The 83,688-nt window shown below is 70.2% G+C and carries 71 protein-coding genes, 3 tRNA genes and 2 pseudogenes; 31 read left to right on the plus strand and 45 right to left on the minus strand.

Features of this window, described 5'->3' with window-relative positions; translation table 11 throughout:
* Nucleotides 1-32 precede the first annotated feature (32 nt).
* The 10 genes from eno to rsmI all read right to left on the minus strand — a co-directional run bounded on the left by eno (nucleotide 33) and on the right by rsmI (nucleotide 11,532).
* On the minus strand, nucleotides 33-1,319 hold the full coding sequence (gene eno / locus ACRX5W_RS09920; RefSeq protein WP_436787645.1) for a phosphopyruvate hydratase: 1,287 nt from the start codon (nucleotides 1,317-1,319) through the stop codon (nucleotides 33-35).
* Nucleotides 1,320-1,593: 274 nt separating this feature from the next.
* Entirely contained in the window at nucleotides 1,594-2,043 is a 450-nt protein-coding gene (locus ACRX5W_RS09925) for a pyridoxamine 5'-phosphate oxidase family protein (protein WP_436787646.1), read from the minus strand.
* Between the two features lie 112 nt (nucleotides 2,044-2,155).
* Nucleotides 2,156-3,670 carry a polysaccharide biosynthesis protein gene (locus ACRX5W_RS09930; protein ID WP_436787647.1) on the minus strand — a complete coding sequence of 505 codons (1,515 nt, stop codon included), beginning with the start codon at nucleotides 3,668-3,670 and terminating at the stop codon, nucleotides 2,156-2,158.
* Between the two features lie 274 nt (nucleotides 3,671-3,944).
* A complete protein-coding gene (locus tag ACRX5W_RS09935; RefSeq protein ID WP_436788029.1) occupies nucleotides 3,945-5,681 on the minus strand; it encodes an ABC-F family ATP-binding cassette domain-containing protein in 1,737 nt (578 codons plus the stop codon).
* A 138-nt stretch (nucleotides 5,682-5,819) separates the two neighbouring features.
* A complete protein-coding gene (locus ACRX5W_RS09940; protein ID WP_436787648.1) occupies nucleotides 5,820-6,755 on the minus strand; it encodes a 4-(cytidine 5'-diphospho)-2-C-methyl-D-erythritol kinase in 936 nt (311 codons plus the stop codon).
* A gap of 87 nt (nucleotides 6,756-6,842) precedes the next feature.
* The gene (gene rsmA, locus ACRX5W_RS09945) at nucleotides 6,843-7,709 is read right to left on the minus strand and encodes a 16S rRNA (adenine(1518)-N(6)/adenine(1519)-N(6))-dimethyltransferase RsmA (protein WP_436787649.1); all 867 of its coding nucleotides are present in this window, start codon (nucleotides 7,707-7,709) and stop codon (nucleotides 6,843-6,845) included.
* Nucleotides 7,706-8,782: a ubiquitin-like domain-containing protein gene (locus ACRX5W_RS09950; protein ID WP_436787650.1), complete on the minus strand. Its 1,077-nt coding sequence runs from the start codon at nucleotides 8,780-8,782 to the stop codon at nucleotides 7,706-7,708. Before ACRX5W_RS09950 ends, rsmA begins: the two co-directional genes overlap by 4 nt.
* Nucleotides 8,783-9,012: 230 nt before the next feature.
* A complete protein-coding gene (locus tag ACRX5W_RS09955; protein WP_436787651.1) occupies nucleotides 9,013-9,927 on the minus strand; it encodes a TatD family hydrolase in 915 nt (304 codons plus the stop codon).
* 150 nt (nucleotides 9,928-10,077) lie between these two features.
* Nucleotides 10,078-10,407 (minus strand): hypothetical protein, encoded by a 330-nt coding sequence (locus ACRX5W_RS09960; RefSeq protein ID WP_436787652.1) that lies wholly within the window; start codon nucleotides 10,405-10,407, stop codon nucleotides 10,078-10,080.
* A gap of 258 nt (nucleotides 10,408-10,665) precedes the next feature.
* Nucleotides 10,666-11,532, minus strand: coding sequence for a 16S rRNA (cytidine(1402)-2'-O)-methyltransferase (gene rsmI, locus ACRX5W_RS09965; protein WP_436787653.1), 867 nt, complete (start codon nucleotides 11,530-11,532; stop codon nucleotides 10,666-10,668).
* Nucleotides 11,533-11,582: 50 nt separating this feature from the next.
* Between rsmI and ACRX5W_RS09970 the strand changes: the two genes are divergently transcribed.
* Nucleotides 11,583-13,337, plus strand: coding sequence for a dolichyl-phosphate-mannose--protein mannosyltransferase (locus ACRX5W_RS09970; protein ID WP_436787654.1), 1,755 nt, complete (start codon nucleotides 11,583-11,585; stop codon nucleotides 13,335-13,337).
* Between the two features lie 481 nt (nucleotides 13,338-13,818).
* Here ACRX5W_RS09970 and ACRX5W_RS09975 read toward each other — a convergent pair.
* The 7 genes and pseudogenes from ACRX5W_RS09975 to ACRX5W_RS10005 all read right to left on the minus strand — a co-directional run bounded on the left by ACRX5W_RS09975 (nucleotide 13,819) and on the right by ACRX5W_RS10005 (nucleotide 19,785).
* A tRNA-Ala gene (locus ACRX5W_RS09975) sits at nucleotides 13,819-13,892 on the minus strand.
* 67 nt (nucleotides 13,893-13,959) lie between these two features.
* Nucleotides 13,960-15,474: a hypothetical protein gene (locus ACRX5W_RS09980; protein WP_436787655.1), complete on the minus strand. Its 1,515-nt coding sequence runs from the start codon at nucleotides 15,472-15,474 to the stop codon at nucleotides 13,960-13,962.
* A 177-nt stretch (nucleotides 15,475-15,651) separates the two neighbouring features.
* Nucleotides 15,652-16,284, minus strand: coding sequence for a GNAT family N-acetyltransferase (locus ACRX5W_RS09985; RefSeq protein WP_436787656.1), 633 nt, complete (start codon nucleotides 16,282-16,284; stop codon nucleotides 15,652-15,654).
* A 164-nt stretch (nucleotides 16,285-16,448) separates the two neighbouring features.
* Nucleotides 16,449-16,952, minus strand: a pseudogene (locus ACRX5W_RS09990) (MogA/MoaB family molybdenum cofactor biosynthesis protein); the annotation flags it as partial.
* A 128-nt stretch (nucleotides 16,953-17,080) separates the two neighbouring features.
* Nucleotides 17,081-17,503, minus strand: a pseudogene (moaC, locus tag ACRX5W_RS09995) (cyclic pyranopterin monophosphate synthase MoaC); the annotation flags it as partial.
* Nucleotides 17,504-17,647: 144 nt separating this feature from the next.
* Nucleotides 17,648-18,865, minus strand: coding sequence for a molybdotransferase-like divisome protein Glp (gene glp, locus ACRX5W_RS10000; protein WP_436787657.1), 1,218 nt, complete (start codon nucleotides 18,863-18,865; stop codon nucleotides 17,648-17,650).
* A complete protein-coding gene (locus ACRX5W_RS10005) occupies nucleotides 18,862-19,785 on the minus strand; it encodes a UTP--glucose-1-phosphate uridylyltransferase (protein WP_436787658.1) in 924 nt (307 codons plus the stop codon). Before ACRX5W_RS10005 ends, glp begins: the two co-directional genes overlap by 4 nt.
* Before the next feature lie 240 nt (nucleotides 19,786-20,025).
* Here ACRX5W_RS10005 and ACRX5W_RS10010 point away from each other — a divergent pair, with 240 nt between their 5' ends.
* Entirely contained in the window at nucleotides 20,026-20,604 is a 579-nt protein-coding gene (locus ACRX5W_RS10010) for a 5-formyltetrahydrofolate cyclo-ligase (RefSeq protein ID WP_436787659.1), read from the plus strand.
* A gap of 100 nt (nucleotides 20,605-20,704) precedes the next feature.
* Here ACRX5W_RS10010 and ACRX5W_RS10015 read toward each other — a convergent pair whose 3' ends face one another.
* Nucleotides 20,705-23,509, minus strand: a complete 2,805-nt coding sequence (locus tag ACRX5W_RS10015) for a penicillin acylase family protein (protein ID WP_436788030.1) — start codon at nucleotides 23,507-23,509, stop codon at nucleotides 20,705-20,707.
* Between the two features lie 585 nt (nucleotides 23,510-24,094).
* Between ACRX5W_RS10015 and ACRX5W_RS10020 the strand changes: the two genes are divergently transcribed.
* From ACRX5W_RS10020 to mscL, 5 genes are all read left to right on the plus strand, one after another.
* Entirely contained in the window at nucleotides 24,095-25,585 is a 1,491-nt protein-coding gene (locus ACRX5W_RS10020; protein WP_436787660.1) for a potassium/proton antiporter, read from the plus strand.
* 329 nt (nucleotides 25,586-25,914) lie between these two features.
* On the plus strand, nucleotides 25,915-26,259 hold the full coding sequence (locus ACRX5W_RS10025; RefSeq protein WP_436787661.1) for an FmdB family zinc ribbon protein: 345 nt from the start codon (nucleotides 25,915-25,917) through the stop codon (nucleotides 26,257-26,259).
* Between the two features lie 34 nt (nucleotides 26,260-26,293).
* Nucleotides 26,294-27,136, plus strand: coding sequence for an S-methyl-5'-thioadenosine phosphorylase (locus ACRX5W_RS10030; RefSeq protein ID WP_436787662.1), 843 nt, complete (start codon nucleotides 26,294-26,296; stop codon nucleotides 27,134-27,136).
* Between the two features lie 628 nt (nucleotides 27,137-27,764).
* On the plus strand, nucleotides 27,765-28,325 hold the full coding sequence (locus ACRX5W_RS10035; RefSeq protein ID WP_436787663.1) for an SAF domain-containing protein: 561 nt from the start codon (nucleotides 27,765-27,767) through the stop codon (nucleotides 28,323-28,325).
* A gap of 192 nt (nucleotides 28,326-28,517) precedes the next feature.
* The gene (gene mscL, locus ACRX5W_RS10040) at nucleotides 28,518-29,066 is read left to right on the plus strand and encodes a large conductance mechanosensitive channel protein MscL (RefSeq protein WP_436787664.1); all 549 of its coding nucleotides are present in this window, start codon (nucleotides 28,518-28,520) and stop codon (nucleotides 29,064-29,066) included.
* 129 nt (nucleotides 29,067-29,195) lie between these two features.
* Here mscL and ACRX5W_RS10045 read toward each other — a convergent pair whose 3' ends face one another.
* Together ACRX5W_RS10045 and ACRX5W_RS10050 are read right to left on the minus strand one after the other, a co-directional pair.
* Nucleotides 29,196-29,438, minus strand: a complete 243-nt coding sequence (locus ACRX5W_RS10045) for a hypothetical protein (RefSeq protein ID WP_436787665.1) — start codon at nucleotides 29,436-29,438, stop codon at nucleotides 29,196-29,198.
* 277 nt (nucleotides 29,439-29,715) lie between these two features.
* Nucleotides 29,716-30,690 carry a sigma-70 family RNA polymerase sigma factor gene (locus ACRX5W_RS10050; RefSeq protein WP_436787666.1) on the minus strand — a complete coding sequence of 325 codons (975 nt, stop codon included), beginning with the start codon at nucleotides 30,688-30,690 and terminating at the stop codon, nucleotides 29,716-29,718.
* 210 nt (nucleotides 30,691-30,900) lie between these two features.
* On the opposite strand from ACRX5W_RS10050, the gene ACRX5W_RS10055 reads away from it, so the two are divergent.
* Nucleotides 30,901-30,973 (plus strand) — tRNA-Arg (locus ACRX5W_RS10055).
* A gap of 236 nt (nucleotides 30,974-31,209) precedes the next feature.
* Here the strand turns inward: ACRX5W_RS10055 and ACRX5W_RS10060 are convergent.
* Complete coding sequence (locus ACRX5W_RS10060) at nucleotides 31,210-31,470, minus strand: DUF1876 domain-containing protein (RefSeq protein ID WP_436787667.1); 261 nt, start codon at nucleotides 31,468-31,470, stop codon at nucleotides 31,210-31,212.
* Nucleotides 31,471-31,688: 218 nt separating this feature from the next.
* On the opposite strand from ACRX5W_RS10060, the gene ACRX5W_RS10065 reads away from it, so the two are divergent.
* Entirely contained in the window at nucleotides 31,689-32,192 is a 504-nt protein-coding gene (locus tag ACRX5W_RS10065) for a Rieske (2Fe-2S) protein (RefSeq protein WP_436787668.1), read from the plus strand.
* Nucleotides 32,193-32,314: 122 nt separating this feature from the next.
* Here ACRX5W_RS10065 and ACRX5W_RS10070 read toward each other — a convergent pair whose 3' ends face one another.
* Nucleotides 32,315-33,016 carry a restriction endonuclease gene (locus tag ACRX5W_RS10070; RefSeq protein ID WP_436787669.1) on the minus strand — a complete coding sequence of 234 codons (702 nt, stop codon included), beginning with the start codon at nucleotides 33,014-33,016 and terminating at the stop codon, nucleotides 32,315-32,317.
* A gap of 231 nt (nucleotides 33,017-33,247) precedes the next feature.
* On the opposite strand from ACRX5W_RS10070, the gene ACRX5W_RS10075 reads away from it, so the two are divergent.
* Nucleotides 33,248-33,319 (plus strand) — tRNA-Val (locus tag ACRX5W_RS10075).
* Between the two features lie 113 nt (nucleotides 33,320-33,432).
* Here ACRX5W_RS10075 and ACRX5W_RS10080 read toward each other — a convergent pair.
* Nucleotides 33,433-34,014, minus strand: a complete 582-nt coding sequence (locus ACRX5W_RS10080; protein ID WP_436787670.1) for a putative glycolipid-binding domain-containing protein — start codon at nucleotides 34,012-34,014, stop codon at nucleotides 33,433-33,435.
* Between the two features lie 204 nt (nucleotides 34,015-34,218).
* On the opposite strand from ACRX5W_RS10080, the gene ACRX5W_RS10085 reads away from it, so the two are divergent.
* The gene (locus ACRX5W_RS10085) at nucleotides 34,219-35,421 is read left to right on the plus strand and encodes a cytochrome P450 (protein ID WP_436787671.1); all 1,203 of its coding nucleotides are present in this window, start codon (nucleotides 34,219-34,221) and stop codon (nucleotides 35,419-35,421) included.
* 98 nt (nucleotides 35,422-35,519) lie between these two features.
* The gene (locus tag ACRX5W_RS10090; RefSeq protein WP_436787672.1) at nucleotides 35,520-36,683 is read left to right on the plus strand and encodes a CaiB/BaiF CoA transferase family protein; all 1,164 of its coding nucleotides are present in this window, start codon (nucleotides 35,520-35,522) and stop codon (nucleotides 36,681-36,683) included.
* Between the two features lie 44 nt (nucleotides 36,684-36,727).
* Here ACRX5W_RS10090 and ACRX5W_RS10095 read toward each other — a convergent pair whose 3' ends face one another.
* Both ACRX5W_RS10095 and ACRX5W_RS10100 read right to left on the minus strand, forming a co-directional pair.
* Nucleotides 36,728-36,913 carry a DUF397 domain-containing protein gene (locus ACRX5W_RS10095; protein WP_436787673.1) on the minus strand — a complete coding sequence of 62 codons (186 nt, stop codon included), beginning with the start codon at nucleotides 36,911-36,913 and terminating at the stop codon, nucleotides 36,728-36,730.
* Nucleotides 36,910-37,752, minus strand: coding sequence for a helix-turn-helix domain-containing protein (locus ACRX5W_RS10100; protein ID WP_436787674.1), 843 nt, complete (start codon nucleotides 37,750-37,752; stop codon nucleotides 36,910-36,912). Before ACRX5W_RS10100 ends, ACRX5W_RS10095 begins: the two co-directional genes overlap by 4 nt.
* Nucleotides 37,753-37,910: 158 nt before the next feature.
* Between ACRX5W_RS10100 and ACRX5W_RS10105 the strand changes: the two genes are divergently transcribed.
* Nucleotides 37,911-38,435: an ATP-binding protein gene (locus ACRX5W_RS10105; RefSeq protein ID WP_436787675.1), complete on the plus strand. Its 525-nt coding sequence runs from the start codon at nucleotides 37,911-37,913 to the stop codon at nucleotides 38,433-38,435.
* Nucleotides 38,436-38,531: 96 nt separating this feature from the next.
* Here the strand turns inward: ACRX5W_RS10105 and ACRX5W_RS10110 are convergent, their stop codons facing one another.
* The gene (locus ACRX5W_RS10110; protein WP_436788031.1) at nucleotides 38,532-39,980 is read right to left on the minus strand and encodes an AAA family ATPase; all 1,449 of its coding nucleotides are present in this window, start codon (nucleotides 39,978-39,980) and stop codon (nucleotides 38,532-38,534) included.
* Nucleotides 39,981-40,070: 90 nt separating this feature from the next.
* Nucleotides 40,071-41,576 (minus strand): MFS transporter, encoded by a 1,506-nt coding sequence (locus ACRX5W_RS10115; RefSeq protein ID WP_436787676.1) that lies wholly within the window; start codon nucleotides 41,574-41,576, stop codon nucleotides 40,071-40,073.
* A gap of 130 nt (nucleotides 41,577-41,706) precedes the next feature.
* On the opposite strand from ACRX5W_RS10115, the gene ACRX5W_RS10120 reads away from it, so the two are divergent.
* The 3 genes from ACRX5W_RS10120 to ACRX5W_RS10130 all read left to right on the plus strand — a co-directional run bounded on the left by ACRX5W_RS10120 (nucleotide 41,707) and on the right by ACRX5W_RS10130 (nucleotide 44,923).
* Nucleotides 41,707-42,507, plus strand: a complete 801-nt coding sequence (locus tag ACRX5W_RS10120) for a TetR/AcrR family transcriptional regulator (protein WP_436787677.1) — start codon at nucleotides 41,707-41,709, stop codon at nucleotides 42,505-42,507.
* 272 nt (nucleotides 42,508-42,779) lie between these two features.
* Nucleotides 42,780-43,904: a P1 family peptidase gene (locus ACRX5W_RS10125; protein WP_436787678.1), complete on the plus strand. Its 1,125-nt coding sequence runs from the start codon at nucleotides 42,780-42,782 to the stop codon at nucleotides 43,902-43,904.
* 227 nt (nucleotides 43,905-44,131) lie between these two features.
* A complete protein-coding gene (locus tag ACRX5W_RS10130; RefSeq protein WP_436787679.1) occupies nucleotides 44,132-44,923 on the plus strand; it encodes an MHYT domain-containing protein in 792 nt (263 codons plus the stop codon).
* Between the two features lie 108 nt (nucleotides 44,924-45,031).
* Here ACRX5W_RS10130 and ACRX5W_RS10135 read toward each other — a convergent pair whose 3' ends face one another.
* The 5 genes from ACRX5W_RS10135 to ACRX5W_RS10155 all read right to left on the minus strand — a co-directional run bounded on the left by ACRX5W_RS10135 (nucleotide 45,032) and on the right by ACRX5W_RS10155 (nucleotide 50,381).
* Complete coding sequence (locus ACRX5W_RS10135) at nucleotides 45,032-46,156, minus strand: NAD(P)H-dependent flavin oxidoreductase (RefSeq protein WP_436787680.1); 1,125 nt, start codon at nucleotides 46,154-46,156, stop codon at nucleotides 45,032-45,034.
* 104 nt (nucleotides 46,157-46,260) lie between these two features.
* Nucleotides 46,261-47,424 (minus strand): thiolase domain-containing protein, encoded by a 1,164-nt coding sequence (locus ACRX5W_RS10140; protein WP_436787681.1) that lies wholly within the window; start codon nucleotides 47,422-47,424, stop codon nucleotides 46,261-46,263.
* A 3-nt stretch (nucleotides 47,425-47,427) separates the two neighbouring features.
* The gene (locus ACRX5W_RS10145) at nucleotides 47,428-48,489 is read right to left on the minus strand and encodes a thiolase domain-containing protein (protein WP_436787682.1); all 1,062 of its coding nucleotides are present in this window, start codon (nucleotides 48,487-48,489) and stop codon (nucleotides 47,428-47,430) included.
* A gap of 36 nt (nucleotides 48,490-48,525) precedes the next feature.
* Complete coding sequence (locus tag ACRX5W_RS10150; protein WP_436787683.1) at nucleotides 48,526-49,509, minus strand: Zn-ribbon domain-containing OB-fold protein; 984 nt, start codon at nucleotides 49,507-49,509, stop codon at nucleotides 48,526-48,528.
* Between the two features lie 116 nt (nucleotides 49,510-49,625).
* Nucleotides 49,626-50,381 (minus strand): PIG-L deacetylase family protein, encoded by a 756-nt coding sequence (locus ACRX5W_RS10155; RefSeq protein ID WP_436787684.1) that lies wholly within the window; start codon nucleotides 50,379-50,381, stop codon nucleotides 49,626-49,628.
* A 259-nt stretch (nucleotides 50,382-50,640) separates the two neighbouring features.
* Between ACRX5W_RS10155 and ACRX5W_RS10160 the strand changes: the two genes are divergently transcribed.
* The 5 genes from ACRX5W_RS10160 to ACRX5W_RS10180 all read left to right on the plus strand — a co-directional run bounded on the left by ACRX5W_RS10160 (nucleotide 50,641) and on the right by ACRX5W_RS10180 (nucleotide 58,549).
* A complete protein-coding gene (locus tag ACRX5W_RS10160; protein WP_436787685.1) occupies nucleotides 50,641-53,724 on the plus strand; it encodes a PQQ-dependent sugar dehydrogenase in 3,084 nt (1,027 codons plus the stop codon).
* Between the two features lie 139 nt (nucleotides 53,725-53,863).
* The gene (locus ACRX5W_RS10165) at nucleotides 53,864-54,445 is read left to right on the plus strand and encodes a TerD family protein (RefSeq protein WP_436787686.1); all 582 of its coding nucleotides are present in this window, start codon (nucleotides 53,864-53,866) and stop codon (nucleotides 54,443-54,445) included.
* A gap of 323 nt (nucleotides 54,446-54,768) precedes the next feature.
* A complete protein-coding gene (locus tag ACRX5W_RS10170) occupies nucleotides 54,769-57,375 on the plus strand; it encodes an FGLLP motif-containing membrane protein (RefSeq protein WP_436787687.1) in 2,607 nt (868 codons plus the stop codon).
* A gap of 103 nt (nucleotides 57,376-57,478) precedes the next feature.
* Complete coding sequence (locus ACRX5W_RS10175; protein WP_436787688.1) at nucleotides 57,479-58,033, plus strand: hypothetical protein; 555 nt, start codon at nucleotides 57,479-57,481, stop codon at nucleotides 58,031-58,033.
* A 9-nt stretch (nucleotides 58,034-58,042) separates the two neighbouring features.
* On the plus strand, nucleotides 58,043-58,549 hold the full coding sequence (locus ACRX5W_RS10180; RefSeq protein WP_436787689.1) for a hypothetical protein: 507 nt from the start codon (nucleotides 58,043-58,045) through the stop codon (nucleotides 58,547-58,549).
* 97 nt (nucleotides 58,550-58,646) lie between these two features.
* Here ACRX5W_RS10180 and pcaD read toward each other — a convergent pair whose 3' ends face one another.
* From pcaD to ACRX5W_RS10200, 4 genes are all read right to left on the minus strand, one after another.
* Complete coding sequence (gene pcaD / locus ACRX5W_RS10185; RefSeq protein ID WP_436787690.1) at nucleotides 58,647-59,411, minus strand: 3-oxoadipate enol-lactonase; 765 nt, start codon at nucleotides 59,409-59,411, stop codon at nucleotides 58,647-58,649.
* A gap of 168 nt (nucleotides 59,412-59,579) precedes the next feature.
* A complete protein-coding gene (locus ACRX5W_RS10190; protein ID WP_436787691.1) occupies nucleotides 59,580-59,801 on the minus strand; it encodes a hypothetical protein in 222 nt (73 codons plus the stop codon).
* 50 nt (nucleotides 59,802-59,851) lie between these two features.
* Nucleotides 59,852-60,382 (minus strand): MarR family winged helix-turn-helix transcriptional regulator, encoded by a 531-nt coding sequence (locus tag ACRX5W_RS10195; RefSeq protein WP_436787692.1) that lies wholly within the window; start codon nucleotides 60,380-60,382, stop codon nucleotides 59,852-59,854.
* Between the two features lie 335 nt (nucleotides 60,383-60,717).
* Nucleotides 60,718-61,752 carry a zinc-dependent alcohol dehydrogenase gene (locus ACRX5W_RS10200; protein WP_436787693.1) on the minus strand — a complete coding sequence of 345 codons (1,035 nt, stop codon included), beginning with the start codon at nucleotides 61,750-61,752 and terminating at the stop codon, nucleotides 60,718-60,720.
* A gap of 266 nt (nucleotides 61,753-62,018) precedes the next feature.
* On the opposite strand from ACRX5W_RS10200, the gene ACRX5W_RS10205 reads away from it, so the two are divergent.
* From ACRX5W_RS10205 to ACRX5W_RS10215, 3 genes are all read left to right on the plus strand, one after another.
* Complete coding sequence (locus ACRX5W_RS10205; RefSeq protein WP_436787694.1) at nucleotides 62,019-63,068, plus strand: acyl-CoA dehydrogenase family protein; 1,050 nt, start codon at nucleotides 62,019-62,021, stop codon at nucleotides 63,066-63,068.
* Nucleotides 63,069-63,072: 4 nt separating this feature from the next.
* A complete protein-coding gene (locus ACRX5W_RS10210) occupies nucleotides 63,073-64,251 on the plus strand; it encodes an acyl-CoA dehydrogenase family protein (protein WP_436787695.1) in 1,179 nt (392 codons plus the stop codon).
* A 117-nt stretch (nucleotides 64,252-64,368) separates the two neighbouring features.
* Nucleotides 64,369-65,193: an acyltransferase gene (locus tag ACRX5W_RS10215; RefSeq protein WP_436787696.1), complete on the plus strand. Its 825-nt coding sequence runs from the start codon at nucleotides 64,369-64,371 to the stop codon at nucleotides 65,191-65,193.
* Between the two features lie 42 nt (nucleotides 65,194-65,235).
* Here ACRX5W_RS10215 and ACRX5W_RS10220 read toward each other — a convergent pair whose 3' ends face one another.
* The 7 genes from ACRX5W_RS10220 to ACRX5W_RS10250 all read right to left on the minus strand — a co-directional run bounded on the left by ACRX5W_RS10220 (nucleotide 65,236) and on the right by ACRX5W_RS10250 (nucleotide 76,023).
* A complete protein-coding gene (locus tag ACRX5W_RS10220) occupies nucleotides 65,236-66,336 on the minus strand; it encodes an ADP-ribosylglycohydrolase family protein (RefSeq protein WP_436787697.1) in 1,101 nt (366 codons plus the stop codon).
* Between the two features lie 58 nt (nucleotides 66,337-66,394).
* The gene (locus ACRX5W_RS10225) at nucleotides 66,395-68,977 is read right to left on the minus strand and encodes a bifunctional FO biosynthesis protein CofGH (RefSeq protein ID WP_436787698.1); all 2,583 of its coding nucleotides are present in this window, start codon (nucleotides 68,975-68,977) and stop codon (nucleotides 66,395-66,397) included.
* 172 nt (nucleotides 68,978-69,149) lie between these two features.
* Nucleotides 69,150-70,946 (minus strand): N-acyl-D-amino-acid deacylase family protein, encoded by a 1,797-nt coding sequence (locus tag ACRX5W_RS10230; protein ID WP_436787699.1) that lies wholly within the window; start codon nucleotides 70,944-70,946, stop codon nucleotides 69,150-69,152.
* Nucleotides 70,947-71,073: 127 nt separating this feature from the next.
* Nucleotides 71,074-72,027 carry a TIGR03619 family F420-dependent LLM class oxidoreductase gene (locus ACRX5W_RS10235; protein ID WP_436787700.1) on the minus strand — a complete coding sequence of 318 codons (954 nt, stop codon included), beginning with the start codon at nucleotides 72,025-72,027 and terminating at the stop codon, nucleotides 71,074-71,076.
* A gap of 186 nt (nucleotides 72,028-72,213) precedes the next feature.
* Nucleotides 72,214-73,137: a hypothetical protein gene (locus tag ACRX5W_RS10240; protein ID WP_436787701.1), complete on the minus strand. Its 924-nt coding sequence runs from the start codon at nucleotides 73,135-73,137 to the stop codon at nucleotides 72,214-72,216.
* A 93-nt stretch (nucleotides 73,138-73,230) separates the two neighbouring features.
* A complete protein-coding gene (locus ACRX5W_RS10245) occupies nucleotides 73,231-73,830 on the minus strand; it encodes a hypothetical protein (protein WP_436787702.1) in 600 nt (199 codons plus the stop codon).
* A gap of 573 nt (nucleotides 73,831-74,403) precedes the next feature.
* Nucleotides 74,404-76,023 carry a FadD3 family acyl-CoA ligase gene (locus tag ACRX5W_RS10250; RefSeq protein WP_436787703.1) on the minus strand — a complete coding sequence of 540 codons (1,620 nt, stop codon included), beginning with the start codon at nucleotides 76,021-76,023 and terminating at the stop codon, nucleotides 74,404-74,406.
* Between the two features lie 127 nt (nucleotides 76,024-76,150).
* On the opposite strand from ACRX5W_RS10250, the gene ACRX5W_RS10255 reads away from it, so the two are divergent.
* Nucleotides 76,151-76,927 (plus strand): enoyl-CoA hydratase/isomerase family protein, encoded by a 777-nt coding sequence (locus tag ACRX5W_RS10255; RefSeq protein WP_436787704.1) that lies wholly within the window; start codon nucleotides 76,151-76,153, stop codon nucleotides 76,925-76,927.
* 82 nt (nucleotides 76,928-77,009) lie between these two features.
* Nucleotides 77,010-77,306 carry a hypothetical protein gene (locus ACRX5W_RS10260; protein WP_436787705.1) on the plus strand — a complete coding sequence of 99 codons (297 nt, stop codon included), beginning with the start codon at nucleotides 77,010-77,012 and terminating at the stop codon, nucleotides 77,304-77,306.
* Nucleotides 77,307-77,322: 16 nt separating this feature from the next.
* Here ACRX5W_RS10260 and ACRX5W_RS10265 read toward each other — a convergent pair whose 3' ends face one another.
* Together ACRX5W_RS10265 and ACRX5W_RS10270 are read right to left on the minus strand one after the other, a co-directional pair.
* Entirely contained in the window at nucleotides 77,323-78,369 is a 1,047-nt protein-coding gene (locus ACRX5W_RS10265) for an acyl-CoA dehydrogenase family protein (protein WP_436787706.1), read from the minus strand.
* A 41-nt stretch (nucleotides 78,370-78,410) separates the two neighbouring features.
* A complete protein-coding gene (locus tag ACRX5W_RS10270) occupies nucleotides 78,411-79,574 on the minus strand; it encodes an acyl-CoA dehydrogenase family protein (protein WP_436787707.1) in 1,164 nt (387 codons plus the stop codon).
* A 122-nt stretch (nucleotides 79,575-79,696) separates the two neighbouring features.
* On the opposite strand from ACRX5W_RS10270, the gene ACRX5W_RS10275 reads away from it, so the two are divergent.
* The 5 genes from ACRX5W_RS10275 to ACRX5W_RS10295 all read left to right on the plus strand — a co-directional run bounded on the left by ACRX5W_RS10275 (nucleotide 79,697) and on the right by ACRX5W_RS10295 (nucleotide 83,619).
* Nucleotides 79,697-80,863, plus strand: a complete 1,167-nt coding sequence (locus ACRX5W_RS10275) for an acetyl-CoA C-acetyltransferase (RefSeq protein WP_436787708.1) — start codon at nucleotides 79,697-79,699, stop codon at nucleotides 80,861-80,863.
* A 270-nt stretch (nucleotides 80,864-81,133) separates the two neighbouring features.
* Nucleotides 81,134-81,529: a hypothetical protein gene (locus ACRX5W_RS10280; RefSeq protein WP_436787709.1), complete on the plus strand. Its 396-nt coding sequence runs from the start codon at nucleotides 81,134-81,136 to the stop codon at nucleotides 81,527-81,529.
* Between the two features lie 302 nt (nucleotides 81,530-81,831).
* Nucleotides 81,832-82,647: a transcriptional regulator gene (locus tag ACRX5W_RS10285; protein ID WP_436787710.1), complete on the plus strand. Its 816-nt coding sequence runs from the start codon at nucleotides 81,832-81,834 to the stop codon at nucleotides 82,645-82,647.
* 37 nt (nucleotides 82,648-82,684) lie between these two features.
* The gene (locus tag ACRX5W_RS10290) at nucleotides 82,685-83,134 is read left to right on the plus strand and encodes a roadblock/LC7 domain-containing protein (RefSeq protein WP_436787711.1); all 450 of its coding nucleotides are present in this window, start codon (nucleotides 82,685-82,687) and stop codon (nucleotides 83,132-83,134) included.
* Nucleotides 83,135-83,241: 107 nt separating this feature from the next.
* Entirely contained in the window at nucleotides 83,242-83,619 is a 378-nt protein-coding gene (locus tag ACRX5W_RS10295) for a hypothetical protein (protein ID WP_436787712.1), read from the plus strand.
* The last annotated feature ends 69 nt before the right edge of the window (nucleotides 83,620-83,688 follow it).

Raw genomic sequence — 83,688 nt, forward strand, 5'->3', positions numbered from 1 at the left:
CGGACGTCCCGCGCGGCCGGTCTGACGATGTGTCAGGCGTCGGCCTTGAAGCGGGGGAACGCGCCGCGGCCGGCGTAGACCGCCGCCTCGTCGAGGACTTCCTCGATACGCAGCAACTGGTTGTACTTGGCCACACGCTCGGAGCGGGCCGGGGCACCGGTCTTGATCTGGCCGCAGTTGGTGGCGACGGCCAGGTCCGCGATCGTGGTGTCCTCCGTCTCGCCCGAACGGTGACTCATCATGCACCGGTAGCCGTTGCGGTGGGCGAGCGACACGGCATCGAGGGTCTCGGTGAGCGTGCCGATCTGGTTGACCTTCACCAAAAGCGCGTTGGCCGTCGCGGAGTCGATGCCCCGGCGCAGGCGCTCCGGATTGGTGACGAACAGGTCGTCGCCGACGAGCTGGACCTTGCCGCCGAGGGTGGCGGTGAGCTCCTGCCAGCCCGCCCAGTCCTCCTCGTTCATCGGGTCCTCGATCGACACCAGCGGGTACGCCGCGACCAACTCCGCGTAGTACGCCGCCATCTCGCCCGCCGACTTCGACGCGCCCTCGAAGGTGTACGAGCCGTCCTTGTAGAACTCGGTCGCCGCGACGTCGAGCGCGAGGGCGATGTCCCGGCCCGGCTCGAAGCCCGCCTTGCCCACGGCTTCGAGGATCAGGTCGAGCGCGTCGCGGTTGCTCGGCAGGTCGGGGGCGAAGCCGCCCTCGTCACCGATGCTGGTGGCCAGGCCGCGGCCCTTCAGGACCGACTTGAGCGCGTGGTAGACCTCGGTGCCCCAGCGCAGGGCGTCGCCGAAGGTGTCCGCGCCGATCGGCGCGATCATGAACTCCTGGATGTCGACGTTGGTGTCCGCGTGGGCACCGCCGTTGAGGATGTTCATCATCGGGACCGGCAGCACGTGCGCGTTCGGCCCGCCCAGGTAGCGGAACAGCGGCAGTTGCGCGGCCTCCGCGGCGGCGTGCGCGACAGCGAGAGAGACGCCCAGCATCGCGTTCGCGCCGAGGTTGGACTTGTCGGCGGTGGCGTCCAGGTCGATCATCGTCTGGTCGACGATGCGCTGCTCGTCGGCCTCGATGCCGACGACCTCGGTCTGGATCTGCTCGATGACCGCGAGCACGGCCTTCTCGACGCCCTTGCCGCCGTACCGCGACGCGTCACCGTCCCGCAGTTCGATCGCCTCGAAGGCACCGGTCGAGGCGCCCGACGGCACTGCGGCCCGGCCCTGGCTGCCGTCGTCGAGGACGACCTCGACCTCCACCGTGGGGTTGCCGCGGGAGTCGAGAATCTCGCGCGCGTGAACGACGTCGATGGACGGCACAGCGTCTCCTAGGTGATTCGGGCACAAGGGTCTGCTCGGCCGAGCCTAGTGCCTGCGCCGCGACGAACCGCGCGGGCACCACTGGGCAGTGCGCAGATCGGATGGACGCGAGGGGCGTTCGCCATACGCCGCCATGGCACGACATGTCGCGCCGGGCCGGAGCAAGTCGCGCCGAACCGGGTGGAAAAGCACGCGAAGCAGGCAGGAACCGCAGGGACTTCGCCGCGGACGAACGCCACACGCACGCGCGCTGTCTCCCGAACCCCCGGCGTTCTCAGACGAGATACCCCGGCACCCGGCCCGGGCCGCCGTCCAGGCCGAAAACGCGCCAGCGGGTCGGCGTGACGACTCCGAGGCTCGTGCCCTCGCGCGACAGTGCCCGAGGCTGCTGGGACGAGAACGCCTCGTCGCCCAGGATGAGCCGCATCGCGAACTCCCAGCGCTCCTGCGCCCAGGCGTCCTCGCGCAGTTCGACCTCGCCCCACACGATGACGTGGGCGATCTCCCCGTCCTCGGCGATGGACACGCAGACCTTGGGGTTCTTCTCCAGGTTGGCCTTCTTGGTGCGGCCGGTGAGGCTGAGGTAGAGGTGGTCGTCGTCGTACGCCAACATCACGGGTGTCACGTGTGGTTCCCCGTTGGGGGTGACCGTGCCGACGTGCACCCAGTGCTCGGGGTCGCCGAGCATGTGGTCGAGTGCGGCCTTCAGCTCCGGGTCGATCATCGTTTCCGCCTCTCGTGTGCCGTCCCGCTGCCGCGGGTACGGTCCGACGGTTCTCCGACCGGCCACGTTACCTCGGCGGATTTCGAAGGTGTGCTCCGGCGCCGGGAGGGGCTCAGTAGTCGTCGGGATAGAGCGCGGCGAACGCGGCGGCTCCCTCCGAATCGGGCGAGGCGTAGCCGGGCAGCAGCTCGGTGAGCAGACCCCGGACCGCCGCGTTGTCGTTGTCCGCCGCTGCTCCGTAGAGGTCGGGCAGCCGGACCACCGCGTCGAGCGCCGCGACGGGAGGGACGGTCGCGTACACGCGCGGGTGCTCGGTCGGCAGCCGCTCCTCGACCGCGGAGAAGAGCGCCTCGTGCAGCTTCTCGCCCTGCCGCAGGCCCGTGAAGCGGATCTCGACCTGCGGCTGGTTCACCTGTTCGACGAACTTGTGGACGAGGTCGACGATGCGCACCGGGTCGCCCATGTCCAGGACGAAGATCTCGCCGCCCTGCGCCATCCGCCCGGCCTCCAGGACGAGGCCGACGGCTTCCTCGATGGTCATGAAGAAGCGGGTCACGTCGGGGTGGGTGACCGTCACCGGGCCGCCGACGCGGACCTGTTCGGCGAGGACAGACAGCAGCGAGCCGCGGCTGCCGAGCACGTTGCCGAAGCGCACCCCCGCGAAGACGCCGGGTGCCTGCGTGTTGGCCTGGACGATGAGTTCGGCCAGTCGCTTGGTGGCGCCGAGGACCGAGACAGGGTCGGCGGCCTTGTCGGTGGAGATGAGGATGAAGCGCTCCACTCCGAGGTCCAGCGCCGCGCGCACCAGGTTCTCGGTGCCGAGCACGTTGGACTTGACCGCTTCGCAGGGGTGCCTCTCCAGCAGCGGCAGGTGCTTGTGTGCCGCGGCGTGGAAGACGACTTCCGGCTTGAGGTCGCGGAAAAGCTGTTCTATGCGTGGCCGATCCCGGATGTCGGCGATGACGAGGGTGTCGTCGTCGAGCAACGCCTCGCCCCAAACGTCGAGTTGCAGACGGTGCAGGTTGGACTCGTCGTGGTCCAGCATGTACATCTTGCTCGGCCCGAACCCGTGCACCTGGCGGCACAGTTCGCTGCCGATCGAGCCGCCGGCGCCGGTCACCAGGACGCGGCGGCCGGCGATGACCTCGCGGACCGACGCGGACACGACGTGCAGTTCCTGGCGGCCGATCAGCCGGTTGACGTCGAGGGTGCGCATGTCGCTGCCGACCACGTCGCGGCGCAGCGCGACGAGGAACGACGGCAGATAGCGCACGTTCGCGCCGACCGCCGACGCGTCGGCGGCGACCTTGCGGAAGTCCTCGGGCGGCAGGCCGGGGATCGCGAGCACGACCACCTCGACGCCTTGTTCGAGGCTCACCGCCACCAGTTCGTCCAGACGGCCGAGCACCGGGAGGTGTTCCGGACGGCCCGGCTCCTCCCACGGTTGCCCGGCCACGCGTACTTGCTTCTTGTGCGGATCGTCGTCGAGGAAACCCACTGGCCGCAGCCCGAATTCGGGTGTGCGCAGAAGGTCCCTCGCCAGTGCGCTGCCCGCCGACCCGGCCCCCACGACCAAGGTTCGCAGCCCCGCGCGCAGCTTGTCCGACGTGGTATCCGACCCCACCATCAAGCCCCCCAAAGTCAGGGGCCGCGACACCGTCGGCGGAGTGCTCCCGGTATCGCGTGCGGCATCGACCCCCCACGACCCGGCGGGCGAAATCCCCATCCACACCCGCCGGTTCGAGGCGTCGCACCGCGACTGCCCCTCCCGCCCCCACAACCCCGGCAGGCTTTGCCGCGCCCACCGGTACCGCCGTTCAGACTACGGGGGCAGTGCGCCGCGCGTTGGTCTTTGGCCCTATTTTTCAGGGCAGTTGCCACCGGCGGTACGCAAACTCCCGTCAGTCCCCGGCCTGTTCGGCGAGTTCGAGCCAGCGGGTCTCCAGCTCCTCGCGTTCGGCGGCGAGGGACCGCAGTTCGGCGTCGAGTTGGCCGATCTTCTCGAAGTCGGTGGCGTGTTCGGCCATACCGGCGTGAAGTTTCTCCTCACGCTCGGCGGATTTCGCCAACTGGCGTTCGATCTTCTGGAGTTCCTTCTTCGCCGCACGGGTGTCCCCGGTCCTCTGCCGGGCCGGTGCCGACGGCACGGCGGCCTCCAAGGCGGCCTGGCGGCGGTCGAGGTATTCGTCGACGCCGCCGGGCAGCATGCGCAAGGTGCGGTCGCCGAGCAGCGCCCAGACTGTGTCGGTCGTGCGTTCGACGAAGTAGCGGTCGTGACTCACCACGACGAGCGAACCGGGCCAGCCGTCCAACAGGTCTTCGAGCTGGGTCAGCGTCTCGATGTCGAGGTCGTTGGTCGGCTCGTCGAGGAACAGCACATTGGGCTCGTCCATGAGCAGGCGCAGGAGTTGCAGGCGACGGCGCTCGCCACCGGACAGGTCACCGACCGGCGTCCACTGCTTCTCGCCGGTGAAGCCGAACTGCTCGCACAGTTGTCCGGCGGTGAGTTCGCGTCCCTTGCCCAGGTCGACGCGCTCGCGCACGCGCTGCACGGCCTCCAACACCCGCCAGGCCGGGTCGAGTTCGGCGACCTCCTGGGACAGGTAGGCCAGGCGCACGGTCTTGCCGACCACGACACGGCCGGCGGCCGGGGCCTTCTCCTCCCGGGCCGCCGCAGCCATCGCGCGCATGAGCGACGTCTTGCCCGCTCCGTTCACGCCGACCAGGCCGATCCGGTCGCCCGGGCCGAGGTGCCAGGTCACGTGCTCCAGAAGAGTTTTGGGGCCGGCCTGCACGGTGACGTCGTGGAGCTCGAACACCGTCTTGCCGAGGCGGGCGTTCGCGAACCTCATCAGTTCCTGCCGGTCCCGTACGGGCGGCTCGTCGGCGATCAGCTCGTTGGCCGCCTCGATGCGGAACTTCGGCTTCGACGTCCGTGCGGGCGCGCCGCGGCGCAGCCACGCGAGCTCCTTGCGGACGAGGTTCTGCCGCTTGACCTCCTCGGTGGCCGCGATGCGCTCGCGTTCCGCGCGGGCCAGGACGTACGCCGAATAGCCGCCCTCGTAGTCGTGCACGCGGCCCGCCTGCACGTCCCACATGCGCGTGCACACCTCGTCGAGGAACCAGCGGTCGTGGGTGACCACGACGAGCGCCGACCGGCGGGCCTTGAGGTGCCGGGCGAGCCACGAAATGCCTTCGATGTCCAGGTGGTTCGTCGGCTCGTCGAGGATGATCAGGTCGTGCTCGCCGATCAGCAGCTTCGCCAGCGCGATGCGGCGGCGCTCACCGCCGGACAGCGGGCCGATGACGGTGTCGATGCCCTGCGGGAAACCGGGCATGTCCAGCCCGCCGAAGAGCCCGGCGATGACATCGCGGATCCGCGCGTCGCCCGCCCAGTCGTGGTCGGGCCGGTCTCCGACGATCTCGTGCCGCACGGTCGCGTCCGGGTCCAGGTCGTCCTGCTGGCTGAGGAACCCCAGGCTCAGCCCCGACATGTGCGTCACGCGGCCCGAATCGGCGGGCTCGCGCAGCGCCATGACCTTGATGAGCGTGGTCTTGCCGTCGCCGTTGCGGCCCACGACGCCGATGCGGTCCCCCTCGCCGACGCCGAGGGAGACGGCGTCGAGCAGCGTGCGCATCACGTACGCCTTGCCGACGGATTCGAGGTTGACGAGATTCGCCACGGAACGACCTTCTTGCTGGACGGGAAACACCAGATTCTACGGGCCCCCGAACACACCCGGACCCGAGAATCCCGGGCCCGCGCGGCCGGGGCGTCACATCGCGCCGGACTCGGAGTTCCACAGGCGGGGCAGGACCCGGGCCCCGCCGACGGGACCGTACGCGACCCGGGTCGTGCGGCAGGTGCCGGACTCCTCCAAGGCCCGCGCGACCGATGTGGCGGCGTCCTCGTCGGCGGCGAGGAACGCGCAGGTGGGCCCCGACCCGGAAACCAGGGCGCCCAGTGCTCCGGCGGAGGTCCCCGCGTGCAGGGTGTCCCGCAGCGACGGGCGCAGCGAAACCGCGGCGTCCTGGAGGTCGTTCGTCATCGCGGCGCCCAGCGCGGGGGCGTCGCCCGCACGCAGAGCGGCGATCAGCTCCTCGCGCGGCGCGGGTGCCGGGACCTCGTCGCCCGCCTCCTCACGCAGCCGGTCGCACTCGCGGTAGACGGCCGGTGTCGACAGGCCGCCGTCGGCGAGCGCGAAGACCCAGTGGAAGCGTGCGACCGACGCCACTGCGGCCAGCCGCTCGCCCCGCCCGGTGCCGATCGCGGTGCCGCCCAGGTCGCTGAACGGCACGTCGCTGCCGAGCTCGGCACCGAGCCGGCGCAGCATCTCGCGGGGCGTGTTGCCGCGCCACATCGTGTCGCACGCCAGCAGCGTTGCCGCGGCGTCGGCGCTGCCGCCGGCCATGCCGCCCGCGACGGGGATGCCCTTGCGGATGTGGACGTGCACGTTCGGCGACTGTCCGAGGCGGTCCGCCAGCAGCTCGACGGCACGCGCCGCGAGGTTGTCCCGGTCGAGCGGGATCCCGTCGGCGCCGTCACCCTCCGCGGTGACGGTCAGCGCGTCGGCGGGGGCCACGGTGACCTCGTCGAAGAGCGACACGGCGTGGAAGACCGACACCAGCTCGTGGAAGCCGTCAGGCCGTACCGCCCCCACGGCGAGCTGGAGGTTCACCTTTGCGGGCACCTGGACGGTCACGGGGGTCACGAGCGCTGCTGCTCCTCGGCTGCGGATGTCGGTTCGGCTGGGGTGTGGATTCGGACCGCGACGATCGTACGGTGCGTGACGGCTGCCTCACGCCGGGGGTCGGCATTCCGCGATCCGGGCGAACTGCTCGACGTCCAACGCCTCACCGCGCGCCTTTGGGTCGACGCCGGCCGCGACAAGGGCCTCTTCGGCGGCGGCGGGCGACCCGGCCCACGTGGCCAGGGCCGCGCGCAGCGTCTTGCGGCGCTGCGCGAACGCCGCATCGACCACCGCGAATACTTCCTCGCGCGTCGCGGTGGTGGCGGGCGGTTCGCGGCGGATCAGCGACACCAGACCCGAGTCGACGTTGGGTGCGGGCCAGAACACGTTGCGGCCGATCGCGCCCGCGCGACGGACGTCCGCGTACCAGGACGCCTTGACCGACGGCACGCCGTAGACCTTGCCGCCGGGCCGGGCCGCGAGGCGGTCGGCGACCTCGGACTGGACCATCACCAGCGTGCGTTCGATGCTCGGGAAGACCTGGAGCATGTGCAGCAGCACCGGGACCGAGACGTTGTACGGCAGGTTCGCGACGAGCGCCGTGGGGGCCGGACCAGGCAGTTCGGTGACGGTCATCGCGTCGGCGTGCACCAGCTCGAACCGGTCCGCGCGCTCGGGCATGCGCGCGGCCACGGTGGTGGGCAGGTGCCGCGCGAGGACCGGGTCGATCTCGACGGCGACGACGCGGTCGGCGGCCTCCAGCAGCGCCAGGGTGAGCGAACCGAGCCCCGGGCCGATCTCGACCACGGTGTCGTCGGGGCGCACCTCCGCGGTGCGCACGATGCGCCGCACGGTGTTCGCGTCGATGACGAAGTTCTGCCCGAGCTGCTTGGTGGGGCGGACGCCGAGCGCTCCGGCCAGTTCGCGGATGTCCGCGGGACCGAGGAGACCGGGTCCCGCGGGACGATCACTCACGAGTACAGCTTACTTCCGCAGATCGGCCACGGACTCGATCCCCTTTGCACGAAGAGCAGCTTGGCGCGGTAGGTCTGCTCCGCGGCCGGGGCCGCGCTCGCGACGCCGGTGCCGCCCATCGACTGCCAGGTGCGCGCGTCGAACTGGTACAGGCCGTGGTAGGTCCCGGACCCGTCGACGACGGTGGGCCGACCGCCGGACTCGCACTGCGCGAGTGCCGTCCAGTTGAGGTCGTCGGCACCGGCCACCGAGTCCGGCTTCTCCTTCGTGCCGACCTTGACCACCTGGGTCACCGGCTCCTTGACGACCTCGTCGGACACCTTCTGCGGATCCTGCCGGACCCCGTCGATCGTCTCGTACGTCCAGGTCACCCGCCGGATCCCGGGGACGCCCTTGGTCTCGACGGTCTCGGTGCCCTCGAACTCCGTGGGGTCGTCTTCCTCCACCGTCTCGAAGGGGATCCGCTCGTCCTTGACCACGGTCGTCCCGCTGACGCGCACAATCGACACCGTCATGCCGTCGGTGGGATAGGCGTCCTTCGGCACACTGATCCGGTCCTGCGGTCCGAGCGTGACCCCGGCCTGCGCCATCGCCTCGCCGAGCGTCGCGACGTTGGTGCGCAGGGGGATCTGCCGCCCGTCGACCATGAAGGTGATGCCGCGTTCGGTCCGTACGTCGAGTTCGACGCCCGCGCGACCGATCGGCACGTCGCGGGACAGCGACAGATGCGCGCCGTCCGTGCGTACACCGAGCTGGTCCATCGCCTCGCCGACGGACGTCGCGGTCACCCACACGTGTTGCGGCTGCCCGTCGAGGGTGAGGTTCACCAGGCGGCCGTAGCGCACGGAAACATGGTCTCCGTCGGCCAATTCGGCGTTTGCGGCCGGGGTCACGACGTCGTGCTCGCCGACGTCGATCTGCTGCCGCGAGAGCACCTGGTCGACACTGGACGCGAACGTCCGGACCTTGTGCGCCTCGCCGTCGACCACGACCGTGACCGTCTTGTCGTAGTGCACGAACGCGGTGGTGCCGCCCACCAGTGCGGCGACGACCAGCAGTTGGGGCACCAGCATGCGCGTTGAGAACCTGCGCCTGGGCGTTTTCCCGCGCCGGCGGCTCCGCTCGGCGGAACGACTCAAGGGGTGGCTCCTGTCACCTGCAAGCAGTCAACCGAGCAGGGACTGTAACAGTGGCAGCGAGCCAACCGGGCGCCCGCCCACCGCATTTGGAGCAACGCACGACGCCGCGCCGGGCCGGGTGCGCGAGCGATCAGCCGTGCCCGGAAAGACGGTTCGGGTTCGGCTCAGGGTGCCGCGGGGGCCTCCGGCGCCCCGAAGACGCGTTCGGCGTTGGCCGCCAGGGCCGTGCACAGTTCGTCCTCGTCGACGCCCTTCACCGCGGCCATCGCGCGGACCGTCACCGGCACGAGGTACGGAGCGTTCGGCCGCCCGCGGTGCGGCACCGGGGTGAGGAACGGCGCGTCCGTCTCGACCAGCAGCAGTTCCAGCGGCGCCACCGCGACCGCGTCGCGCAGCGGCTGGGCGCTGGGATAGGTCATGTTGCCGGCGAACGACATGACGTACCCGCGCTCGGCGCACGTCTTCGCCATCTGCGCGTCGCCCGAGAAGCAGTGGAACACGACGGTGTCGGGGGCTCCTTCCTCGGCCAGGATGCGCAGCACGTCGTCGTGGGCGTCGCGATCGTGGATCACCAGCGCCTTGCCGTGCCGCTTGGCGATGCCGATGTGGCGGCGGAACGATTCCTGCTGCGTCTCGGCGCCCTCGGGCCCGGTGCGGAAGTAGTCGAGCCCGGTCTCGCCGACACCGCGCACCTGCGGCAGTGCCGCCAGCCGGTCGATCTCGTCGAGCGCGGCGTCGAGCGCGGCCCTGCCGCCGGGCTCGCGGCGCTGCCCGGACCACCCGTCGGGGTCGCCGTGCACGAGCCGGGGAGCCTCGTTGGGGTGCAGCGCGGCCGTCGCGTGGATGCGCGGGTTGTCCAGCGCGGCCTGTGCGGCCCACCGGGAGGAGGGGACGTCGATGCCGACCTGCACCAGCGTCGAGACGCCGACCGAGGCGGCAGCCGCGAGCGCGTCGGCGATGTCGCCCTCCTGGAGGTCGAGATGGGTGTGCGCGTCCCAGACCGGCACACGCAGCGACGGCGGGGCGGGCGGCGGGGTCCTGTCCTTGGGCCCGCCGTCGCGGCGGCTGCGCTTCGCCATCGTCGCTGGTCGCTTCCTTCGAGTCAGTGTCGTTCGGCCTGCTGCCCGGCAACTCGGCAGCCGCCGGAATCCTACGGCCCGCACGCGACGGGCCGCCCCCGGAAATCCGGGAGCGGCCCAGCCCTGCCGGGTCGGCGGGTCAGCGTCGGGTCAGCGGCGGGTCAGCCCCAGCAGCCACTGGCGGGCGCCGACGGATCCGGCGGGCGGGACGGTCGGCTGCGGGGCCGGCTGCGCCGCGGGGGTGGTGGCCGAGGCGACGCGGCCGGCCCGCAGAATGCGCAGGCGCCGGCCGTCGCAGTTCTCACAGCCGGGACGGCTGAACGGCGACGGCACCCGCCGGCCGTCCGCGTAGTAGTGGCAGACCCGCTCCCCGTGCAGGTCGGTGACGTGGTGGATCTCGTACGCGCGCTCCCAGCCGTGGCCGCAGCCGAGACAGACGAACGAGTACTCCTCGTGCACAACGGTCGAGGTGTTGTTCATGGCGACCTCCTCGCGCGGGCCTGCCACCGATGATTCGGTGGCCCCCTTGGCCCATGCCTTCAAGGAAACGCCCGGGGGACGGCCCGGCGTACCGGTGGTTACGTCCCCTTGGTCTGCCCTGATGCTAAAACTGACCAATTTGGGACGTGCTTGGGCCGATTACTCCTATTGTGCTACCGACACCTTGCCTCCGCTTGACGTTGCCGCCGCGCTTCTTTCCGCGCAGCCGGCTCCGCGGGCGTCGCCCGTCCCCGGGCCTCAGCCCCCGGCGCCCGCCTTCTTCGCGGCCACGACCGCGTCGAAGACGTCCCGCTTGGGGCGGCCGGCCTCGGCCGCGACCGCCGCGATGGCCTCCTTGCGCGCCTGCCCCGCGCTCTCGCGGTGCGCCACCAGCGCCGCCAACTCCGCGGGGCCGAGGTCGGCCGGCCCCGCGGGGGGCGCGCCGGCGACCACGACGGTGATCTCGCCGCGGACTCCGGCGGCGGCCCACGCAGCCAGATCGGCGAGGGGGCCGCGGCGTACCTCCTCGTAGGTCTTGGTCAGTTCGCGGCACACCGCCGCGCGCCGCTCACCGCCGAACGCCTCGGCCATCGCCGCGAGTGCGTCGGCCAGCCGGTGCGGCGCCTCGAAGAACACCAGGGTGCGCGGCTCGGCGGCCACTTCGCGCAACCGCGACGCGCGTTCGCCGGCCTTGCGCGGCAGGAAGCCCTCGAAGCAGAAGCGGTCGACCGGCAGTCCGGAAAGCGCCAGCGCGGTCAGCACCGCCGACGGGCCGGGCACCGCGGTCACCCGGATCCCCTCCGCGACGGCGGCCTCGACCAGGCGGTAGCCGGGGTCGGACACCGACGGCATCCCGGCATCGGTCACCAGCAGCACACGCGAGCCGTCGAGCAGCGCACGGACCAGCTCCCCGGTGCGCGCCGCCTCGTTGCCCTCGAAGTACGAGACCACCCGGCCGGGAATCTCGACGCCGAGGGCCGACGCCAATCTGCGCAGCCGCCGCGTGTCCTCGGCCGCGATGACGTCGGCCGAGCCCAGTTCGGCGGCAAGGCGCGGAGGTGCGTCGGCGACCTCGCCGATCGGGGTGCCGGCGAGCACGAGAACGCCGCAGAGTTCGTCTTCCACGGGGCCATCCTCCCCCGTCGCGGGCCCGACACCGTCTTCCGGTCAATACGATGACTCGCGTGACGAGCGACGTGGCGACCGACAGCCCCACCCGGAAACGCTCCCCGGAGGGAGGAGGCGGCACCACGACCACGCCCCCCGACGCTTGGTCGCGCACACTCGCACGCTTCTCGTTCCAGGCACGCCCGCGCATCTCGCTGCGTGAACGCCTCGTCCCGAAGTTCACCGACTCGTCGCCCTACACCGGCGGCGGCTGGCTGCCCTGCATCCTCGTCACGCTGCTGGCCGGCTTCCTGCGGTTCTGGAACCTCGGGAAACCGGACGAGGTGATATTCGACGAGACGTACTACGCCAAGGACGGCCTCTCCCTCATCAAGCTCGGCTACGAGGGAACCTGGGACGACCACGGCGAGGAAGGCCGGGCCAACAAGTTCTTCGCCGAGGGTGACTGGGGGCCGTTCCTCAACCACGACGGCTCGTACATCGTCCATCCGCCCGTCGGAAAGTGGACGATCGGCCTGGGCGAATGGCTTTTCAACGTCAACCCGTTCGGCTGGCGCTTCATGGTCGCGCTGCTCGGCACGCTGTCCGTGCTCATGCTGTGCCGCATCGGCCGACGCCTGTTCCGCTCGACACTGCTCGGCTGCATCGCGGGCCTGCTCATGGCGTTGGACGGCCTGCACTTCGTGATGAGCCGCACCGCGCTGCTCGACCTGGTCCTCATGTTCTGGGTGCTCGCCGCGTTCGGGGCGCTGCTGATCGACCGCGACGACGCACGCGCGGGCGTCGCCCGAAAACTCCGCGACGACATCGCGCCGCACCACGCACTCCGCATGGGACTCGGACTACGGCCATGGCGCATCGTCGCGGGCGTCTGCCTGGGACTGGCGTGCGGCACCAAGTGGTCGGGCGTCCCGGTGGTGCTGCTGTTCGTCGCGCTGACGCTGTTCTGGGACGCCGGCACGCGCCGCGCGGCGGGGGCCGCGGGCTGGCGCGTCTACGCCGCCGTGCTGCGCCGCGACCTGCCGTTCGCCTTCCTCTCGATCGTCGTCGTCGCCCTCATCGTCTACGTCTGCTCGTGGACGGGCTGGCTCGTGACCGACGGCGGCTACAACCGCCAATGGGCGGCGGGCAAGGAAGGCCTGTCGCCGGACACCTTCAAATTCGGGCCGATCAAGTTCTCCGGCCTCCCGCAGTTCGACATGACGTGGGTTCCGGAGGGGCTGCGCAGTCTGTGGCACTACCACGGTGAAATGTGGAAGTTCCACAACGGCCTCGACGACCCGCACGTCTACCAGTCGAACCCGTGGAGCTGGATGGTCCTCGGCCGTCCGGTGTCGTACTACTTCGAGAACAAGTCGCGCGGCGAGGCCGGCTGCGAGGTCGAGAAGTGCGCACAGGAAGTCCTCGGCATCGGCACGCCGTTCCTGTGGTGGGCAGGCTGCTTCGCCGCCGTCTACCTGTTGTTCCGGTGGGCCGGCCGGCGCGACTGGCGGGCCGGAGCCATCCTGTGCGGCCTGGCAGCCGGACTCGGCCCCTGGATGTTCAAGCAGGACCGCACGATCTTCCTCTTCTACGCGGTCGTGTTCGTGCCGTTCATCGCCCTCGCCGTGGCCATGATGATCGGCGCGATCCTCGGCCCGCCCGGATCGAGCCACCGCCGCAGGGCATGGGGCGCGGCCGGGGCGGTCGCGATCATCGTGCTCATCGCCTGGAACTTCCTGTACTTCTATCCGATCTACACCGGGACCACGATCCCGATGTCGGATTGGCAGGACCGCATGTGGTGGACCACATGGATCTGACCCGGGCCCGTACGGCGGGCCCCACCCGACGACAGCATCCGCCGGGCGCCGTGGCAGCGCCCGGCGGGGGCAACAGGGCTGCCGCGTAACGAAGTTGCGCAGGCCATATCCCGTCCCCCGTCCCCGCACTACAACGGCATCAGATCCGGGCGCTTGGGATCGCGTACCGAAGCCCCGAGTGCGCCTCCGCTAGCCGCACCGCGAACCGGTCGGCCCATCCCAGCAAACTGCCGTCAGGCCCCGGATCGCCCACACCTTCGGTGAAACTGTCGCCGATGGCCACACAGGAACCGACCGCTGCCGGTCGGGGGTGCGGCACGTCGACGTTGACCGCATCGTCGGCCGTATCACGCGATGTTGACTCCCGGCACCACGCCTACGCGACCGTAGCCAGGCCCCCTCCGGCCGAACACGTCCGACGTCACACGCACAAACACCAGGGGCCTGACCCGATTTCTCGGATCAGGCCCCTGGCCTGTTGTGGAGCTGAGGGGATTTGAACCCCTGGCCCCCTCGATGCGAACGAGGTGCGCTACCGGACTGCGCCACAGCCCCAACGAGAGAAGAGATTACCACCTTCCCCGTGTGCCTCGCGCCAGGGTTTCCCCGGCGCGGGGCACGGTCACTCGTTGCCGGCGCGGGGCCAGTCCTGGTCGAAGAGGTCGCCGGGGTCGGGGTAGGGGTGGCCGCGGCGGGAATCGTCGGCGTATTGGTCGAACAGGGGGGTGGGGCGCGGGGGTTCGGGGGCCGTCTGGGCGGGCCGCTCGGCTTCCGGCCGGGCGGGGTCCGTGCGGTCGGGGGCGGCGGGCTCGCCGCGCGGGACGACCGGGGCGGTCACGTACGTCGGGAGCGGGACCGGCACGGGGTCCCAGGCGTCGCGGTCGGTGTCGTCGATGACGTCGGCGGGGTCGGCGTGCAGCGCGGCGATCCACTCGGCGTGGTCGAGTTCCTCGGCGGCCCTGCGGTCGGCGCGGGCACGAGGCTCCGGGCTCGCGGGCCGGTCGGTGCTCGTACGGGACGGCCCCGGCGTGCGCGGCGGGCCCCCCGGCGGGCCGTCTGCCGGACGGCGGCGGGCGGCCGGTGCGCCGCCGCCCTGGGCCGCCGGGCGGCGGATCTCGTTGTCCGCCCCCCGCGCGGGCCGGGGCGAGGCCTGTCGCGGCGCGGGTGCCCCCCGCAGGCGGTTGCGGAGGTTGGTCTCGTAGCGTCGGCGTTCCTGCCCGCGGAGGTGGGCGATGTAGCAGGTCAGCGCGATGCCGGGCAGCAACGGCAGCCACAGCCACGCGAGTCCGGCCATGCCGGTGACCACGGCGCCCGCGGTGAAGAGGAGGAAGAGGCCGACCACGACGCGGCGGCGGCGCGCGAGGAGCTTCGCGCGGCCGTCGGAACGCTTGGGAGCGGTGGGCGGCTTGGCGGTGGCCGACAGCGTCCGCTTCGGGGTCGCCGGGCCGCTGCGGGGAGCGGGCCGACCGGCGGCGGGCGTACTGCGCCGGGGGCGGGCGGGTGCCTTGTCGAGCTCGTCGGTGGCCCGTCTGTTCATGGCGGAACTGTCCGAGGTGTCGGGAGCGACGCCGGCGGCGGCGTCCGGGGCGGCGGAGGCTTCGGGGGGCTCGGCGGGTGCGGAGGCCGCACCGTGACCGGTCGCGGCGTCGTGGCGGCGGTCGGCGGCCTCGGCCGTGCGGGCGGCGTCGGCCGCGGCGCCCCGAGAACGCTCGAAAGCCCCGGCGGGCGGGCCGGGGCGGGCCGCGTCGTCGTCAACGGACGCGTGTACCTGTCGAACACGGGGCCCCTGGGCGGGCGAGGCCTCCGTACGGCGGCGGGCAGGTGCGTCGCCCGACTCCGGCCCGGCCGGACCCGGCGGCGCCTTCTCGGCGCGGCGGGAGTCGGGCTCGGGGTCGGGAGGGGGCTGGTCGTCGCGAACGGGCATGTCGACGAGCGAGACGGCGTCGTCGCCGTTCGCGATCATCCGGGCATAGCGGCGTTCGAGCGCGCCGCGCCGGGACAGGATCCGGATCGCGGTGGTGAACCGTTCGGTATGACGGCCCTCGTTGAGCTCGTCCTGCCGACGGAGCCACATGGGCACCAGATAGGCAGCCCAGGCCCCCACGATCGCTGCGTAGATCAGGCCGCTGCTGCTCACTCGGACACGCTAAGCCGGATGGAGGTCCCGGCGTCGGAAGCGCGGCGGTGTGTCGCACGATCTTCTTTGATGCGTGTGTGACTACTGGGGCATAAGTGGCTGCTGCGATCGTACGAGTACCCCTCGTCGGCGTAATAACCCGAGGTCATCGCCATTGTCGCGGCAACGGGCGGCGACTCAGCCGCCGGCGAGTCCGTGTGCGTCCCGGTATGCCCGCCACCTCGCGAGAAGGCCTTCCGGAACCTCTTCGACGTTCAACGCGTACACCAGGTGGTCGCGCCAGTCGCCGTCGATGTGCAGGTAGCGGGGACGCAGGCCCTCCTCGCGAAAACCGAGTTTCTCGACGACGCGGCGGCTCGGGGCGTTCTCGGGGCGGATGCACACCTCGATGCGGTGCAGGCCGATGCGAAAGAAGCAGTGGTCGGCGGCCAGGGCCACGGCTGTCGGCATGACGCCGCGTCCGGCGACCGCCTCGTCCACCCAGTAGCCGAGGTGGGCGGAGCTCATCGAGCCCCAGGTGATTCCCGAGACGGTCACCTGGCCGACAAGGCGGCCGTCGTAAAGGATCACGAACGGCAGCATGCGGCCCGCGGCGGCCTCGGAGCGCAGGTAGCGCGCCATCTGACGGAAGGTCGGACGGCGGCCGGCCGCGGCGCCGGGCGGGACGGTGGCCTCCCAGCGCCGCAGCCACTCGCGGTTGCGAGTGTGGACTTCCTGCCACGCGTCGGCGTCGCGCGCGCGGATGGGTCGCAGCGCGACGTGCCCCTCGGCCAGTTCCACCGGCCAGCCGCGGGTCAGGAGTTGCCCCACGGCGGCGAGGCCTGGAAGCCGCCCCCGCCGCCGAATCCTCCCCCGCCGAATCCGCCGCCCTGCTGGGGCTGCCCGTAACCGCCTTGGTTCCCGTAGCCGCCGGGGGCCTGGTAGCCGCCCTGACCGCCCTGGTTGCCGTAACCGCCGGCCGGGCCGCCGCCGAAACCGCCTTGGCCGTGGTCGCCGCTGCCCTGCATCTGCTGGACCGCGTGCGTCAGGACCTTCGACAGCACCTCCATGCCGTCGCGCGCGCCGCCCTGCGATCCGGGGAGGTTCACGATCAGCGTGCGGTAGACCCACTGCGCGTCCTGCACGACCGCGACGCCGGCAATGCCGCGCGAGAGCGCCGAGGTGGGCACCTTGTCGAAGTTGTGGCGGCGAATCGCCTCGGCGATGCCCGGGATCTCGAAGGTGATGACCCGGCGGGTCATCTCAGGCGTCTGGTCCATCGGGGTCAGGCCGGTGCCGCCGGTCGTGACGATGACCTCGAAGTGCTGCGAAACCGCGTCGCGCAGGGCCTGGGCGACCGGCTCGCCGTCGGCGACGACGACCGGGCCGCGCACCTGGAACCCGAGCCGGGTCAGCTCCTGCTGAATGATGGGACCGCTTTCGTCCCGATATTGTCCGGCCGCGGCCCGCGTCGACGCGGTGATGACCATGGCTCGCATCAGTCTTGCCCTCCGTCCCCTGGGACCGGCGCGGTCGGGCTCTCCCCGGCCACCGCACCGGCCACGTCCCCGTTGCTGTCGTCCGGCCGCCGATCGGCGCCGGAGCGTACGACCTCTCCTGTCGCGCCGCGGTTCCAGTCGCCGGACACCCCGCCGGTTTTCTCCTCGACGCGCACGTCGGTGATCACCGCGCCGGGATCGACCGCCTTGACCATGTCGACGACCGTCAGCGCGGCGACCGAGACCGCTGTCAGCGCCTCCATCTCGACCCCGGTGCGGTCCGCGGTGCGCACGGTCGCGGTGATCGCGACCGCGTCGTCGTCGACCCGCAGGTCCACGGCGACGCCGTGGATCGCGATCGGGTGGCACAGCGGCACGAGGTCGGGGGTGCGTTTGGCGGCCATGATGCCCGCGATCCGCGCGGTCGCCAGAGCGTCGCCCTTCGGCATGCCCTCGCCGCGCAGCAGTTCGACGACGCGCGGCGACACCAGCACGCGTCCGGAGGCCCGGCCGGTCCGCACCGAGACCTGCTTCTCCGTGACGTCGACCATGCGGGCCGCGCCGGTCTCGTCGACGTGGGTCAGACTCTCGCCGCGCACCGTTCTCCCTCTCGTGCCGGAGTTGCCGGCTGCCGGTGTTGCCGACGGGGCAACGTTACTTGGGTGTGGGGACGAGGGAGTCGACGCGGCGGGACGTCACAGGACCATGACGTCGACGGTCGACCCCTGCGCCACCGCGGTCGTGTCCTCGGGAACCACGATCAGGGCGTTCGCCAGGGCCAGGCTGCCGATCAGGTGGGAGCCGTGGCCGCCGACCGGTTCGACCGTCGGCGGCGTGCCGGGCTTGTCCCCGGGCGTCAGAGTCGCGCGGACGAACTGGCGTTTGCCGTCCGGTGAGCCGAACGCCTTCGCACAGCGCGCCTGCACGATGTCGCGGTCGATCGTCGCGGTGCCCCGCATCTTCTGGAGCGCGGGGCGCACGAAGACCTCGAAGGACACGAAGGCGCTGACCGGGTTGCCCGGCAGCGTGAAGATCGGCGTCTCGTCCGGGCCGATCGTGCCGAAGCCCTGCGGCATGCCGGGCTGCATCGCGACCTTCTCGAAGGCCACCGTGCCGAGCTCGGAGAGGACTTCCTTGACGACGTCGTACGCTCCCGCGCTCACACCGCCGGTGGTGACCACCGCGTCGGCACGGATGAGCTGGTCCTCGATCGTGTCGATCAGCACCTTGGGATCGTCCGGCACGTTGCCCACGCGGTAGGCGATCGCTCCCGCCTCACGGGCCGCCGCGGTGAGCATGTAGCTGTTCGAGTCGCGGATCTGTCCGGCGGCCAACGGCCGTCCGGGCTGGACGAGTTCGCTGCCGGTGGAGAGGATCACCACGCGCGGCCTGGGGCGTACGCGCACCCGGTCGCGGCCGATCGCGGCGAGCAGGCCGATCTGCGCCGAGCCCAGCTCGGTGCCGCCGGCCAGCACGGTCTGACCGACCGTCACGTCGTCGCCGTGCCGCCGGATGTACTGGCCCTCCTTGGGCGCGCGCGTGATGCGCACGCTCGGCATGCCCGCGTCGGTCCACTCGACCGGCACGATCGCCTCGGTGCCGGCGGGGATGGGGGCGCCGGTCATGATGCGCGCGCACGTCCCCGGTTCGAGGGTGGCGTCGGAGGCGGTGCCGGCGGGGATGTCGGCGATGACGTCCAGCACCACCGGGTATCGCTCGCCCGCGTCCGCGACGTCGGCGAGCCGCACGGCGTAGCCGTCCATGGAGGAGTTGTCGAACGCCGGCAGGTCGACGGTCGCCGCGACATCGTCGACGAGCAGGCTGCCGTAGGCGTCGAGGAGTTGGAGTTCGAGCGGGGCGAGGGGCGCCACCCGTTCGAGGATTCCGGTCAGGTGCTCCTCGACGCTCTTCATTCCCGCAGCTCCTCGTCGACGTACGTCTTCAGCCAGGCCCGGAACTCCGGCCCCAGGTCCTCGCGCTCACATGCGAGTCTGACGATAGACCGAAGGTAGTCCCCGCGATCTCCCGTGTCGTAGCGGCGCCCGGTGAAGAGTACGCCGTGCACGGGACCGCCTGCGTCGGCTTCGCGCAGCGCGAGTTCGCGCAGCGCGTCGGTCAGTTGGATCTCGCCGCCGCGCCCGGGGCCGGTGGCGTCCAGGACGTCGAACACCTCCGGGTCGAGCAGATAGCGGCCGATGACCGCGTAGGCGCTGGGCGCGCTGCCCGCCTCGGGCTTCTCCACGAGGTCGGTGACCCGCACGACGTCGGCCTGGTCGGTGGGTTTGACGGCGGCACAGCCGTAGAGGTGGATCTGCGTCGGGTCGACCTCTATGAGCGCCACGACGCTGCCACCGAGTTCCTCGCGGACCTCCAGCATGCGCGCGAGGAGGGGGTCGCGCGGGTCGATCAGGTCGTCGCCGAGCAGGACCGCGAACGGCTCGCGGCCGACGTGTGGCCGGGCGCACAGGACGGCGTGGCCGAGGCCGCGCGGGTCGCCCTGCCGCACGTAGTGGATCGCGCCCAGTTCGCTCGACTCGCGTACGCGGCGCAGGCGGTCGGTGTCGCCCTTCGCGGCCAGGGCCTCTTCGAGTTCGTACGCGCGGTCGAAGTGGTCTTCCAGGGGGCGCTTGTTGCGGCCGGTGACCATGAGGATGTCGTGCAGGCCGGCCGCGACGGCTTCCTCGACGACGTACTGGATGGCCGGTTTGTCGACGACCGGCAGCATTTCCTTGGGGGTCGCCTTGGTCGCGGGCAGGAAGCGTGTGCCCAGTCCGGCCGCGGGGACGACGGCTTTGCTGATGCCCCTGGTCCGGGGCGTGGTCGCCGAGTTCATGGTCGATGACTTTAATCGGGTCATCTGAACGGCGCGTGAGAAAGCGGGCCGATTGCCTGAAAGCCGCCTGAGAGCGGGATTTGGAGTCGCTTCATGGGTGACGGAACAGCGCGCGACCGGGCGGAGTCCGCAGGTCAAGCCGGGTTTGGGGGCAGGTCGGAGCGCGATTCCGCGACGCGGCGGGCCGCCGCCACACGGGCTGCGACGGGGGCTGCGGCGACGGGACCGGGACCGGCCGCCTTGGAGGGTCCGGCCGCGGACAAGGCGGCGTTGCGGGCTCGGCTGGTGGCCGCACGCCTGCGGCTGGACACGTCCGAACGGGTGAACGCGGCGCGGGCGACCGGTGCGGCGCTGCGATCGCTGCCGGAGCTCGCGGCAGCGCGGACGGTCGCGGCGTACGTCCCGGTCGGCTCGGAGCCCGGCCCTCGCGACATGGGCGAGGTGCTGGCCGGGAGGGGGCGGCGGGTGCTGCTGCCGGTCCTGCTGTCGGACAACGACCTGGACTGGGCGGAGTACGACGGACCGGCGTCGCTCGTGGCGGCCGGGCGGGGTCTGCGGGAGCCGGCGGGGCCGAGGCTCGGGCCCGCCGCGGTGGGGCAGGCGGATCTCGTGGTGGTTCCGGGGCTTGCGGTGGACCGGCGGGGAATGCGGCTGGGGCGTGGCGGCGGCTCGTACGACCGGGCGCTCGCGCGGCTTGCGCCGGGCGCGTTCACCGTCGTGCTGCTGTACGGCGGTGAACTCCTCGACGCGGTGCCGACGGAGCCGCACGACCGGCCCGTGTGTGCGGCGATCACGCCGGAGCGGACGGTGCGTTTCTGAGACGGCGGGAAACGCCCGCGCGCGACCGGGGAAAGGTGTCCTCGGTCGCGCGCGGGCGGGTCTTGGTCGTTTGTCGGTGGCTGTTGGTCGTTTTCCGGCGTCAGTCCGCTCCGGACGACGTCGAGGACGGCGAGCGGGAAGACGTGGCCGAAGAGGTCGCGGTCGAAGTGGGTGTCGACGTCGATCGCCCGGTCGCCGTCGCGGACTCCGAGGGGCCGGGTTGCGGCGACGGCGACAGGCCGGGTGTTGCCCCGTCCGTCGGCGGAGGCGCGCCGGCCCCCGGCTGCGGTCCCTCGGGCTCAAGCGTCAACGTGTGCTTGGCCGCCGCCTCGACGGCGGGCCGGGTGAACGCCCAGGGCAGCGTGCGGCCCTTTTTCCACAGCTCGGTCTGGTCGGTGTAGTTGTCGTGCCAGACGTGGCCGGACGCGCCGGTGAGATTGATCCACCGCGAGGCGTCCAGATTCGACAGGTCGACGACCATGCGCATGGACGGCACGGTGGTCACCTCGTAGCCGCGCGCGGCGTTCCAGCCGGTCGCGTCCACGAGGCCTTCACCGCCGCCGAGTTCGTATTCGCCGCGATTGAGCATCCACTGCACGATGCCGGGGCCGTCGGTGCCGAGGGTCTGGTTCTTCAGCTCCAGCGTGTGCAGGCGCCCCCAGCTCCAGGTGTCGATGTCCTTGCCCATCTTGGCGGTGAGCTCCTTGCGGGCGGCGGTCATCGCCTTGAGCAGGAGCGCGTCGCGCGTGGTGATCGTGCCGGGGTCGTCGGAGATGTTCCACCAGGGGCTTTCGGCGTCCGACAGCAGATTGCGGACGACCTCGAACCAGCGGTCGCCGCCGTCGGGCAGGGCGGTGTTGTCGTCGCGTTCGCCGCAGTTGGTCTTGCCGTTGGTCGGGTCCAACTGGCAGTCGCCGGTTGCGCGTACCGAGAACGGCATCTTGTCGCCGAACGCGAGCATGAGCAGTTGGCGCCATACGCCGTTGAAGTAGGCGGCGGCCTTGGAGTCGGACGTCTGGCGGGCGTCCCAGTCCTTGAGCAGGTTCTGCGCCTCGCGGACCCAGGGGTCGTCGACCTCGACCGCCAGCAGGTACGGAACCAAGGTGTCTGCGATGGGGTTGCGGTCGTCCATCTGCATGTCGGCCATGGCCTGCGGGTCGATCTTGGGCTTGGTGTTGATCATGTCGATGATGCGTTGGCTGCGCGATCCGTACCCCCAGTCCGTGGTCAGGGTGTACGGGTAAGTCGGTGTCGTGACCGCGTTGTTGGCGGTGACGATGAAGCCCTCCGGCGGGTTGAAGGTGTTCGGCAGGGAATCGAACGGGATCATGCTGTCCCACTCGTACTTCGGGTCCCAGCCGTAGGCGGGCCAGCGGCCGTCGCCGGCGAGCCGGATCGGGATGCGCCCGGGGGCCTGGTAGCCGATGTTGCCCTCGACGTCGGCGTAGACGACGTTCTGCGACGGCACTTCGAACGAGCGCAGCGCCTCGCGGAACGAATTCCAGTCAGTGGCGCGGTTGAGCTGGAACACCGACTCCATCGTCGTGCCCGGGTCGAGCGCGGTCCAGCGGAGGGCGACGGCGAACCCGTCCTCGCGCTGCGGCCCGGGGTCCGGGATCGGGGCGTCCTTGCCGACATCCTCCATCTCGTCGGACGCCTCGGACAGGATGGGCCCGTGCCTGGTGGAGCGCACGGTGATGGTGCGGTCGTCGCCGCCGGAGACCTTGACGACCTCGGTGCGGACCTCGTCGAACGGCTGGTAGGCGCCGTTGTACAGGTACCCGGTGTCGGTGACCTTCTCCAGATACAGGTCGGTGACGTCGGCGCCCAGGTTGGTCAGGCCCCACGCGATCTTCTGGTTGTGGCCGATTATCACGCCCGGCATGCCGGCGAAGGTGTAGCCGGACACGTCGTAGGCGCACTGCGGGCCGACGACGCGGCAGTGCAAGCCCATTTGGTACCAGGCCGACGGCAGCGAGGCCGACAAGTGCGGGTCGTTGGCCAGCAGCGGTTTGCCGGTGGTCGTGCGGCTGCCGGACACCACCCAGGAGTTGGAGCCGACGCCCGACGAGCGGTCGGTGAAGATCGGCGGCAACTGCTCCAGGGTCTTCGAGAGTTCGGTGAGGGCGGCGGATGCGCTCTTGGACGGCACGACAGGTGCTGCGTCCTGGCGGAACGTCTCGACCGTCGGGTTGCCCTCCTTGACGACGGCGCCGCCGGTCACGATCGTCTGGTTGCGCTCGTACGGGTACGGCGGGTACAGCTCGTCGATCTGATTGACGGTGAGCTTCTCCGACAGCAGCGCGCGGTCGATCTCGTCCTGGAGGTTGGCGCGCAGGTCCCAGGCCATCGCCTTGAGCCACGCGACCGAGTCGACGGCGGTCCACGGCTCGGGCTTGTAGTCGTCGTGGACGAAGCCGAGCAGCGTGTACTCGAAGGACAGTTCGTCGCCGTCACGGCCCTTCAGGTACGCGTTGACGCCGGCGGCGTACGCCTCGACGTAGGCGCGCGCCTCCGGGGTCAGTTTGTCCACTTCCTGTTGGGCGACGCGGTGCCAGCCGAGGGTGCGCAGGAAGATGTCGTTGTCGACCTGCGACGAGCCGAACATCTCCGAGAGCCGCCCGGCGGTCATGTGGCGGCGTACGTCCATCTCCCAGAAACGGTCCTGGGCCTGCACGTAGCCCTGGGCGCGGAAGAGGTCTTCCGGGGTGTCGGCGTAAATCTGCGGGATGCCGTTCTTGTCGCGGAGCACTTCGACGTTGCCGGCCAGGCCTTCGATCTTGACGCGGCCGTCGAGATCGGGGAACGACCTGCGGCTGAGGTCGTAGGCGTACCAGCCGAGCGCGCCGACGACGACCGCGAGCACGACCACTAGCGCGATGGCGGCGTTGCGGAGCCGGCGCATGCGGCGCTTGGGGCGCGAGGCGGTCGCCTTGGCGGAGCGCTCGGCGACGTGTTGCACGCCGGGGGGAAGCTGGGGCTCGGTCGTCTGCGGAGTCTCGGCGGGCACCTCGGAAGTCGCGGCATGCGGCTCCGCCGCGTTCGGGACACCGGGGGCGCCAGGGGCGCCCGGCGCTCGTGGTGCTGCGGTGTCCGCCGGGTGGTTGCCTGGAACGTCCGCGAGATCCGGTACGGACGACTCGGGCTGGTCCGGGCCGGGCGTGTGCGAGGCGGGCATCAAGATCCTTCACGATCGGTGCGGCAAGGACACCTTAGAGCCGAGTCGGTCGCGACGACCGACGCCCTCGCAAGCCGCGGCCCGGCCGCTCGGCGGGGGCGCGATCGACCAGCGTTTTCGGGGTACTTGGCGAGCGGAACGCGGTGACTTCGGGACGGATCCTTCACTTTGGTAAAATATTCGCCAGGCGAAAGTAATGGTCCGTCAGGAAGCTTGTGCAGCCCTGGCGATCGCAGTCTCGCCATATCCAATTGTTGACGACGCGTCCGATCGTCGAGGTGGCCGGACCGACGACCACCGGAGGTGCCGTTCGTGACCGTGGACGAGTTGAACAACGTTCTCGCCCTCGGTGCACTGGTTCTTCTGGTCGCCGTGGTCGCGGTGCGCCTCGCGACCCGAACCGGCATGCCCAGCCTGCTGATCTACCTCGGCCTCGGCATGCTGATCGGCGGCGAGGGCTTCGGCATCAACTACAACAACGCGGAGCTGACCCAGACGCTCAGCTACGCGGCACTCGTGCTGATCCTGACCGAGGGCGGCATCAGCACCAACTGGCAGCAGATCAAACCCGCGGTGCCGGCCGCCGCGATGCTGTCGACCGTCGGCGTCGGGGTGAGCGTCGGAATCGTCGCGTGCACCGCGAAGTTCGTGCTCGACATCAACTGGACGACGGCGATCCTGATGGGCGCGATCGTCTCCTCGACGGACGCCGCGGCGGTTTTCTCGGTGCTGCGCACGCTCCCGCTGCCGAAGCGGCTCACCGGGATGCTGGAGGCCGAATCAGGCTTCAACGACGCGCCGGTGGTCATCCTCGTCGTGACGTTCGCGCACTCCGGATCGCACCCCTGGCACATCGTGGTCGGCGAGATCGTCCTCGAACTCGCGATCGGCGCCGCCATCGGGCTGGTACTGGGCAAGATCGGCTCCTGGGGCCTGCGGCACATCGCACTTCCCGCGTCCGGCCTGTATCCGATCGCGGTCATCACCTTGTGCGTTCTCGCATACGCCACGGGTGCGCTGGCCCACGGCAGCGGCTTCCTCGCGTGCTATCTCGCGGCGCTGGTCCTCGGCAACGCGGCGCTGCCGCACAAGGCGGCGACGCGCGGCTTCGCGAAAGGCGTCGGCTGGATCGCGCAAATCGGACTCTTCGTACTGCTCGGCCTGCTGGTCAATCCACACGAACTGGGCGGTGCCGTGGTTCCGGCGCTCGCCATCGGCACGGTGCTGCTGCTGCTCGCCCGGCCGCTGTCGGTCGTCACGTCGACGTTGCCCTTCCGGGTGCCGTGGCGCGAGCAGGTCATTCTGTCGTGGGCCGGTCTGCGCGGAGCCGTGCCGATCGTGCTGGCGACCATTCCGATCGTGGAAGGCGTGGCCGACGCCAAACGGCTGTTCAACATCACGTTCGTCCTCGTCGTCGTGTTCACCCTGCTCCAAGGGCCGACGCTGCCGTGGATCGCGCGGCACGTCGGCTTCGGCGGGAAACCGCAGACCGAAGACCTCGGCGTCGAGGCGGCGCCACTCGAACGGCTGCGCGGGCACCTGCTGTCGGTGCACGTGCCGCACGGGTCCCGCATACACGGGGTGGAGGTCAGCGAGCTGCGCCTGCCGAAGGGCGCCGCGGTGACGCTGGTCGTGCGGGGCGAGGAGGACAGCTTCGTCCCCGGCCCGTCGACGATGCTCCAGCACGGTGACGAGCTGCTGGTCGTGACGACGGAATCGGTGCGGGACGCGGCGGAACGGCGGCTGCGGGCGGTCAGCCGGGGCGGCAAGCTCGCGGGTTGGTTCGGGGAGCACGGGCGCTAGGTGTTCTGTCCGCTGGATCTCTCCGGGCCCGCGCCCTTGCGATCGCACGCACCACACCACACGTGCCGGCCCGATGAGATCCACCACGCGGGCATCAGGTGTGTCTCGGCCGCGCGGTCGTGGCGGATGGATTCCGGCCGTGTCGGTGTTCTACCGACGTTCGCCGCATCGGCCGATCACGCGGCCGTCGGTGCGTTTTCACGGCCTCCGGACGGCGGACACCGGTGCCCGCGAAGCGGACGTCGGTGGACGTAGCCCCGCCGATGCTGCACCATTGGCACTCGGCAGGTGAGAGTGCCAACACCTGTCTTGCGAAGGAGGACCTGACCGTGCCGACGTACCAGTACCAGTGCACTGCCTGCGGCGAGGGCCTGGAGGCCGTGCAGAAGTTCACGGACGACGCGCTCACCGAGTGCCCGGCCTGCCAGGGGCGGCTGCGCAAGGTGTTCTCCGCCGTGGGCGTGGTGTTCAAGGGCTCCGGCTTCTACCGCACCGACAGCCGCGGCGGATCCAGTTCGTCGTCCGCCCCGGCGGCATCCAACGGGAACGGCTCGTCGTCGTCCGACTCGTCTTCGTCGTCATCGTCGACTTCCTCGTCGTCCTCGTCGTCCTCGTCCTCGGACGGGAAGTCGTCTTCGGCGAAGCCGGCGACCACGACCACCGCCGCTTCCTGACGCGGCCGGTGTCGACGTGGCGGATGTGACCGACGTGACCGAGGCAGTCGCTCCCGCTCCCGGGAGCGTGCTGCCCGACGGCGTGGCCCCGGCCGAGATCGGTGTGATCGGCGGCTCCGGGTTCTACGCGTTCCTGGACGACGTCACCGAAGTGCGGCTGGAGACGCCATACGGCGAGCCCAGCGACGCGTTGTTCTTCGGCGTGGTCGGCGGTCGGCGCGTGGCCTTTCTGCCCAGGCACGGACGCGACCACGCGATTCCGCCCCATCGGATCAACTACCGCGCCAACCTGTGGGCGCTGCGGGCGGCCGGGGCGAGCCAGGTCCTGGCCCCCTGCGCGGTGGGCGGGCTGCGCCCCGATTTGGGCCCGGGAACGCTCGTGGTCCCCGACCAGCTCGTCGACCGCACGTCGGGGCGCGTCCAGACCTACTTCCACGAGGCACCCGCGCCGGTGGTGCACACGTCGTTCGCGGACCCTTACTGTCCGGCAGGCCGCGCGGTCGTCTCCTCGTGCGCGCGTTCGGCCGACTGGGCGCCGGTGGACGACGGGACGCTCGTGGTGATCGAGGGCCCGCGCTTCTCGACGCGCGCCGAGTCGCGGTGGTACAGCGCACAGGGCTGGTCGATCGTCGGCATGACCGGCCACCCCGAAGCCGTGCTGGCACGTGAGCTGGGCTTGTGCTTCACCGCCATCGCGCTGGTCACCGACCTGGACGCGGGTGTCGAGTCCGGCGACGGCGTGACGCATGCCGAGGTGCTCGAAGTCTTCGCGAAGAACGTCGGGCGCCTGCGGACGCTGCTGTTCGACGTGGTCGCGGCGATGCCGGTCAAGCGGTCGTGCGCGTGCGGCGGCGACGAGGCGGTACGGCCGCATTGAGGAGCGGGACCGCGGCCCTCCCGGCCCGCAGGTCGTCCCCCGTCTTCTCTCGGCTTCGCTCGGTTCGCCCGCTGGGCGGCGGCAGACACGGTTCGTCGAGCCGTTGCCGCGCAAAGCCCGCGTGCCTGCGGCCAACCGTCGCCGCCCGGCGAGGCCCCGGGCGTTGAACGCCTGATCGGGATGTGTGCCCTGTGTGGCCGGACACGTTCGTGTCCGACGCCGCACAGGGCTTTTGTGTGCCCGAGAAATCTCCGAATCCGCTCTGTAATCACAATTGCGGGCGTGGCGCAATCACTCGCGGGAGTGACATGGTTTTCCACAATCCGGCCTTTTCCACAGTTGCGAGGAGCGGGCACCTCCGAACCACTGGCGTGACCCAGGGTGGAACCACGAAACGTCGCCGCTCTGCGCGTTTCGCCGCCGAAGGCATTCCGGAGTCGCCGTGTTCCACACCAGCAAATCCCCCGTCCCTGCCCTGTCCGGCACGTCGTCCGTGTGGTCTGCGTCGCGAGATGCGACCGGGCCGACTGCTCTGACACCTCGTCAAAAAGCACGGATTGCAAGCCTCTTCCTGGCTCGTCACCGCCGCCTTCTCGCCGCCCTTGCCACAGCCGGCGCGCTCGCCTGCGTGCTTGTCACACTCCGCCCGGCTCCACCGCCCACCGTGCCGGTGCTCGTCGCGGTTCGCGACCTCGACACCGGCGCCGTGCCCGGACCGCAGGACGTACGGGTCGCACGGTATCCGCCGGGCAACGCGCCGCAGCACGTGCTGCGCCGGCACACCGACATGCAGGGACGTGCCTTGGCGGCGGCCGTGCGGCGCGGCGAACCGATCACCGATGTCCGGCTCGTGGGGCCGCAGTTGCGGGGGGAGCCCGGCGGCGTCGCACTGCCCGTGCGGTTCGCGGATGCCGACGCCGCACGCCTGCTGCGTCCCGGGGACCGCGTCGACGTGCTCGCCGGTCCTGTCGCTGACGAGGTGTCAAGCGCGGTCGGTGGCACGCGAGTCGGTCCGGCTCCGGCCCGGGTTGTCGCGCGCGGCGCCACCGTCCTCGCGCGACCCGCCGATGAACAGGGGCGCGACGGTGGGCTGTTGATCCTGTCGGTGCCGCCCGATGTCGCAGCGGCCATCGCGGGTGCCGCGACAACTTCCCCGTTGACGTACACCTTGCGCGGCGCTCCGAAATGACGCCGGTTGCGGCAGGCGCCGACGAAAGCCAGAATCCCTCGGGTTGTTCCGCATGAGAGCACCGCGATATCCGCCCGAGTAACCCGCTCATCGAATTCTCGGAACGGGCGGCGACCACGTGTTCCTACCACGAACACGACGCGGCGAGACGGAACAGCGGTTCGAGACCACACTTGACGGAGGGGACCACCGATGGGTGGCTTCAAAAAATTCCTGCTGCGCGGCAATGTCATCGACCTGGCCGTGGCCGTGGTCATCGGTGCCGCGTTCACCGCCTTGGTCAACGCGTTCGTCCGCGGCATGATCAACCCGCTGGTCGGCACCATCGGCACCAAGAACCTCGACGCCTACAAGACCTGCGTCAAGGGGCCCTGCGCCACCGACGCCGCCGGCAACGTCACGGAGGGCGTCTTCATCCTCTGGGGCTCCGTGCTCGGGGCGCTGCTGACATTCGTGATCACCGCGGCCGTTGTGTACTTCATCTTCGTGCTGCCCGTGAACCACCTCCTGGAGCGCCGCGCCCGAGCACTGGGGCAGGCGCGCAAGGAGAAGCTGACCGACAACGAACTCCTCACACAGATCCGCGACCTGCTGGCGAAGCAGGCCGGGGCCGGGGGCGACGGTCGCGCGGACGGAGACGGAGACGGAAGCACGGGCGGCACGCCGGGGCCCGGTGGACGCGGGGGTTCGAGCGGCACGGCAACCCCGGGAGCCTCAGGCGGCGCACGACGGGTCGACTGAGCGACGGCCCGTTCGGTGGGCCGAACAAGTCAAGAAGGTGCGTCGCCGAGGGCGCTGTGCACGACGTGCGGCGCCGTCTTGTGCGGCGGCTCACCGAAGGTACCCGGTGCACTGCACCGGCCCTCGAACTCACAGATGGTGCGGCGGCTTCTCGTCCAGAAAACGCCGCAGGTCGGCGTCCTCCGAGGCATCGGCTCCGTATCGCTCGTCACCCCAGCCGGGGCCTCGTTCGTCGCCGGTCGCGTCCGGCAACAGCTCGCGGCCGTCCCAGCCGAACGCGTCCGATCGGCGCACGGCGCGACTCGGCGGGGTCGGCGGGGTCGGCGCTCCCTCCGCTGCGGTGCCCTCGGCGGATTCGTCGCGTTCTGCCATGTCTGCTCAGCCTTTGCTTTTCCGTCGCATCGCCGCGACGGCGGCGCGAAGCGGGTGGTGGTCGCGGGGGCCTCTTCTCTGCTCCCGAGACCTGCTCGTCGGCCGCAGCCTACGGCCGACGGTCTCGGTGGCCGGCAGCCGCCGACACCGACGGCCAACCACCCCGAACACACCGCGACCCCGGGTAGGCCCCCTGCCCGTCCCGGGGTCGTGCGTCGTGGTGGGCGTCGCCACAAGCGACTCAGTTGTCACCGGCTGTGCTCGCCTCGGCGGCGGTTCAGGCGGCCAAGCCCTGCTCCGCGGCAAGGTGACGCAGTTCGAGCAGTGCCTGCTTCTCGATCTGGCGGATCCGCTCCCGGGTGAGGCCGAGCTGCTTCCCGACTTCGGTGAGCGTGTGCTGCTTGCCGTCGAGCATGCCGTACCTCGCACGCAGGATCGTGGCGGTACGACCGTCCAGACGGCCCACAAGATCCGCTATCTGTCGGCGCTCCATCTCGGCGAGTGCGACGTCCTCCGGTGTGACCGGGTCGGTCTCCTGCACCAACTCGCCCAGCTCCGTCTCGCCGTCGTCGCCCACCGGGCTGTCGAGGCTGATCGGATCCCGCGCCCAGCCGAGCACATCCGCGACGCGCTCCGGCGTCGTGCCGAGGATCTCGGCGATCTCCGGGAAGTCCGGCTCGTGTCCGTGATCGCGGGCGAACTCGCGTTGCACACGACGGATCTTGCCCAGTTCCTCGACCAAGTGGACCGGCAGACGCACCGTGCGTGCCTGGTCGGCCATGGCCCGCGTGATGGCCTGACGGATCCACCACGTCGCGTACGTCGAGAACTTGAAGCCCTTCAGGTAGTCGAACTTCTCGACCGCCCGCACCAAGCCGACGTTGCCTTCCTGGACGAGGTCCAGGAACGGCATGCCGCTGCGCGGGTACCGTCGGGCGACGGACACCACCAAGCGCAGGTTTGCCCGAATGAACTCGTCCTTGGCCCGCTCCCCCTCGGCGACCAGCGCCCGCAGCTCGTCCTCGGCGACGCCGTCCGGCAACTTGCCTTCCGCCAGAAGGTGCTCGGCGAAGAGTCCGGCCTCGATGGCCTGCGACAACTCCACCTCGCGCGCGGCGTCGAGGAGCTGCGTGCGGCTGATCTCGTCGAGGTACACACCGACCGTGTCGCGCTCCGCATCCGCGGCTTTCCGCGTACGCGAGGCGGCGACCCGATCGGCTCCCTGACGGGCAACGCCCCGTGTCGTCGGCATGCTGTGGCCCTCGCTTTCCTTCGCGTTCGTCGTAATTTGCCCAACAAGCGAGGGTCCTGTGGTATTCCGTCCACAGGTGTACTCTCGAAAGGTTGGCGCCGCCCACCCGAAACCTCGGCGCGGCCGCAGCCCCGTACCCGGTAAGCTGACGACCGACCGCCGCCACGGCGATCACTGACCGGGTAACGGCTGAGCGCCTCCCGGTGTTCCGCCTCAGTAGCTCAGGGGATAGAGCACCGCTCTCCTAAAGCGGGTGTCGCAGGTTCGAATCCTGCCTGGGGCACACGAGTGCGACCAGCGATCGCGCCCTCGGACCTGGGATCTCTCCCGGGTCCGGGTCGGCTGTATGGCGGTCTTCGAAGGCCCTGCACCCTCGTCTTGTCGCCGCGCGCTTCCGTTGAAACGCCTTGTCTTCGGTGGGCTACCCGGGATTCGCCGAGTCACGACTGCCGCAGGAAAAGACCGCGAAGGGCCGTTGCGGCGGAGGCTTCGCGGTCTTGGTTCGGCGGAGGGGCGACGTCAGGGCGTCGCGCTGGTCTTGTCTTCGCGGAGTTCCTTTTCGGCCTTCTCCATGAGTTGGCCGGCGAGGTCGTTGAGGGCTCGGGCGCCGGCGACTTCCTCGCCTACGCGGAGCTGCGGGGCGTCGGAGCGGTGCCGGCGGCAGGAGCCGTGGCCTCTGATCTCGGTGCCGTCCGACAGACGTACCAGTGCGACTGCTCTGGTCCGGTCGCCTTCTTCCTGGAATTCCGTCTCGATGTGCCATCCGACGAGCGTGTGCACGGCAGCCACCTCCCAAGGGCCTTCTTTTCCAGACTGCGCCGGATGGGTGACGCCTGCCAGTCCGCGGGCGGGCGCACGCCTCAAGCGAGCACGATGTTCACCGGTGTCTTTCAACCGGCCGTCGGTGCGTTGAACCCGGCCGTCGTTGCCATACGTGTGGAGGGCATGCGCGGCCACGGCATCGTGGGCGTGCCCCGACGAGTCCCTTAGGGGGAACTGTGGAGACCGACATCGCGAATGTGGCCCGCCGGAAGGTGCTCGCTGTTTCCGCCGCGGCGGTGGGCGCGGTCGCGTTGACCGCGTGCGGCAGCGACGACAAGGACAGTTCGTCGTCGACGGCAGAGGCCGCCGGCGAGCAGACGGCGGGACAGCAGCCGAGCGGTCCGGCGGAGAGTCCGGCCGGGAACGGCGGTGCGGGCGGAGGGGCCGCCGGGAAGCCCCTCGCGAAGACCTCGGAGATCCCGGTCGGCGGCGGCAAGGTGTTCGGCAGCGAGAAGGTCGTCGTCACGCAGCCGACCGCCGGGACGTTCAAGGCGTTCAGCGCGACGTGTACGCACCAGGGCTGCCTCGTGTCCGAGGTTGCCGACGGCAACATCGACTGCAAGTGCCACGGCAGCATGTTCTCGGTGACGGACGGCTCGGTCACGAAGGGCCCGGCCACGCGGGCGCTGCCCGAGAAGCAGATCGCGACGTCGGGCGACCAGATCTCCCTGCTCGGCTGAGGCCGGTACCGGTTCGGGCCCTGGTGACGGTCGGTGGCCGGCCCCCACCACTGACGACGATCGCCGTGCGGCGGCGCGCGTACGACGGGTTCTGCCTGCCGTACGGCGCCGCCCCGGCGGTGTCATCGCCGAGGCGGGCCGGTCGCCGTCATCGCGATGATGGAGTTGAGCGGGGTGCCGGTCATCCACAGGCCGAGCAGGTCACGATCGATCGCGACGATGCGCTGGCTGTGTGCGAGGTCGCGGGCCGGCGCGGTGAACCGGCAGCTCGCCACCAGCATCGCCACGTCTGCGTGGTGGACGGGCCGTGCGGTGCCGACGAAACGCTGCATGTCGGGGCTGCCGACGCTGCGGTCCGGCGCGTAGCGCTTGCACTGGACGACCAGCGACCTGCCGTCGGGCAGACACCCGGTCACGTCCGCTCCGAGGTCGCCCGCACCGCCGTTGACCTGCACGCGCGTGCAGCCGTCGCGCAGGCAGAGAGCGGCGACGTGGTGTTCGAACGCCGTGCCGTCCATCGCGTCGACGGCGGTCAGCGATCGCGTGATGCGTCGGCGCCGGTTCGCGTTGGTACGGCGGTGCGGCCGGAATCCGCTGCGAACTCCGTTTGCCAGCCAGCGCGTTCCCAGAATCACGATGAGCAGGAACGCGGCTGCCGCGACGATGCCGGCGAGTGCGTCCCACGCACGCAGGTAGCCGGCGATGCCCCCCGCGATGCAGAACGCGGCGGTGGCGTAGGTGTAGAAGCGCGCGAGTGTGCGTCGGGTGCGGGAGGACGGACGCGACGGTGGTCTTCGGGTGGGACGCCGACGCTGCTGCGGCACGCGACGGGGACGTCGGGGCGTCCGAGTCCTGCTTCTCGCGCTTCGTACCGGCCGTCGTGCCGCGCTCACCGCCCCGCTCCCCCGCTTCTCTCGACCAAGGTCCGTCTGCCGGACACCGCCTGACGGTACCTCAGCAGGCCGACGGCCATTCGTGGGCGTACGCGGGGAATTTGATCGGGCCATACCTGGTTGCGGCCGGCCGACGTCTTCGGCGTATCCTTGACCCGACCCGGGCGATTAGCTCAGCGGGAGAGCACTTCGTTCACACCGAAGGGGTCACTGGTTCGATCCCAGTATCGCCCACGCGGATCACGGGCCCGGTTCGTCGTTGTCTTCGGACCGGGCCCTTTCCCATGCGATGCCCGGGTTCCTTGCGAAAGTCCGGGCCAGATGCGGCCGAAGCGCCTCCCCGGCGGCTATGCGCGACGGACGGCCAGGCCCGGGTACTCCACGACGAACCCGGAATCGTCGTACACCAGGCGGGCGGTGAAGTCGAAGGCCGGCGCGGTGTAGTCGTGGCACTGGCCTTCTGCGCTGTCGGTCAGCCGGCTGTAGGTCTGCCCCAAGCGGTCGACGCCGAGGTCGGCCGCTCGGACATAGACCGCCGGCACGTCTGCCGTCTGCCCGACCGCGAGGCCAAGCCGGTGCACGGGCAGCGCGTTCGTCATCGCCGATGACTCCAGGTCGATGTCGAGGCAGCCGTCTAGTTCGGGAACGCGTCGGCCGTCGACCAGCCACCGCCCCTCCCCGACTTGCCGAACCGTGAGAGCGGTCGAGCCCTCGTCGAGTGGACGGGACACCCGGGCTCGGCGCGTGCGCCACTGATCATCCACGTCGATCGCGTAGTCGACGGCCCAGGGGCGTTCGTCCTCAACCGCGGTTGTGGCACCCCGCAATCTCCACCCGTCGCCGAGGCGGACGATGGTGACCACCTCGAACCCGGTTCGGGCATCGCAGTGCTGCCAGGCGGCTGTTGCCGGGGGGCTCGCGAACGACACGCGGCCATCATGGCATTCGGTGACAGCCGGGACCGGACAGATGGCGGTATCCGGCCGGCGCACACCGGCGACCGTGGCGTCCGTCCGACCGAGGCAGCCACGCAGAGTGTTGTGGAGCTTGCGGTGCGGATCCTTCGCGCGGGGCGTCTGGGGTGCTTGTCTTTGTCTGGTATCTCGCGGCGAATCGTGCTTCCGTACGTCAGCATGGACGCCACCGCTTCCCGCCGGATTCGGCCCCCGCTCGATCTCCTCGACGGCGAGTTCTATGCGCGTGACCCGTACCCGGTGTTCGCGTGGTTCCGCGACAACGAGCCGGTCGCCTGGGACGAGACCAACGAGCTGTGGGGCATATTCCGTTACGCGGACCTCCGCGAAGTCGAGGCGCGCAACGAGGACTTCATCAGCTCCGACCGCAACAAAGGCGGTTACCGCCCGAATCTGCCGGCGGATCCGGCGATCATCGGGCTCGACAATCCCCTGCACAATCAGCGTCGCAGGCTGGTGAGCAAGTGGTTCACGCCGCGCGGCGTACGCGAATGGGAACGGCATGTGCGTGCGGTGGCTGTCGAGTTGCTTGACGCAGCGGTCGCGAAAGGGACGGTCGAGGTCGTCTCGGAGCTGGCCTCGGTGCTTCCCGCCCGGATGATCGGCCGTCTTCTCGGATTCCCCGATGAGCAATGGCCGTTGCTGCGCGACTGGTCGGAGCGCACGATCGCCCTCGGCGGCGGCCCGCGCTACATCACCGAGGACGGCAAGGCCGCCGCGGTGGAGTTCGCCGCGGCCGGGCTCACGTTGTACGAGGAGAAGAAGCGCTGCCCGGCCGACGACGTGATGACGACGTGGACGACGGCGGTCATCAACGGTGAGCCGGTCGGCGCGGCGGAGGTGGTGAGCGACTGTCTGCTGCTGCTCGACGGGGGCGCGGAGACGACGCGCACGGTCATCGCGCGGACGTTCCTCAACCTCATCGCGCACCCGGAGCAGTGGGACCGGCTCGAACAAGGTGCCGATCTGGCCGTGGCGACCGAAGAGTTCATCCGCTACGTCACGCCGATCCACAACATGTGCCGCGTCGCGGTCGGTGATCAGCGCGTGGGGGACACGGTGGTTCCGGACGGGCATCAGGTCGTGCTCATGTACGGCTCGGCCAACCGGGATCCGCGCGTGTTCACCGATCCCGAGCGGTTCGACGTCACAAGGTCACCGAACGAACACATCACGTTCGGTTTCGGCACGCACTTCTGTCTCGGTGCGCCGCTGGCCCGCCTGGAGATACGAATCTTCTTCGAGGAGTTGTTGCGGCGCGTACGGGCGATCCGGCTCGCACCGGGCACCGAAGTCGTCGACATGCCCAACGCTTTCGTGCACGGAATCCGGGAGGCGTACGTCGAGCTGATACCGCGCTGACAGGCGGGTGGGGGCCGGTTTCCAGCCGGGTGTGGGAGCCTGCCGAGGGCGGTGCATGATGGGTTTTCCCTGATCCGCGTCACCCGAGGAGTCCCGCAATGCCGCCGTCGTCCGCCGCGCTCCCGCTGGCCGGGGTGACCGTCGTCGCCCTCGAACAAGCGGTCGCGGCGCCGTTCGCGACCCGGCAGCTGGCTGATCTCGGCGCCCGCGTCATCAAGGTCGAGCGCCCTGGTGAGGGTGACTTCGCACGGGCGTACGACAGCGTGGTGCACGGTCAGTCGAGCCATTTCGTGTGGCTCAACCGCAGCAAGGAGTCGATCGCCCTCGACCTGAAGGACGAGAAGGCGGGCGGCGACCGGGAGGTGCTGGATCGGCTTCTCGCGCGTGCGGACGTGTTCGTGCAAAACCTCGCGCCGGGCGCGGCGGACCGGCTCGGGTTGGGTGCGGAGGAGCTGACCGCGCGGTATCCGAAGCTGATCGTGTGCGGGATCTCCGGCTACGGGTCGGACGGGCCGTACCGGGACAAGAAGGCCTACGACCTGCTCGTGCAGTGCGAGACGGGCCTGCCGTCGATCACCGGCGGTCCGGACTCGCCAGCGAAGGCGGGGATCGCGGTGGCGGACATCGCGGCGGGGATGTACGCGTTCACGGGCGTGCTGACGGCGTTGTATGAGCGGCAAGTCACGGGCCGGGGCGGGCAGTTCGAGGTCTCGATGCTCGAAGCGCTCGGCGAGTGGATGGGATTCCCGTTCTACTGGACCGAGTACGGCGGTGTTCCCCCGGCCCGAAGTGGCGCCCGGCACGCGACGATTGCCCCGTACGGGCCCTTCGCGGCGGGCGACGGCGGCCAGGTCTTCCTGGCGATCCAGAACCAGCGCGAGTGGGGCCTGCTGTGCCGGGAGGTGTTGCAACGCCCGGAGATGGAGAAGGACCCGCGCTACGCGACCAACCCCGACCGCGTGGACAATCGGACCGAACTGGAAGCCGAAATTACCGCCGTCTTCGCTGACTTCACGGCCAACCAGGTCCTCGCCCGCGTGGACGACGCGGGAATCGCCAACGCCCTCCTCCGCGACCTGGCCGGCTTCGCCGACCACCCGCAGTTGAAGGCCCGCAACCGCTGGCGCGAAGTAGCCTCCCCCGGTGGCCCTTTGCGCGCACTGATCCCCCCGGTGACAGTCCCCGGCCGCGAACCGGCGATGGGCCCGATCCCGGAGGTCGACGAACATGGGGCGGCGATTCGGGCCGAGTTGGGGTTGTAGGGCGCGAGTTGGCTGGGGAGCACCCTGACTTGCGAAGACCCGGATTACCGCCGGTCGAGGGTCGCGCCAACGAGCGCAGACCACGAGGCGGAGGAGAAGGCGAGACGAGGCCCCTGCACGTTCTTCGAGTCGCGGACGCAGATGACCTGCGTATCGGAGGCGACCTCGACGCACTCGGGGCCGTCATTGCTGCTGTAGCTGCTCTTCACCCAATGCAACTCAGACGTCATGTCTCCGTCAGCAACCTCTCGATGAAAGCCCGCGACTCGTCAGGCGACAGGGCCTGTGCTCGGATGATCCCGTAGCGTGCTTCCAGGATGCGCACCTCATGACGATCAACGCTTACGCGGCTGGACAGCGCAGCTTCGGTGTGGACGAGTTTGGTCCCTGCCTGCGGCTCCAACACCAGCATCGGCCCTCCCATCCCCGCGTGATCGTACCGTTCGGTCGGCATGATCTGAATCTCCACGCTTCGCAACTCACCGATTTTTAGAAGCCTTTCGAGTTGTGCGCGCAAAACGTCCCGTCCACCGAGAGGCCGTCGCAGCGTCACTTCCTCCTGAACGAAGCTCAGCATGGGCGCGGGCCATCGCTTGAAGATCTCTTGGCGGGCCATACGCGCTGCGACTTGCCGTTCGATCGTGTCTTCATCCAAGACCGGGCGCCGCATCTGGAACAGCGCCCTCGCGTAGTCCTCGGTCTGGAGCAAGCCATGAATGTTGTGGTTGCTGTACGCGCCGATCTCGACCGCGTCGCTCTCCAACCTCGCCAAGTCCCGGACCTTCTTCGGGTACCGCGCCTTCGCCACATCCTCGACGAACGCCGCGAGCATCCCGCCCGCTCCCACAGCCTCGTCGGCCTGCTCCAGGAACTCCGGCTTCGGAATCCTCCGTCCGCGCTCGACCGACGACACTTGGTGCTCGCCGTACCCGATCGCCGCGCCAAGCTCAGCCCGCGTCAATCCCGCGCGTTCGCGCCAGAGTTTGATCTGCTTGCCCACCGTCCGAACGATCTCGGACACGTCCTCGTCCCACTCCTGCACTTCGGCGTCGTCCCCGTTCGTCGCCATGCGGTCCTCCCCGAGTCAGTGTCCTGAAAGCAACGGCCTGCGTTGGCAGGGAGTCACGGAGTACAGGCGGTACAGCCCCTCGATATCGCCGGACAAGTCACTGTCTGTACGCCATCATCCCCTGCACAGACTAAACACAGACGAACACACTGCGTCATGTGAATTCGAGAATCTCCAACCAACCAGCCACCTTCAGCCGGACACGAACAGGCCGTTTCTCCGCCTCGTTCAGCTCCACCGCGCGGGGCGCCCGGCTCGCACGACTCCTCGCGGTGGAACAACTCGCCGCCTGGGGTTGGCCGTACGACACCGAACTCACCCAGGACACCGCGCTGCTCGTGGCCGAACTCGCCGCGAATGCCGCCTTACACGGGGCCACGGAGGGCGGGCGGTGTTTCCGCCTTCGGATGGAAGCGAACGAAACGAGGCTCCGGATCGAGGTCACCGACGCGCAGCCGACGAGTTATCCGCCGTGCACCGGAAACACCGAATCGAACGAGACGGCGGAATCCGGGCGCGGCATACAGCTCATTGAAGCCGTCGCCACACAGTGGGGCGTGGCCAATAACTGCCCTTACAGCAAGACCATTTGGTGTGAGCTGAGCGTCGACGTCGCGGAGTCCCCTCCGGCATCCGGATGCCAGGAGTCACGCGCAGTACAAGAAGATCGGCAACCGCATTGAAGTTGCCACCACCAACTTGCCCAGCGTCGTCGCCCTCCGGAGACACGAGATGCCGGGCCCTCGCGACGACTGAGTCGTGCTCCGGCACGAACCAAGTCACCGATACAGGTCGTCCAGGCCGACGAGAACGATGTCGCGGTCGACTCCGGCCAGTTCGTGGAGGTCATCGGTGAATCCGACGCCGCTGTAACAGACCAGGCGTGCCGACTCGGCGCCCAGTCGGTTCTGCGCCACGAGCAAATCGCGGATTCGACGCAGGCGTTCCACATGGCCGACGCCCATCGTCTCCCCCCACTTCACCTCGCCGATGGCCAACAGCCTTTGCCGTTCGGTGTCGTCGAGCCCGGACACGACGACGTCAAGCTCGTGTGACGTCCTCTTGGCCGGGTCGTTGACGGTTCCCGAGCAAACGCGGTTCGGAAAGTCGCCGAACATGTCCTCGGGGGCATCGTGGCGTGTCCAGTGGCGACACACATGCTCGAAGTGTGGGCCGACGACGTTGGCGACGAACCGCCTTCGGCTGCGCCGCCAAAGGCGTGTCGCGTCGCGGGTGTGTTCGAGGTCGGACCAGATCGGGCGCATGATCGCGTGGTAGAAGGTCACCAGCGGTTCGGCGATACGGAAGTTCGTCCGGTTGTCCTTGAAGGCGTCGGGCTCACGCATGACCATGCCGCAGTCTTCGAGCACGGTCAGAGGGTGGGCGAGGTCACCGGATTTACGGCCGAGGTATAAGGCGATGCCCCCGCGCTGCGCGTTCCCGGCCGCGATCGCTGCGAGGACGGAGTGGTACAACCCGGTGTCCCTTATCTCCGGCTCGTCGGCAAGCAGGTAGCGCGCCTCACGAAACAGCGGGCTGGCGGGAGAGAGCACCGCGCGTACGACCCAGGGCTCGAAGTCGTCGGGTCCTGCCGGACTGTCGTCACGGGCGAACTCCCGTCGGTACGCGGGGGTGCCACCGACCACGGCGTTGACCTTGAGCGCGGTCGCTGGATCGTCGATCTCCCAGAACTGTGCGGCCAGTTGGTGGTCGAGCGTCGGTACCACGAGTTCGAGTCCGGCTCGACCCCGCAACGGCGCGTTGCCGCTGAGAAGCCCGCCCATGAAGGACATCGCCGAGCCGCACAACAGCAACCGTGCGCGGCTCTCGTCGCGCTCCCGTCGCAGGGGCGCCAACGCGTTCTGCATGATTGACGGAAGGCTGGAGTTCGCCCGTACGAGGTAGGGAAACTCGTCGATGACAACCGGCACGGGCCGCTCGCGTCCCAGTGCCAGCAACGCGTCGACCGCGTGGTGCCAGTCACGCAGGTCCAGCGGACCGGGCGCCCCCGTGAATTCGCCCATCGCGGCACCGAGTCGACGCAGCGACTCGGCGTCGGCGGCCTCGTCCGCAGCGAAGTAAAAGCCTTCGGTGGCCGCGCACAGCGCACGAAGAAGGAATGTCTTGCCTTGACGCCGCCTGCCGGAGACAACACCCAGCATGGCGCCGGGCCGCGCGTCGGTGGCGAAATCACCAAGCGCGGCCCACTCGAAATCCCGGTCGAACATCTCGGCCGGCCTCGTCAGCACCACGGCAGCACTCCAGTCATTGACATAAGTGCACTTATGATAACTGGACTCACGAAAGATGCTCGCGGATCAGTGGGCGGCCGGGACGTCCTCCTCGCGGGCGCGCTTGGGCATCAGGAATGCCGCGAACCAGGTTGCGGCGAGGACGGCGGCCATCACCACAAGGGAGTTCGTGATGCCGTCGGTGAAGCCGGCCCGGGGGGTCGAGGCGTCGTCCGCGTAGCCGAAGAACAAGGTCCCGAAGACCGCGATGCCCACCGCGCCGCCGAGTTGCTGCACGGCGTTGAGGATGCCGGAGGCCGAACCGGTTTCGGTGAAGGTGACTCCGGCGATGGCGATGTCGAAGAAGGGGGCCATGATCAGGCCGAAGCCGGTGCCGGCGACGGCGAGGGCCGGGGTGAGAGCCCAGCCGGAGACGCCGGACGGGTCGTGGTCGATCGTGTAGGCGAGTGCGAGGACGCCGAGGATCTGGACGATCAGGCCCGCGTGCAGCACGTGGCGGCCGAACTTCGGGGCGAGCAGTCCGCCGGAGAGGCCCGCGCCGACGGTGCAGCCGAGGGAGAACGGGATGAGCGCGACCGCCGCGTCCGTCGCGCTCCAGCCGAGGCCGGCCTGCAGGTAGACGGTGACGATGAGCATGAAGGCGACCATCGTGCTGAAGAACATCAGGCCGACGACGAGCGAGCTGGTGAAGGCCTTGTTGCGGAACAAACTGAGTTCGACCAGCGTCGCGGTGCCCCTGCGGCGGCGGCGTACCTCGTGGGCGGCAAACATGGCGAACACCGGCAACGAAGCGGCCATGCAGGCGAACGTCCAGGTGGGCCAACCGGATTCGCGGCCCTGCACGAGCGGCAGGATGATCAGGACCATCCCCGCGCTGAGCAGGACGATGCCGATCGGGTCGAGGGTCACCACGCGCCGCCGGGCGTCGGTGGGGCGGTCTGCGGGGAGTAGGCGCGTCGCGGCGAGGAAGGCCGCGATGCCGATGGGGACGTTGACGAAGAAGATCGCGCGCCATCCGGTGCCGAAGAGGTCGGCGTCGACGAGGAAGCCGCCGAGGATCGGTCCCGCAACCGCGCCGAGGCCCATGATCGGACCGAACACACCGAAAGCGGCGGCGAGTTCGCGGGGCGGGAACATGTCGCGCAGGAGGCCGAGGCCCTGCGGGACCATCATCGCCGCCGCGACGCCTTGAAGGGCGCGGTAGGCGATCAGGGTTTCCGGGGACGTCGCGAGCCCGCACAGCAGTGACGTCGCGGCGAACGCGGCGGTGCCGATCAGGAACATACGGCGTCGGCCGAAGAGGTCGCCGAGCCGTGCGCCGGTGATCAGCAGCATGGCGAAGGCGAGGGTGTAGGCCGCCGACATCCATTGCAACTGGCTGTACGTGCCGCCCAGCGCCGACTCGATGCGCGGTCCGGCGACGGTGGTGATGGTGCTGTCGAGCAGATCCATCAGCTCGGCGCCCAGGATGACGAAGAGCGCGGCCCAGCGCCAGGCGTACGGGGAAGGGCCTTCGGGCGAGCGTGGATGGACGTCGGTTTCCTCGGTACGCGTCACGTCGGTACTGGTCACAGAGCCCCCAGAGAGAAGGTTTGGAACGCCGTTCGCATGAACGAACAGCGTTCGTACAACGAACACCGTTATAGATACGAACAGTGTTCGCGTCAAGTACAGTGTTCGAACCCTGTTCCGGAGGTGAGCTGTGGCGGAGGCCCCCGACGTCCCCACGCCCCCGTGGCGCACCGCGCGCAAGCCCGCGCGGGCGCCGCGCAAACCGCCGATCACGCTCGACGCGATCGTCGACGCCGCGTTGGCGATCATCGACACGGAGGGCATGGACGCCCTGTCCATGCGCCGCGTCGCGCAGAAACTGGACACCGGCGCCGCGACGCTCTACGCGCATGTGCAGAGCAAAGACGAGTTGCTGGAACTGCTCGTGGACCGGGTCACCGGCGAACTCGATCTGCCCGAACCCGATCCGGAGTGCTGGGACCGACAGGCGCTGGCGGGCATGCGGGCGATCCGCGACGTCTACACCGCGCACCGGGACCTCGCGAAGGCGAGCTTCGGCAGGATCCCCACGTCGCCGAAAGCCCTGAAGGCCAGCGAGGGAATGCTCGCGATCCTGAAGGCGGGCGACCTGCCGGACCAGGTGATCGCGTGGGCGGCCGACCTGATCGCGCTCTACGCGGTGTCGGCGGCGTACGAACAGGGCCTGGTCGCGCTGCGGGAGGACCAGGAACCGGGTTCGACACAGCGGTACTTCGAGCAGGTCGGGGAGTTCTTCGCCGCCCTGCCGCCGGAACGCTACCCGGCGCTGACGTCGCTGCTGCCCGCGATGATGGCGGGCGGCAGCGACGAGCGGTACGACTTCGGCGCCGAGGTGATCCTGCTGGGCATCCAGGCCTACGCGGAGCGCATGCGGGCGGCGAAGGCCGGCGGGGCTGAAGATGTCTCGGACTCTCCCTCCCGAGAAGGCGGATCAGGCGAGACCGCGGACTGAACCGGGTTCGGCGGCCAAAGGCCGCGTTCGGTCTCGGCACCCGCCGGGGTCAACGCAGCCGCGGCCATGGGGCACCGCGCACCGCTTGCCGAAGCGGTCGACGGCGGCTCCCCACAGAACGAGGTGCACAGCAGGCCGATGGTCGGGCAGGTGACGACCGTGCCGGCGCTCGCCGGTGAAATGCGTCGGCGAGGGCCGCGAGGCGATGTCCGGCGCGGACGTACAGGCCCCGCACAGCGCACGGTGGGGGCGTGCGCGGCAGCATGGCTTCCATGACGACTCCGCTTCCGGTCCGCCCCGGCCCCCGCAACGCGCTCACCGACGTCGCCGGGCTGCGGGTCGGGCATGCGAGCCGTGTCGGCGACGGCGCTCTCACCGGTGTCACCGTCGTGCTGGGACCGCCCGGAGGCTTCGTCGCGGCGGTGGATGTGCGCGGCGGCGGGCCGGGGACGCGGGAGACGGATGCGCTGGATCCGGACAATCTCGTGCCGCGCGTCGAGGCGATCGCGCTGACCGGGGGCAGCGCGTACGGCCTGGACGCGGCGTCCGGCGTCGTCGCGTGGCTGGAGGAGCAGGGGCGCGGGTTCCCGGTCGGTGCCGCGGCGCATCAGGTGGTGCCGGTGGTGCCGGCCGCGACGATCTTCGACCTCGGGCGCGGCGGTGACTTCCGGCGGCGTCCCGACGCCGCTCTTGGGCGCGAGGCGACGGAGGCGGCGGCGTCTGCTCCCGAGCACGGCCCCGTCGCGACCGGGAACGTCGGGGCCGGGACCGGCGCACGCGTAGGCGGATTGAAAGGCGGTGTGGGCACGGCGAGTTGCGTGCTCGACGGGGGTGTCACGGTGGCAGCGCTGGTGGTGGTCAACGCGGCCGGGTCGGCGGTCGATCCACTCGGCGGGCTGCCGTACGCCGCCCGTCTCGGGCTGCCCGGCGAGTTCCCCGTCACCGCGCCGACGCACGACGAACACGCCGCCGCGCTACGGGAGTTCATGCCCGGCGGGGCGTACGCGCCCGGTGCCCCGCCGCTCAACACCACCCTCGCGGTGGTCGCGACCGACGCCGCGCTCACCCGTGCGCAGGCCCACAAGACGGCCGGTGTCGCACACGACGGGTTCGCGCGGGCGCTGCGTCCCGTGCACACGTTGTACGACGGCGACACGGTCTTCGCGTTGTCGACGGGCGCGAAGCCGCTGCCTCCGGTGTCCCCCGATACGCCGTACGGGGTCGACGCCGAGGCGGCGGCGCTCACGGCGATCCACGCCGCGGCCGCGGACGTCGTCGCGCGGGCGATCGTGCACGCGCTGCTGGCGGCGGACACGGTGGAGACGGCGATCGGGCCGCTGCCCTCGTACCGCTCGCTGTATCCGGTCGCGACGTCGCGGTGGCGTCCGCGCGACTGAGTCGCCCATTGCGTCGCTTGTGGCCCCGGCAGGCGGGCCGCATATAGGCATTCAGAGGCGCATATGAGACAAAGCCAACCTGGTTGAGGGCGCACTATACGCGCGAAGAACAATTCGCACGTCGTTTCCGCGTACTTTGCGAAAGCGAAGTGTCACTCCCGGTCACGCTGGTGGCCGAAGGGAGGACCGCCGTCCCCCGTACATCGCGGGTTGCACGGCGCGAAAACATGAACCACTTCACGTACGGCCCCGTCACCCCCGGACTTGCTTTCCTGATGTCGTGCGTCGGCGCCTGCCTGGGCCTGCTGTGCAGTTCGCGGGCCCAGGCCACGCAGGGCGGCGCGCGGTGGCGCTGGCTGGTCCTGGCGGCCTTGTCGCTCGGGGGCACGGGGATATGGGTGATGCACTTCATCGCCATGCTCGGGTTCAGCATGCCGGGCAGCAAGGTCCGCTACGACGTCCCGCTGACGCTCGCGAGCATGTGCATCTCGGTGATCGTGGTCGGGATCGGACTGGCACTCGCGATCGGCGGAGTGCACCGCCGTTCGGCGCTGTTCGCGGGCGGCGGACTCACCGGGACGGGCGTTGCCGGGATGCATTACCTGGGCATGGCGGCGATGGACACGTCCCGGCCGGTCACCTACGACACGCGCCTGGTCGCCCTGTCGCTGGTCGTCGCGATCGTCGCGTCGACTGCGGCGTTGTGGGCCGCGCTGTATGTGCGCGGCCTGGGTGCCACCTTCGCGGCGGCGCCGGTGATGGGCCTCGCGGTGTGCGGCATGCACTACATCGGGATGTTCGCGATGCGTACCGGCAGCGAGGTGCCCGAGGCGTCGCCGCATGCGGTGCACGGCGCCGAGCCGGTGGAGTTCCTGGCTCCGCTGATCACCGGGATCAGTGTGGTGACGCTGGTGATCCTGGTCGTCGTGGCGATCTGGCCGAACGTCGAACAGATGGCGGACGACCGGGACTTCGACGTACGGGTGAGCCGTCTGACGCGCATGAAGACGACGGTCTGACCGCACGGGGCGGCCGGGACGCACACCGCCGCGGCATGGCGGCGGCGCGCGTCTCGGCCCCTCGTCCGGCGCGTCTCGGCCCCTCGTACTGCGCGTCCCGGCGGGCGGTCAGTCGTCGGCGAGCAGCGCGCCGAGCCGTTCGGTGGTCTCGACCCATTCCTGCACCATCGACAATACGACCTCCTGGGTGGGACGTACGCGGTCGATCGCACCCACGACCTGGCCCACCGGCCAGCCGTTGAGCTCCTTGTTCTTGGTGCGCATGAACCGCCGCGCGGCCTTGTTGAAGACCAGTCCCTGGAGCGGCATCGGAAGCGGGTCCGGGTTGGCGGGGTCCTCCCACGCGTCGGTCCACGCCGTGCGCAGCAGGCGGGCCGGCTTGCCGGTCATCGCGCGCGAGCGGACGGTGTCGTTGGAGGTGGCCTCCAGGAGGTTCTGGAGTGCGGTCTCCTGGGTGTCGGCCTCGGCGACGGTCAGCCAGATGCTGCCGGTCCATGCGCCCTGCGCGCCGAGGGCGAGGGCCGCGGCCATCTGGCGGCCGCTCGCTATGCCTCCGGCCGCAAGCACCGGGACGTCGGGCCCGACGACGTCGACGACCTGCGGGATCAGCACCATGGTGGAGATTTCGCCGCAGTGGCCGCCCGCCTCGGTGCCCTGGGCCACGACCACGTCGACGCCGGCGGCCACCTGCTTCTGGGCGTGCCGCGGGCTTCCGCACAGCGCGCCGACGAGCACGTTCTTCGCGTGGCAGGCGTCGATGATGTCGGCGGGCGGCGGGCCGAGCGCGTTGACGAACATCCTGACGAGCGGATGCGCGAGCGCGACGTCGATCTGCGCGCGCGACTCCAGGTCGACGTTGAGCCCGGCCGCCTTGGCCGCCTTGCCCTCCAACTCCTCGGGCAGCGGCGGGATTCCGTGTTCGTCGAGGAGGGCGTCGACGAACTTCCAGTGCCCCTCCGGGATCAGCTTCTCCAGGTTCTCCGGCAGCGCGGCGTCGCCGCCGCCCTTCCCCAGGTAGTTCATGGGGATGGCCAGGTCGACGCCGTAGGGCCGCCCGTCGACGTTCTCGTCGATCCAGGCGAGCTCGATCTCCAGTTGCTCCGGGCTGTACGCCAGCGCGCCCAGGACGCCGAAGCCGCCCGCGCGGCTGACCGCGGCGACGACGTCCCGGCAGTGGGAGAAGGCAAAGATCGGGAACTCGATCCCGAGCTTCTCGCATATCGGTGGCTTCATGCCGCGAGCGTAGACAGAATCCTTGACTCATACAAGGTCAGGTAACCTTACAAATAAGCCGGGCCGGGACGCGCGTGCGAACGCGTCCCGGCCCGGCTTGTCGGTCAGCTCGACGGGAGCTCCGAGCCGACCGCCCACATCGCGAAATACTGCGCCGCGGCACCGTACGCCTGCGCGAGAGCGACCCGCGCCCCGTCCACCTGGTGCTCGCCCGCGGCTCCGCGGACCTGGAGCGCCGCCTCCAGGAAACGGAGCATGCCGGACGCCCCGATCGGGTTCGACGACAGCACGCCGCCGGACGGGTTGACCGGGAACGACCCGTCGAACGCGGTCTCGCCGCGGTCGACCATCTTCCAGCCCTCCCCGACCGGAGCGAGGTCGTGGCCTTCCAGCCACATCGGCTCGTACCACGAGAACGGCACGTACAGCTCGGCAACGTCGATCTCGCGGCGCGGGTCGGTGATGCCGGCCTGCCGGTAGACGTCCCACGCGCAGTCGATGCCCGCCTGCGGGCGGATCGGGTCGCGGCCGTTGAACGACGACGGCTCCGAGCGCATCGACGTCCCCAGGATCCAGGCCGGAGGCCGCCCGTCGGCCGCCGCCGCGAGCCCGCCGGCCTTGTCGGTCAGCACGATCGCCCCGGCGCCGTCGGACGACGGGCACGATTCGAGGAAGTGCAGCGGGTCCCACATCATCGGGGACTCACGGACCTTGTCGATCGAGATGTCCTTCAGATGCAGGTGCGCGTACGGGTTGCGCAACGCGTTCTGCCGGTCCTTGACCGCGATCTGCCAGCCGATGTGCTCGGGCGCACCGGACTTGCGGATGTACGCGCGGATCCACGGGGCGAACGCACCTCCCGCGCCGATGGATCCGGACTTGCCGCCGCCGAGGCCGAACTGCGCGTTCCCCTCGGACTGCTTCTCCCACGCCACCGCGAGCACGCGCGTGTGCACGCGCGACGAGACCAGGTGCGACGCGACGATCGCGGTCGAACCGCCCACCGACCCGGCCGTGTGCACCCGGAAGACCGGTTTGCCGGCCCCGCCGAGCGCGTCCGCGAGGTACAGCTCCGGCTTCATGACGCCCTCGAAGATGTCGGGGGCCTTGCCGATCACCACGGCGTCGATGTCGGTCCATGTCAACTGCGCGTCGTCGAGCGCGCGTTGCGCCGCCTCGCGGACGAGGCCGGCGATCGACAGGTCGTCGCGCTTCTTCCTGTGCTTGGTCTGGCCGATGCCGACGATCGCGACCGGTTCATGAGCCATCGGTTACTCACCCTCCAGAACGCACACCAGGTTCTGCTGCAACAGCGGCCCCGAAGTCGCGTGGCCCAGCGTGCGGTTGCGACCGCCCGTGATGATCTGCCCGGCGGCCTCGGCGATCCGCACGAGGCCGGTCGCCATCAGCGGATTGCCGGTGAGCGCACCGCCGGACGGGTTGACCAGAACGTCGTCGCCGAGCCCGAGTGCCTGCCGCAGCACGACCTCCTGGGACGTGAACGGTGCCATCAGCTCGGCGACTTCGACGCCTGCGACACCGCCGGCCTTCTCGGCCGCGAGACGCGTGGACGGCGAGTCGGTCAGGTCGCGCAGAGCCGGGTTGTGCACCTCGCTGCGGTGGTCCAACCCGGCGATCCAGGCGGGGCGTTCGACCAGTTCGCGGGCCCGCCGCACGGTGGCCATCACCACGCACGACGCTCCGTCGGAGATCGGCGGGAGGTCGCTCTTGCGCAGCGGTGTGCGCACGTACGGCTCCGCGAGCAGCTTGTCGACGTCGGTCTCGCCCGAACGCACTTGCTGCCGCGGGTTGTTCACCGCGTCACGCCGCGAGCGGACGGCGATCTCGGCGAGTTCACGTTCACTCGACTTGCCGGAGTCGATCAACTGCCGTGCCTGCAAAGCCGCGAGCGAGACGGGATCGACGCCCAGCGGTGCCAGGTAATAGGGGTCGAGCTCCAGCGGATGGATCTCCGACGGGTCGCCGGTGGACGACTTGCCCGAGCCCATCGCGACGGCGACCTCCACGTCGCCGTGCTGCATGCGGACCCACGCCTCGTAGAACGCCCAGGCGCCGTCCATCTCGACGTGCGACTCGTGGATCGGCGGCCAGGCCCCCATCGCGTCGAGGTTGGGCACAAACGAGAAGGTACCGCCGGATATGTAGTCGCACGAGCCCTGGCAACTGAAGCCGACGTCGGAGCGGTTCAGCCCGACATTGCCCAGTGCCTCGTCGACGACCGCGATGAGCATCTCGGTCTCGGTGAGTTCGTTGCGCCGTACGGAAGGGAGGTATGCGGTGGAAATGACCGCGATGTCACTGTCGTTGCGCACGCTGTCGGTCTCCTCGTTCTCCTCGCGAAACCGCGGTCAGAACACCCGGTCCATGTACTGCTCGGCGGGCTCGTCGGGTTCGCCGGTCGGCACCCAGCCCTCGATGAAACCGGCCACCGTTCCCCAGCCTTTGCTGGTGATCTCGGCGGCGTTGCGCTCGGCCTCGGCGAACCACTGCGCCCGCACACGCATGCCGACGCGGATGTCGCTCACCGGGATGCCGAGGATCTGCTGCTGGGCGATGACCATCTCGTCGCCGTGCAGGACGACGGACGCGCGGGCGAAGGGCTCGGTCTCCTGCTGGCCGGGGTACGGAGTCGGCGTGACGATGGTGTAGTTCGACACGACGCCGTGGTCGGGCAGGGCCTCCTCGTGCTCTGGGCCGAGCACGAGTGCGTCGACCGAGCAGTAGCCGCGGCCGAGGAACACGCGGTTGCAGGTCGGGCACCGCTGGCCGGTGATGACGCCGGCGCGCATGCTCGCGGCGTACCGCTCCAGGGTCGGGGAGAGCACGTCGGTGTAGGTGATGGTCGAGAAGAACTCCATCGCCTGGACGTCCTGCGCCTCACCGGCGGGCGGTCCCTCCGACGTCTCGCCGGGGATGAACGCCTCGATGTCGTCGATGCGGCCGACCGGTTCGGCCCGCCAGCGCGGTGCGACGCGCATGCCGGTGGTGACGGCGTCCTCGGTGCCGGCGTCCAGCACGTGCAGGAAGTTGGTGTCCGCGCCGTCGAGCTTGATCAGCGCGTACGCGAACGGCCTCCCCAGCGGATGGTGCTTGCCCGGCTCGGCGACCCAGGTCCACGACACCAGCGTTCCGGCAGGCCCGACTTCGACGAAGTCGTGGGCCAACTCCTCGCCGGTCTGCGGGTCGTACTCCATCGGGGGCACGACGACCCGGTCACCGCAGCGGATTCCGACGATGCGCTGGGCCGTGAGTTCGGAGAAGAAGCGGCCGATGACCGGGCCGAGCGTGCGCTTGTACGGGAACTGGATGGTCTGCGAAGTCTGTGTCGACACGCGGTCGTCCTCTCGGCGCAGGGCAGTCGGCCACGGCCGCACGATAGGTAAGGTTCCTTGACCATGTCAATGGTTGTGAAGGTCAAGGAACCGCGTGCCGGGAAACGTCCGAGTGGTCAGGCGAACGACAGCGGGACGACCTCGAAGGACGCCGCGAAGCGGGTGCCCAGGCGCGTTCCCGCGCCGCGTGCGAAGCCTTCGAGCCACTCGGCGGCGTTCGCCATGTCACCGCCCCCGCCGAGACCGGCGAGGTAGGCGGCATGTGCTTCGAGGGACGCCACCCCGCGCTGGAACGTGTCGGTGGTGTCGACCGCGTGGGCGGCGTCCGGGGAGCCCGCGGCCCAGATCTCCTTGACGCCGTTCCACGGTTCGAGTGCTTCGGACTCGGCTAGTTCGCGAAAGACCCAACGGTTGCCGGCGTCCCGTACACCGTCGAGGACGGACCGGCCCACCGCGATGTGGTCGGCCTGGTTGGGGACGGTTCCGCCGTACGTCTCACGCCAGTTGCCGGTGATGACAATCTCCGGCCGGTGACGGCGCACGACGCGGGCGACCGCGCGGCGCAGCGGCAGGCCGTACTCGAGCACGCCGTCCGGGTAGCCGAGGAATTCGACGGTGTCGACGCCGACCAGCGCGGCGGACGCGATCTGTTCGGCCTCGCGGATCGGCTTGGCCTCGTCGGGGTGCATGCCGTCGATGCCGGCCTCGCCGCTGGTGACCATGACGTAGACGATGTTCTTGCCCTGGTCGGTCCAGCGCGCGACGGCGGCCGCGGCACCGTACTCCATGTCGTCGGGGTGGGCGACGATCGCCACCGCCGTCGACCAGTCCTCGCGGAGCGGGGTGAAGGGGGCGAGTGCGGGCTCGGTCATGCGCGTTCCTTCCGTCGCGGCGATCAGATCATGGCGACTCTAGGCACCCGCGCGGGGCCCGGGGTGAGGCAACGCCGACCAGGCTTCTACCACACGGGAGTTGCCTTGATCGGTGTGACAAACACCAAGTCCTATAAGGATTTCTTTACCTTCGGGTTCCTACTATTTTTTTGGCTCCCTATTCCCTCAGGAGCCAAAAATCAACAGTCATCGGCGGCGGCGCCGCCCGCGCAGATCAGCGCGTCACCTGCTCACCGCAATGGTCGCCGTCCTCGCCATGACGGTCGGCCTGCTCACCTACGCCAGCCTTGAACAACGCAGCCAGGCCGCCCCGTCCGTTCCCGACGGATTCGTCCTCGAAGACCTGCCGAGCGGCCAGGAGTCGCAACTCACCGACGTGGCCCAGACGCCCGACGGCGGCTACTTCACCACCTCGAAAACCGGCCATGTGGCCTGGGTTTCGGCCGACGGCGCGGTGGTGCCGCTGGCCGACCTCGGCGTCGACGCGTCCGGCGACCTCGGCCTGACCGGCATCGCCGTCGCGGCCGACTACGCGACCTCGCGCGAGATCTACACCGTGCGCACCACGGCCACCGGAAAGATGCGCCTCAGCGCGTGGATCGCGAGCGGTACGGGCCAGCCGACCGGGCTCGGCACCGAGCGCGTGGTCCTGGAGGCCGACCGGCGTTCCGACGTCCACAGCGTCGGCGCCCTGATCACCGACACCGACGGCACACTGTGGATGGCCATCGGCGACAGCGCCGACTTCATGTACAGCGACCCACTCGCGTTCGACGTGTACGACCCGAACAAGCCGTACGGCAAGCTCCTGCACGTCAACCCCGACGGCACCGGCGTCGCCACGAACCCCGCCTACGACGCGGCGAATCCGTCGTCGTGGGCGAGCCGCGCCTACGCGAGCGGCTTCCGCAGCCCCTTCCGCCTGTCCATCGACCCCGGCTCCGGCGCCCCGATCGTCGGAGACGTCGGGTGGATGTCATGGGAGGAAGTCAACCTCGTACGCCCGGGCAACAACTACGGCTGGCCGTGCTGGGAAGGCGACCAGGTCACGTCGGGCTATTCCGACATGCCCGAGTGCCAGGGCACCGAGAACACCGAGCCGCTGTACACCTACCGCCACGCGGGCGGCGGGGCGAGCGTCACCGGCGGGCTCGTCTACACCGGCACCTCCTACCCCGAGCAGTACCGGGGCGTGTACTTCTTCGGCGACTACTCGGCCGCAAGCGTCCAGACGCTGCGCCTGCGCGACGACGCGGGCCAGGCGATCGAGGACCCGCAGGCCGAGCCGTTCGGCGCGCAGGTCGGCGGGCCGGTGAAGTTCATCGCGATGGAGAACGGCGACATCGCGTACGCCGACATCTACACCAGCACCATCAAGCGCATCGTCTACAAGCCCGGCAACCGCGCGCCGGTCGCCAAGGCGTCCAGCGTCGTCACTCCGGAGACCCGCAGCGTCGCCTTCGACGCGTCGGCGACGTACGACCTGGACGGCGACGAGCTGACGTACACCTGGGACTTCGGGGACGGCGAGACGGGCAGCGGACTCCAGGTCACGCACACCTACCCCGAGGAGCCCCGCGAGTTCACCGCCGAACTGACCGTCTCCGACGGCAAGGACGGCACCGGGACGTACCTGCTGAAGGTCATCCCGAGCAACCACTCGCCCGTCATCGACTGGGTGGCACCGCCGGACAGCGCCGTCTTCAAGGTCGGCGACCCGGTCACCATCAACGCGACCGTCACCGACGCCGAGGACGACGCGGCCGGTGAACCGCTGACGCTGACCTGGGAAACCGTCATGGTCCACTGCGTCGGCACCAGTTGCCACGACCACCCGAGCGTGAGCTTCACCGGGAATCTGTACGACAAGCAGTTCGTGGACCACGGCGACGACACCTATCTCCAGATCACCGCGCACGTGACCGACTCCGACGGCGTCAAGACACAGCGCGTCTACCAGGCACGGCCCAAGCTCGTCACGATGACCGTGCGCTCCACCACCCCGGCCAACGTCACGATCAACGGCCGCGCGCTGCACACCACCACGGTCACCTCCGGAGCTCAACTCTCGGTCACGGCACCGGAGTTCGCTGCGGACGGCGTGGCGACGTTCAAGTCGTGGCAGAACGGCGGCACCAACCGCACGCTGCTGATGACCATGCCGGACGCCGACACGGTCCTCGACGTCGTCTACGAGACGCCGATCGACAAGCGGTACGCGGCCGACCCGGCCTTCCGGGCGCGTCTCGGCAACCCGGTGAGCGAGGAAATCGGCGGTCACGACGTGCGGTTCCGCGACTTCCAGTACGGCCGCGCCTACTGGTCGGAGGAGCACGGCGTGCACTCCATGGGCGGCGCGATCCTGGAGACGTACCTCGCCGAAGGCGGCGCACGGAAGTTCCGCGAGCCGACCACCGACGAGATGACGGCACCGGACGGCGTCGGGCGGTACACCTACTTCGGGTGGGGCGGTGCCGCGTACTGGACGCCGAACACCGGCGCGCACATGGTCTACGGCTCCAACATGCAGCAGTGGGCGGCGCTGGGCCTCGAAACCGGCCCGCTGGGCTACCCGACGAGCAGCGAGCGCGACACCGACGCACCCGGCGGCCGCTACAACAACTTCCAGGGCGGCGTCATCATCTGGTCGCAGGCAACCGGATCGAACGCGGTCTACGGCGACATCTACCGGAGCTTCGCCGCGAACGGCTACGAGTGGGGGCCGCTCGGCTTCCCGACCACCGATGAACTGAACACCGCACGACCCGGCGGGCGCCACAACAACTTCCAGAACGGCACGATCATCTGGTCGCTGAACACCGGGGCGCACGCGGTCTACGGCTCGATCTTCGTGAAGTACGGCCAGCAGGGCTGGGATTCGGGAGTTCTCGGGTTCCCGACCACCGACGAGCTGAACACCGCCCGACCGGGCGGGCGCTACAACAACTTCCAAGGCGGCACGATCATCTGGTCCGCCGGCACGGGCGCCCAGCAGGTGCAGGGCCTGATCCTGCAGAAGTACGGCGAGTACGGCTGGGACAACGGCCGGCTCGGCTTCCCGACCACCAGCGAGATGCCGCTGCCCGGCGGCGCGTACAACCACTTCGAGTACGGCTCGATCTACTGGTCGCCGGCCAACGGCGCGCACGCGGTGTACGGCGCGATACGCGACCGCTGGGCGGCGCGCGGCTGGGAGAACTCGTACCTCGGCTACCCGATCAGCGAGGAGTACGCGGTCCCGGGCGGACGGCGGCAGGACTTCCAACACGGATTCGTCGTCTTCACGACCGCAACCGGGCAGGTGGGCGACTGGTGGTACTGACCGGACCGGCCGTGCCGACCGAGAGGGGACACCCGGTTGCCGGGAACTTCGGGTACCCCTCCCCGCGTCCTGATGATGGCAGTACCTTCAGTGCGGTAATCGGAGCAGACAAAGACCAGCAACACGGAGGGATTCCCCCATGGCTGTGAGCCTCAGCAAGGGTGGCAACGTTTCGCTCACCAAGGAGGCCGCCGGCGGCACGCTTGCCGCCGTCGTCGTCGGCCTGGGGTGGGACCTGCGGACGACCACCGGCGAGGACTTCGACCTGGACGCCAGTGCCATCGTCGTGGACGCCTCCGGGCGCGTCGCGTCGGACCAGCACTTCGTGTTCTTCAACAACGCGTCGACTCCGGACGGCAACGTCGTGCACACCGGCGACAACAAGACCGGTGAGGGCGAGGGCGACGACGAGCAGATCAAGGTCAACCTGGCCGGCCTGCCGCCCGAGATCGACAAGATCGTCTTCCCGGTGTCGGTGTACGACGCGGAGACCCGCCGCCAGTCGTTCGGCCAGGTGCGCAATGCGTTCATCCGCATCGTGAACCAGGCGGACAACACCGAACTGGCCCGCTACGACCTCTCCGAGGACGCGTCCACCGAGACCGCGATGCTGTTCGGTGAGATCTACCGCAACGGCGCCGAGTGGAAGTTCCGCGCGCTGGGCCAGGGCTACGCGTCCGGGCTCGCGGGCATCGCGAAGGACTACGGCGTCAACGTCTGAGCGCGCCGAAGGAGCCTCTGCGTGCGCACCGGGATGGCCGGGCGTAGGCAGCGGCTCAGCGCTCTGACAGCGCATCAAAAGCCATAATTCGGACGCCCGGTGGCCGTCATCACGGCCACCGGGCGTCTTTTCGCACGCGCCGCCACCCAATCGAGGGAAATCCCCTCCCCCGCCGGTGCTTCCCCCGACACACTGGTTTCACCATGCACGACGGGCTGCGGGGGACGTTCCCGGTGGTCGCCCACGCCCGACCACCAGGGTCGTCCCGGAGGCGCTGACACATGTGGTTCAACACGCGCGGCACCAGAGGTCGAGCGCGTCGGTTGCGGAAGGCGTTTCTCGTCGCCGCGGCCTTGGTCGTCGTCATGTTCTGCTGGGCGCCCGCGGCATCCGCGGCGCAGAAGCGGACGATCATCCTCGTCGTCGACATCTCCGATTCGATGAACTCCGACGGGCGGCTCATCCAGGCTCAGGCCGCGCTGCGGTCGACCATCGGCGCGCTGGACAAGAACGATGTCGTCGGCCTGCACACCTTCTCGGGCAACTGCGGCGACGGCGGTGACCTGATCGTCCCGCCCGGCACCGGCAACCGCGACGAACTGCGCCGCGAGGTCGACAACCTGACGGCCTTCGGCGGCACCCCGACACCGGATGCGATCCGGGCGGCCGTGAGCGAGTTCCCGGACGACTCGTCCGAGAAGGTCCTCATGCTCGTCTCCGACGGCGAGAGCAGTTGCGAAGACCCGTGCGAAGTCGTGACCCAGGTGCAGCAGGACACGGGCGTCGAGTTCGTCGCGCACACGGTCGGGTTCCAGACCGACGACGAAGCGGACCAAGAGCTCAACGAACAGCTCAACTGCATCGCCGAGGTCACCGGCGGCAAGTTCTTCGCGGCCGAGGACGAGAAGGCCATCGCCGACAGCCTTGAGGAGGCGCTGGCCACGCCGGTCGGCGACGACGTCTCGACGGTCCTCCACTCGCTGCCGTCGCCGAGCGACGTACCGCTCGACGCGAAGAGCGTCGGCATCTCCGCGGCCCTGGGCGCGGCGTTCGTGCTGGCCATCGGGTTCCCTGCGGAGCTTTTCAACCGTACGTTCGAGGCCAACCAGGCGCGTATCGCACGCTCGTGGCGCAGGCGCGGCGGTCCGGGCACCGGCCCTGCCGGATCCGGCGGCTCCGGCCCCGGCGGCGGGGGCGGCGGGGGCGGCGGCCCGTACCCGCCGGACGGATCGGGCGGCGGCTCGGGCACGGGCCCGGGCGGCGCACCCGGCGGTGCCGGCGACGGCGCGGCGTACGGGCAACGCGCCTCGGACGCCGGGGCTTACGGACAACACGCCGGCGGCCTCCCGACCGGGAGCACGGGCATGGAGGGCGCCGCGGGCGGGGGCGGCACGGGTGCCGGCGACGCCGGCAGCGCCATGCACGGCGATATCTCCGGGGCGGAAGGCGGCGTTTCGGGCGGCTTCGCAAGCGGCGGCCCGGTGCCCGGCGCGACGGGCGGTGCCGCTGTGCCCGGAGCAGCCGGCGGCGTGCTGCCCGGGGCCACGGGCGGTGCCTCGCTTCCGGGCGCCGCAGGCGGTGTCGTCCCGATCGGGGCCGGCGGTGCCGCTGTGCCCGGAGCCGGTGGCGGTGTGGCAGCCGGAGCAGCCGGCGGTGTGGCTGCCGGAGCCGGTGGCGGCGTCGTGCCCCTGGGCGGCGCGGGCGGTACCGCACCGGGCATCGGTGCCATCGGCGCCGCGCGGTCGCTGTGGGCCTCGCCGTGGATCCTGCCGATCTTCGTGCTGGTGAGTGCGATCGCGTCGACGTTCGTCGACCCCGAGTCCGGTTTCAACACCAAGTCCGGGATCCTGCTGCTGGGCTTCGTGGTCGCCGTGCCGCTCGTGATCTTCTCGTACGCGTGGCCGAACGAGCAGGTGGCCAGGCGTGCTTCGCACGTGCCCGCAGCGCTTCGGACGGTACCGGCCGCGCTCGGCCTGGCGATCTTCTGCACGGTCTTGTCGCGCGTCTCGGAGTTCGTGCCGGGCTACGTGTTCGGCCTCGTGCTGGGCTACGTGACGCTGCGCGAACGGCGGTTGACGAGGGCTCAGGAGGGCAAGGGCGTGCTGTTGGGCGCGCTCACCGCCCTCGTGGTCAGCGTCGGGGCCTGGGTGGGCCTGGAGTTCGTGCACGACAAGGCGATCGAACCGGGCGCGAACGTCGGCCTGGTGATCGCGGACACCGTGCTGGCGACGACGTTCATCCTCGGTGTCGAGACCGTCATCTTCGGCCTGGTGCCGCTGCGCGTGCTCGACGGCAACAAGCTGCGCAAGTGGAACACCTGGTTCTGGGCGGGGACTTACGCGCTCGCGATCCTGCTGTTCGTACACGTGCTGCTGCTGAACTCCGATGCCGCCGGGAGCGACAACGACGCGTCGGTGACCGGGGCGGTCGTGCTGTTTGCCGTGTTCGCTCTTGTCTCGCTGGGGTTCTGGGCGTGGTTCAAGTACATCCCCGACCCCGCGCTGCTGCCCCGCCCGGCGTTCGCGGGCGGCCCGCACGGACCGGTGCCGCCGCCGATGCCGGCACCGATGGCACCGCCCATGCCAACCCCCACGCCGACCCCGATGACGCCCCCGATGGCGCCCCCCGCGCCGATGGCCGGGCCGCAGGCAACGCCGTTGCCCCCGCAGCCTGTTCGCACTCCCAGCCCGGCGACGCCGCCTCCGATGGCACCGCCTCCGATGGCACCTCCGACCTCGCCTCCGACAGCGCCTCCGATGCCGCCACCCCCGCCCGTGCAACAGCCGTACGTGCCGCCTCCGGCGCGTCCGCCCGTACCCCCCGCACCGGCCGCTCCCCCGCCGCCGGCCACGCCGCCTCGGCCCGCCGGTCTGCCGAATCCCTCGGCGGACGCGGGCACTTCGTCCGAGTCGTCGGACGAGAACGCGTGACAAACCGGCTTCCCGGACGTATCGGGAACCATCGCCGCACCGGCAACATCCGTATGAGGTAAGGGGAAACCGGGCAAAGGAGTCCTCGGAGAGAGGATTCGCCGTGTCCACATTGCTGATCGTCATCGTGACCATCGCCGTACTCGCGGTCGCCGGGGCGTTCTTCTATGGCGTCCCGGCGCTGCGCCGACAACGTCTGCAGCGTCGCTTCGGTCCCGAATACGACCGTGCGCTGGGGCAGTTCGGGAGCCGGCGGGAAGCGGAACGCAACCTCGCGGAGCGCGAGCGCAGGTTCCGCGACCTCGACATCCGCGAACTGCCGGCCGACAAGCGGGAGAAGTACGAGGAGGCCTGGAGCGCCCTCCAGGAGAAGTTCGTCGAGTCACCCGCCGAAGCGCTCGGCGACGCCGACGCGCTGATCACGCGCGTGATGCACGACCGGGGTTACCCCACGGGTGCGCGTGAGCGCCGCATGGAGATCCTGTCGGTCGAGTACGGGCGTTCGCTGGACCGCTACCGGCAGGCCCGGGAGATCGACCGGCTCAACGAGGCGGGCAAGGCGTCCACCGAGGATCTGCGCCAAGCGTTGCTGCATCATCGGATGTTGTTCACCGAACTGCTCGGCCGCACACCCGACGCGGTGGCGCGGGGGAAATGAGGTGCCGTCATGACGTCGTCCACCAACAAGCCCGCCGAGGATGCGCCGGTCGTCGAACGAGACAACCGCGACCGCGCCGCGCGCCAGGCGCGCGTGACCGAGAAGACCGGCTCGGCGCTGAAGCCGCCCGGTTCGATTCCCGCTCCGCCGGGACCTGTTGCCGCCTCGGCGTCGGGGCTGAGCGCGGCCCGGCACCTCACCGCGGGGGCGCCGAAGCGGGCGGCGGAAGCGCCTTCCGCCGGCGAGGGCCTGCCGCCGCTGCTCGGCAAGACCGTCGCGGACCGCTACCGCAGGAAGATGCGCGACGCCATGGCCGGGTTCGTCGACGACCCGGGCAACGCGGTCGCGGGTGCCGACACTCTGCTCGCGGAAGCCATCGACGAGCTCACCGAGGCGCTGCGTGTGCGCCGCGAGGAGATGGCGCGGCAGCGGCAGGCAAGCACGAACGACACGGAGCAACTGCGCCAGGCACTGCTGCGGTACCGGGCGGTGTTGGATTCGCTCGTGACGCTGTAGCGCCGCGGGTCAGGTGAGTCGAGGCGGTCCCGGTCGCGCGTCGACCGGGCCGCCTTTGCACGTTCCGGGACCCGACTCCCTCCGCCTTGCCGGAAGTTCAGGCGTCACCCAGGAAGTCCCCGATGATTTGCCGCATTTCGTCGGCCTTCTCGACGATGACCAGGTGCGCGGCGTCCTTGACCACCGCCAGGCGGGCCCCGGGAATGCCTTCGGCGACCTCCGTACCGAGGGCGAGCGGGGTCGATGGGTCGTGGTCCGCCGCGACGACGAGAGTCGGGGCGGTCACGGCGGCGAGGCGGGCGCGGACGTCGTAGGTCGCGATCGCGTCGCAGCACGCCGCGTACCCCTCCGGCGGGCATGCGCGCAGCATCGCCAGGATGTCGGCGACGACCGCCGGTTCGCGTTCGGCGTACGCGGGGGTGAACCACCGGGCGACGACGGTCGGGGCGAGCGCGTCCATTCCCGTGCTGCGGACCTGCGCGGCGCGGTCGTGCCACGCGGGGGGCTCGCCGAGCTTGGCTCCGCTGCAACACACGACGAGCCGGTCGAGGCGCTCAGGGGCGTCGAGCGCGAGGGTGAGGCCGATGGCGCCGCCGAGCGAGATGCCGGCGTACGAGAAGCGCTCGATGCCGTACCGGTCCGCAAGCGCGACGACGTCGGCCGCCAGATCGGACACCGTCGGCCTGCCGGGCGGCAGTTCCGAGCGGCCGTGGCCGCGCGTGTCGAAGCGCAGCACCCGGTGGCGTACGGCCAGTGCCGGTACGAGCGCGTCCCACACGCGGCCGTCCGCGCCGAGGGGTGAGCCGAGAATGAGGACGGGGGCGTCGTCGGGCCCGTCGAAGCGGTGGTGCAGGGCGCTCATGCGTCACCTTTCGTGTGCGGTCGCGGCGGATGCGGGGAGCCGTTCCCCGGTGCATCCTCGCAGGCGCGCACGCACGGCTCCCGGCAGCCGCCGCAGGACCACGGCCGCAAGACACGGCCAGCCCGACGCTCCATCCGGTTCCGATGGACCGGCCGCCCTGCTCCTGCCTCAGCCGCCGCGGGCCTTGCCCTCGAACTCGTTGAACGAGCCACGCACCTTGGTGATCATCGCGTGCCGGGCCGAGAAGCCGATCCGCCCTCCCGCGCTCGTCGAATCCGCCCGCCCGACCGGCTCCGGGCCCCGGCACGCCAAACCGGCGGCACCCGCGCTCCGGACAACCGGCACGGGCACGGGCGCCGAACGGGCGGCAGCACGCCGTCTGCGGCTCACCCCCGCTCCCAGCGCCCGGTCTCTCCGGCTCCCGCCCACGCGAAAATCCGCTAATCCAAGGCGCTTTCCGTGTCCTTGCCGGATGCGGGCGGCTGCGCCGGACGGTGGCGTACCGCCTGGAGATCGTCGACGAATCGGGTCATGAGGTCGCCCAGGGCGGTCAGTTCGTCCGGCGACCAGGCCGACAGCACCTCGTAGATGTGCCGGTCGCGGACGTTGCGCAGGCGCCGGACGACGCCGTGCCCCTTGGGGGTCAGCCCGACGCGGGTGATCCGCCCGTCGCGAGCGTCGGTCGTGCGGGTGACGAGCGCCGCCGCCTCCAGCTTGCGCAGCTCCCGGCTGACCAGCGACATGTCCGTGTGGGTGCGCCGCGCCAACTCGCCGATGGTGATTCCGCTGCCGTCGGCCTGGAGGCCGGCGAGGAGTATGACGGCCGGCTGGGACACCTGGGCGCGGGCTGCGGCGATGAGTTCGCCGTGGACGCGTCGGCTCTGCTGGAGCCTGAGCAGGCGTTCGACGGCGCCCTGGACGCGGCGCTGGGCGGCCTGCGCGTCGGGTGGGTTCCGGTCGTCACGCTGCATGGAACGCTCACCCCCGCGTTCGGTTCAGGGCCTCGCGTCGTGGCATCGGACGCGGATGGCCGGGGCCAAAACCGGGGCATGGGCCGTACGCTGCCGTCCGGTGGGCCGAAGTCTATGTCCGAAGACGTAGGCGGTGTCACGTGTCGGCAGGCTCTCCGGACACGGTTCAATTGTTTGACTCCACCAATGACCGGCGAACGCAGTGCGGTCCGTACCGCCGCAAACCCCGCCGAACTCCCAAGCGGGACAGGCCTGCCGGCCGATTCCCGCCGGTCCGCGGGGAACGGCCCGGCATCCTCGCGGACGCGGGGCCGGTGAGGCGCGCGCCCGCCGGGTCAGTCCTCGAACGTCACGACGACCTTCTCCGCCGCGCCCGGCGTCATGGTGAGGTCGAAGGCGTGCTTGACGTCGGAGAACGGGACTCGGTGGCTGATGAGCCTCGCGAAGCGGTCCTGGTGCTTCGCCAGGTGCTCGATGACCTCGAAGATCTCGGTGGGGTAGCCCTGCGAGGCCACGATGGTCATCTCGGAGCGGAGCATGGAGCCGAGGTCGATCGGCTCGGGCTGCTTGTGCATCGCCACCATGACGAGCTTGGCGCCCCACTTCGCGGCGCGCAGCGCGGTGTTGACGACCGCGCTGACGCCGGCCGCGTCGATGTAGATGTCGGTGTCCGGCCGCACGCCGCCGAGGGCGTTGACGCCTTCCCCGTGCAGTTCCCGCAGCCGCGCCTCGATGTCCTCGCGGGAGGAGTCGATCACCGCGTCCGCACCGACCGCGAGGGCGGTCTCCAGGCGCTCGGGCAGCACGTCGGCCACGACGACGTGCCGGACGCCGCGCAGCTTCAGCCAGATCGTCGCGCCGAGCCCGATGGGACCGGCGCCGAACACCACGACCTTGTCCGTCGTACGGGCCTCGGAGCGGTTGGCGCAGTGCAGGGCGACCGCCATGGGTTCGTTCAGCGCGGCGATGTCCCACGGCATCGAGTCGGGGATCAGGGCGACGCTCTTGCCGACGACGGCGTCCTCGATGAGCAGGTACTCGCGCATGCCGCCGAGTCCGCCGCCGCAGCCGATGACACCGGAGGGCGCGCCCTGCGGGTTCACGACCACACGGTCGCCGACCCTCAGCCCGACCACCTCGGACCCCACCTCGACGATCTCGCCGGCCGGCTCGTGTCCCAGCGGGATCACGTCGGCCTGCCCGTCCGGGCGGCGCATGCCACCCATGTGCAGGAACGCCACGTCCGTCCCGCAGATGCCGCACGCGCGGATCCGCAGGAGCGCGTCCTTCGGACCGGGCACCGGACGGTCGATGTCGACGACGTCGACGGTGCCGACCACGCCGGTCTGCACGGACTTCATCGCGGCCATGCTGGGCTCTCCTTCTCCGGCGTCCCGGCGGAACGCGGGCAAAGCGCAGGCGAAACAGTGGGCCATATCACACGGAACACGACGATCGACCGACTGCCGACCGCCACGATTTACCGGAAAGATCGTAACCTGAACCGAGAATGACGTTCCCATCGGGGCAGAATGTTGTTCTGTCAGCATGTGGCAGTAGCAGCCCGAGAGCACGGCCCCGCTGGACAGCGTGCGGAACCGGTGGGCCGGGCCTGCCGAGAAAGGGGCGACGACGCGTGGATCTCGGCTTCAGCGACGAGCAGGAGGCGTTGCGCGACACCCTGCGCGCGTTCCTCGACAAGGAATCGCCGACGACGGTGGTTCGAGCGTCCGAACCGCTCGGCTTCGACGCCGGGCTGTGGGGCAGGTTCGCCGACATGGGGCTCGCCGCGATCGCGGTTCCCGAGGAGCGCGGCGGCGGAGGCGGCGGGTTCGTCGAACTCGCCGTCGTGGCCGAGTCGGTCGGACGCCACCTCGCCCCCGTGCCGCTGGTCGAGGCCGCGGTGGCCAACCTCCTGCTCACCTCGCTCGTCGACGGATCGGATCCCGAACTCGGACCTCTTGCCGCACAAGCCGTCGCCGGCGAGCTCCTCGCGACCGTGGCGCCGCGCCCGGCGTCCAACGGCGTCGCACGGCTCGTACCGGCCGGGGCCGTCGCCGACCTGGTGATCATGCTGAACGGGGACGAGCTGCTTCTTGTCCGGCAGCCCGACCGGGGCCCCGACACCCCGGCCGCCGCCGTCCCCAACCTGGGGACGCAGCCGCTCGCCGACTGCCGTGTCGACGCCGGGAGTTCCGTCGTCCTCGCGCAAGGACCCGAAGCCGTCGCGGCACACGAGCGGGCACGCCGCCAGTGGGAGCTGTTGACCGGCGCGGCTCTGGTCGGCCTCGGCGAGCGCGCACTCGAAATCGGCGTCGAATACGTGCTTCAGCGCCGGGCGTTCGGTGTGCTCGTCGGCTCCTTCCAGGCCATCCAGCACCGCCTCGCCGATGTTGTGACCAATATGGACGGAGCCCGGCTGCTGGCCTACGAGGCGGCCTGGGCACACGACGAAAACCTGCCGGAAGCCGGGACGCTGGCGACGATGGCATTCCTCTTCGCGGCGGAAAGCGCGTTCCGGACCGCCTCGGAGAGCCTGCACTTCCACGGTGGCTACGGCTACACGCTGGAATACGACATCCAGCTCTACTTCCGGCGCGCGAAGGCCTGGCCCCTCGCGGCGGGCGATCCCCGCGGGGCGTACGCGCAGCTCGCCCAGCGCCTCTTCGCCACCAAGGGAGCGTGACGTCATGGACTTCCGCGAATTCGACGAACTCGCCGCCCACCGCGCCGCGGCCCGTGCCTGGGTCGAGAAGAACGTACGTCCCGAATGGGCCGACGAGCAGCACCGCAGCGGCACCCACCAGACCCCCGAACTGCACGGGCTGCTGGCACGCGACGGGATCCTCGGTGCCGGCTGGCCGGCCGAACTCGGCGGCAGCGACGTCGATCCCGGGTTCGCCCGCGCGGTCTTCGAGGAACTCATCGACGCGGGCATCGCCGGCGAAGGCTGGGTGACGACCGCCATGGTGATCAACACCATCAAAGACCTGGGCACCGAGGAGCAGAAGCGCACGTACATCCCGGCCGCGCTGCGCGGCGAAATCCTCATCGCTCTCGGCTACAGCGAGCCCGACTCCGGGTCGGACGCCGCCGCGGCCAAGACGGCGGCGGTGCGGGACGGCGACACCTGGCTGATCAACGGCCAGAAGATGTTCACCAGCACCGCACAACTGTGCAGCCACGTCTTCGTGCTCGCGCGGACCAACCCCGACGCTCCCAAGCACAAGGGCCTCACGATGTTCCTTGTGCCGACCGACAGCGAGGGGTACGAACTCCAGCCGATCCACACCCTCGGCGGGCAGCGCACCAACGCGACGTTCTACAGCGACGTACGCGTCCCGGACTCGGCACGGCTGGGCGGTGTCGACGAGGGCTGGAGCGTCATGCACGTCGCCCTCGTCTACGAGCGGGCCGCCCCCGGCACCGGCGCGATCGAGCAGACCCCGACCGAAAGCTTCGCGGCCTGGGCGCGCGAGACACGCCGCCCGGACGGCTCGACCGTCCTCGACGACCCGCTGGTCGCCGAACGGATCGGCCGCATGGCGGTGGACGCGGAAGTCGCGCGCGTGCTCTCCCTGCGGATCCGCTGGCTGGCCCAGAAGGGCGAGATGCCCGGTGTCGAGGGGTCGATGTGGAAGATGTTCGCGACCGAGGCCGCGCAACGCCACCACAGCGACATCCTCGACATCCTCGGCGCCGAGGGCGTCCTGACACCGGAGGCCGAGGGCGCGCCCGGTGCCGGCAAGTACGAGCACGGCCTGCGGACCGCCGTGGTCGGCACGATCTACGGCGGTACGAGCGAGATCATCCGCGAGATCATCGCCGAACGCCGCCTCGGCCTGCCCAAGAACCGGTCGAATCGCTGACCGGCGTCCCACGGATCCGACGCTCCGTCAGTTTCCGGAGCGAGCCCGACGGCGTGCGGCGTGACCTTCGTCCCACCGCACGCCGTCCGGTGCGCCGGGGTCGCTAGCGTGTTCGCCATGTCGATCGCCCACTCACTGCGCGGAAGCGGCCGACGGGCCGTATCGCGGGCTCTGCACCGCGGTTGGCAGGTGCTGCGCGAGGCCGGCACGATCACCGCCGAACGCCCCGGACTCCTGCGCTTCGGAGCCCTCGGCGCGGAATCGCGGTTCGCGTTCCCGACCGGCGCCATCTTCGGCGAACGCTGGATCCGCATCGGCGAGCGCAACCTCATCGGCGAACACGTGAGCCTGTCCGCGGGCCTCATCCCGGGCCACGACCTCGGCAATCGGACGATCGTGACGATAGGCGACCGGTGCACGATCGGGCGCGGCAGCCACATCGTCGGCCACAACTCGATCGTCATCGGCGACGACGTGTGGACCGGCCCGTACGTCTACATCACCGACCAGAACCACGGCTACGCCGACCCGGACCGGCCCATAGGGCTGCAATGGCCGGTCAACGACGTCGTCGAAATCGGCAGCGGGAGCTGGCTGGGCGCGGGAGCGATCATCCTGCCCGGCGCGCGGCTCGGCCGGAACGTCGTCGTCGCGGCCGGCTCGGTGGTGCGCGGCACGGTGCCGGACCACAGCGTTGTGGCCGGCGTACCGGCGAAGGTCGTGCGCCGGTACGACCCGGCCACCGGCTGGGACCCGCCACTGCGCAACGTCCCCATGGAGATCCCCGAAGGGATCACCCACGCCGAACTGGAGGCGTTGATCGCACAGGCGGAGTCGGTGGCCGCCAAAAGCAACGCAGCGGAGTCGGTGGCCACCATGGAAAACACAGCGGAGTCGGTGGCCGCCGAAGCAGCAGATCGGGAGAGCCGCACGACCGAATGAACTCCCCTGTAGCGAACGGGAATTCGTTGGCCATGCGGGCGGTCAAGCGGCCGGGTAGCGCTTGGCCCAGTGAGTGGGTGGCCCGTCCGCGCTGTGCAGTGCCGCCGACTGCGTCATTTCCATCGCGAAATCGTCGGCCAGTTGCAACAGCGTTCCCCGGCCCTCCAGTTCGGCGACCAAGTCGGCGGGCAGCGCGGTCTCGCCGTGCATCGCGCCGAGCAGGTTGCCGCAGATTGAACCGGTCGAGTCGCTGTCGCCGGAGTGGTTGACCGCGAGCAGCAGTCCGCTGCGCACGTCCGGCGCGACCAGGGCGCAGTACAGTGCGATCGCGAGCGCCTCATCGGCGGTCCAGCCCTGCCCGAGCCCTTCGACCCGAGCGGGGTCGGGCGTGCCGGCACGGACCATCCGCAGCGCGGCGTCCACGGCCGCGACGGTCTCCTCGTGTCCTTCGTACGCGTGCACGAGCTCCATCGCCTCGCGCAGCCCCGCCTCGATCCCGGCGTCCTGCATGACCGCGTGCACCAGGACCGCGAAGACCCCGGCGGACAGGTAGCCGGTCGGGTGACCGTGCGTCAGGACCGCGCATTCGACGGCGAGTTGGAAGACCAGGTCGGGACTCCAGCCGACGAGCATCCCGAACGGCGCCGACCGCATCACCGCGCCGCAGCCCTTGGAGTCGGCGTTCTTGGGCTTCTCCAAGGTGCCCATGATGTCGTCGTCGAGGCCGCGCAGGCACGCCTGGCCGGGTGCGCGCGAGCTGTACAACCACTCCTCGCGCACCAGCCAGCCCTCGTCGCGGCGTTCGTCGGGGCCCCAGTCGCTCTGCGTGGCTTTCCAGCGCAGGTACGCCCGGTGCACGTCGGTCGGCGGATGCCACACACCCTCGTCGCGGCGCACGTGGGCGCGTATCAGCCCCTCGACCGTGAACAGCGTCATCTGTGTGTCGTCGGTGACCGCACCGCGGCGGTGATACGCCGTCACATACCCGGTGACGCCGTCCGCCCCGTACTGCGCCCGGATCTCGTCGAGGCCCAGGAACTCGATGCCGGCGCCCAGCGCGTCGCCGATGGCGCCGCCGAGCAGGCAGCCACGCACCCGGCTGCGGAAGTCCTGCTGCCGCTCTCTCGACCACAGTGCGGCCATCACTTGCTCCTCCCCAAGTTTCGACGCCTGCCGGCCGAGCGCGTGCCCACAAGGCCCGTCAGCCGAGGATGGGCAGCATGATCTTCTGGACTTCCTCGTCGTGGCGACGCGCGATCTCCCGGCGCTCTGCGGGCACTTCGCCGTAGGTGGTGGTGCGCTGCCGCGCGCGACGGCCCAACGACGCGGCCATGGCCTCCAGTTCGGCGATGGACTTGCGCGAGCCGTTGTCGGCGCCGGCCATGCGCGAGATGGTCTCCTCCATCAGCGTGCCGCCCATGTCGTTCGCGCCGCCCTGGAGCATCATGTTGGTGCCCTCGACCCCGAGCTTGACCCAACTCGTCTGGATGTTGCCGATCCTGCCGTGCAGCAGGATCCTCGCCATCGCGTGCACCGCGCGATTGTCGCGCAGAGTCGGGCCCGGCCGCGCGATACCCGCCAAATAGACCGGCGCGTTGGTGTGGACGAACGGAAGCGTCACGAACTCCGTGAAACCGCCCGTCTGTTCCTGGATGCGGCCGAGCAGCCGCAGGTGCGCGAGCCAGTGCGCGGGGGTGTCCACGTGGCCGTACATCATGGTCGAGCTGGAACGAATGCCGAGTTCGTGCGCGGTCGTGACGACCTCGACCCACGTCGCGGCGGGCAGCTTGCCCTTGGTCAGGATCCAGCGCACGTCGTCGTCCAGGATCTCCGCCGCGGTGCCGGGGATCGTGTCGAGCCCGGCCTCCTTCGCGGCCTGGAGCCAGTCGCGGATCGACATGCCGGTGCGGGTCGCGCCGTTGACGATCTCCATCGGCGAGAAGGCGTGCACGTGCATGCCCGGGACACGCTTCTTGACCTCGCGCACGATGTCGAAGTACGCCGTACCGGGCAGGTCCGGGTGGATGCCGCCCTGCATGCACACCTCGGTCGCCCCGACGCCCCAGGCCTGTTCGGCGCGTTCGCCGACCTGGTCGAGCGACAGCGTGTACGCGTCGGCGTCCGTGCGGCGCTGCGCGAACGCGCAGAAACGGCAGCCGGTGTAGCAGACGTTGGTGAAGTTGATGTTGCGGTTCACCACGTAGGTGATGTCGTCGCCCACGACCTCCTTGCGCAAGTCATCGGCGATACGGGCGAGTTCGTCGAGCGCGGGGCCGTCGGCGTGGAACAGCGCGAGCGCCTGGTCGTCGGTCAGCAGCGTGGGGTCGGCGGCGGCCTGGGCGAGCGCGGCCTTCACGTCACCGTCGATCCGCACGGGCGCTGCGGTGCCGTCCCTGCCGTACGTCGCCTGGCCGCGCAACTCCTCCCAGTCGCCGTAGACCTCGTCGAAGTCGTCGCGGCGGTCGGCGGTGCGGCCGGTCGTGTCGATCGTGACGTGCAGGTCGGTACGCCCCGACGCCGCCGTGAACAGATCCTCCGGCTCCTGCCAGGGCAGGCCTTCGGGGACACGGCCCTCGACGGCCATGCCGTCGGCGTCGCTCAACGCGCGTACGTGCGGGAGGACGCGCGGATCGATCCACGGCTCGCCGCGCTTGACGAACTCCGGGTAGATCGTGAGGCGTTCGCGCAGCGTGAAGCCGGACTCGGCGGTCCGCTCGGCGAGTTCGTCGATGTGCGGCCACGGGCGCTCGGGGTTGACGTGGTCGGGCGTCAGCGGCGAGACACCGCCCCAGTCGTCGATGCCCGCCCGGACCATCAGGGCGAACTCCTCGCCGACCAGGTTCGGCGGCGCCTGCACGCGCGCCTTGGGACCCAGCACGATGCGGGTGACCGCGATCGCCGCGGCGAGTTCCTGAAGGTCGGCGTCGGCGACCGTGCGCATCGCGGTGTCCGGCTTGGCGCGGAAGTTCTGCACGATGACTTCCTGGATGCCGCCGTACTGCCGGGCCACCTTGCGCAACGCGAACACGGATTCGGCGCGTTCGGCCATCGTCTCGCCGATGCCGATGAGGATCCCGGTCGTGAAGGGCACGTTGGAGCGGCCCGCGTCTTCGAGGACCCGCAGGCGTACCGCGGGCTCCTTGTCGGGCGATCCGTGATGGGGCCCGCCCGGCTCCGACCACAGGCGTGTGGCGGTGGTCTCCAGCATCATCCCCATCGACGGACTGACCGGCTTGAGACGCTGCAGATCCGTCCACGACAGGACGCCGGGGTTGAGATGCGGCAGCAGGCCCGTCTCCTCCAGGACGCGGACGGCCATCGCGCGTACATAGGAGAGGGTGTCGTCGTAGCCGTGCGCGTCCAGCCACTCGCGGGCCTCGGGCCAGCGCGCCTCGGGACGGTCGCCGAGTGTGAACAGCGCCTCCTTGCAGCCCATCGCGGCACCGTCGCGGGCGATCTGCACGACTTCGTCGGGACTGAGGAACATCCCGTGTCCGTCGCGCTTCAGCTTGCCGGGAACGGTCGCGAACGTGCAGTAGTGGCACTTGTCGCGGCACAGCCTGGTCAGCGGAATGAACACCTTGCGCGAGTAGGTGATCACACCCGGCCGGCCGACCTGCTCCAGCCCCGCATCGCGCACCCGCGACGCGGACGTACACAGGTCGTCGAGGTCCGCGCCCTTCGCGTGCAGCAGCACTTCGGCCTCGGAGACGTCGAGCATGACCCCGTCACGGGCGCGGCGCAGCGCGCGGCGCATCGCGTTCTCGGTCGGAGTCTGGGTCATTCGACACCCCTCGCTGTCGTCCTCGCTCAGCCTGGCCGGACGGGGCCTTCCGGGCCCCGAACAGACCAACTGTAGGCGCGCGCTTCGCGGGGTTTCGCCGACTCGTGTCGCACATCACGGGAGAAGCGGGCGGCCGTGGGGATCGGCGGCCGGGCCCGCGCGCCGTCGTGGATCAAAAGCTCACGGAGTCCGCGGCCACGGTGTAGGTGTCCTTGCCCGAACGCAGCACCGTACCGGCCAGAGCACCGGTCGTACGGCCGTCGCGGACCGTCTCGACGCCGTTGACCCGCACGGAGACGACGCCCTCGGACTCGGCGGTCAGACGCGGGCTGTCGCCCGGCAGGTCGCGGACGAGGCGGGCCGGGCCGGAGTTGACGCGCTCGGGATCGAACAACACCAGGTCGGCGTGGCAGCCCTCGGCGATCCGGCCGCGGTCCTTGAGACCGAACAGCCGCGCCGGATCGCTGGTCAGCATCTGCACCGCGCGCTCCAGCGACACGAGTTTGCGACCGCGGAGAGTGTCGCCGAGGAAACGGGTGGTGTACGTCGCGCCGCACATTCGGTCCAGATGCGCTCCGGCGTCCGAGCCGCCGAGGATGACGTGTTCGCTCTGCCACACCTCGCGCCGCAGCTCCCACGACGCCGGGTCGTTGTCGGTCGGCATCGGCCACAACACCGTGCGCAACTCGTCCGCGGCGCATATCTCGACCAGCGTCGCGAAGTCGTCCTTGCCGCGCTCTTCGGCGATGTCCGCGACAACGCGCCCGCTCAGGCCCTCGTTGGCGGCGGAGTACGTGTCACCGATGACATACCGCCCGAAGTCGACCAGGCGGCGGAAGACTCCGGCCTCGTCGCTGTTGGCGCGCCGGAGCATCTCGGCTTGCGTCGCCGGGTCGGAGAGCCTTTTTATGCGCTCGGGTACGGGCAGCCCCAATATCTCGCCCCACCCCGGAAGCAGATTGAGCGCGCAGTAGTTGAGCAGCGACATGTTCATCGGCACCAACACCGGCAGCGTGAGGACGACGATCCTCCCGCCCGCCTCCTTGGCCTTCTCCGACGCGTGGAGCTGACGCGGCACCCGGTCGGGAGCGGCCGCGTCGACGGTCAGGACGTTCCAGTTCACCGGCCGGTCCGCGGTGACCGTCATCCTCGTCAGCAGGTCGATCTCGTCGTCGCTGAACTTGTCGAGACAGCCCGCGACGATGACCTCCAACTGCGTCCCCTCGTGCCGCCCGACCTCGGCGCACAACGCCAACACCTCGTCGGGCGCGGCGTGCCGCGACGGAACGGGACGGCCGTCGCCGTCGGTGTGGTTGGACCGCCCGGTCGAGAACCCGATCGCGCCCGCCCGCATGGCTTTGCCGAGTTCCGCGACCATCGCCTCGACCTGGGCCGGCGTGGCCTCCTTGCCCACCGCGTCCGCGCCCATCACATAACGGCGGATCGCACAGTGCCCGGCCATGAAGGCCGCGTTGACCCCGACCCTGCCGTCGAGCCTGTCCAGATACTCGGCGAAGGTCTCCCACGACCAGTCGATCCCGTTTTCGAGCGCCGGCAGGGCCATTCCCTCGACCTTGGCCATCATGCGGCGCGTGTAGTCGGCGTCCTCGGCCCGGAGGGGAGCAAGGGTGAATCCGCAGTTCCCGCCGATGACGGTGGTGACGCCGTGGTTGACGGACGGGGTCGCGTAGCCGTCCCAGTGCAGTTGCGCGTCGTAGTGAGTGTGGGGGTCGATGAACCCGGGAGCCAGCACGAGCCCTTCGGCGTCCTCGGTCGTCGCGGCCTCTTCCCTCACACTCCCGGCCGGTCCCACAGCGACAATGCGTCCGCCCCGAATTCCGACGTCACCTTTGTAGGCGGGTGCTCCCGTCCCGTCGACGACGGTGGCTCCGGTGATGAGGTGGTCGAGCATGCCTCGGACTCCCTGGGTCTCGGTACGCCTGCGCGCCGCGCCTCCGGCGCCCCACACAGTTTCTGATGGTACGTCAGATTTCTTGCGTTGCAAGGCGTCTCAGGCGCTCCCACATGCGCGAACGACGCTGTGCCGCCCCCGTGTCCGACGGACTCGACCGGCCCCGGAGCGGCGCCGAGATCCGCTAGTCCTTGCCCAGCAACGGCGCGACCTGCGTCGCGAACGACTCGATCTGGTCCAGCAGTTCGTTCAGCTCCCGGCTGCGGAAACGCACCTGCACCTGATCCGCCCCCTGCTCGCCATACCAGCGCAGCGACTCCGCGATGCGCTCGGGACCACCCGTCACCGTGCGCTCGCCGACATCCCAACCGGGGGTGCCGACATACAGCGGCTCAGGAATCGCCCCGATGTCCAGCGGTTCATCCCCGCGACAGAACTCCTCGCGCAGACGCCGCAATTCCTTGACCTGCGCGGGGAAGGTCTCCCTCGGGCTGCCCTGCGGCAACCAGCCGTCGGCGTACCTCGCCACCCGCCGAAGCGCCGGCCGCGCCGACCCACCCACCCAGATCGGCGGACGCGGCACCTGCACCGGGCGCGGACGCTGCCCCATGTCGCCGACCCGGAACCGCTCCCCCTCGAACGTCACGAACTCCTCGCGCAGAGCGAGATCAAGGAGCTCCAACGACTCGTCGAGCACCGCCCCCCGTTCCGCGAAATCCAGCCCGAGCATGGCGAATTCGGCCTCCACATGCCCAGCCCCCGCCCCCACGACCGCGCGTCCCCGCGAAATGACATCGAGCGTGGCGAACGCCTTCGCCGCCATCATCGGATGCCGGTACGCGAGGATCGCGACGTGGCTGAGCAACCGCACCTCACTCGTCATCCCGGCCAGCCACCCGAGCGTCGTCATGGTGTCCCACCACTCGGTGCCCATCATCGCCGCGTGACCGCGCGGAATCGCCGTGTGATCACACACCGCAACGTACGCGAACCCCCCGCGATCACAAGCCTTCGCAACCGCCGCCAACCCCTCGGCCCCCGCGGTCCCCTCCCACTCCTCCGCGAACAACCTGCTCTGCGCCTGAACCGGCAACTGCATGCCGTAGTGCAGCCCACCGGAGGACAGGATCGCGGCCATACGAGGCTCCCTCATCAAACCGTCACGCAGCCAGAGAACCCATCCTCGAACCTGACGCCCAGTCAGACAACCCCATGGGGAAAGCTGGGAGTACCGCCCGACCGGCGAACCTGACGCTCCGTCACTCTCAATCAGCGGCCACGCGACGAAGGTGCATCCCGTCGCGTGGCCGCCGTTCGAGACCGACTACTTGCTGTATGCGCGAAGGGTCAGCAGCGCCTCAAGGGTGACCATCGGGCGGGACTCCGCACGGATCGTGGGGGCCCACTCCGCCCAGCGGATCGGCCAACCTCCGTCCTCTTCCTGGGCGTTCACCAGATGGGTGAAGCTGTTCTGCATCTCGGTCTCGGAGAACCACGACCGGGCGAGGCTGTCCGGGCTCGGGGCGTAGTCGTAGGGGTAGTGGTACTCGCCGGGGGCGTAGCCCGGTGGAATCCTGGCCTGCTCACGGTGGGTCGGGTCCAGCACGACCAGCCTTTGCTCGCGGACCATTTCGCCCAACAACGCGGCCTGGTCGCGGGCCCACAGGCGGTCCGGAGCCCCTTCGAGGTACGCCAGTGCCGCGTGCACCTCGTACGGATGCGTCTCGGCGCGCGTCTCGGTGAGGGCGTTGATCGCGCCCCGGCAGAAGTCGGAAGCACCGGCCACCCACGGGTGCAGGACATCGGCCACCAGCATGGGCCCGACGATCCAGCCGGTGGGCAGAAGGCCGCTCTGGAGGTGGTCCGGGATCCGCACCCAGGGCGGGTGCGGGTACGGGCGCAGGGTCGGCAGCGCCGCCGGGACACCGCCGTCCGGTTCGGTGACGCCGGCAAGCCAGTCGCACAGTGCGGCCGTCCGCGTGTCGGCCAGCGCGCCCGTCTCGGCGAGGATCGGAACCGCCGCCCGCAGCGTCGCCGGTTGCGGGGCGGGGCCGCGTACGTCCGGTTCAAGGCCGTACGCGTACCCCCCGTCCGCCGTCCGATACGCGTCGAGCGCGTCCAGCACACCGCCGGGCCCGCCACCGCCTCCCCGGAAATGCCATGCGAAACGGCGCTGCTCCAGCACGCGCGCCGTCGTCCACACGAACCGTTCGGCGCGTTCGATGATGTCGTCGGTGATCCACGTCATACCGGCACGTTAGGCACCGGCCCCCGGATCGGTCTTGAATGAATCGGACGTGTCGGCCGGCGGCGGCCACCGGAACTCCACACGCCACATGGGTCAGTAGCGCGGGGTGGGCGTGTAGCGGCAGCCCGGCGTCTTCGCCTCGGTGACCTGGACGCCGTCGTGGGGCGCGAAATCCTGCTCGCAGTTCAGGAAGGGCAGCCCGGTCAGCTTGAGCTGCTGAGCGACATCGGCCTCCACCTCGTCGTTCGCGGATCCGACGAGTTCAACGGTGAATCCCATGCCGGCCTGCTCGCTGGAGTAGATGTCGTGCTGCTTGTGGAACGCCTCGAACGTACTGTTGTCCGCGTCGATGAGCAGGAACGCCAACGAGAACTGCTGCTCCTGGTAAAAGCACACGGCCTTCTGCGTCCCCCCGCGCGCTTTGTCCGCAGCGTTGAGCTCGGTGAGGGGGTGACCGGTCGTCATCAGGCGCTGGCAGGGGCCGAGTGCCGGCTTGAGCAGCGCGGCGATCTCCTCGAACGAGTGGGCCTCGGCGAGCTTCGTGCCCTGCTCCGGATTCTCAGGCTGCGGCTCGCCGCTGCCGTCGGCTCCGGCACCGCCGACCGACTGGCCTGCCGCGGGCGGACGGCTCGGGTCCTGCTTGTCGTCACCGCCACCACCACAGCCCGCTGCCAGAAACACTGCGACGGCCACGGCGACAAGGTTCCGATAGCTCAAGGTGCTCTCCGTTGCAGTTGTCGGTTTTCAGGCCGTTGCGAGGCAGAGAGCATGACGCGCCGTCAGAAAGCGTTCCGCAAGGCTTCACCGCCCTCGGCACATGAGCGTGTCAGACCGTCGGGACGGACACCATACGGATATCCATCAACACCGTGCGTGATCCAATATCCGCAGGAACCTTCGGGCGGCGGGGTTTTCCGGCGCGGGGACGGCGGCGCCGCGTCAGCGGCTTCCGTACCGCGCCGATCAGCGTGGGTCGCAGGAGGACGCCGCATCCAGGCAGGTGAATTCAGGACAGCCCAGGCTCTGTCGACTGCCGCACCGCCGCGTCAATGTCGAATTATGCGTTTCAGTGGGGAAGTTCCCGATATCCGAGGAGAGACGAAAACAACCGTTTTACACCAACTGTGTTTTGTCAGCGCGGGTTTCGCACACCTGTCCGGGTGGCCGGTGGCGAGGCGTGCACGGCAACTGCGGCAGCGGTCAGCGCGGCGTTGCCGCCCGGCTTCACGAGCACCGCGCGCATGCTCCCTTCGCGGAAAGGCCCGTTCAACGGCTCCCGGCCGACTCCTCCCGGGCTCGCAGCTCGTACTTCAGCACCTTCCCCATCGCGTTGCGCGGCAGTTCGCTCACGATCTCCACGTGTCGCGGCACCTTGTAGTTCGCCATTTCGCGGCGGCAGAAGTCGACAAGTTCGGCAGGGGTGGCCGATGCGCCCGGGCGGAGGAGGACGTACGCCTTGCCGACTTCGCCGAGGCGGGAGTCCGGGACGCCGATGACGGCGGCCTCGGAGACGGCCGGGTGGCCGGCGAGGGCGGATTCGATCTCGGCGGGGTAGGCGTTGAAGCCGCCGACGATGTACATGTCCTTGATGCGGTCGGTGATCCGCAAGTTGCCCTGTTCGTCGAGGATTCCGACGTCGCCGGTGTGCAGCCAGCCGTCGGCGTCGACGGCTTCGGCGGTGGCTTCGGGGTCCTCGAAATAGCCGCGCATCACGTTGTAGCCGCGTATGCGGACTTCGCCGGGGTCGCCGGGGGCCGTGGGCTTGCCGGCGGCGTCGACGGTGGTCACCTCGACACCGTCGATCGCGCGTCCGGAGGTGGTGGCGACGATCTCGGGCGGGTCGCCCTTGCGGCACATCGTGGCGGTGCCGCACGACTCGGAGAGGCCGTACGCGGTCAGGACGGTGTCGAAACCGAGTTCGGTGCTCATCCGTTTCACGAGCGAAAGCGGCACCGACGCCGCGCCGGTGACCGCGAGGCGGAGCGAGGACAGGTTGTATCTGTCGCGGGTGCGGGAGTCGAGGAGCGAGGTATAGATCGTCGGCGCCCCGGGGAGCACGGTGACCTTTTCCGCCTGGATCACCGACAGCACGGCGTCGACGTCGAAGACCGCCTGCGGGATCATCGTCGCCCCCGTGATCAGGCTCGCGAGGATGCCGGCCTTGTAGCCGAAGGTGTGGAAGAACGGGTTGACGATGAGATAGCGGTCGCCCTCGGTGAGCCCCACGCCGTCCGACCAGGTCGCGAAGACGCGGATCGACTGGCCGTGCGTGGTCGTGACTCCCTTGGGGCGGCCGGTGGTTCCGGACGTGAAGATGATGTCGCCGACGTCGTCGGCGGTGACGGTCGCGGCCCGCGCGGCGACCGCCTCGGGCGGCACGGTCGCGCCCGCGGCCAGGAATCCGGACCAGGTCGCACACGAGTCGGGCGCGTCGTCGGCGAGGACGACGGCGACGGCGAGGTCGGGGAGCCCCGCGAACGGCCGCCCTTCGGCGGCTGGGCCTGCGGCGGAACGCAGCATGGCGACGTACGAGGTGCCCAGGAACGAGCCGGAGGCGAAAAGGAGTTTGGCGCGGGTCTTCGCCAGGACGTACTGCGCTTCCGCGCCTTTGTAGCGGGTGTTGACCGGCACGATGACGCCGCCCGCGGTGAGTGTGCCCAGGGCGGCGGTGATCCAGTCGAGGGTGTTCGGCGCCCAGATCGCGACCCGGTCGCCCTTCCCGACGCCCGCGGCGATCGCGGCTGCCGCGGCAGCGTGCACGCGGTCGCGCAACTCGGTGAACGAGATTCGGGCGGTGCCGTCCACAACGGCCTCGTGGTGGCCGAAACGCTCGGCGGCGTGGTCGACGAGTGCGGGGATGCCGCCCCGGCTGAGATCGCTGGGCATGATCGCTCCTGAGAGGTCCGCTGCGGGCCGCCGGTGCTCTAGTCTCTAGCTGACGGTACGTCAGATAACTGCGATGGAAAAGGCGCCACGACAAGAACCGACTCGGGACACGCAAAGGACGGGCTATATGCGCAAGTTCGAGACGCTCGGGTACGAACAAGCCGACGGCGTCGCCTGGGTCACGTTGGACCGGCCGGACCGGCTCAACGCGTTCGACCTCGTGATGATCGAGGAACTCCACGGTCTGTGGCGGGACTTGCGCGTCGATGACGACGTGCGCGTCATCGTTCTCACCGGCGCCGGCGACAAGGCGTTCAGCACCGGCATCGACCGCTCCGTCAACATCGCGCAACCGGCGTCGCCGTACATGCCCGTGGACCCGATGCCGAAGATCGGGCCCAAGACCTCCGAGCTGTGGAAGCCGCTGATCGTCGCCGTCAACGGCTTCGCCTGCGGCGGTGCCTTCTACCTGCTCGGCGAATGCGAGTTCGTCATCGCCGCCGAACATGCGACGTTCTTCGACCCGCACACCACCTACGGCATGGTGTCCGGGTTCGAGTCGACGCACCTCGCGCAGCGCATGCCGTTCGGCGAGGTCATGCGGCTGACGCTGATGGGCAACGCCGAGCGGATGAGCGCGCAGCGGGCGTACGAAACCGGTCTGGTCTCGCAGGTCGTCCCCGCCGACCGGTTGCACGAGACGGCGCGGTGGGCGGCCGAGGTCATCGCGTCGTACCCGCCGCACGGCGTCCAGGGCTCGCTGCGCGCGCTGTGGGCGGCCCGCGACCTCACCCGCGCCCAGGCGCTGACGATCGCTCCGCACCTGATCACCATGGGCAACCTGCCGCCGGAGGACCAGGAGGCGCTGTTCCACCGGCGCGGCAAGGACTTCCGCGTGCGGTAGACCCCGCGCGGCTGGTGGGGGTAGCCCCACCCCGGGTCTGGGGGGTCGCACCATGTCGGTGCGACCGCCTTCGCCTGTTGACTTGAGGGAAAGCGTCGACGACCGCTCATGCGCGTCCCACACCGCACGCGCGGGTCTCGACATCCTCGGCATCGAGAAGGAGCCGGCCGTGACCTTCGGGGACCTGATGGCCTTGGAAAGCCGGTGGACGGTGCTGTTGGTCCTGATCGCGCTCGGTGCGATGGAGCTGTTCGGCATGCGCGAGATGCGGGCGACGCGCGACCGCCGGGCGGCGGCCCGAAGGGCTTTCGAGGACGGCGCCCCGCTGGTTCCGCGCCGGCAGAGCCCTGGACGGATGCCGGGAGAACCGCGCCGGTGACTTCGAAAGCCGCCGCTCAGAACGCCGGCGTCACCGGGGCCGGTGAGTCGCCCAGGAGGTCGGCGGCGACGCGGGCGCGGTGGTGGCCGACATCGCCCCACGCGGCGTTCAGCGCCCACGCACGTTTCATGAACAAGTGCAGGTCGTGCTCCTCGGTATAGCCGATGGCGCCGTGGACCTGGAGCGCGTTGCGGGCTGCGAGGTCGGCGGCTTCGCCCGCGTAGACCTTGGCCATGGAGACGTCGCGCGCCGCCGACGGCAGTCCCCTGGCCAGGGAGTACGCCGCGCGCATCACGACCGGACGCGCGAACTCCAGTTTGACCAGCACGTTCGCCAGGTGGTGCTGCACGGACTGGTGGCTGCCGATCGGCACCCCGCGCTGCACACGCTGCCTGGCATAGCCGACGGCCATATCCAGCATGCGCTGCGTGAGGCCGAGGAGGAACGCCGCGGCGCCGAGCGCTCCCCGGTCGGCCGCGCGGGCGAGGGCGGCGGCAGCCGCAGGGCCGGCCGCGACGAGAGTTTCCGGGACCGGCTCGAAGTCGACGCGGAAGAGGTTGCGGCTGCGGTCGACCGAGGTCTGCGCGGTCAACGCGCACTCCTCGGGGTCGACCACGTGGATCTCGGCGGACGCGCCTTCGCCGGCGACACCGATCACCAGCAGGTCGGCCGCCTCCGCCTCGATCGCGAACGCCTGCCCGGGCAGCAGGACGGACGCCACCGACTCGCCCCGCGCGATGGGTGCCAGCCGGCCCGCGTCGGCGGCGAATTCGGCCAGGAGGCCGGTGGCCACGGCGGTGTCCAGCAGCGGGTCGGGGAGCGCGGCGTACCCGGCCTGCTCCAGGACCGCCGACAGTTCCTCGTCGCCGAGGCCCAGCCCGTCGTGCTCCTCCGGGACGACGAGGCCGGTCACGCCGAGCTTCGCCAGCTCCGCCCAGCGCGGCGAGACGGCCGAGTCGGCCGACCACGCGGCCCGCAGGTGGGCGGTGGTGCAGTTCGCGGCCAGGAAGTCGCGGACGGTCTCGCGAAACAGGTGCTGCTCGTCGCCGTAGGCCAGACGCATCGTCGGTTCCCTTCGTCCGCAAGGCTGTCGGTACGAAACACTCAGCGGGCCCTGGGCAGACCGAGGACGCGTTCCGCGATGGTGTTGCGCTGGATCTCGTTCGTGCCCGCGTAGATCGGCCCGCCGAGGGCGAACAGGAAGCCGTCCAGCCAGCGAGCGCCGTCGACCGCTTCGGGGGACGCCGCGTCGAGTTCGGCGTACTCGCCGAGAAGCCGCAGCGCGGTCGCATGCAGGTCGACGTCCATCTGCGACCAGAAGACCTTGTTGATCGACGAATCGGCCCCGATCTGCCCGCCGCCTTGCAGCTTGGTGACGGTACCGAAGGTGAAGAGCCGGTACGCCTCCGCGTCCATCCACGCCCGCACGACCGCGTCCCGCAGCTCCCCGTCACCGCCGCGCTGCCTGTACAGGTCGAGCAGGCGCTGTGCGGGTGCCAGGAAGCGGCCGGGGCTGCGCAGGTTCAACCCGCGCTCGCTGCCCGTCGTGGCGATCATGATCCGCCAGCCCTCACCGGGTGCGCCGAGCACGTCGGCGTCCGGCACGAACACGTCGTCGAGAAAGATCTCCGCGAAGCCGGGCTCGCCGTCGAGCTGCGCGATCGGACGCACGGTCACGCCGGGGGACGCGAGGTCGACCGTGAAGTACGTCAGCCCGTGGTGCCGCCGCGCCTCGGGGTCGGTGCGGAAGAGGCCGAACAGCCGGTGTCCGTACGTGCCCCGCGAACTCCAGATCTTCTGTCCGTTCAGCACCCACCCGCCGCGTGTGTCGTCGCGTTCCGCGCGCGAGCGCACGTTGGCCAGGTCGGATCCCGCCTCGGGTTCGGACCAGCCCTGCACCCAGATCTCCTCGCCGGAGGCCATCGCGGGGAGGTAGCGGTCCTGCTGCTCCCTGCTGCCGAACTCGAAGAGGGTGGGCGCGAAGAGGAAGATCCCGTTCTGGCTGACGCGGCCGGGGGCGCCCGCGCGGTGGTACTCCTCCTCGAAGATCAGCCACTCGGTCAGGCCCGCGCCGCGACCGCCGTACTCCTCGGGCCACGACACGACGGCCCAGCGCGCGTCGAAAAGCTTCTTCTCCCAGGCCTGATGGAGCCGAAAGCCCTCCTCGGTGTCCATCGACGGCAGCGGGACGGCCGGGACGTTGTCGGTCAGCCAGGAGCGGACCTCCTGCCGGAACTGCTGTTCCTGCGTGGTGAATTCGAGATCCATCGGGAAACTCTCCTCACGCTGCACACGTCTTCGGCGTTCCGCCGCGCGCGGGTAGCATATAACTGACGGGTCGTCAGTTCAGCAGAGCTGCCGAAGAGGTGCCGAAGAGCTGGGGAGAGCCGATGCCCGAGGCCTACATCGTCGAGGCCGTACGCACGCCGGTCGGTCGCAAGAAGGGCTCACTCGCCGGGGTCCACCCCGCCGACCTGGGCGCGCACGTCCTCAAGGCGCTCGTCGAGCGCAGCGGCATCGACCCCGACACCGTCGAGGACGTCATCTTCGGCTGCGTCGACGCGATCGGCCCACAGGCCGGCGACATCGCCCGCACCGCGTGGCTGGCCGCCGGCTACTCCGAGGCGGTCCCCGGCGTCACCGTCGACCGGCAGTGCGGGTCGTCGCAACAGGCGGTGCACTTCGCCGCACAGGCGGTCATGTCGGGCACCAGCGACATCGTCATCGCGGGCGGCGTGCAGAACATGAACCAGATCCCGATCTCCGCGGCCATGACGTCGGCACGGCAATTCGGCTTCGACGACCCGTTCTCCGGCTCGACGGGCTGGGTCGAACGGTACGGCGACCAGCCCGTGGACCAGTTCCACGGCGCCGAACTCATCGCCCGGCGCTGGGACATCACGCGCGCCGAGATGGAGGCGTACGCACTCGCGTCCCACGAACGCGCGCTCCACGCGATCGACAACGGCTTCTTCAGCCGGGAAATCGCCCCCGTCGACGTGGGCGGAACCCTGGTGGCCACCGACGAACCCCCGCGCCGGGGAACGACGTCGGAGAAGATGGCCGAGCTGCGCGTACTCATGGAGGGCGGCCGGATGACCGCCGCCGTCGCCTCCCAGATCGCGGACGGCTCCGCCGCCCTCCTCGTGGTCTCCGAGCAGGCCCTCAAGCGGTACGGGCTGACGCCGAGGGCGCGCATCCACCACATCAGCGCACGGGGCGCCTCGCCGATCGAGATGCTGTCCGCACCGATCCCGGCGACCGAGTACGCGTTCGCCAAGACCGGCCTGACCATCGACGACATCGACGCGGTCGAGATCAACGAGGCTTTCGCGCCCGTGGTGTTGGCCTGGATGAAGGACATCAAAGCGGACCACGCCAAGGTCAACCCGAACGGCGGCGCGATCGCCCTCGGGCACCCCCTCGGCGCCACCGGCGCGCGGCTGATGACGACGCTGCTCCACCACTTGGAGCGCACGGGCGGCCGCTACGGGCTCCAGACGATGTGCGAAGGCGGCGGGCAGGCCAACGTGACCGTCATCGAGCGGCTGGGCTGAGCACGGCGGCGAAGCCGCCACCCGAGAAACCCCGAGAACATTCCTCGATACCGGCGGCGGACCCGCGTTCACCGAGCGACGGGACCGTGCGCCGGTATGCCCTTTCCTGTAGCCAAATGCCGTACCTGGTACGGGCGTTCGCAATTTGGCGTGCGCATCTTACGCCCACCGACCCGGGGCTCCGCTGGAAAACAGAGGATTTCACTCGTACGCGCATGCGCTCTGCGTAGCGTCGTGGTCACAGTCGCCACGCAGGAAGGGGAGCCGCGCGTGCCAGGGATCGACGAGTGCCTGCATCAGGCCATGGATCTACCGGGCGCATTGGGCGCGTCGGTCGTCGAGTGGGTCAGCGGCCTCGCACTCGGCACCGCCGGCGCGTCGCCGAACGGCGACCACGAGGCCACCGCCGCCGAAACCGCCGAACTCGCCCGGCTGACCGCCGAATACGCGGCCTTCGCGTCCCCCGGCGGAGGCTTCGTCGCCGCCGACACACCGGTCGAGGACATCATCGTCACGACCCGCACCGGGTTCCACCTGCTGCGCTTCGTCGAGACCCAGTTCGACACCAACGTGTTCGTGCACGTATGGCTCGACCGAACACACGCCAACCTGGCTCTCGCCCGAGTCCGGCTCCAAGACCTCGCCGAACGGCTGGCCTTGTCGTGACACTCGCCATCGCACCGCGCCGAACACCGGCACCCGGGTCCGCCCCCACGCCGAGGCCCGTGTTTCCTCCCCCCAGACCCCCCGTGCCCCCGGCCGTGCCCTCCTCCCCGGCACCGCGTTCCGCCACCCCCTCGGCGCCGCACGGCACCCCGGCGCCCTCGCCTCCTCCCGGCCCCTGCGGCGCACCGCGCACCCCCGGGGCCCGCCACGCCGCCCCGCGGGACCCCGGCGGCACCGACCCGCCGCCCGACACCGTCCCCGGACCCGCCGGCGCCTCGGCCGAAGTGCCCCCGCCCTCGCCCGTGCTCCCCACCGACGCCCTCCTCACACTCCTCGCCGACGACCGGCACGCGACCGGCGTCCTGCTCAGCAGCACAGGCGCGCTCTACCTGCGCCGCGGCGAGGTCGTCCACGCCGAAAGCCCGGCCGCGCCGACGCTCGACGCGCTGCTGACCGCAGGCGGGCGACTGACTCCGGAAGCCTGGCGGCGCGCGGTCGACCACGCAGGCGGCGACAGCCGGGTGGCACAGCACCTCGTGGACCAACACCGGATTTCCACGGGCGAGTTGGAGATCGCCCACTTGGCCACGCTGTTCGACGCCGCGTACTTCACGCTCGCGCCGGACTCCGGCCCCGTACGCTTCCGGCCCGGCGCGGCGCACTGGCTCGGCGCGGTACGCCCGGTCGCCGCGCACACGGTCGCCCGCGAGTGCCTGCGGCGCCGAGGCCTGCTCGAAAGCGTGTTCCCCGACGCCCGGATCGACCTCTGCCCCGTCCGCAGGCGAGAAGCGGCTCCCGAGCCGCGCACCGTCCTCCGCCGCGCGGTCCTCGGCCTCGCCGACGGCGTACGCACCCCCGGCACCATCGCCCATCTCCTCGGCCGGCCCGCGTTCCACATCCTGGTCGAAGTACGCCGCATGGCCGCCGCCGGACTCGTGGCCCCGCCGCCCGGCACAGCCCAGCCCACGCGAACCGACACTCCCTCCGACACACCCGCCGACACCGCGGCAAACCCGCCTGACCCCCCGTCCCCTCGCCCGGCCTGGGCGGCCACGACAGAACCACCGGACATCGAGCTCCTGCGCCGAATCCGCGACGCACTGGAGGCGCGCCTGTGACCGCGAAGACCGGTCGCGAGACCCCCACCACGCCGTCATGAAGCGCGCGCTGTGGCAGCGCGCCGGGAGGAGGAGACCACGAGTGCCCGCCGCGGAAGCCGAAGTCCTCGACGAAATAAGGCGGTTGCGGGCACGACTGCCCCAGGTGACCGGCGCGGTGGCGGCCAGTATCGACGGTCTGGTGATCGCCCAGGACGCGGCCGGGCCCGAAGGCGAGAGCGTGGCCGCGCTCACCGCCGCGTCACTGGCGGTCGCGGTACGCATGGCCGCCGCCACCGGGCGCGGCGACTTCCGCGAACTGCTCGTGCGCGGCGAGGAAGGCTACGTCGCGACGTACGCGGCCGGCCCGTCCGCGGTGCTGACCGTGCTGGCGGAGCCGCGCACCAACGTCGGCCGCCTGCACCTGGAATCGCGCCTTTCCAGCGCCCGGATCGCCGAACTGGTGACCGAGGCCCTGAATGCGCGCGACAACGGTGTTCGACCGTGAAAGGCGCAGCCATGCCCACACCACGAGCGAGACCGACGCGTGCGAGACCGCCTCGCACGACACCGACGACAACACCGAGCACAACACCAACCAGAGGAGACACCCGGATGGCTGCCAACACCGACACCGCGCTCAAGGAAGCCATGACCACCATCGAGGGCACGATCGGCGTCGCCCTCGTCGACTACACCAGCGGCATGGCGCTCGGCGTCCTCGGCGGCGGCAAGGATCTCGACCTGACCGTCGCGGCGGCCGGGAACACCGACGTCGTGCGGGCCAAGGCCCGGGCCATGGAGATGCTGGGGCTCAAGGACGAGATCGAGGACATCCTCATCACCCTCGGCAGCCAATACCACCTGATCCGGCTGCTGAGGGGGCGCGGAAAGAACGGCCTGTTCCTGTATCTGGCCCTCGACAAGGGCCGTGCGAACCTCGCCATGGCGCGCCACCAACTCCGGAGCATCGAAGCGCAGTTGGAGATCTGAGCCACAGCGCGACGCCCGGGCCGCCGACGGGGGCGGCACAAAGCAGTCGGGGGGGGGGGGGGGGGGGGG

Origin of the sequence: Yinghuangia sp. YIM S10712, assembly GCF_051388935.1 — a bacterium.
GTDB lineage: Bacteria > Actinomycetota > Actinomycetes > Streptomycetales > Streptomycetaceae > Yinghuangia.

Bases quoted from the DNA above. Each gene is read 5' to 3' on its own strand.
- pcaD (WP_436787690.1), bottom strand. From the start codon at position 59,411: ATGAGCGCCCTGCACCACCGCTTCGACGGGCCCGACGACGCCCCCGTC.
- ACRX5W_RS10220 (WP_436787697.1), bottom strand. From the start codon at position 66,336: ATGGCCGCACTGTGGTCGAGAGAGCGGCAGCAGGACTTCCGCAGCCGG.
- ACRX5W_RS09970 (WP_436787654.1), top strand. From the start codon at position 11,583: ATGACTCGCGTGACGAGCGACGTGGCGACCGACAGCCCCACCCGGAAA.
- mscL (WP_436787664.1), top strand. From the start codon at position 28,518: ATGGGTGGCTTCAAAAAATTCCTGCTGCGCGGCAATGTCATCGACCTG.
- ACRX5W_RS10095 (WP_436787673.1), bottom strand. From the start codon at position 36,913: ATGACGTCTGAGTTGCATTGGGTGAAGAGCAGCTACAGCAGCAATGAC.
- ACRX5W_RS10085 (WP_436787671.1), top strand. From the start codon at position 34,219: ATGGACGCCACCGCTTCCCGCCGGATTCGGCCCCCGCTCGATCTCCTC.
- ACRX5W_RS09925 (WP_436787646.1), bottom strand. From the start codon at position 2,043: ATGATCGACCCGGAGCTGAAGGCCGCACTCGACCACATGCTCGGCGAC.
- ACRX5W_RS10125 (WP_436787678.1), top strand. From the start codon at position 42,780: ATGACGACTCCGCTTCCGGTCCGCCCCGGCCCCCGCAACGCGCTCACC.
- ACRX5W_RS10160 (WP_436787685.1), top strand. From the start codon at position 50,641: ATGGTCGCCGTCCTCGCCATGACGGTCGGCCTGCTCACCTACGCCAGC.
- ACRX5W_RS10225 (WP_436787698.1), bottom strand. From the start codon at position 68,977: ATGACCCAGACTCCGACCGAGAACGCGATGCGCCGCGCGCTGCGCCGC.
- ACRX5W_RS10215 (WP_436787696.1), top strand. From the start codon at position 64,369: ATGTCGATCGCCCACTCACTGCGCGGAAGCGGCCGACGGGCCGTATCG.
- ACRX5W_RS10200 (WP_436787693.1), bottom strand. From the start codon at position 61,752: ATGGCCGCGATGAAGTCCGTGCAGACCGGCGTGGTCGGCACCGTCGAC.
- ACRX5W_RS10050 (WP_436787666.1), bottom strand. From the start codon at position 30,690: ATGCCGACGACACGGGGCGTTGCCCGTCAGGGAGCCGATCGGGTCGCC.
- glp (WP_436787657.1), bottom strand. From the start codon at position 18,865: ATGAAGAGCGTCGAGGAGCACCTGACCGGAATCCTCGAACGGGTGGCG.
- ACRX5W_RS09960 (WP_436787652.1), bottom strand. From the start codon at position 10,407: ATGAACAACACCTCGACCGTTGTGCACGAGGAGTACTCGTTCGTCTGT.
- ACRX5W_RS10240 (WP_436787701.1), bottom strand. From the start codon at position 73,137: ATGACGTGGATCACCGACGACATCATCGAACGCGCCGAACGGTTCGTG.
- ACRX5W_RS10295 (WP_436787712.1), top strand. From the start codon at position 83,242: ATGGCTGCCAACACCGACACCGCGCTCAAGGAAGCCATGACCACCATC.
- ACRX5W_RS10180 (WP_436787689.1), top strand. From the start codon at position 58,043: ATGACGTCGTCCACCAACAAGCCCGCCGAGGATGCGCCGGTCGTCGAA.
- ACRX5W_RS10275 (WP_436787708.1), top strand. From the start codon at position 79,697: ATGCCCGAGGCCTACATCGTCGAGGCCGTACGCACGCCGGTCGGTCGC.
- ACRX5W_RS09950 (WP_436787650.1), bottom strand. From the start codon at position 8,782: ATGCTGGTGCCCCAACTGCTGGTCGTCGCCGCACTGGTGGGCGGCACC.
- ACRX5W_RS10100 (WP_436787674.1), bottom strand. From the start codon at position 37,752: ATGGCGACGAACGGGGACGACGCCGAAGTGCAGGAGTGGGACGAGGAC.
- ACRX5W_RS09935 (WP_436788029.1), bottom strand. From the start codon at position 5,681: ATGCGCACGCTGCTCGACGCCGTCTCCCTCGGCGTCGGCGAGGGGGAC.
- ACRX5W_RS10255 (WP_436787704.1), top strand. From the start codon at position 76,151: ATGCGCAAGTTCGAGACGCTCGGGTACGAACAAGCCGACGGCGTCGCC.
- ACRX5W_RS10290 (WP_436787711.1), top strand. From the start codon at position 82,685: ATGAAGCGCGCGCTGTGGCAGCGCGCCGGGAGGAGGAGACCACGAGTG.
- ACRX5W_RS10195 (WP_436787692.1), bottom strand. From the start codon at position 60,382: ATGCAGCGTGACGACCGGAACCCACCCGACGCGCAGGCCGCCCAGCGC.
- ACRX5W_RS10210 (WP_436787695.1), top strand. From the start codon at position 63,073: ATGGACTTCCGCGAATTCGACGAACTCGCCGCCCACCGCGCCGCGGCC.
- ACRX5W_RS10130 (WP_436787679.1), top strand. From the start codon at position 44,132: ATGAACCACTTCACGTACGGCCCCGTCACCCCCGGACTTGCTTTCCTG.
- ACRX5W_RS09930 (WP_436787647.1), bottom strand. From the start codon at position 3,670: ATGGTGGGGTCGGATACCACGTCGGACAAGCTGCGCGCGGGGCTGCGA.
- ACRX5W_RS10250 (WP_436787703.1), bottom strand. From the start codon at position 76,023: ATGCCCAGCGATCTCAGCCGGGGCGGCATCCCCGCACTCGTCGACCAC.
- ACRX5W_RS10045 (WP_436787665.1), bottom strand. From the start codon at position 29,438: ATGGCAGAACGCGACGAATCCGCCGAGGGCACCGCAGCGGAGGGAGCG.
- ACRX5W_RS10110 (WP_436788031.1), bottom strand. From the start codon at position 39,980: ATGTTCGACCGGGATTTCGAGTGGGCCGCGCTTGGTGATTTCGCCACC.
- ACRX5W_RS10135 (WP_436787680.1), bottom strand. From the start codon at position 46,156: ATGAAGCCACCGATATGCGAGAAGCTCGGGATCGAGTTCCCGATCTTT.
- ACRX5W_RS10090 (WP_436787672.1), top strand. From the start codon at position 35,520: ATGCCGCCGTCGTCCGCCGCGCTCCCGCTGGCCGGGGTGACCGTCGTC.
- ACRX5W_RS10265 (WP_436787706.1), bottom strand. From the start codon at position 78,369: ATGCGTCTGGCCTACGGCGACGAGCAGCACCTGTTTCGCGAGACCGTC.
- ACRX5W_RS10155 (WP_436787684.1), bottom strand. From the start codon at position 50,381: ATGACCGAGCCCGCACTCGCCCCCTTCACCCCGCTCCGCGAGGACTGG.
- ACRX5W_RS10015 (WP_436788030.1), bottom strand. From the start codon at position 23,509: ATGCGCCGGCTCCGCAACGCCGCCATCGCGCTAGTGGTCGTGCTCGCG.
- ACRX5W_RS10005 (WP_436787658.1), bottom strand. From the start codon at position 19,785: ATGAACTCGGCGACCACGCCCCGGACCAGGGGCATCAGCAAAGCCGTC.
- ACRX5W_RS10140 (WP_436787681.1), bottom strand. From the start codon at position 47,424: ATGGCTCATGAACCGGTCGCGATCGTCGGCATCGGCCAGACCAAGCAC.
- ACRX5W_RS09955 (WP_436787651.1), bottom strand. From the start codon at position 9,927: ATGGCGAAGCGCAGCCGCCGCGACGGCGGGCCCAAGGACAGGACCCCG.
- ACRX5W_RS10270 (WP_436787707.1), bottom strand. From the start codon at position 79,574: ATGGATCTCGAATTCACCACGCAGGAACAGCAGTTCCGGCAGGAGGTC.
- ACRX5W_RS10165 (WP_436787686.1), top strand. From the start codon at position 53,864: ATGGCTGTGAGCCTCAGCAAGGGTGGCAACGTTTCGCTCACCAAGGAG.
- ACRX5W_RS10235 (WP_436787700.1), bottom strand. From the start codon at position 72,027: ATGGCCGCGATCCTGTCCTCCGGTGGGCTGCACTACGGCATGCAGTTG.